The sequence below is a fragment of the uncultured Fibrobacter sp. genome, assembly GCF_947166265.1.
Classification (GTDB): Bacteria; Fibrobacterota; Fibrobacteria; order Fibrobacterales; family Fibrobacteraceae; genus Fibrobacter.
In genome coordinates, this window is record NZ_CAMVDO010000003.1 from 1 (window position 1) to 115,343 (window position 115,343).

The following is a 115,343-nucleotide window of genomic DNA, read 5'->3' on the forward strand; positions in this document are numbered from 1 at the left end:
TTGTAATGATCTGTATTACAGCCTGTGATGACGGTTCCAGCGGTGCCGGACCGGACCCTGTTGCTGAAATTTCGTCTTCCAGTGGCGACGAAGCGATCTCCTCGAGTTCTGTCACAAACAAAGGAACATCTTCCGGTGGTAGTCCGGTGTCGTCTTCGTCAACGAACAGTTCGTCTTCCGCAAAATCAAGCTCTTCCACGGATGCCAAGAGCTGTTCTTCAAGCGGGTTGATTCCGGAATCTTGCGAAGAAAAGGATGAGAATCGTATTTTGACCATTTATGATACTGGGGAGAGATATGTTTGCAAGAGTGGTCAATATGTCAAGATTGAGTCCAGCAGCTCTAGTAAAGTAAAGAAAACGTGTTCCGCAGATGAAGAGGGAACAACTCGGAGAGAGGATGGGGTGCGATTTGTCTGCGAAGATGGATATTGGGTCCCAGTGGAATCATCTAGCTCATCTAAAGTCAGTAGCAGCAGCTACTTCGACATGACGGAGCAATTTAACGAGAAAGTGTCTTACGGTGAGTTCACGGACCTGCGCGACGGACACAAGTATCGTACGGTGAGCATGTATGATGATAGTTTTGAGAGAACCTATGTTATCTTTGCCGAAAACCTGAATTATGGCAAGATGGTTCCAGGCGGTACTGTGCAGGGAGACTCCACGAAGTACTGCTACGATGACGACTCGTGGTACTGCGAAAATGGCTGGGGCGGACTCTATACCTGGAGCAATGCAATGGGCTTTCCTGCCGTATGCGACAGTGTATCCATCAGTGCGGAGGCCTGTTCGCAAAAATTTGTTTATCCCAGTGGATATGGACAACCCCAGAACTATGTCCAGCATCAGGGAATCTGCCCGGATGGCTGGCATATTATGAATTCTGGCGAATGGGCGCATTTAGACCAGAGGACGGGGGGCAGTGTCGCCCACTATATGGGCTCGAAGGTTGCGGGCTTCAGTAACGAAAACTTGTATGGAATGTCCTTGCTGCCGGCAGGGTATTGGAATCCTGTGGCTCTAGAGTATGGATACATTTCAAATTCTGCGTTATATTGGCTGCCGCAACAATATCCAGAATATGATGATTGTTCATATCGAGTTGCGATTCGAACGAATGAGTTTAATAGAACCTTTAGAGGTTTAAAAACGCAGGGCTTTTCTGTCCGCTGTGTAAAAAACTACTAATTATAACAAGATTTTAAACAAATTAACAACGCCTTTTGGAAAAAGGCTATAGGGGTTATATGTCTAAATTCAACAAGAAGAACAAAAAATCCAAGAAAAACAATCGTAAAAATTACAAAATTGAGTCTCTTGAACCGAGACTCTTGATGGATGCTTCGGTAAACGACTGGAATGATGAGCTCAATGCATTGAATGTTGGTGCCTACACAATTGATAGCGATTCCTCGAAGATTGACGGACTTCTTGTTGTTGATACCAACGATATGGACAAGGAACTGGAACGACTATCCTTGGCAGATGTCGTAAATGGCCAGAAGGTGGATTTTCAACAGGAATGGAAAGACGTAAAGGTTCATGTAAAAGATTGTGTCGATAAGGTTTATGATGATGCGATGAAACCTTATGACGACGAAGTGGGTAGGTGTAGAGACGTTTACGATGCTGCAAATGCACTGTTGTTGTATTAGAATAAAAAGGAAGTTAGAATGAAAACATTAAGGAGCTATACAAAGAACGTCATTGCGAATAGTAGTGTCATCCTGAGCGGAACGGAGTGGAGTCTCTTTGACCACTTGGCAACTTGTTGCCTTAGTGGGCATGATCCCCGAATGGGGAGAAGGATCTTTGTCGGTGCTTTATTTGCCGCGTTTTGTTTTTTTACAGCCTGTGATGACAGTTCCAGCGGTGCCGGACCGGACCCGGTAGCGGAAGTTTCTTCTTCTAGTGGTGACGATGCAATCTCCTCGAGTTCTGTTACGGACAAAGGAACGTCTTCCGGTGGCAGTTCGAGGTCCTCTAGCTCTGTGAAGCCTGATTCGAATGGTTCGCAGAAAAATTCTAGTTCCGCAACAACGGTACATTCTTGCAGTAGCTCGAATGCAAAATCTTCGTCAAGTAAGGCGTGGACTTGTAAAGAGGAGGGAAAATCTGTTACAAGATATAATGAAGCGACTGGTTTGATTGATGTATATCTTTGTACGAATGGCGTTTATGAATTGGTTGTGTATTCAAGTTCTTCAGAAAAAGTCTATACATTCAAGGAATTATTTAAAGAAGACAGTGTGTTTAATAAAAATATGGAGTACGGAACTTTTGTGGATTCTCGCGACGGTCAAGAATACAAGACGATTGAGATATACTTCAACTATAAAGAAATTGAGTATTTTACGGTATTTGCTCAAAATCTGAATTATGGCACACAAGTGAAACTTGAAACAACTGCTTTTGACGATGACAAGGTTGAAAAGTTTTGTTATGACGATGACCCTTGGTATTGCGAACACTATTTTGGTGGTTTGTATTCTTGGAGCGAGGCTATGGGACTTCCGAAGGCTTGTGATAGTGTGAAAACGGGTGCAACGCCTGATTGCCCTGATTCTGTTGCACCAGGGATTGTTTATGAGGCTGAATGGAGTGAATTGCAAATACAGGGGATATGCCCTGATGGTTGGCATGTGATGAATGAACGTGAATGGAGAGCTTTGATTCATGGAGATGAGTCTGCATCTCGTGCGATATCAAAAGCTTCGTATGGAGGCAATGAAAGTGGATTTTCTGCTTTGTTTAATGGAGGGGGGTTTAATGATGAAGACGGCTGTAGATATGATCATATGCAAAAATTGGGCTTTTATTGGTTGCCTAAAGAGCGGACGGATATAGCGGCAGGATATGTTCTTTTAGAGAAAAATCGGTATGATTATTCTGGCTTTCGTAAGAACTATGGTCAATCCATTCGCTGTGTAAAGGATTATTTGTCGAAATCTAGGTGAGCTAGATTTCTTCCTTTAAAAATTTTAAACAAAAAACAGGGCTTTGGGGAAAAGCGTGCTAAGTGAGCGTCGCGACAATACGCTTGCGTTTTGGCATGACCGAACGACGCCGCGGACGCCGTAGGCGTCAAAAGTCCCATGGAAGTTATTTATGTCAAAGAAGAACAACAAGAAGAATAAGAAAAAGTCCATTCTTCCTTGCGTGCCAGATGGTGCTAATTCCACTCTTTCTTTTTTAGTGCTTTCAAATAATTTTGTTTCAAATCACGCTTGTTGCCAAAGAATGTCATTTCGGATTTTGAAAAAAGGCTGTTTTCAAGCTTTAGGCTTACAAGTTCCATTGTACAAATAAAGTCTGCAACTTGGAACAACTTGTAATCGGTTGGCATCACCTTTCGGAAAATCGGATTTGGCAAGAGTGCGTTAAATACAGATGACAAAAGCCTGCTTACTTCGACCTGTCCATTATCATAGTAAATCTTGACATCGTCAAAAGTAAGAAATTCATCGTAATGTGCCCTTATAAACGAAGATATTAGCTTCGAAAGTTTGCCTGTCGCTTCTACAGAATCTTCGATGTGCTTCTTTTCGATGTGGAAACATTTGTATTGAACGTCAATTGAACGGATAAAGGCCATCATCTTGTTGAATATGCGCCGCCGGTCAACAATATCCATATCTTTATAGATTTCTTCTTTGCGGATAATCGGACCGGTGTGAATGCATAGATTGTTAAGTCCCAAGTAGGATAATTCCGTATCTAGGCGATTGATTTTTTCTTGAATATCGACATCTTGACGATGGAACACCATCGTTATTATGTAATACGGGGAATGATAGCTATAGTCACCAAAGTCTCCCGATTCATCAATAAATACACTTAGTTCCTTCAAGATGTATTTCTCCACAAAAAAAGCGAGGAACTTCCTCGCCAGTAGATGGACCTGGGTCTTTCGACCAGCCCAAGAAGAATATACATAATTTTCTGAGGAAAGTCAATAGGTGAATGAACAAAAAAGCACTATTTTGCATCTGCGTTAGGGATAGTGACCCCTTGGGGCGGCGCTGTGGCGCCGTTGCAAGAGCGGCGCGGGCGCGCCGAAGGTGCGACCGGGGGGCCTTGCAATATAGCCCGACCCACACGATAGGGTGGGGAACGCCCAAAAGAAGACGATGGAACCGAATACAATGGTTACTCTCGCTACCGTGAGCCAGAAAGCGACTCAGCGTAAGCGAGTCGTGCTGGCGAGAGAACAACCAAAGGTTGTTCGGTCATTATAGGGGTGCTGCAGCCGCTCTCGGCATTGCGGCAATGGGCTCCGCCCTTGGTTGCGGAACGGCTGGTATGTCCGCCATCACCATGTGGAAGAAGGCTTATGCCCAGGGCAAGTCCGCCCTCTTCACACTCCTGGTGTTCGTGGGTGCCCCGATTTCCCAGACGATTTATGGCATGTTGCTCATGAACTTCATCTTGAGCAAGGCTGCTGAAAGCGGCTTTACCAACTGGGGCGGCTGCCTCGGCGCCGGTATCTTCGGCGGGCTTGGCATGATGGCTTCTGCTTGGTACCAGGGCAAGTCTGCCGCTGTGGCTTGCGATGCTCTCGGTGAAACCGGCAAGGGCATGGTGAACTACCTGATGGTGCTCGGTATCGTGGAAACCGTGGCCCTGTTCGTTCTCGTGTTCTCCATGATGGTGCTTTAATCCAGCGAGGTAACACGTATGGATCAAGCTCAACTTTTAACGCTCGCGAAACTCGGCGCGGTGGCGGCCCTGGGCCTTGCCGCGGTGGGTTCTGCGCTGGGCTGCGGGACTGCCGGCATGGCGGCCATCGGGGCCTGGAAGAAGGCGTATCTCAAGGGTAAGAACGCGCTGTTTACGCTGCTCATCTTCGTGGGCGCGCCGATTGCGCAGACAATCTACGGCATGTTGCTGATGATGTACATCCTGAACAAGTCCCAGGCGGCTCCGGCCAACTGGGCTGCATACTTGGGTGTGGGCATCTTCGGTGGCATCGGCATGATGGCATCTGCCTGGTACGTGGGCAAGTCCGCTGCGGACGCCTGCAACGCCCTCGGCGAAACCGGCAAGGGCCTCGTGAACTACCTGATGGTGCTTGGCGTCGGCGAAACCGTCGCACTGTTCGTCATGGTGTTCTCGATGATGCTCGTGTCGTAGCGCAAAGTGTCATCCTGAGCGAAGTTTCCTAAGGTCGGTGAGCCTGTCGAACCGCCGAAGGAAACGAAGTCGAAGGAGCTCATAGCAGAATAATTGCAAAAAGCCCCCTGTCACGATGAGTGGCGGGGTGTTTTTTATTTGAACTTTGCTCTTGCATAACAAAAATGCGTCGGCGAATTTCGCCGGCGCATATAGACATTTTTCTATTTGAGTTTAGCCTTCGACCTTCGGAAGCTGGGCGAGGCTCTTGGCGATGTCTTCATCCGTCGGGATGTAGTCGCTCATTTCGCCGTCGTTGAACTTCTGGTAAGCAACCATGTCGAAGTAACCCGTACCGGTGAGGCCGAACACGATGTTCTTGGCCTGGCCGGATTCCTTGCACTTGAGGGCTTCGTCGATGGTAGCGCGGATAGCGTGGCTGGATTCCGGAGCCGGGAGGATACCTTCGGTCTGGGCGAAGAGCTTGGCGGCTTCGAAGACCTTAGTCTGTTCCACAGACGTTGCACGCATCAGACCCTGATCGTAGAGTTCAGAGAGGATGCTGCTCATGCCGTGGTAGCGCAGGCCACCAGCGTGGTTTGCAGACGGAATGAAGCTAGAGCCGAGAGTGTACATCTTGGCGAGCGGGCAAACCTTACCGGTATCGCAGAAGTCGTAGGCGTACTTACCGCGAGTAAAGCTCGGGCAGCTTGCCGGTTCCACAGCGAGAATATCGTAGTCGGCTTCGCCACGGAGCTTTTCGCCGATGAACGGGCTCACGAGACCGCCGAGGTTAGAACCACCGCCAGCGCAACCGATGATGAGGTCGGCCTTCACGCCGAGCTTGTCGAGAGCGGCCTTGGTTTCGAGACCGATGACGGACTGGTGGAGGAGCACCTGGTTCAGCACGGAACCGAGAACGTAGCGGTAACCCGGCTGCTTCACGGCGGCTTCCACAGCTTCAGAGATAGCGCAACCGAGGCTTCCGGTGGTGCCCGGGAATTCGGCGTTGATCTTGCGGCCGATGTCGGTCGTCATGGACGGAGACGGAGTCACGGAGGCACCGTAGGTGCGCATGACTTCGCGGCGGAACGGCTTCTGTTCGTAAGAAACCTTCACCATGTAAACCTGGCAGTCCAGTCCGAAGAAGGCGCTGGACATCGAAAGGGCCGTGCCCCACTGGCCAGCACCCGTTTCAGTCGTCACGCCCTTGAGGCCTTGCTTCTTGGCGTAGTAGGCCTGAGCGATAGCGGAGTTGAGTTTGTGAGAACCCGAAGTGTTGTTGCCTTCGAACTTGTAGTAGATGTGAGCCGGAGTGCCGAGGGCCTGTTCGAGGAAGTAGGCGCGAACGAGCGGAGACGGACGGTACATCTTGTAGAACGTACGGATGTCTTCCGGAATTTCGATGTACGGAGTGTCGTTATCGAGTTCCTGCTTGATGAGTTCGTCGCAGAAAACCGGCTGCAGGTCTTCGAACGTCACCGGCTTGCCGGTACCCGGATTCAGGAGAGGAGCGGGCTTCTTCTTCATATCGGCACGGACGTTGTACCATGCCTTCGGGAGTTCATCTTCTTTAAGATAAGTCTTGACCTGACCTTCGATCTTAAGCGAGTTTCTCATACTAATTCCTTTTTTTGCGGCCAACCGAATGGCGACCATAATTTTGCGATAACAATATAAAAAAAGTTTGCCGCATAAAGAATTCTTCTGCGCCGATATAGTCTAAATTGGAATAGTTGACATTCAAATTTTTTTTAGTATATTGAAAGTATGGCTATCAATCATAACCTATTTACTGGACAGACGGAACTGGCAGGGGAGGTCCGCGTGTCGCATGCTGGCGAGGGCGTCAAAGTGCTCCCGGTCCACAGCGGTAAGAAGTTTATTCGACTCCGTACCCATCAAGCTGCCAAAAAGAAAATGGCAAGCAAAGAGCCTTAGTTTTTAGGTGATTTTCTACATTTGGGTTTGTGAATCAGAATCCCTTCGAACTCGTCAAGACTAGTGACCATAGCAAGGCTCGCCGCGGTCGCCTCCATACGGCGCACGGTACCATCGAAACGCCGATTTTTATGCCGGTGGGCACTCTTGCAAGCGTGAAGGGGCTTTCGTCGCGGGACTTGCGCGAAATGCAGGCGCAGATTATTCTCGCGAATACGTACCACTTGTACTTGCGCCCAGGCACGAAACTTGTGGCCAAGATGGGCGGCGTGCAGAAGTTCATGGGCTGGAACGGTCCGATGCTCACGGACAGCGGCGGATTCCAAGTCTGGAGTCTTAAAGACCTTCGCCACATTACTGAAGAAGGCGTCGAATTCCGCAGTCATTTGGATGGATCCCGCCATTTGTTCACGCCGGAATCGGTGATGAAGGCTCAGCGTGAAATCGGGGCCGACATCATTATGGCTTTCGACGAATGCACGCCTTACCCGAGCACCGTCGAAGAGGCTTCCCATTCGCTCGACTACACTCTCGCTTGGACAAAGCGCGCAAAGGACTGGCTCAAAAAAAATCCGCCGATTCTTGGATACCCGCAATACTTTTTCGGGATTGTGCAGGGCGGCATGCACAAGGAACTCCGCCAAAAGTCCATTGACGCGCTCAAGGAAATCGCTCCCGACGGCTATGCGATGGGCGGACTTTCCGTAGGTGAACCCGTTGAAACCATGTACGAAATTGCGAATTTCTGCACGAATTCGCTACCTGCGGATCGTGCCCGCTACGTGATGGGGGTGGGTACGCCTTGGAACCTGCTGGAACTCATCAAGCGTGGCGTCGACATGTTCGACTGCATTCTGCCTGCCAAGAACGCACAGGATGGCCTCGTTTATACCAGCAGGGGAGTGCTCCGCTACAAGAACGCTAAATTCGCCGATGACGAACGCCCGCTTGACCCGGAATGCGACTGCCATTGCTGCCAAAACTACACCCGCGCCTACGTGCGCCACCTGTTCAAGACCAAGGAACCTCTCGGCTGGACACTTTCGACACTGCACAACCTGCATTTCTATTTGCACTTGATGCAACAAGCCCGCGACCATATCGAAGCCGGCGATTTCGAAGAATGGTCTGCCGAAAATATTCCGCAACTCCAGCGCGACGCGGAATAAAAGTTCCTGTTTACGGGTGTATTCATAAGGTGCAAAAAATTAGTTCCTTGCGCCAGAAAAAATTGTATTTTCTAGTAGATGATAAACTTTAAGACCCCAGAACTTTCTGATCGGGCTGCAGCGGCAAAGGCCGTAGCCGATTCGGGCTATACCGGCAGTGACGTAAGCTTCGCGAACATTTTCCTGCTACGGCAAAAGTACGGCACGCAGATTGCGCTGCAAGACGGGTTCCTTTTCCGCTACTATAACGGAGTTGGGAGCCGTCGTGGGTACGCTTTCCCGCTGGGGGAGGGCGATGCGGGTGCGGCAATCGCGCTTATTGTCGAAGATGCCCACAAATCGGGCCGTCCGCTGGAATTTTGCCTGGTGGATGAGCCGCGGGCTCAGATTTTGCGGGAATATTTTAAGACAGCTGGGTCGAACGGCGCAGAACCGCCCCTTCATTTTACAGAAAACCGCGGCGACAGCGACTACATCTATTCTGCCGAAAGCCTTGCCACCTTGGCTGGAAACCAGTACAAGAAAAAGCGCAACCACGTTTCTCGATTTAACAGGACTTATTCGAACTACGAAATTCGCCCGCTTACGCCGGAGAATTTTGCAGACGCGCTTGCGGTCGAAAAGAGTTGGCTCAACATCGAAACCTTGGGCGAATCCAGCGATACCGACTGCGAATGCACCTGCGAATGCCGCGAAGCCGCCTGGGCGGAACGCTCCGAAGATGAAAAATCCAGACTCTCGGAATACTGCGCTATCCGCGAGGCACTCGAAAACTTTGATGCTCTCGGCATGAAAGGGGCGGTGCTCTATATTGGCGGAGTTCCCGCTGGCATGACGATGGCTTCAGAAATTTTGCCCGGCGTCTGGGACACGCATTTTGAAAAGGTCATCGACGAATATGCCGAAAATGGCGGCTATGCGATTATAAACAAACTGTTCGCCGAAAAACTCTGGGCTACGGGAGCTCATTTAATCAACCGCGAAGAAGATATCGGCATCGAAGGACTCCGCAAGGCAAAACTCTCGTACTACCCGCAAACGATTCTCGATAAAATGCACGTTCGAGAGGGGGAGTGATGCTTTCTCGCGTCCTTTTAAGATCATCCTGTGCCGCCTGCAAGTTTTGTTGCTCATTCCGCAGGCAGAGCCTCTGGGAAACGCCGCTGTTCCCGCCCGAAGTCACCGAAAAACTGAGCAAACCCAATGAATACGGCGTGGTGGGGGAGTTCCGCGATGGTCAAATTATCCTTGGTGGGTACAAAACCGCCGATCCCGAAGAAGAAGTACCCTGCACCTTCCTGGACCCGCACAAAGGTTGCATCCTAAAACCCGAAGACAAGCCCTTTGACTGCTCCATCTGGCCACTCCGCATCATGCGTAAAGATGGTGAACTCGTCATCGCCCTCACGCCCACCTGTCCGAGTGTCGGCGCAGTTCCAAGTCAGGCACTCGTCAATCTCGTAAAAAACGGCCTCGGCGATAAAATTTTCGAATACGCCAAGACGCACCCATACATCATCAAGGAATACCGCGAAGGTTTCCCGATAATTTAATCCGATTGCGTTTTTCACGCCTTTAATGCGAACCTAAAGACAAAGCAATTTTCTTGCACTTGGCAATTTCTTTGGGCGTAAGGCCGGGCCTCTTATGAGTTGCGCCTTTTTGAATTACGCTTGCGATTTTGAAGCCGCTCCAGCAAAGAACTTCTTTCAGGGCGCGGACGGTGCCTGCCGACTGCTTGAAAATCAGGTTGAAGGGCCATGGGGTAGTGCATGTCGTGACGATGACGGCTTTCTTTCCTTTCAAGAGGGGAATCGGGTACCCTTTTTCGCTGTGGTCCATCATTCCATAAACCCAGCGGTCAAAAAGCATTTTGAGTTGCCCGGTCATATTGCCCCAGTAGCAAGGCGAACCGACCACAAGAGCGTCGCTTTCTTGCACCAGGCGCAGAATCCGTTTCGCATCGTCTTCCGGCATGACGCAATCGTGTGTGCTGCGGCATTTCATGCAACCGATACACGGGCGAAATTCCAGCTTGCAAACATCAACAATATTGACCTCGGAGCCATTTTCGAATAGGGTATCGCCTATGATATTCAGCATCTGGCTGATGTTTCCGTCTTTGCGCGGGCTCGCATTCAAAATGACCACTTTTCTCATTGTGTCTCCATCCAAAAGAAACGTTCTTCTATAAAACTTTCCCTTGTTAAACACCCCAGAATCTAGAAAATGTCACTTTCAAAATAAAAAACACCCCCGACACGCAAATGCCGGGGGGATGTTTTCACAAAGTGAGCGCAACGCGCGAACGACCTCATACCTCAGAGGCGCCGTGCGCCGACCTCACTCCTATTTAAACAGATTCTTCATCTTCTCGAGGAAGGATTCTTCCTGCGCGGTTTCCTTGTCGTGGCGCAGTTCCGCGAGTTTCTGGTAGAGTTCCTTCTCTTCGCGGCTCAAATCCTTCGGGATTTCCACGCCGATGTTCACATAGAGGCTTCCACGGTCACCGCGCTTGTTCAGCGGGTACAGGCCCTGTTCGCGCAGGCGCAAGATGCTCCCGGCCTGAGTGCCGGCCGCAATCTTGATCTGCACTTCGCTACCGTCCAGCGTCGGGATTCGCTGCGTTCCGCCAAGCACCAGCTTGTGGACCGGCACCTTGATTTCGCAATGCAAATCGTCGCCTTCGCGGCTGTAGAAGTCGTCGGGCTTTTCGGCAATGACCGCCAGCAAGTCGCCGCAGGCACCGCCGCGAGGCCCGCAGTTGCCTTCGCCACGCAGGTTCAGGTACTGGCCCTCGGCAACGCCCGCCGGAATCTTGATGGAAATTTCTTCCGTTTCCTGCACACGGCCCTCGCCGTGGCAATGCGGGCACGGTTTCGCGATGACTTCGCCCATGCCGTTACAGGTGGGGCAGGCGCTTTCGGTAATCATCTGGAAAAATCCGCCCGTAGAGCGGCGCACACGACCCGTTCCATGACAGGTATCGCAGGTCTTGATGTCCTGGCCGCCCTTGCCGTTACATTCCGTACACGGCGTGTAGCGTTTCAGGCGAACCTTCTTGGTGCAACCCTCGAAGATTTCCTTGTAACTGAGCGCCACCTTGATCTGCAAGTCGTTTCCGCGCGGAGGCCCGGCCTTACGCGAGCTCCTGCGGCCACCGCCGCCAAAGCCACCGAATCCACCACCGAAAATATCGCCAAAGTTCGCGAAAATATCCTCGAAACTGAATCCCTGGCCGCCGAATCCGCCGCCACCAAAACCGCCACCGGGGGCGTTGAAGCCGAACTGGTCATACTGCTTACGCTTCTCGGGGTTGCTGAGCACATCGTAAGCTTCGGCAGCCTCCTTGAACTTCTCTTCGGCTTCCTTGTCGCCCGGATTCTTGTCCGGGTGGTACTTGATGGCAAGTTTCTTGTAGGCGTGCTTGATCTCGTCAGCACTCGCGTCCTTGCCGACGCCTAGAACTTCGTAATAATCTCTTTTTTCAGCCATTTTGCCCTCCGGGCAAATTAGACGAGAGACGAGAGACGAGAGACGAGAGATAAATCTCCCTACCTTTTTCCCTAAAATCTCTAAATACAGTCGTCATAACAAAAAATCTTCTTTTAAACAAAAAGGATTGCTCCCTAAATAGAGAGCTAATCCATTTGATAAACGAGAGTAAAAAGACGAAAGATTATTCATAAGATTAAATTTTCAGCTTAAGACCTCTTTCGTCTCTCGTCTGTAGGACCGAAAGTCCGTTCTCTCGTCTAATTAGTCAACCACTTCCGCGTCGACGACTTCCGGGCCATCGCCCTTCTTGTCGTTCTTCGGCTGTTCAGAAGCACCCGGCTGCGGACCCGGCTGAGCCTGGTTTGCACCGGCGGCCTGGGCCATGGAGCTGATCATGCCCTGGAGCTTGTCCATAGCAGCCTTGATCTCTTCCTTGGTGCCGTTGTCCTTCTTGGCCTTGATGTCGTCGATAGCAGCCTGGAGCTGGCTCTTGGTGTCGGCCGGGAGCTTGTCGCCAAATTCCTTGAGCTGACCTTCGGCCTGGTAAGCCATCTGTTCGGCCTGGTTCCTGATGTCCACCAGTTCGCGCTGTTCCTTGTCCTTGGCAGCGTTGGCTTCGGCATCCTTCACCATCTTGTTGATTTCGTCTTCAGACAAGCCGCTGGAAGAAGTAATCTTGATGGACTGTTCCTTGCCGGTTTCCTTGTCCTTGGCAGACACGTGCACAATGCCGTTTGCGTCGATATCGAAGGTCACTTCGATCTGCGGCACGCCACGCGGCTTCTTCGGGAGGTCGGTCAAGTCGAACTTGCCGAGCGTACGGTTGTCGCGGGCAAATTCGCGTTCGCCCTGGAGCACGTGAATCGTCACAGCCGGCTGGTTGTCTTCGGCGGTGGAGAACACCTGGCTCTTCTTGGTCGGAATCGTGGTGTTACGGTCGATGAGCTTGGTCATCACGCCACCGAGAGTTTCGATACCCAAGGAAAGCGGGGTCACGTCGAGGAGCAACACGTCCTTCACGGAGGAGTCGCCGCTAAGCACGGCACCCTGGACGGCGGCACCGATAGCCACCACTTCGTCCGGGTTCACAGTCTTGTTCGGTTCCTTGCCGAAGAACTTCTTCACGGCTTCCTGAACGGCCGGAATACGGGTAGAACCACCGACCAGAATCACCTCGTCGATTTCGCTCAGGGAGAGGCCGGAGTCGGCGATAGCCTTGCGGCAGGGTTCCATGGAGCGTTCCACCAGGTGGGCGGTCAGCTGGTCAAACTTTGCACGGCTGAGCGTGAGGTCCAAGTGTTTCGGGCCCGAAGCGTCGGCAGTGATGAAGGGGAGGTTGATGTTCGTAGAAGTCGTGGCAGAAAGGTCGATCTTCGCCTTTTCCGCGGCATCCTTCAAACGCTGCAGGGCCATCTTGTCCTTCTTCAGGTCGATGCCCGGATTGTCCTTCTTGAATTCGTCGTTGATCCAGTCGATAATCACTTCGTCGAAGTTGTCACCGCCGAGCATCGTATCGCCGTTGGTGGCCTTCACGCTGAACATGCCGTCGTCGATTTCAAGGATGGAAATATCGAACGTACCACCACCGAGGTCATACACGGCGACCTTTTCGCTCTTCTTGGAGTCAAGACCGTAGGCAAGGGCTGCTGCCGTCGGTTCGTTCACGATACGCAGCACTTCGAGGCCAGCAATCTTACCGGCATCCTTCGTAGCCTGACGCTGGGAGTCGTTAAAGTAGGCAGGCACCGTAATCACGGCCTGCGTCACCGGCTGGCCCAGGTAGTCTTCGGCAATCTTCTTCATGGTCTGGAGAACCATGGCCGAAATCTCGGGAGGAGCGAACTGCTTGTCGTCCACCTGCACGCGGACCGGGTCGGAACCCGTGCCCACCAGCTTGTAGGGCATGTTCTTTTCGGCAGCGGAGCATTCGCCAGCCGTACGGCCCATGAAACGCTTGATGGAGTAAATCGTCTTTTCGGGGTTGGTGATGGCCTGACGCTTTGCCACGTGGCCCACCAGACGTTCGCCGTTCTTGCCGAAAGCGACAATGGACGGGGTGGTGCGGAAACCTTCCGCGTTAGCGATCACGACCGGCTTGCCGCCTTCCATCACGGACACGCAGCTGTTGGTCGTACCAAGGTCAATACCGATAATCTTGCTCATAATGAGTCTCCTATTTTAAATTCTTGCCGCCCGCGAATCATTCCGAAAGGGGGCGATTTTTTACGCCCATACATAAGCAAAACCCGTGCCAAATGCTAATAACTGGCAAAAAACGGCCATTTTGTTTCGTTCTGAAACAAGATAGCGGCGAAAAAAGGGGTAAAACTGGCTTGTTTCATAATGAAATAGTAGACAGTAGGACGAAGTCCGTTAGTGGTTGGTGGTTAGGATGGTCGCGGAATGTGTCATCCTGAGCGGAGAGCCGCAGGCTCGTAGTCGAAGGATCCAGACCCACATAAAAGGGGAGGGGGAAGCCTCCCCCTGGTTCGCACTCCGTTGCTCACCACCCCTTCTCCTAGGGGGACACCCCCTAACACCCCCAATTCTTTTTCAAAAATGTATATTTCAGCAAAACGGAAGTTGAGGGATAGATGATATTTCGAAAGATCGTAGTGACCGCAGCAATCGCTTGCCTAGTTCTTGCTTTTACCGCCTGCGGTGACGACGACAGCAGCAGTTTCGTTGAGCCGGAGAAGGAATCTTCGTCTAGCGAAATCCTGAGCAGCGGCGACGATAGCGTCTCGTCTTCGTCTACGAACAGCTCTTCCTCTGCAAAATCAAGTTCGTCTACGGACTCCAAGAGCAGTTCTTCTGCAACATCGAGCAGCTCGGGAACGTCTGCGGGCTCGTCAGCAGGGAGTAGCAGTAGCTCTAGTAAAGCGAGAATCCCTTGCTCCGAGGAAGATGAAACGGCAACACTTAATGGGGCCGATGTTATCTGTCATGACGGGTATTGGGTTCCGGTGTCCTCTAGTTCGGCTGTGCCCACTAGCAGCTACTTCGACATGACGAACCAGTTTAACGAGAAGGTGTCATACGGCGAGTTCACAGACCATCGTGACGGACAAAAATATCGTACGGTGACGATTGATTATAAGTACCATATGCGCGGCGTTGATTCTGTTACCATATTTGCCGAGAATTTGAACTACGGTGAGAGGGTGCCGGGCGGAACGGTGCAGGGGAATGGGACCAAGTATTGCTACGATGACGATCCGTGGTACTGCGAAAATGGCTGGGGCGGTCTCTATACCTGGAGCAATGCCATGGGTTTCCCTGCCGTATGTGATAGTTTCTCTGTCGCTTCGGAAAAATGCCCTAATAAGTTTGATTTAAGCAATAAGAATGAAAATTTCGATGGTGATGTTCAGTTCCTTCAGCATCAAGGGATTTGCCCAGAGGGGTGGCATGTGATGAACGAGGATATATGGGCACTTCTGTCTGAAATGAGCCGTCGTGATGTTGCCTACTACATGGGCTCGAAGGTTGCCGGATTCGGTAACGAGAACTTGTACGGAATGTCATTACTGCCTACCGGTTATTGGGAACGCTATCCAAACGGTACAACGGTGTTTCAAAATATAAAGGAACAGACGCTATTTTGGCTTCCCGAACAGAATTCTGACTATCCGGATGAGGCTAAATTGACAAACGTTATGGATAACCAAACGTCTCGAGGCGGGGCTCGAAAGAAGAATGATTATGCGCATTCCGTCCGCTGTGTAAAAAACTACTAATTATAACAAGGTTTTAAATAAATTAACTAGGCTTTTCCTTGAAAAGCCAATGGAATCTATATGTCCAAGTCCAAAAAGAACAACAAAAAAACTGCCAAGAAAGTTTCTCGCAACAGCTACAAAATTGAGTCTCTCGAACCGAGACTCCTGATGGACGCTTCGGTAAACGATTGGTGCACTGTTGTGGTATTAGAATAAAAAGGAAGTTAGAATGAAAACATTAAGGAGCTATACAAAGAACGTCATTGCGAATAGTAGTGTCATCCTATATTAATAGGGTGACATTTTTTTATTCTGTTGTAAACTTAAAAATTGGGAGTGGAACGGGTAACCCGACTGTGTCATTTAGGCTTTGAAGCCTGTTCAGGACGAAGGCACCCGCCCCATTCCTTCCCTTAAGCCCGGACAGTTTGATGGCCCGTGCAGGCCGGATAATTTGGATAATGGGACATAGGGAAGATCTCCCATGATTAAATATAGCAACAAGGAGTCCGGTATGGAAACATGGATTGGAATAGACATTTCAAAAGACACATTCGACGCCGCCTGGGAGCAGGATGGAAAAAAGGAACATGAGAAGTTCTCGAATACGACCGCCGGATTCAAGGCTCTTCTAAAGTGGGTGCCCGATGGTTCCAAGTTTGTTATGGAGGCTACGGGCACATACCATTTGCGGTGCGCGACATTTCTTGCAGGAAGTGGACTCCATGTTTCCGTCGAGAACCCTCTTGCGATTAAGCGTTTCATTCAAAGCGATCTTCGTCGATGCAAGAACGACGTGTCCGATTCGTTCTCTATCGCAAAATATGGTCGTGAGAAAAGTCCCAGGGCATGGACGGTTCCGTCGGAGGAAGCCCGTGAAGCTAGACGGCTGCAGGGGTTGATTGAACTTTTGCGGGAGCAAATCTCCGCTCAGACGAACTATTTCCATGCACTTCAGCAAGAGGACCTGAAGGACGACGCACAGAAGCTGTGCAAGGCGTCTATCGCCAAGATGAAGGTTGCCATTGCCGATGCAGAAGACAGGTTTAAATCGATTGTGAGCAGGTTTTGGAAAGACGATGTCGAGCGGATATCCTCCATTCCCGGAGTGGGCAAGATGTCGGCATGCAAGCTGATTGCCAAGGTAGAGGATTTCAACCGCTTTGAGGATTCCAGGCAGTTCATGTCGTGGCTGGGGATGACTCCAAGGAACATGCAGTCAGGAACCAGCATCCATGTGAATGGGGGCATAACCAAGATGGGGGACGGGCGCTTGAGAACGCAGTTCTATATGTGTGCTGTTTCCGCTATTCAGTCCAATGGCCGGTGTAGGGCCATGTATGAGCGTATGGTCAGCAAGGGAAAGCCGGTCAAAGTAGCCCTCGTAGCTGTCGCTTGCAAGCTCCTTAAAACTGCATACGCACTTGTGACGAAAAAACAGATGTATAACGCTAATTTTTTACAGTTTGCCCCTTGAATTTTACTACAGTTTGTCCTGAGCTATACGAAACTAGACAACTTGTTGTCAAAGTTGAGTTATGCCCTTTGGGTAGGAACGGAGTGGAGTCTCTTTGACCACTTGGCAACTTGTTGCCTTAGTGGGCATGATCCCCGAATGGGGAGAAGGATCTTTGTCGGTGCTTTATTTGCCGCGTTTTGTTTTTTTACAGCCTGTGATGACAGTTCCAGCGGTGCCGGACCGGACCCGGTAGCGGAAGTATCGTCCTCTAGTGGCGATGACACAATCTCTTCGAGTTCTGTTACGGACAAAGGAACATCCTCTGTGAAGCCTGATTCGAATGGTTCGCAGAAAAAATCATCTTCTTCGGTGCAGCCGAATAGTAGTGAAGGAAAAACGGTCTCGTCAAGTTCTAACAACGGACAAAATGGGTCTAGTAGCTCGTCTCGGTATAAAACTTGTACGAGTGAAAAAGAGGGTGTTGAAGCCTATATTTCGCAGGAACAAAGCTGGTGTATTTGTACCGATGGCTTCTGGATTCCGGTGTCATCTAGTTCTGTAACGCCTTCTTCTAGTAGCAAGTATTACGACATGAGCCGTCTTTTTGTAAGCGAGAATGACTACAGCTACGGGGAATTTACGGACCCCCGTGATGGCCAGGTGTACAAGACGATTCGCTATGAGGTGGGATATAAAATGATAGACTCCTTAACGTTCTTTGCTCAAAACTTGAACTATGGCAAGATGATTCCAGCTGGCACTCATATGACTGATTCTACCAAGTTCTGCTACGATGATGACCCCTGGTATTGCGAGAACGGCTTCGGCGGCCTTTATACCTGGGCCACGGTGATGAACTTTCCTGCGGCTTGTGACAGTTTTGCCATAGGTAGCGCCAAATGTCCGGTAGAGTACGATTTAATGAGTAATCCTTTCCCCGAGTATCAAGACAGGCTCAGTTTTGTTATGCATCAGGGTATATGTCCTGATGGTTGGCACGTGATGAACCAAGAAGAATGGGCCATGGTGTTGATTGGTAGCGGCTCCAGAGATGGTGCAAGTTACTTGGGGGCTGTCTTGTGGGGAAGTGGTAACCAGCGTGGATTCTCCCTTTTGCCTGCGGGAATACTTGAAACGCAGGGTGCGACTTCTTCAAATGAAAAAAAAGTGTATACTGATATAAAAAAATATGCTCTTCACTGGATTCCTGGAGAATATAGTGGAAGTGGTATTGCTGATCCTAGTGCATCTTATGGTAAATGTGTTACCATAGCGAGTGATCGTATGGATCGAACTGCTGGTATAAAAAAGGTCTACGGTCTTTCTGTTCGTTGTGTACAGGATTACTAATCCTTAATTAATCATCAAAAAGTTTAACAAAAAAAACAGGGCTTTGGGGAAAAGCCCGTTGGGAGTTATTATGTCAAAGAAGAACAACAAGAAGTCTATCAAGAAATTCAACCACAATGCATACAAAATCGAGTCGCTAGAACCTCGTGTAATGATGGATGCTTAACCCCACCCCAAAACAACCACCCCGCGCCCAAGCACCCCGAAAAAGTCCATTTTTGTCATAATCTGACATAGCAATTAAATTATATTTGTTCGCAGACACAAAACCACAAACCCCGCCTTTTTATGCTTGTAGGCGGCAAGGAGTAAAAAAATGCCAGAATTATGCCGTTTTTTGGGTATCGTTATCCAAATGTACTTCAACGATCACATGCCTCCACACTTCCATGCGATATATAATGACTTGGAAGGTGTCTTCGAATTATCTACATTTGAGATGTTGGAAGGCAATCTTCCAGCAAGAGTCAAGGGTCTCGTTATCGAGTGGGCAACTCTTCATAAGCAGGATTTGCTTGATAACTGGAATTCTTTGACAAACACCGGAGAATACAAGAAAATCGATCCACTGGTCTAGACTATGCTTCATGTGATTGACGCAAAATATATTGGCGATTACAAGATATCCGTCGAATTCAACGACGGATGCCGTTTTGTCGCTGATTTCGAAAGCGTCATCAAGTCGGATCATCGACCCATCGTGCAGCAACTTGCAGATATCAATACCTTTAAGGATTTCACATTGCAAGCGCACACAATCATATGGTCGAACGGAGTCGACTTCGCCCCGGAATTCATCAAGAGCCTTCAGTAGTCATCACTTAAAATAGGGCCTAAAATTTCTTCCTTACGTCTGCAGCAGAAAGCCAGCCGCCTTGCTCGGCGGATCGTTCGCCCTCGGCAAAAGCATTCTGAAGTTTCATTTCTGATTGAAGAAAGTTTGCATATTCCTTTTCGAAAGCCCCTTTCTGCTTCGGGTCCGCCATAATCCTATCAAATGTCGATGTTGGTTTTATCATGCTTCAAATCTATTTTCAGATTATCCTATTGTCAAGAGATTGGTTTTATCATGAAAAAATCTTGCATTTGTGCGGGCAAATATGTATGTTGAATGATATGAACAAGATTGAAAATGCCGCCACATGGTCAAAAGAACGCTTCGATGCGGAACTCGAGAAAGGCTACGATGATATGCTGAAAGGTCGCACACGCCCTGCCGCGATGGTCGTTTCCGATGTCAATAAGAAATACAAAAAAATCGATCCACTGGTCTAGACTATGCTTCATGTGATTGATGCGAAATATATTGGCGATTACAAGATATCCGTCGAATTCAACGACGGATGCCGTTTTGTCGCTGATTTCGAAAGCGTCATCAAGTCGGACCATCGCCCCATCGTGCAGCAACTAGCAGACATCAATACCTTTAAAGATTTCACGCTGCAAGCGCACACAATCACATGGTCGAACGGCGTCGACTTCGCCCCGGAATTCATCAAGAAACTGATAAATCCCGAACCCAGTCCGGCATAAGCCTGAACTTGATATCGCAATATGCGATTTCAAGTTTTTCTCAAAATAGGGGCTAAAATTTCTTCCGAACGTCTGCAGCGGAAAGCCAGCTGCCCTGTTCGGCGGATCGTTCGCCCTCGGCAAGAGCATTCTGAAGTTTCATTTCTGACTGAAGAAAGTTGGCATATTCCTTTTCGAAAGCCACTTTCTGCCTCGGGTCAGCTATAATCCTATCAAATGTCGATATTGGTTTCATCATCATACATCAAATGTATTTTCAGATTATCCCATTGTCAAGAGATTATTCTAATCACGAAAACAAATTGGGGGCATCAAATTGGTCTTTCTTTTTTATCTCAGGCAGCGACCTACCGCCCTGTTCTGTATCAAATAAAAAAAATCTCCGTGGGGGAGATGTTCCCCTTTCGTTTTTTTTTCAAGCATTGGTGCTTTCCTGTACTTTCTCGATAACCTCCTCAGGGGTCACAAAGTTCAGAACGCTATAAGCGGTCATTTCATTGCCCATATCTTTGAAACTAGCCCCAAAGTGATAGACTGTGTCATCAATCAGCAGGAACCGGTCGTGAATCGTCCGCATCGTCTTTAAATCTAGGTCAGGATATTGCTTTTTGTGCAAGGCTACAGCCTCCTTGAATTCGGGAGTGATTCTTGGAGAATAAATAACGGCCTTGACGCCCTTCATACGCATCGCCGCAAATTTCAGTACTTCGATTGTGGCATACGGGTCAATAAAAACTACAGAACGCTTCGCCGACTTCACGAGATCAGCAATTAAAACGAGCCCGTCAAAACGTGTTCCAGTCGCAAGTATGCCTCCTGTAGGAGTTTGCGAAGCCTTGACGAAGAAATCGATGCGTTGTTCGACCGCAGAAAGGCGGGAATCCTGTTCGGCTATGGATTTTTCCACACCTTCAATTTTTACATTTTGGTCCTCAATTAGCTGCCGCTGCTCATGCAAACGGTCTACAATTTGCAAGTCTGTTGCAATTTTTCGTTGGTTTACGGCGTACCCTTTGAGCATATAGTCTTTGAGCACTTGATTTGCCCAGCGGCGGAATTTAATACCATTTGCCGATTTTACACGATAACCCACAGACAAAATCATGTCTAAATCATAGTGCTCAACTTGATAAATTTTGCCGTCATCGGCAGTTGTCGCAAATTTTGCGACAACTGAATTTTGACATTCTTCCCTCAAAGCATTTGTGATATGCTTACCTACCGTTTTAATGTCACGATTGAACAATAGCGCCAATTGTTGACGATTCAGCCATACGGTCTCGTTTTCAACACGAACCTCCAACCGGACTTCACCATCCGGCTGGTAGAGCACAATTTCACCTTTTTCTTCTTTTTTATCCATTTTTTACTCCTATAAACAAAAAAAAGCCGGCTTTTGATATATAAAACTCCCAGAGTCCTCTGGGGATATAACAAAAGTCGGCTTTTCTAGTCGAACGTGGCTTGTAGACGGAAATCCGCTACCAGTGCCTGTCTAGGATAATATACAAAAAAATCCTCCGTAGGGGAGGATTTTTTATGCGGGGGAGGAGGTTATTTCCCGAAATTGATTCGCAGGGTCTGTCCGGCGGCATTCCTAATCACATAGGCTCCACCCTGGTAACCGGCGGTCTTGAGTCCGGCCTTGAGGTCCGTGAGTGTTGCGCCGGCGTTCAGGCGGATGTTCCCGAGCTCGGAGCCCATCAGGTCGAATACCCTATAGCTGCCAGCGGCCCTCGCGAAAGCGTTTGCCATGCCCGCGGCTCCGGCGCCGTTATGGGCGATTTTCGGCACGATGCCCGTGGTTCCGTTGCGGATGTCCTCGGCACTGCCTTCGCTTTCCCCAAATGCAATCCAGTCGAGGTTCACGTAGTCGCTTGTCACCAACACCTTGAGCACGTGCTCGCCCTCGGTGAGTTCCTTGATGGTCGTGCCCTTGAAGGTGCCGTAGGTGTCGAAATCTCCGGTGCCCGTGAGCGCGAGCGTGTCGGTAATCGGCTCGTCGTCCAAGAACAGGCGCACGCCCGTGTTGTCCATGCCGCTAGCGTAACTGAGCTCGAAGGGGAGCTTCCCGCCGGCCTGCACGTTCACGGTGTATTCCAGCCATTCGCCCTTCTGCGTGTAGCCCACGGCAAATCCGTCGCCGTTTTTCACGATGTCCACGCGGTCTTCGCGGTATTCGCCGCCCTGGTTCTTGGTATCCATGTCGTAGTAAGCCTTGCCCGCACCGCCCACGTCGTAGTTCTCGAAGTCGATGAAGTTGGCCGTGCCCTCGACCTTCGCGCCCACGACCGGCGCGTCGCATTTTGCCTCGGGGTCGCTGAGTTTCGCCTTGCAGAACGGGCCCTGCGGAATGGAAGTCTTGCTGTCCTCGAATTCCCAGTAGTCCGCCTCGAAATCGCCCGCGAACACGAAGAACACGTCGTGCTTGCCGACCGCACCGGTCAGCGGCGCTGTCACTAGGCCGTCAGCGCTAAATTCCGCCTTGCCGACGATTTCGCCATCCACCTTGTCCAGGCGCACGGTGATGCTCGACGCCTTCTTGACGCTCAGCACGGACGCCGAGAAGCTTTCCGCGCCCGCGTCGCCGAATTCCACGCCGCTAATCTTGGTGTATTTTCCTTCGGAAAGATTGGTGATGACCGTATTGCCGGCGGTACCGCTCTTACGGACCCTCACGTCTTCGCCCCAGGACATGGTTTCCGCTTCCACGCGCTTGTACGGGTCGAAATCTTCCAGCTGGGCCACGCCATTGTCCGGCCAATAGTCAATCTTTTGAATAGTGCCGTCGGCGTTGTACTTCATTTCGGAAAGGCCGACAGAACGACGCTCCTTGTGTTGGTATTTCTGGCCCATCTTCTCGGACTTGTAACGCCAAAGTTCGTAATTCAGGCCGAAAACGTAGGATTTCCCCTTGAAATCGATGATACCCGGGTGGTTTCCGTTACTGCGCGAAGAATGCGGCATAATGTCGCCCTTGTAGGTCCAGGGGCCCGTAATCTTGTCGCTCATGGCATACCCGATACCTTCGGCACAGCAGGTGGATGCGAAAGTCATGTAGTAATTGTTGCCGTGCTTATAGACCCAGGGCCCTTCCTGGTAATCCTTGATCTTGGGGTAGGTGACGATGGAGCCCTGAGTACTAGTCATGTCCTTATTCAACTTGATCATGTACAATTCGGGGTTGCCCCAGTACATGTAGGCCTGCCCGTCGTCGTCAATCCAGACGGTAGGGTCGATATCGTTCCAGTGCTCGCGCTGCCAGACCAGGGCCTTGTTCAAAGGTTCCTTGAAGGGGCCGTAAGGGTTGTCCGCCACCAGAACGGAAATGCCGTTGCCGTGAATGGGGACGTACATGAACCACTTGCCGTCGCGCTCGATGACCTGTTCCGCCCAGGCTCCGTTGGTTTTTGTGCTCCACTTGATGTCATCCAAGCTCGCTACGGCACCGTGGCTGGTCCAGTTGACCATGTCCGTGGAAGTGTGCAACAGCCAGTCGTACATCATGAACCCGTCGGCATTGTCCTCGTCGTGGGTCGTGTACAGGTAAACCGTATCCCCATGGACATAGGGCGCCGGGTCCGCCGTATAGTTCGTCGTGATTACAATTTTCTGAGCGAAACCCGTACAAGCCAAGGCCAATACGGAAGAAACGAATAAGATATTTTTCATCTTAATCTCCAAACATTTTTTACACCAGAGATAAAGATATATCGCGAAAAGCCCCGCGGAACGCCCCGGAATCAACTTATCATTGACAATTTTTCAAAAGCGGGGGGGGGGAAGGCACCCCCTGCTTGCAGCCCCGCAACGCCCCGGCCTCTCTGCAAAAAAAAATAACGCCGGGGGAGAGCCCAGCGTATTCTGTCGATAGAAATGTCGTCGTTTAGGATGGAGTCGGGAGCCTGCGACGTTGATATTTGTAAATGACGGGAAAATTAATCGGCATCCTTTACACAACGCACACTGTATCCTGAATCTTTTAGATAAAAGCCGAAGGAAGCTTGTTCATCATTATAATGAAAATCCACATAATGAGTATAACTAGCATCTCCCTCTGTGGCATTCCAGAAACGGGTTAGTTCCGTAATACGATTATATTTTTCATCATAATTTGTTCTGTACCCCGCAGGCAAGGCTGCAAAGCCAACCAAATCCGTTCCGTTCCCATGAGCATACCACCCTGTCTGCGATTTAAGATTCGTTCCGGCGGCAGATTTTCCTCCTGCGGCCTTAAACAAATTCGACCATTCTGTCGTATCAGGCAGATGCCAGCCATCAGGACAAATTCCCTGAACTTTCGAAGGCAATGTACATTTTTTCTTATATCCACAATCTTGTCCTAAATTGGTTATTAAAGCAAGAGAATCAATAGCCGTAGCCCAACTATAAAGGACGCCATACTTCAAGCAACTGTCAGACTCATTTTTATAGCACCAGCTTTTCCCTTTCTTGTAATTCAAGTTTTGAGCAATCCACGTCTGAGAACCTATTTCAATTGTTTTATACACTTGTCCATCTCGTTCGTCAAGGACTTCTCCGTATTTATCCGAAGCAAGAAATTCCTGATTTAAAAATTCCGTAGTTACATATTTGCATATAATCCCCCCTGGACAATTTGTTTTGTAATAATTGTTAGGCTTAATTTCGGCATTATTTGTACTTGACGAACTACCTTTCTCAACACTAGAAGAAGATTCTGCCAGTTTCAAGCTTGAAGAACTTTCTATCGACGAAGAGGATTCCACCGGTTTTGTTTCGCTGTTGCTAGATTCTACGGGTTTGTCTGAACTGGACGATTTATCAAGTATTTTTGAACTCGAAGATTCTTCCGTTTTCACAGAACTAGATGACCCCTCTGTTTTCGCCGAACTGGAAGATAAGACCTTCTTGGAACTAGATGAATTTTCGCCCTCGTCGCTACTGCTGGACTCTACCTTGCCGGAACTCGACGAGTTTTTTCCGCCGCTGGAAGAACTGCCGCCAACCGCCTTCTCGCTCGACGAAGACCCGTCCGACTCCGCCGACTGTGGAGCCTGCCCTGAACTAGTCGACGGGCTCTCGGTGACACTCGATGACGAACCGTTGCCAGGAATCACGTCTTCGCTGGAGGAGGAGAGGGAAACCTCGCTATCCGCCGGCCCCGCCGGGGAATCGCCCGAACCGTCGTCCCCGCAAGCATTGCCAAGCAACGCCGCCACCACAACCATTCCCCCCAGAACAAATTTCTTCAGCATAAAAAACCTCACCCCTAAATATAACCAAAACCCCGCCCCAAAACAACCACCCCGTGACCAAAAGCACCGAAAACATCCACACAGCAAAGCGCATTGCTTGCTTTTCTGCAAAGAAAAGAGTATATTTGTCAATGGAGTTATTATGTCATACGACGTCCTAGAAAAAGAAATTCGCCAGTTGCCGGAATCCTATCTCGAGGATGTTTCGAAGTATATCCAGTTCCTGCTTTACCAATATGAGCAGGAACGTATGTCCGCACTCGAAGAGTCGGACGAGGTATTCAATGCTAAGATGCAAAAAGGCTTAGACGACGTGCGCAATGGTCGTGTCACGCCCCTAGACGATGCTTTTGCAGAACTCAAGCAGCGCTTTGCATAATGGAATACTCCCTTTTTCTCACTGAACAGGCAAAATCCGATTTAGACGAAATATACTCCTATATTTCGGTTGAACTTAAATCGAAAAAATCCGCTGAAAATGTGATAGACGCACTTCATCAGGCTATGAAGGGCTTGTCGCTTATACCTAGCCGTTATCATCAGTTTCCAAACGAACCTTGGCTTTCAGAAGGGGTGCGGTATTTTACAGTTCGCAATTATTCAATCTTTTATACGGTAGATGAAAATAATTTGAGCGTTTCCATCGTACATGTAATCTACGGCAAACGAAATCTGCCCCAGGTCCTGTCAAACCGCTAGGGGCGTACTGGTCTAGACTATGCTTCATGTGATTGATGTGAAATATATTGGCGATTACAAGATATCTGTCGAATTCAACGACGGATGCCGTTTTGTCGCTGATTTCGAAAGCGTCATCAAGTCGGACCACCGACCTATCGTGCAGCAACTTGCAGATATCAATATCTTTAAGGATTTCACGCTGCAAGCGCACACAATCACATGGTCGAACGGAGTTGACTTCGCCCCGGAATTCATCAAGAGCCTTGGTTAAACCAGACGAATTATGTCAATGAATATGGCTGAAATTACAGAAAAAGACGTGAAAAGAGTCTGGGTGGAAAAGGATGCTGTTTGTGTTGAATTGAAAGATGGACGCATTGGCAAGGAACTTGTCCGCGATTACGAACCACTTAGAAACGCAACAAGAGAACAGTTGGAAAATTGTCGTGTTGACCTCGACGGGGTTTGGTTTGATGATCTTGACGAGGGCTTGGCTTTTTCAGAATTCTTTGCTCTGAAGAAGAATTCCACCGAATAGGCCGAGAACTGATGGACGTATAAAGCAAAAATCCTCCCGTGGGGGAGGATTCTTGTTTAAAAAAGAGATCCCCGCCTTCGCGGGGATGACGAAATGGTGGTGGGGATGACTCTGCCGGGGATGGGGCTAGTGTACCAAGTCGACTACTTTTCTGGATAGACTTTTATGAATTCAAGGGCTCCGATTTCGTAATCATGTTCTGACTCATAGTCGGAAAGGCCCTTCCCATCCTTGTACTTCTTTGTTCTGTGGATGGTAAGCACAGAATTCTTTGTCGAAAAATTGCCCTTGATGGAGTAATCGCCGCTACTGAACAGCACGTTTTGTTCGTTGTCGATTAGCGCATACTGTTCGAAGGTGCCATCTTCGTAGTAGAACCACATGGTGGTAAGCATTTCTACGGAGCTGTCCGCCTTGACGAGTTTTTGCTTGTCGGCCTGCATAAAGGCCGCAACGACTTCCTTGTCCTTGTTTGCCTTGATGGGATAAAGGCGATATGCTTCTTTGTCTTCAAGATCGACATAGAACGACACTCTCACGTCGGTCAGTTCCTTACCGTCTTTGTAGTAGCCATCTACATTAATCATGACGGGTTCATTTTTCATGAAATCCACGGGTTCATCGGATTGGATCGAGCCTTCCGTGTAGGGGAGTATTTCCCCATTTTGAAGAATGTATTGGCGATAGGTGTTGTCTTCGTAAAAATAGATGATAGTGGTGTTGTTGTCCGTATTTGAATAGGTATCCTGCACCTGAGGAGCGGAATAGATGGCTACGATTTCGGACTTGGTATGTTTTGCAGGTTCTTTCTTGTCTGGGAAAATTTGGATGGGGTCGTATCCATAATCGCAGTACATTGTGGCGGGGATGTCGTTCTTTTTGACGAAATCGGCCACAATCGCAGTTCTTTCAGGCGCTTGTTCAAAGTCGTTGTACTTGTAGGCGCGGTAATCCTTATAGTACTTTCCGAACAATTTTTCTGCTGGGTCGTGTTTGGCTTCAAATACGAGAGAATCGAAACTCAGCACACTATAGGTGTTGCCGTTCTTCTTGAGGTGAAAAACACCGGATTGTTCGGATGCGAATTCCGTATCCAGGGTATCGCCACGAAGAACATAATCGATGTCCCAGATGTATGTCCATACGCGGATGTCCTTTTTATCCGCGGAATCGATTCCGAGAACATGGTAAAAGGGAACGCTGATGGTAGAGTCACTGTTTTCTCCGAGAGATTCCGCCGCATACTGGAATACGGCAGTCTCCAGGGCGTTGCCCCTTGTATATTCGTACGAATCTTGGGAGCTTTGGCTTGCAGAAGAAGAGTCGTCGCCACAGGCGGTAATGCATAGCCCAGCAAGTGCTGCTCCGAATTTAAAGGCTGTTGCGCTCTTGGAAAGAATGGACTTTTTCATAAAACATCCCTATTATTTGTTATAAGATTTTCTAGAAACTCCACATTGCGCCAATCGTGGGAACAACGCTATAGATCCCGCGTCCATCGTCATTGTACGATTCCATTTGTGTAAAATCGTCATCTACATACTTGACGGACGAAACCGATGCCGTGGCAGGAATCCAGCGGCCACCGACGCTGGCAAAAATTCCAGCATGGTTCCCTAAGGCGATTCGGAGCAACATGTCGCCTCCCAGCGTTAGGGCAGCCATAGATTCCGTGAAGGTGCGGTCTACAACTCCGAGCTTTTCGTGCTTGAATTTCCGTTCTTCGGATTCAAATTCTACCGTTTCAGAACCGATGACGGCGATTATCGAGAACAAAACGCCCTGAGGACAGCCGAATGTGTAACCGATGCCAGCTTCATAAGAGGTGAAGGTCCCAATTTGCCAATCGTCGGAATCTTCGAACTTGATGTTATCTGTTACGGAGCCTCCGGCAGATACTCCTAACTTGATTGACAGTCCATTGCTGGCCATTCCCAAGTAGGTGAGGTTCAAGCCGTAGTTGACAAAGTCGATTTTCTTGTGATTTATTTTGTACTGGGATACGGGGACGGTTATGCCTAGGCCTACAAGGTGATACCAATTTTTGGTGGAGGGGGAGACATGGGCAACAGGTTCTGCAGAGGGTTCTGTATAAATCGTCGATACAGGTTCAGTCGGAACAGGCGCTACCTGGACGGTTTGAACAGCTGAGGTGTCCTGACCTGTGACCGCAATCGTGTCGGCGGCCGGAGCGACCGGTTCTGCAGTTTTTGTCGTGTCTACCGGAGCGTCGACTTTGGCAACGGCTGAATCGTCGATTTGTTTTTCAGAAACGGCTGTATCTGCAGGATTTTCTGCAACAGCGTTCTTGGTCGTGTCTACTGGGGCGGTGGCTTTGGCGGTGTCTACGACAGCTTCCTGAGCGAAGACTGCAGAATGAATCACCAGGGCGGCGAATAAAATCTTAAATGTTTTGTTCATATTTTACCTCTTCCAGAAGGAATGATACTAAAATTTTACCGGGGATTCAAGGTGCATTTTAACTTCATGCCTATCAATAACCCAAAAGGCCGACTTTGGAGTCGACCTTAAAAATGGGGAATCCACGCTGTGTTATTTCCCGGAGGAGACGATCACCTTTGCGGTCTTCAAAATCTTGTTCTTAAGCTTGTAGCCCTTCTGGAATACGGTCACCACGTGGCCTTCGGGTACGGTCTCGCTGGGCTGCTGCATCAGCGCTTCGTGCATGTTCGGGTCGAATTCCGCGCCGGTGGGGTCGATTTGCTCGAGGCCCGCGTCGGTCAAAATCTTTGCGAACTGGTTGTAAATCATCTGCATGCCTTTTTCGAAGGCTTCCAAATCCTGGGCCTTGTTTTCGCTCGCGAAGGCGCGCTCGAAGTTGTCCTGGACTTCGGAGAGTTTCTCCAGGAGCTTGCCGTTCGCGGTCTCGATGAGTTCGAGCTGTTCCTTGGCGGTGCGGCGGCGGTAGTTGTCGAATTCGGCCATCAAGCGGAGGGTTCGGTCGTTGGCGTCGGCGAGTTGTTGCTTCAGGACTTCTTCAGCAGAGGGGGCGGCTTCGGCGGCTTCAGCGGGTTGTTCGGCGCTAGATGTCTCTTCGGCAGGCTCAGGGCCCTTATCACCACCGGTGGGCGAGCTTGTAGAATCATCCATTTTCATTGCTTCTTCGGCGGCCTTGAGCACGTCTTGTTCGAATTTTGCCTTTTCTTCTGTGGTCGGTTCCTGCTGATTCAAATCTTCTGCCATTTTCGGTTTATTCCTCTAAAATCGTCCAACTTTGAGAGTCCGGACGCTAGTTTTACAGTTTTCGAGGCAAATGTAGCAAAAACCGTGCCAATTTCAAAGCGGGGGAGAACGTTTCATAATAAAACGTTTTGCTGATATTCCAACTTAGAATATCATTTTTGGGGTTAATTTGATACATATTTGCATTTATTTCATATTTTAAGTACGGAATGGATTTACTGATTACGATACCGATTATTTTGGGATCGATTCTGATGGTGGCAAACATTGTCAGGTATTTTTTGTTTATCCATGGCTCCCATGACGTTCTTTCGGCAGGAAGTCGCCGCGACCGTATCTGGAAATCCATTGCAGGTATGTTGCTGGTGTTTTTCCTGCTTGGTTACCTTTTCAGTGCGTTTATTGGTGAACCTGACCTTGTGATGGCGATGATTCTGTTTGGAGGAAGCATTTTTGTCGCTATAGTCCTTACGTTGATGTTCAACTTGCTCGATACGGCAAAATCCAGGAGTATCGACATTGCAGAAGTTTTGGTGGGAGTTATCGATGCAAGGGACCCGAACCTGAACGGACACAGTCGCCATGTACAGAAGTTGACAATGCTTTTCTATGAGTATTTGCCTGCAAGTATCAGACGCGGCATCAATCCGGTTAGCCTAGAATATGCGGCCCTAATGCACGATGTCGGCAAGCTCGGTGTCCCTGAATCGATATTGAATAAACCTGCAAAACTCGAACCAGAGGAATGGGCGATAATGAAACGCCACCCCAAAGTCGGCGTGAAAATTCTGGAGCCGCTCCAGACCTTTAACCATATTACGGACTGGATTCTTTTTCACCACGAACGAATCGACGGAAATGGTTACTATAGCCAGCCCGGCGACCAGATTCCCTTGCCGGCAAGGATCATTTCTATCGCCGACACATACTCGGCAATCACGATGCGACGTTCCTACAAGGCTCCGAAAACTCACGAGGATGCCATTCAGATTATCAAGGACGTTGCCGGAACACAGCTCGACGCAGAACTCGTCAAGTATTTCATGACAATTCCCAAGGAACGGCTGATTCAGTGTATTCCCGAACAGGTGAAGTACTGAAATATGTATTATGTATTCATATAGAAGGGGCTGCAAGACTGCCCTTTTCCTTCGATTATTTAGTTTACATAATACGCATTATCGGCAATACAAAGATAGGAAAATCAGGGGAGGTGTTTTTGACAAAATCACGGATTTTATACATAATAACCTTATTGGAGCATAACGAATACGTCAATTTGTTATATTGTGGCTAAATTGGTTTACATTAAAGATGCTAAAATTAAAAAAGAAATCGAAAATCCTGCTGCTGCTCGTTACATTTGTTGCACTCCTTTTCTCCGGCTGTGCGGTCACCAAGAAACTTTCGGCGGCAGACATTCTTTCCAAGACTAAGCTAGAATTCGATACGCTGTCTTTGGATTCTGCGTCCATCAACAAGAATCTGTTTCCGAAGTCGAGTGATTTGAAGAAAGGACTTTTGCCGAACCCGCACGTAGTTGCCCTGGTGCAGGATTTTGCACGTGGAATCCTCGAAAAGGAAATTGGCAAGGCTTATTTGACTGTCGGTTTAAATGCCAAGAATACAGGCGAAGATACGCTCTGGATTCGGGGACTTATTGCGAACTTGGTATTGGATTCTCTGATGGAACTCCCGGTTGCGCTCCGTGATTCGGTTAAGCTTGTACCCGGAAACAACAAGGTGATCCTTGTGACAGAAATGCCGATTGACCGCCGTATTTTTGGACTTCGGGACATTGAAAACGTTCATATTGTGGGCCGTATGGATGTATCACTGAAGGCACAAGACGAGGCTTTTACGCTTAATTTTGATATGGACCGCAAAATTACCCAGGAAGAAAAGCAGGCCTTGGCAGACAAGGCTAGAACATCTGTCTTGGACAATATCGTGAGCGACTGGGTAGGAGCGATATCTTTTTAGAGGTTTTTATGCGAACTTTTGTACCTGAAAATTTTAATGTAGACAACGTTGAAGAAGTCAAGGCGCTTTATCAGAGCCTGCTTAACGAAGATGTCACGAACTCCTCCGAGGCTTTGCGTTCCTGGATTCTAAGGTGGAGCGAACTGGGCTCGGTGCTTTCGGAAGTTTCTTGCCGTCGCTACGTCGCGATGACCTGCAACACCCAGGATGAGGCCGCCGCCAAGGCTTACGAAGATTTTGTGAGCAATATCGATCCGATTTCTAACGAATACAGCGACAAACTCAACAAAAAGCTGATGGCTCACCCCGCCAAGGATAAGCTGAAGGATGAATTTGGTGTATGGTTCCGTAGTGTGCAGGTTTCGCTGGACCTTTTCTCCCCCGACAATATTCCGCTCGAAACCGAAGAGACCATGGCCGTGCAGGCCTACCAGAAGATAACGGGTGGCATGAGTGTGGAATTTGACGGCGGCGTCAAGACTATGCAACAGTTGGGAGCCTACCTCGAAAAGACCGATCGCGACTTGCGTGAACGCGCTTTCCGCACGATGTGGGACCGTCGCCTAAAGGACAAGGACGCGCTTGACGAATCTTTCGACAAGCTTTTCCAAATCCGCAACAAGATTGCCAAAAATGCGGGCTGCAAGGATTTTATCGACTATATTTTCCTTGCCAAGCGCCGCTTTGACTACTCCCCCGCTGACTGTAGGAATTTCCACGAAAGCGTCGAGAAACTGGTGCTTCCGCTCCTCAAGGAAATCTACAAGAAACGCGCCGAAAAGATGGGCCTCAAGACGCTCCGTCCGTGGGATCTCTCCGTAGACCCGCTGAACCGCGCTCCGCTAAAACCGTACAAAAACGGCGATGAACTCATCGAAAAAGTCGACCAGATTTTCGAATCGATTCACCCGCAGGCGGGCAAGTGGGCACGCGAAATGCAGGCGAAAAAGCTTATTGATCCGGACAGCAGGCTCGGTAAGGCCCCCGGTGGCTACCAGATCGGCTTTGACGAAAGCCGCCTCCCCTTCATCTTCATGAATTCGGCTGAAACCGACCGCGACATTTACACGCTGCTGCACGAATCGGGACATTCTTTCCATCAGTATGCGCTTGCAAACCAGCCGATTCTCGCCTACCGCGACGTTCCTTCGGAATTCGCCGAAGTCGCGAGTATGAGTATGGAACTCATCGGCATGAGCAACCTCAAGCCTTTCTACGGCAATGACTCCGAAGCTATTCGCCGTAGCATTGAAGGTGAACTTGAAGACGTGATTTGGCTATTCCCGTGGGTGGCAAGCATCGATAGCTTCCAGCACGAATTGTATAGCCGTCCGAACCATAACGCCAAGGACCGCGAAGAAATCTGGAAGGGAATTATGGACCGCTACGATGCCGGCGTGGACTACTCCGGTTTCGAGGCTGTGCGCAACAACCTGTGGCAAAAGCAGCTGCACCTGTTCGAATGCCCGTTCTACTACATCGAATACGGCATTGCTCAGCTCGGTGCGCTCCAGGTATGGGCGAATTTCAAGAAAGACCCGAAAAAAGCCATTGATGATCTTTTCAAGGCCGAAAGTCTGGGCGACAGTCGCCCACTTCCGGAGCTTTTTGCCGCTGCAAATATCAAGTTCGACTTCACTGCAAAGACGATTGAACCGTTGATGCAGGTGGTCTGGGATGAATTAACCTAAATATTTGAAAAAAAATGCAAAAAAACGGCAAAAACGCTTGACAAATTAAAAAGAATAACCTATATTTGGCGCACATCCTGGAGGGATGGCCGAGTGGTTGAAGGCGCACGCTTGGAAAGCGTGTTTACCTCACGGTAACGAGGGTTCGAATCCCTCTCCCTCTTCTAAACATTTTCAGAGGTACCTAGATGGCTGAAGAACAGAGAGTCTATCTTGATGACATTTATGCTAACGAACAATGTCAAGGCTCCGTTTTCCGCGCAGTGGTTATGATGGCTCAGGAAGCTCGCTTTGTGAACAAGCAGGCAACTCAGGGCTATATCACCTTGACCAAGAAGCCGACCACCATCGCTATGTACAAGTTCAAGGAAGGTAAGCTCTCTGTCACCGACAAGAAGGCTTCTGACCGTGCTGATTCTGAAATGGTTGCTGAACCTGAAGTGACATCGGAAAATGTGGCTCAAGTTTCTGCCGCTGCCGATAACGCTTTTGGTGAATAATTCAGTAATTTGCAAAATTCTTGAGAAGTCCATCGTTTAAAACGATGGATTTTTCTTTTTTTAGTCTTTTGGCTTGCGCATATAAGAAAAGCGACTTCTAAAAAGAAGTCGCCTTTTGTCTCCTCCTATCCTAGCCTCCAATTTCAACTACATTTGAGCGCTTCTACTGTAATAGGTTTCGGGGAAAGCCGTTGCAGCGCAATGATTGCATAGCATGCGCAGCCTTGTTTCGGCTACAGTAGTTACGCGGATCTGAGCACCGCAGTCGGCGCATTTTGCAAGGAACACCATCGAAAGCGGATGTGTCGCGACTGTAGCGGCGCGCCCCTCACCCACTTTGTGAACGGTGTTGCGGAAAATGACTTCGCCTTCTGCATTCTGGTAAATTTCACGCATAATGCAGCAGTCGAAGCTTCGGCCACGACGATTGCGCATACGCATGTTAAAACTTGCGTTTACGGTGTCGTTACGGAAGGTATTCCAGTCGCTTGCGTAACGGTAAAGGTCCGTCACGTAATGCCACGGCAATTCTGAAGGTTCGAACCCGAACATTCGGCAGAAGCGCCTGTTTCCGCTCAAAAGACGTCCGTATTCATTGACTTCAAAGTAGGCAAGCTCGATAGAGTTTTCCGTCATCATTGTGCGCCTCCTTTCAGATAATACCGATACAAGACATCGGCTGCAGTGATTGTGAGATTCCCCAATCGCACCTCATCCAATTTCAAATCCAAATTTTGGTCGCCAAATACAACAGGAGCATTAGCTACATTCGAAGGTAAATCAACTGCCACGCGGAAAGCGATAAGGAACCCGTTCTTGTAGAGTTTCAACGTATCGCCATACCAGATGGCTGTAAGTTGCATAGGTTCGTTCAATTCAATTTCTGCGTCCGAAACTACGGCGTTGTTGCAAGAGAATCCGAAGCCATCCGAAACGAAGAACGCAAGCGAGGGCTTTGTAGCGCCACATTCATTGTTAATTACGGCAAGCCTGAATAGCCCGTTGTAATTGTCGTTTGCCATCCCTACCATATTTTTGCGATAAGTTCCGTTGCCGTCAAGAGCATCGATCACGGCGGTTGCTTCGACAAAAACGGCCTCGGGAGTATTCGATATATCACAACTGTAATTCTTCTCAGATAAAAGCGGCGATTCAAAGTTGCATACAACTCCGTAATCGAGTGCGGAAGGCATGTAATTTGCCACAGGTCTTGACGCGACATCATTATAGAAAGAGACTGAGTCTTTGGGAGGAGGATTAAGATCGACTCCTCCTCCGTTAAGCGTAGAATCAGAGAAGGGCGGATCCTGCGGATTGCCGACAATAATTGTTTTTGTAGGTGTTGGCGTTAAATCGGAATAGGTTATTTTGTCCAGTAACGATGCTGGAATGGGACCGAGCAGTGACTTACTGTCTTCGTTTTGAACAAAGAATGCAACGTCCGTTGTCGAACCATCTTCGTTTAGAACATACATCGGGAATGTTCCATAAGGAAGATCCTCGAGTGTGAAATATCCACTGGCATCCGTATTTACATTAAAAGAAGAACCGTCTACGTCAAGAGTCAAGCTCAAGGAGGAACTCTCCTGGTTCATGAGGAGGCCCTTAAACGTGCTTGTCGAAGGCTTTTCTTCAGCAACAGACGAAGACGATATTAGGATGTATACAGCAGAGCTCAATGTAGAGCTAGTTGACGGAAACTCAGGAGAGTGGTCTATGCCGTCCATTTCACCGTCTGCATGCACAATTCTGCTTGTAGATGAAATCGCCTCCACGGCTGAGCTAGTGGCAGAAATCTTTTCGATAGAGGAACTAGAAGAATCTCCATCGTCCAAATTGTCTGCATCGGCAGTCACGGTATTCTGTTCTTCGTCGACGCCACCGGCCCAAAATGTGCTGCAAGCCGACATAGAGAAGGCGACGCAAATAAGCAACCAAAGCCCAAAGTGGATTTTTGCGAATGTCTTGACAGAGTTAAGCATGGCGTTCCTCCTTCGGCAGGTTGCGAGTAAGGGGGAACAGCTGCACGTTCAATCGATAAACGCGTTCTTCGCCGGAATCGTCCATCACAATCGAGCTGATGCGACGGCGAAATTCAGCAATTTCCTTGGTGATTTTTTCAAAAGCGTGTTCGGAGATTCCTATGGTTAGGCCCGAAACATCGCGCTCGTTGACTGGGACCTGGTCGAGACATTGTACGCCCAGTTCGCCCATTTGACGGTGCATTTCACGGACGGCAAGAGAGGTGACATCAAGGTTGCCGGTTGTAACGGCACGATTACTCTGGCTGTAGCGTCCTAGTTCATCTTTTTCGAGAAAGCCATTTTTTTCGAGAAGCTTGAGCGATTTTTTGACGCTCGTGGTATCGCTATTAAAGACAAGTTCCCCCGCCATTTGGGCAGGAGTCGCCCCTGTTAAACGAGGAGCCATTTCTCGAAGAACCGGATTAAGCCAGCTACCGTAATAGTCGTACTGGTCTTCGCCGACCAGGGCAAAGGAGTTTTCGTCGGCAAGTTTACGCATTTCGGCAAAGATTCTTTTCTTTGCTGCAGAAGACTTTTCCTGGTTAAACGCTACCAGCTGCCTAAAATACTGTAAATCAACACCGACAAGCCCCATAGCCGAAGCAACACGCTCGACGCCGGCCTCGCTTAAATTGGCCTTGCTGTCACAAACGAGTTTTAAAAATACAGGAGAGGAATAACCGGCCGCTTTTGCAAAATCACGCCACGTAAAACCGGTGCGTTCCTTGCGCTCAGCATAAAAATCGCGGATATAGACGCGATAGCTTGTGTACTCCACTACGGGCTTCATGCCCATAATATATATTCTTTGCTTGTAAAAGTCAATATGCTAAGATACAAATTTTTCAATTTTAATCTAAAATCAAGGTTTTTTAATGAAAATAAAGTTGTTTTCAACAATTTTTATGATACAAGCAGACAAAAAAGAATGATACAAATCATATAAAACAGGTGAAATTGACTAGAAGTTCAGGGCGCGGTTCAGCTTAATAAAGGCATTCACCGGGTCAGCATAGTTCCAGATTCCACCGAGAACGGACACCCCGTGAATCGGAATTTGCTTGATTTCGGCTAGATATTCGTGATCGATGCCGCCAAAGGCAATAATTTGCGGAATTTTTCTGGAACCGCCATCGGACGATGCTAGCGCATTGATTTTATTTGTTACCGCCTGGACGCCAAGAAAATCGATTGGCTCGTAAACGGACTGCGGCTGATAAATTGGGCCAATGAGCACCCCGGCGACCCATTCCGGAAGGTTGTCAAGTTGCTCCAGGTTCCGGCAGAATGCGATACAGTTTACGCGTTTCCAACTTTCAGGAACATCTCCCGAAAGTGACCCTGCCTCAGCCACGCATCCACGAACATCCAGACGCTCCGCAAGGTCGGGTGTTCCGCGAACCCAGATGCGGTCACGGCATTCCATGGGGAGTGCCATAAGCCAGCGTTCGTAATCGTTTTCCGTTGCAAACGGAGCTCCACCTCTCCCCCGCTTCTGTAAGATTAGGCGTGAAAGACCTCGAGAAAACATTTGTTCAATGTCGTCGAATTCCGAGGAAAAGTCATCGGGAGATGTCGTAAGCCATAAGCGCATGTCCTAAAGATAGGAAAAATATTTTGCGAGGGAATAGGGCGGCGGACGTTTAATCGATAGGTCAAAATTTGATTCATCTTTCCATTTGACAATTATTTTTATATATTTGATATAACTAATAAGCACCGGTTGTGCATTCTACCTTATGTAGAATCCCCTGCGGTTCGGTCATGTCAAAATAGCGAAGTTCAAGCATTTTGTCGCGACACAAACCTTAGGGCCTTTGGTTTGCCTCGAATAAAGCTATTCGCTTTATTCTCGCCCCTTCGGGGCCTTGCGCTCACTTCGTGAGCTTAAGGGCTTAAACGCTCCCCTTGGTCGCGTTTAATCGACAGGTCAAAACCAGAGCACCCCCGGCGCAAAGCACCGGGGGTGCTCTGGTTTCGACAGGGTTACCGAAGTGTTAGTTGCAAGTCGAGGTCTCAGACGAGGGCACTCGTAAAAAAGTCTGAAAAAAAATAAGTGCTGACGAAAACTACGCACTCGCTGCCTAATTAGCGGCAACGCCGGGCCTCATTCCGCTCCCATCGGGGTGAACGTCCGGACGCAATATGGGATAGGATTCTCGCATGCCTGGGGCTAGAGTCCGAGATTCACTAGGCTGGTCAAAGTCCGCGCCGACCTTCTTGGGCGTAGATCAGACGAGACCTTAAATACGAAGGGAAAACTTGTAGGAACGTGCATGGACGTGATTTTGGACAGGGGTTCGACTCCCCTCACCTCCATAAATAAAAAGGACTCTTTTGAGAGTCCTTTTTATTTATGTTATTATAAGACCGAACCGGCTACATTCTACACAGTCCTTATTCTGGAGCCGGTTCTCTCGCCACCACGACTCGTTGATACGAGTCGCTTGTGGCTCACAAATGCAAATACTCCTTGAGAGTCCTTTTTTATTTATGTTATTATAAGACCGAACCGGCTACATTCTACACAGTCCTTATTCTGGAGCCGGTTCTCTCGCCACCACGACTCGTTGATACGAGTCGCTTGTGGCTCACAAATGCAAATACTCCTTGAGAGTCCTTTTTTATTTATGTTATTAAAAATTGGCTCGGCTGAAACCTGACGCCTGTAACCTATCTATGATGATACGGGTGATTCAGCATGACCATCTGGACGCGGTAGAGCTGTTCAGCGAAAAGCACACGCGCATGGTCATGGGTAAACGTCAACGGCGAAAGAGAAAGAAGCAAGTCGGCGGTCTTTTTCAGGTTCTCGTCGATGCCGTACGCCGACCCAATCAAGAACACGATGTTTCCCGGAAAACGGTCGCGCAAGGTGTCCGACAGCTTGACGGTGTCCATCAGCTTGCCTTCTTCAGACAAAATAACGCGCTTGTATTCGGATTTCGGGAATTTCTTGTCGAACAAAGCCGCTTCTTGCGCCAACGCCTGCACGCGGTCGTCTATCTTGGACTCCTTGAGTTCCACGACTTCGAGCGGGAACACTCCCCCACGCAAGCGCTTCACGTACTTGTCGACCTCGTCGGCAATAAACGGCGAACCTGCACGCCCGAAAACTGCTAGAACCCATTTCATAATTTAGTGGCTAGTGATTAGTGGTTGGTGGTTAGGGGAACTTCGTTGCAGAAGGTAGTAGGCAATGATCAGTTCTTAGGAATTCTTGATACCAGCGCCCCTGTATACTAATCACTGTTTACTAATCACTACTTACCTGCCCACACTGAGGCGGTCGATGAGGAAGCTCGGCATGCCGGCTTTTTTCATGCGTTCCTGCGTCTGGTACACGTCGTAGTCCACGCGAATCAGGCGTACGCACTTGGTCTCGGTATCGAGCAGGCACCAGCAAGAGCGCGGGTCGCGGTCACGAGGCTGGCCTACGCTGCCCACGTTCACCAGCAAGCGTTCCGTGTCTTCGATCCTGTATTCGTATTCGTCCAGAATCTTGGGAATGGCGTTCGGGCGACTCGCCACAATCACCGGGCTGTGCGTATGCCCCACAAAGCAGTAGCGGCCCTTGAAATGTTCAAAAGCGTCGAGGGCGTCTTCGAGCTCGGTCACGTACACCCAGTCCGCGGGCGAAAGCGGAGAGGCGTGCACAAAGCAAATATCGTTTTCTTCGCAAATGTACGGGAGCGTCCTCAAGAACGAGACGGATTCGTCGGACAAATGATTCTGGGTCCATTCAATCGCCTGCTTGGCATACGGGTTGAACCCGGCGCTGGACTCGTGCTTGATTGCCACACTGTCGTGGTTACCGATAATGCAAATGTCCATATTTTCGCGAGCAAGACGAACGCATTCGTCCGGATCGGCACCGTAACCCACTAAATCACCAAGACAAACTTTCCTGTCGACGTTGTTGTCTTTCATAGAAGCAATAACCGCTTCAAAGGCAACCGCATTCGAATGGATATCAGAACAAATACCGTATAGCATAGTTGTAATGTAGTAAAAAATGAAGGACGATAATTAACCAATCTTCGCGACAAGGTTCATCAAAGTCGTGAAATTGAGCTTATTGCTCCTTGCGAATGTCAGGAAATCTTTTTCCTCTTTCGTGACCCGAATCTGAAATTTCAGCGGAGAGGCAAATTTCGTCTTTCTGCCAGCATTTTCGCGCGCTCCACCATGTCCGAATTTCTTCTCATTAAGGGCGATGCCCGATTTTTTCAGATATTCCTTTTCTGAAATAATCTTTTCGTCCGCAGAGACATCCGATTCTTTTTTCTTGAAGACGAATCCTTCGGAATCTTTCACATAAACATAGGACATTCTAGTTAGAATATAGGTAAAAATTTTGAATTTGTCAACATATTCAAGAAGCAGGCTTTGTTTAGCGTGTTCATAGTTTCCTTTGGGTTAAACAAAACAGAAAGTTCCCCAAACGAGGAGCTTTAGAGCATTTAGCCAAAATAAAAAGTTATTATGAAGAAAACTACAATATGCCGAGTTCGCGAAGCATTTTCTCGTACTTGTCTGCACGAGCCTCCGCTTCATCAGCACGGGCCTTTTCCGCATCAGCCTGCTTTTGGATTTCATTTGCACGCTGACGTTCACGGTCTACAGCGATGTCGATTTCCTGTTGCCAAGTCATATAGCGTTTCCTCGTTTCGTTGTCCGTCTGGTACCACTTCACCATCCTGTCAATCTTCTTGGTTTCTGGAGAACTCGGATTCCTTGTTGCGAAGTACTCCAGATACTCCCTGATAGATTTCTCGGCGACGTCGCGGTACTTATTGAATATATAAAAATTTTTGTAGCAGAGGTCCCCCAATTCAATTTTCGGGTTATCGACCTCAAGATTCTTGAACCTGTAGACAGCTTTCCCCTGCCCGAAAATGTCCTCGGGGCACAGAAACATGATGTAGAGATCCTTCAGCTTATAGTAAACTTCGCCCTTGTTCAGCGCCTCGCTGTCGCACATTGCCTGGTAGTAGCGGGTCCGCTTGGGGATATCCTCGTTGTCTTCCATCTGCATCTCAATGTCGAAACTGCGGAGGACTTCTCCATTTGGGCCAGTCTCCCTTACAAAGACATCGTAGCGGATACCCTTGTAGAACGGGCTTACGTCAATAGTCTTTTCGGGCTCGGGATCCTTGAGCTCGTGAATCCTAATGCCAAGCACAGCCTCAAGGAACGGCTTTGCAATTTCCTTGTGGCCAAACACCTTTGCAAACATGAACCTGTTCGTAATGGGGAGCTGTTCAAAAGGAATGCGTTTTGCATTCATTTTTTCATCTTGCTACCGAAACGCGTCGGTTTTCGCGAATAGAGAACTACCCCTATCTATAACTATACACGTATTTTTCAGGCGCTCAATGCCGATTTTTTGAAAAATTTATTTCTTTTTACAAAACAAAAAGTCATAATTAGACTTTTAAACGAATGTATATTTATTCCATAAGGATTGCTTTTCAAGAACAAAAAAGAGCTTTGGTTATGAAAATCATTTCATATAGACCCCGAGACGATCAATTTTGGATAGGCTGCACCATGGAAGAAGCCGAACAATTCTTTATTCCGTTGCTAGAGGATTGGCGAAAGGATCGCTTACCAAACTACTTCCGTGAATACGAGGAACAGTTTTCATCACCGGCATATCAAAAAATAGTCTGTGAAACTATGGAAATCAAAGAAATGTCCTATATCTATTTCAATGTTTCACGCGATTTAAAAATCTGTTATTATGATGTTCCCCATCATCCATTCCACCAACTATGGAACGCCTACAGTCCATTCAGAAAATGTGATATTATAGAGATATCTCATCCATCGGAATTAAAGGCTATTAGACCAACTTACAAAGGGGAGGAATTAACCAATGTATAAGTTTATAAATGAGAATGCGGAAGCAATTTTGGAAGAAGCAGAAAATACTTACAAAGATGGATTAAGGGGATATGTTGAATGTTATTTAAAAACTCTTAAATGGGAAGAGCTCAATTCGGCTAACAAAAAAGAATATATACGTAATTATAAAAAATTCTATGCAATGAATGCTGCTCGTCTAAGTAGTGAGTTTTACAACAAATACTTTGGTATTCTTTGTTCTGGAGAAGAAAAAAAACTAGACGAACTTATAAAAGACGAATCGGGTTCGATTCATTTTTCTTTTACAACGAAACTGTTACACACTTTAAACCAAAACCTGCCGATTTATGATAAATACATTGCCGCTTTTTTCTTATTTCCTGATTGGCAGGATAAAAATGCTGGAAAGGAATCAATTTGTAATGGTATCTATGAATTCTTAAAATATGAGTATCAAAGAATCCAAAAAGAAAAACTTTTGCCCAAAGCCATTGAAATCTTTAAGACAAAGGTAAAACAATTAGACCTCAAGAATGCAGAAAAAATAACTGATGAAAAAATCATTGATTTTTACATCTGGCAATTTTCCAAAATGATGAAAGATTCTAAGCAAATGAATGGCAATGGCTTTCGTAAAAAAATAAGATACGAGTAGTAGGCGTAGCATTTTTCAGGGGACAAAGCCTCTTTCGGTACAGCCATGACAATTCGTGCAAGCACGATTGTCGCGGCATTCGCCTTGCGGGGTTTTAGGGGGCGGAGCCACCTAGGAGAGGGGGTAACGGTAGACACGACGAAAGCCTGGCCGCAAAGCGAACATTCGTCGGGCGAAGCCCGAGGCCATGTGAGCGTGCGGAGCAGGCTGAGTCGTGGCTAGAGTTAGGGGGACCCCTCCCCCACCCGTAATTAGGTTGAAAATCTCTCGTCTTTCGTCTCTCGTCTCTCGTCTAATTTCTATCTTTGCGCGCGTATGGAAATTATTCAAGACAAGCTGAAGGTCAGCATTGCCTATTCCTTGAAGGAACGCACCGGAAAGATTCTCGAAGAAGTGCCCGCGAGCTACCCGTTCGTGTACATTCACGGATTCAACAACATTATTCCGGGGCTTGAAGACGCGCTGGAAGGCCGTCACTTGAATGAAAGTTTTACTGTCGATATTCCATTTGAACAGGGCTACGGCCCCTACCGTCCCGACTTGGTGATGGAGGTCCCGAAGGACGAACTCCGCGAGGTGGGCGAAATCTGGCTCGGAATGGAGCTCGAGATGTACATGGACGAGGACGTGCGCGAATTCCAGCTGCCGGAGACGGCGGACGAGTTCGTGGACGGGCTGAATCTGGACGACGACGAGGAATCCGACGGGATTTACACGATTAAGGAAATCAAGAAGGACACGGTGGTCGTGGACGGGAACCACCCCTTTGCGGGCAAGGACCTGACTTTCGACGTGACAGTGGTCGCCATCGAGCAGCCGAGTTTTACCGAGCTCGAAAGCGGCTACCCCGACCGCGAAGAAGATTTTGACAATTTTGACGACGGCTTCGACGGAACCGACGGCGAAGATTTTGACGACAACAACCACAACAGGAGATGGCGCTAATGGCATCGATGGACGAACTCAAGAAGGCTGCAGGCGTTCGCGCGGCAGATATGATCAAGGACGGCATGACCGTGGGTCTTGGAACGGGTAGCACCGCCGCCCACATGGTGAACCGCCTTGCCGAGCGCATCAAGACAGAAGGCTTGCATGTTGTGGGCGTGAGCACGAGCTGGAGCACCACGCTGCAGTGCAGAAGCCTCGGCATTCCGCTCAAAGAAATGGGCGAAGTGAGCCACCTTGACATGGTGATTGACGGTGCCGACGAAATCGACGACCAGCGCAATTTGATCAAGGGCCGCGGAGCCGCTCACCTGCTCGAAAAGATTGTGGCCTCGATGACGGACAACTACGTGATTATCGCGGATAGCGGCAAGAAGGTGAACAAGCTCGGCGAAAAGTTCGCGGTACCGCTGGAAATTATTCCGGGCGCAATCGCCGTGGTGACCGAACGCGTTAAAAAGCTGGGCGGCGACCTCAAGGTGCGTATGGGCGCTCCGGGCAAGGACGGTCCGGTGATTAGCGACTCGGGCAACCTGATTGCAGACGCGAAGTTCGGCATTATCGAAGACGCCGACAAGCTCGCCCGCGACCTGGAACACATCGTGGGAATCGTGGGCCACGGGCTGTTCGTGGGCATGGCAACCAAGGTGATTCTCGCCGACGCCGAAAAGGGCCTCGTGGAATTCTAGTCAGCTGCGCATCAGTAGACTGTAGGAAGTAGGCTGTTAGAAGAATTGTTGCCCAACATTTTTTGTACAAATTAAAATCCCTCGGCAAGAGCCGGGGATTTTTTGTTCGCTTTAAAAAAAAGCGAAAACCTCCGGTCGACGACCGGAGGCTTTCAATTTCGCGCTAGCGCGTGCTCAATTAGTCTTCGTCGGCGAGTTCCGGAGCCTTCTTGATCACGTTGCGGCGACCGTAGCGGACCTTGGACGGATCGAAGGTGGTTTCAACGGCTTCGACTGCGGGTTCAGCGGCAGGTGCTGCAGGGGCAGCGACCGAGGCTTCAACGGCAGGAGCGGCCGGAGTTTCAACCGGAATACGCGGAGCGAGCGGGCGGCGAGCTTCAGGAGCGGCGGCCGGGGCGGCTTCGACGGCGGGAGCAGCTGCGGGAGCCTGGGCTTCGGCAGCTGTGTTCTGAGCTTCAACGTTCACATCACGACGGCCTTCGCGGCGGTCGCGACGATCGCGACGGTTGTTGTTGCGATCACGTTGTTCATTACGGTCGCGAGCGGGCTGCTGCTGTTGTTTGTCAGCGGCGCGGTTGTCGCGATTTTCCTTAGCAGGACGGTCCTTGCCATTGTTGTTCTGGCGATTTTCCTTGCGTTCACCGCGCTGAGCCATTTCCTGTGCGCTGATCGGGCGACGGGAAGCTGGCTTCAAGTTCATGTCCGGGGTGAGCTTCTTGAAAATCGGGGTACGAAGCATGGTAAGGAGCTTGTTAACCTTCGTGAGGATAACGATGCACAGAATCACTGCAACGAGTGAGAGTGCGAGTGCGATGTATTCCATTCGGGGCACCTCATAAGTAAGGGTTGACCGCAAGTGCAGGCTGGAAATAAACCCGCAGGCGGTGTGGCTGGTTCGTGTTTGTGAGTGCTTAAAGCCATCTTACTAACGCCTCCTGAGAGGCTTGACGGCGATAAGGTTTCGGGCAAATTGGGCCAGCGAAACATTAAGGGGTCGCTACCGTGGCAGCAGACCATTGGGAGCCACGGGCGCAAATATAACAAAAGTGTTAAATAATTGGGGATTGATAGTTAAGAAACATCCCTGAAACCGCTCTGCCGGTGGCAGTCTAAAGGTGCATATCGAGCTTTTCGAGCGATTTTTTGACCGAATCGCCATAGGCGGCCAGGGAATCCAGGTTTTTCTGCAACGAATCGACTTGGCCCTGAAGCATCGCGTTTTCGGCTTTCAGTCGGTTCATTTCGGCTTCGGCGGCCTCATCTGTACAGGCAGAAAGCGAAAAAGCGGCTAAAACGGCGAACAGAATTGCAGACAACGTAAATTTTTCTTTCATGCCTCAAATATAAAAAAGCCGGGTCCATTATAGGCCGTTCAGTGAATTTACCACCGAAAAAATTTGTAAAAACGCCGTTAGTCCAAGTTGGGATATTCCATAGTGTACGTTACAAAAAGTTTAAAAATGAACCTGGCTCGTAACTTTTTTGAAAAAAAAAGTTATTTTCTTTTATAGGAGAAAATAAATGACGACTAGCAAAAAACCTATACATCGTAGTTTAATCCTAGGAAGCGCCCTATTTATTTCTTTTCTGTGCTTCTTTCTTTCGGTGCAGTCTTACCTCACTTTTTCTAAGTCGCTCTATAAGCGCTACGATGATCGTCTCGACAACATTTTGAATTATGTTCACACACAGCTCGATGCAGACGACTTGTATAACTGTGTGCAAAACAAGGAAACTTCGGAAAAATACAATCAACTGCAACAGTTGCTGAACGGCATGGTCGATGAATTCGAGCTGTTCTACTTATACATTGTATTCCCGAAAGATTCGTTAATGTATAATGTTGTTTCTGCAACCAGCGCTGCAGAACGGGCTCGAGGCGAAACGGACATGCCTCTTCTTGAGACATCAGATGCCTACCCCTTGCAGGAACTTCAGAAATTTGAAAAGGTCATGCAGCAATCTGAAATCGCCTTTTTTGAGGAAGATTCAGAATGGGGTGCCGCCTATACAGCTTGCAAGTCCCTTGCCAATTCCGAAGGGAAGCATTTTTCTCTTATTTGCGCCGACATTTCGATCGAAGAACTCCATAAAACCGTTAATTCCTATGTGCTGTACAATGTTGTCCTGACTTTGTTGCTGGCCCTGATTTTCGGTGTTATCCTTATTCTATGGTTGCGGCACAATGTAACGGGACCGATTCTTGCGCTGGAAAGAAGTGCCCGTATGTTTGCGGAAAAGAGTCATGACCATAAGGCTCCCGAAGAGCTTGTTTTCGAGACGCCCGTCATCCATACGCAAAACGAAGTGGAATCTCTCTCCAAAGCGATTTCTCAAATGTCTCAAGACATGAAGCAGTATGTGCAAAGTATTTTGTCTGCCGAAGAGAAGGTGAAAAACGCCCAAGAGACTGCTGCCGACATGACGATGCTGGCCTATAAGGATGCCTTAACCAGGGTTGGCAGTAAGATAGCGTATGATAAGACCGTTCGTTTGTTGGAAAAGGAAATTGAGGAAAAAGAAGCGAAATTTGCGATCGTGATGATTGATCTAAATGACCTCAAGACCATCAACGACAATTATGGGCACGCAAACGGAAACTGCTACATTACGGGTGCATGTCACATGATTTGCACCATATACAGACACTCCCCCGTTTTCCGTATCGGTGGCGATGAATTCATCGTGTTGCTCAAGAATTCCGACTACGAAAACAGGTTAGAATTGCTCGAATTAGCTGAAAAGCAGTTCCAGGAAAGCGAAATCGACAGCACGAAGAACCCCTGGGAAAGATTCTCTGCGGCCCTCGGCATGGCGGAATACGAAAGCGGTGATACTGCAGAAACCGTATTCAAACGCGCAGACAAGAACATGTACGATAAAAAGCTGATCGCCAAGAAGAATAGAAAATAGTTGATAGAACTATTCTATCTTTGGAAAGCGATGTTTGATGCGTTGAATTTCCATTTTTCCATTTACGACTGGCTGCTCATTTTCATGGTGACCGCCCTTGGAACCCTGAGTGCCTACCTGAAAGACCCGCAACTGAAGGCTGTTACCGCAACGATTCCTATTCCTTGCGGTTTTGCCTACATTGCCGTAGGGCTCCCGATGGGGGCAGCCAACGCAATTTCTGGATTTATGTGCTTTCTGTACGTTCACATTGTCCGAATTTTGCATTACAAGGTGAAGGTTCCGATTGTCCCGAGCATAATTATGGGACTCGCCTTTTTTGTTGCCTTGGGAACATTTTTGATGCCACGAATCCCCAATACGGAACCGTGGTTTATAGGGGCGTGTCTTTTTGACCTTATTGTGGGAATTGTTGTTTTTCAGACGCAGACTTACAAGGCGGGTGTTCGCTACAAGACTCCCCTGCCGGTTTATATCAAGGCTCCGGCGATTGCCGGTGTAGTGAGCGGACTCATGCTGATTAAGCGGCTGATGGGTGGCTTTTGCACCAGTTTCCCGATGATGAACTCTATCGTGAGCTACGAAAGCCGCTATTCGCTGGGCGACCAATGTCGCCAACTGCCGCTTTTCTTGATTGCTGGGCCGTTTATGTTTGCCGAGATGCGCTACCTGGAAATAGGCCTCGGACTGAACCACTGGATTGTGCTCCTTTGCGGCTACGTGCTTTTTGCAGCCATCTATTGGCCCCTGAACAAAGAACTCAAGCGCCGTAACGAAAACGCCGAAAAGCGCTACTCAACACCTGTTGTGAAACCATAAACATATTTCTACGCTATAAGTCGATTTTTTGCTCTATAGGAGCATTTTTTAGGTATTTTCAGGTAGAAATGTACCTAAGGATCCCCGCCATCGCGGGGATGACAGAGGAAAGAAATGTTCCCTGGACATAACCTACGCGGGATAACAGGGAAAAATGGAGATGGTATGCTCGGTAAAATAAAGATTTTCACGGTAGCGTCCGCTGTGGCTCTTGGAGCCCTTGCGACTTCCGCAAACGCAGAAAAATACGAATGGGGCAATGTCCGTTTCGATGGAGGCGGATTCGTTTCTGCGGTGATTTTCCACCCCAAAGCCGAAAATTTGCTGTATGCCCGCACCGACGTGGGTGGTATTTACCGTTTCGATTTCACATCGAAAACCTGGATTCCCTTGATGGACTGGATTTCGGAAAACGATGTCGGTCTTTATGGAACTGAAGCTTTCGCACTTGACCCGCAGGATCCCAAGCGTATCTACGTGCTTGCCGGTACAGGCTACTTTAGCAAGGGCCGCACAGCCGTGCTCCGCAGTAAAGACTACGGCAATACCTGGGACACAAGTTATGTCGAAATGCTTGCCCACGGCAACGGCATGGGCCGCCAAACGGGCGAAAAGCTCGCTGTAGACCCTAATATGGGAAATATTATCCTCTGCGGAAGCCGTACTAAGGGCGTCTACAAGAGTACTGACTACGGTAAAACCTGGACTAGCCTTTACAAGGTCGCTCTCTCCACAGCTACAGAAAGCAGCCTGAACGGCGTAAATGGCGTGAGCTTTGTTCTTTTCGACCCTGCTCAGGGCACTCTTGCCGACGGAAGCACGGCAACCATCTATATCGGAACCTCCGAAGCAACGAACAACCTGCAGGTCAGCCACGATGGTGGTGCCACCTGGGAAGTCGTGCGCGGAGTTCCTGCGGGCCTGATGCCCCACCGCGCAACAATCGTCGATGGCGACATGTACGTCACGTTTGCCGATGGCCCCGGCCCCTACAATATTGCCAAGGGCGGTGTCTACAAGTACAACATCAAGTCTGCTACTTGGACAGACATTACCCCTTATGACGACAACGAAAAGGAAGGCGGTTCCATCGTTCACGAAAAGAACGAATGCTCCTACGGCGGAATCTCCATCGATCCCAAGGACAAGAACCACATTATCGTGTCGACGCTCGGTCAGTACACGGGCCGCCACGTGACCAAGGACGAAAAGGACAACTACGGCGACCGTATCTACACTACGACCGACGGCGGTAAGAACTGGGTTCATGGTCAGCATTACGGTGACGTTCCGAATATCGATGCCAACGGCACAGCCTGGATTCCGGGCAACGCGATTCACTGGGCGGGTTCTCTGGAAATCAACCCGTTCAACAACAAAGAAGCGTGGGTCACAAGCGGTAACGGTATCTTTATGACCGAAGACATTACCGCAACAGTTCCTGTATGGAAATTCATGTCGAAGGGCATCGAAGAAACTGTCCCCCTAGATATCGTCAGTATCCCGAATGGTCCGCTGGTAACCGCAATCGGTGACTATGACGGAGCTGTCTACAAGAACATCAACAAAAGCTCTCCGCGCCACACGCCTACAATCGGCACCACACAGAGCATGGGCTACGCTCCGCAAAGCGGTTCCTTATTGCGCACTGGCGTGATTACGAAGTACTATACATACGAATCTAAAGATTTCCTTGTCATGTACCGTTCCGACGATTTGGGCGAGAGCTGGGATTCCGTCAAGACAGAACTCAAGGGAAAATTAGGACTTGTTGTGCTTTCTGCCGATGGCAAGGTGATGCTCCACCGCCCCGATCAAAGCGCCACCGTCTATCGCTCCGATGACAACGGTGCCACTTGGACCGCCATCGAGACCGGTACGCAGACGCAATACGCCCGTATCGTAGCAGACCCAGTCGACACCAAGACCTTCTACGTCATGAGCGCTATGGGAACGCTCTACAAGTCGACTGACGCCGGCAAGAACTTTGTCGCCCAGGATGCTCGCCTTCAAAATGAAGGAGCTGGAGAATACTATAACGGCACCGGCCTCGTCCGCACCGTCCCGAAGAAAGAAGGTCACCTGTGGGTTCCGATGGACCAGGCACAAGTCTGGCAGCCCAAGGGATTTACCGAAAACGGCCTCGCATACACCGAAGATGGTGGCAAGAGCTGGAACCGCTGCGAAGGTGCATCTACCGCAATCGCTGTGGGTATCGGCAAGGCCAAAGAAGGCTCCGATTACGAAACCATCTTTATCTGGGGTGCAGCCAAGTCTGGAGATGCGATCGGCATCTACCGCAGTACCGACAAGTGCAAGACCTTCGAACGCATTAACGACGACGCTCACCAGTTCGGCGGCCCGGGTAACGGACAGTTCGTACAGGGCGACATGAACAACTTCGGCGTCGTCTACATGAGCACCGTCGGCCGCGGAACAGTGGTCGGAGCCCCCGAAGGCACCGAGTTTGTCACCAAGCTTTCTCGCATCAATGTTTCGAGCAGCAGCTTTATGCAGCTTGAAAAGCGTACGCTCCATGTGAATGCCCCGGCGGGCAGCTCCATCGAGCTTTACGCCGCAAACGGCAAGCTCGCCTTCAGTACCGAAGCCGTTAGCAGTGCCGCAGTCAGCCTGAACAAGCTCCCCGTAGGAAAGTACATGGCCCGCCTGAAGGATGCAAATGGCAAGACGCTCCAGCACAGAGTTCTTGTCATCAAGTAAGATATTGTAGTCGGCTCTTCGCTTATACGGGGCCGACTTCCCAAGTTCCAAATACACACAAAAATCCCCGGCAGTTCTTGGACTGCCGGGGATTTTCTATCAAAATTTATTTGAGTTATTCAGCGCTAATGGTGTACACTTCCGTGTTGACATTGGCCGGGCTGTCGTCAATTTCAGGAGCCAAGAAGAAAAGCCTGTCAAAGGTCATTCTTACGATATTTCCTTCAACCTTAATCACCGGGGTCAAATCGAAATTGAAACCTTCGATGGCGGTAGTCATCATGTGCAGGTGAAGCTTGCCACCTTCGGCAATGCTCCAATCCCCGTAGATAGGATAGTCGTTGGGATCCACGGTCGAGACTCCAACGGGCAAGTCCATTTCGAATTTCTTTTTTTCCTTGTCGAAAATCAGCTTTCCAGGCTGCTTACCGGCTTGCTTATAGTCGGCATAGGGATAGATATCGCCGGTATTCTTGTTGGCAAGACCAATCAAGCTCCAGGTTCCAGCCAAGCAATCCTCGGAGATTCCCTGAGCGCAGGCTTCGGCCTTAGACGGTTCAGAACTTCCGGAAGAATCCCCACATGCAGTCAGTGCGGACATAGCAACGGCCGCAGCTAAAGCAATAAACACCTTATTTTTCATAGTAAACCTCTAGTTTTGAGTTGAATATAAGTAATTCTAGGCCATTTTGTTCGATTCCTATGAAAAATTTACCATATATCCGTTCGATTCTGAGGTGAATATCGTCTTGATTATTCTAAATAAACCCTACTCGTTGTTGTTTGCAACAACATATTATCGTTTACAATTGCTTTTTTATACAAAAATGAAATTATTTTAGGCGACAGGGTACAAAATTTATTGTTTGGAGTATATTATGAGAAAGTTTTTATTTGGAGCGGCAATTGCAATGGCCCTTTCACAAGTAAATGCACAACCGGACCCGAACTTTCATATTTATCTTGCCTTTGGGCAGTCCAATATGGAAGGTCAGGGCGATATCGAAAACCAGGACAAAACTGTCGATGAACGATTTCAGGTGCTTTGGGCTGCCGATGACGGTTACTGTGCGGGCCATTCCAAGGGACTATGGTCCAAGGCGACTCCCCCGCTCGCCCATTGCCAAGGCGCAAAACTTGGTCCTGCAGACTATTTCGGCCGCACAATGGTCGAAAAAACCGATTCCCAGATTAAGGTGGGCATCATCGAAGTCGCGATTGCCGGTTGCAGCATCAAGCTGTTCGATAAGGCGAACTATTCAAGCTATGTAACCTCGCAGCAAAGCCAAGGATGGATGATTCAGCGAATTAACGCTTATGGCGGAAATCCCTACGGCCGTATGATTGAAATGGCCAAGAAAGCCCAGGAAGATGGCGTCATCAAGGGCATAATCTTCCACCAAGGCGAATCGGATGTCGGTGACTTTCAGTGGCCCTCCAAGGTAAAAGCTGTTTATGACAACATTATCAATGACCTGGGCTTGGGTAACGATATTCCATTCCTTGCCGGCGAAGTGTTGCGTACCGGTTCGAGCAAGGGTGCAAACGACAATATCGCCAAGCTTCCACAGCAGTCGAGTAACTTCTATATCGTTTCATCCGAAGGCTTTAACCAAGCGCTGGGCGATAATCAGAATGTTCACTTTACCTCGCAGGAATACCGCGATTTTGGCAAGCGTTATGCCGAAAAAATGATTGAAGTTCTTGGCGATAAACTGAAGCCGGTTTCTTCTGCTCCAAAATCAAGTAGTTCCGAAACGGAATCTTCTTCGAGCGATGCATCGTCACTTAACACCGGATCGTCGTCATCTGAAAACGGTATGGCCATTGCAAAGGAGGAACAATTCGCAGGTGGATCGATTTCGTTTACCAGAAGCGGTGACGTTCAGCTACACCTCGCCAAATCGGAACAGCTCCTGGTCAAGATATATTCAAGTCTCGGCAAGGAAGTACTTGATTTGAGCGGAAACTACTCCGGCACCAATTCGCTCGTTCTTGCTGGTAGAATTCCGGCCGGACGATATATCGTTACCGTCAAGGGCGACTCGTTCAAGGCGATTAAGCCTGTAAGGGTAAAATAGCGACAACCGTCAGGTGTTCGCTTTCGACTTTGAACTTGATTTCAAAACCGGCGAACCGGATGCCATAGATGCGGTCGGCGGACCTCTGGTACGCGGGCCGCGGGTCTTCGGAAAGCAGCTCCACGAGAGCTGCCATTTTTTGTTCGGGGAATTTTGCCCCACTATCGTGCAAATCGGCAGATTTGGAATCGTCGGGTTCGTCAAAAATTCCCGGCGCAAAACTTACTTCGAGTTTCTTGAAACGGACAGCCTCGGCAAAGCCGCCTGTCGCACCCTCGATCGAGTCCGCATAGGGCAGATAGGGCTTGATGTCTACGATTGGTGTTCCGTCCATCAGGTCGGCACCGCTTACCTCGATGGTGGGTGCCCCCTCCCCAGTCAAGTTGATTTTCTCGATTTTTACGCAGCTCATGGCTACAGGATTCGGACGAAAACTGCTACGGGTCGCAAAGACTCCGAGCCGCGTATTTCCCCCAAGCCTAGGCGGACGGACTGTCGGTTTCCAGGAGTCACGGACGTTTTCTGAAAAAATCCACAGAATCCATAGATGGCTAAATCCTTCTAGCCCGCGCAAGGCATCGGCATTACGAAATTCCGGTTCAAAAACAATTGTAGAGCGCAGATTTTTAAGGAGTCCACTTTGGCGCGGAATCCCGAATTTGTCGGGAAAATCGCTTTTGATGCGGGCGATAAACTTGAAGGTGATTTCATCTATTTTTTCCACGCTCCATTATATAGAAAATGAGGGGCTAGGGCAAAGGATGCTTGAATTTTCAATTTGTCGATTTTCTATATTTCTAGTCGTAAAACAACAAAGGAAACCTTATGTCCGAAGAACTCGTTTTGAAATTCGTTGACCCGAAGCCGATGCGCTACGGTGAAAATTCCCACCAGTCCGCCGTTTTCTACCGCGACCCGACCTGCACCGAAGCAAGCCTCGCTACTGCAAAGCAGCTCTGGGGTAAGGAACTTTCTTACAACAACATCGTAGACGCTGACGCCGCTCTGGAAATGGCGCGCGAATTTAGCGAAGGCAATGCCGTCGTAATCGTGAAGCACATGAACCCGTGCGGACTTGCTACCGGCGAAAGCCTCCGTGAAGCCATGGAAGCCGCTTGGGCAGGTGACCCGGTGTCGGCCTTCGGTTCCGTGATCGCCGTGACCCGCAAGGTGGACCTCAAGACCGCCGAATTCCTGAAGGGCCGTTTTGTGGAAATCTTGCTCGCTCCGGCATTCGACGACGACGCTCTCGAATTCCTGAAGAACAAGTCCAAGGACATTCGCCTCCTCGAAGTGGGCGAAATCAAGAAGGCAACGCACTGCAAGGTGTACAAGCACGTGATTGGCGGCATGCTCGTTCAGGACCGCGACGTGGACACCTACGAAAAGTTTGAATGTGTAACCAAGGCCCAGTTCCCGAAGAACAAGGAAGACCTCGCCCGCTTTACTTGGCTCGTCACCAAGCATACCAAGTCCAACGCCATCGTGATGGGCTACGAATACAAGCCCGGTTACTTCCAGGTGATGGGTCTTGGCCCCGGCCAGCCGAACCGCATTGACTCCAACCTCCGTCTTTGCCAGCCGCGCGTTCGCGACAACGTCGCCCGCATGGAAGAGGCCAAGGCATTCTTTGACGAAAACGGCAAGTGCATTAACGAAGCCGGCCTCAAGGCCCTCGAAAAGAAGGTCTTCGGCGAAGTCGTGATGGGTTCCGACGCCTTCTTCCCGTTCCCGGACAACGTCGAAGCCGCCCATGATGCTGGCGTGCGCTATATCGTGCAGCCGGGTGGTTCCAAGAAGGACGACCTCTCTATCGAGAAGTGCGACGAATTCGGCATCGCCATGGTGTTCACCGGCATGAGGCACTTCCGCCACTAAGGGTCGCCTATGGTTCCAACTTCTCAGAAGGAAATCAATCAGCGGGAAAAGGACCTGTACTACACGGTCCTTTCCTTCCTGAAAAAGATTCGCAAGGCAGGCAAGACTACCGCGAAAGAGTGGGACGAATACCGTTCCGCTATCAAGAGTGTTGCCATGACCGCCGATATGGGTAAGGCCGCTGATTTGTGGACCATGGACAACTTGGACCAGTTCAGCCCCGACAAGAGCCAGCTTCCGCCACTCAACGATATGGAATATGTGGCACGCGTGTCGCCCGAGTTCCTTTCGCAGCTTATGGAAGCGCTTTATTACGGGATGCTGAACCCGACCCAGGCGAACATGATTTCCGACGAGATTCAGGATGCTGATCCGGAATACGTGACTTCGGCCTCGCTCGAGGAACTGCTCGTAAAGCTCTGGATCGGGAATGCCAAAAGCTACCGCAAGATGATAGCGAACTAATGAATGAACGCGTACGTGTAATTGGTGGCGGCCTTGCTGGCTGCGAAGCGGCTTTGCAACTGGCTAGTCGCGGTTTTAAGGTGGACTTGTACGAAATGCGCCCGGTGCGGCAGACCCCTGCCCACAAGGACGGTCATTTGGCACAATTAGTTTGTTCCAACAGCTTCAAGGCGTTGGGCATTACATCTGCTCACGGTCTCTTGAAGCAGGAACTCACGATGCTCGGGAGCTTTCTGTTGGACTCTGCCCGCGAAGCGGCCGTGCCCGCAGGTGACTCGCTTACCGTCAACCGTGATATTTTCAGCGAATCGGTCGAAAAAAAGATTGCTGAATCACCCAACATCACGTTACACCGCGAAGAAGTTACGAGCCTCGAAGGCGACTGCCCCACTCTTGTAGCAGCAGGCCCCTTGGCTAGCGACGCTCTCGCCGATGACATTTTCAAACGCCTCGGCAGCAACCGTCTGCATTTTTTTGACGCCATCGCTCCGGTCGTCGAGACCGATAGCATTGACTTTGACCACGCCTTTTACCGCAACCGCTGGGAAAAGGGAGAAACGGCAGACTTTATCAACTGCCCGCTCGACAAGGAAACCTATACTGAATTTGTGCGCAAGCTCTGCGAAGCCGAAAGCACGGAACCTCGCCCGTTCGAAAAGAACGAACTGTTCGAAGGCTGCTTGCCGGTAGAAGAAATGGCCCGCCGCGGTTTCGAAACTCTCCGTCACGGCCCTATGCGCCCGATTGGCCTTGGCCTCGGCAACAACGGAAAATTGTGGTACGCCGTCATCCAGCTCCGCGCCGAAAACAAGCAAAAGACCTTGTTCAATATGGTGGGTTTCCAGACGCGCCTCAAGTGGGGCACGCAAAAGGAAATCTTCACGATGGTGCCGGCCTTGCGCAATGCGAAATTCGCACGCCTCGGCTGCATGCACCGCAACACCTTCATTGAATCGCCCAAGTTCCTGGACAAGACTCTCCGCCTGCGCCCCGATCTTGAATGTGCCAAGGGCATTCCGCCGACATGGTTTGCGGGCCAGATTACGGGTTCCGAAGGCTACACCGAAGCAGTGGCCACAGGTTGGTATGCCGCCTGGAACATGGCTCAGACGATTCTGCACGGGCACGCCGATCCGCTCCCCGACGAAAGTTGCATCGGTTCCTTGATGAACCGCCTTGTAGAAGAAAACGAAGACTTCCAGCCCATGAATTTCAACTTCGGGCTGCTCCCTCACCACGAAGGGCTCAAGAAGAAGAACAAGAAAGAAATTCTCGCCGCCCGCGCTGAAGAATCCGTTCGAAAGTGGATTGCGGATAGGAAGATAGTCTAGTCTTAGATACAGCAGACAAATCACAAAAAATTGTCTGATTTTCATTTTTCCTTCATATTCTCCCCTAAAAAGGTATATTCCATTAATAATGGAGGAATTATGAAATTCAAATACGGGATTGTTCTACCCTTCGCTTTAATTTGCATTATTGCATGTTCCAGCGACAACGTTAGCAAAGCTTCAGACGATACACCGCCAGAACCATCCAGCAATTCGTTGACTAGTTCTTCTAGCATTCAACAATTGAGTTCTTCTAACGACTTACAGACTAGTTCCTCCAGCGAATCGCTCGGGGATCAATCTTCCAGCAGCGAATTTCTGCCCCTTCCGGAGTTTTTTGAAGATTCATGCACCGCATCTGGAGGAAAGTTCCTATATGGAGCCTGCATTTGCCGGTCTGAACTCTGCGACATTGCCGAGGCTTGCAATCCCGAAACCGGGCGATGCGCCAACTTTATTGAAGAAGAATGCCCTGTAGGCATGAACGAAAGATTGGCTGATTCGGCACACTTCTACCGATTCAATGTGTATGGCGGTTGCCAGATTATCGGGGCCTACGACGGAAGCGATTCTACGGAATCTTTTTATGGAGATTTCTATTTGCTACGCAATCCGGGCGGGCTCACCATGACATACATAGACCAGCTGGCATCCATAGGCATATACAACCGCAAATATGCTGATAGACATGGCGATATAGATGCTGAATCCGTACGCGCGGCGGTTCCTATCACCAAGTCGGAACTCAAGGCAAACGTGCCAGACTTCTTTAACGCATTCTATCCGGATACGGCCGGTCATCGAAGAACGATTGTAAGCGAATCAGACTTGAACGAGGACTATACCCTTGATTTGATAATGTACTGCGATGATAAGGTCTTTGGTTGTAAAAGCATGGCTTTGGAACTTGGTTGCAAGGAAGCCTATATAGACCGTTCCGAAGTCTTGGCGGTTTGCGATTTGGAGACGGCCCAGAAAATGCAGATGAGGGGAATCTACCTTGGAGTTAATAGGCCAGGCGATCCAGATATTTTGTTGCCTGATCTTTTAGATTAAGAGAGTGGCATCGCCGCATTATCGGGGTAACCAGATGGCTGCGCCGGCTTCGGTTTCGCTTCGCTCACTACCCGGCTTGCCCTTCGGGCTTCACCTTCGGTGAAGCTAATCTGGCGTACCTTAGATACACAAAGAGCCTCCCATAGGGAGGCCTTTTGTGTATCGGGGTAACCAGATTGCCAAAATGTTCACTTCGTTTCACATTTTGCCCTTCGGGCTTACTTGAACTTCGTTCAAGTTAAGGCCTAAAACCATCTGAGTTCGCTTCGCTCTCGATGGTTTTAGTCGAACTGGTCAGTTCGATCTGGCGTTAGCACGATACAAAAAGCGACCCCCCAAAGGGGTCGCATTTTTTGTATCGGGGTAGCCAGATTCGAACTGACGACATTCTGCTCCCAAAGCAGACGCTCTACCAGGCTGAGCTACACCCCGATTATTCATTTAAAAGGAAAAACCGACTCCGAAAAAGATTGACTCTTATTCGGAGCCGGTTTCCTGAGCTACGAAGGGCTCGAACCTTCGACCCACGCCTTAAAAGGGCGTTGCTCTACCAACTGAGCTAGTAGCCCGAACGCACCCAAATATATTAAACGTTTCTTCTTTTGTAAAGGCGAAACCCCATTTTATCGCAAAAAAACATCGTTTTTTTCAAAAAGAATCCCATATATCGCCCGCATTATTTGTAAATTTCAACCATGAATTTGAAATACTTTTTGATAGCGGTTACGGCGACACTCGCATACCCCGCCCTTAGCTACGCTTATTTCACAAAGGGCGATGCCGGTCAAGAAGTATTTTCATTCATCAATACATTTGATAGCCCACGTAATGCCGCTCTCGAAAAGTCTGCCGGTGCAGGTCTTTCGACAGACCCGACCGTTACACAGCTGAACCCAGCCGCCATTATTTTACCTGAAAATAAAGATCATATCGCGGCCTTCCATTGGCAAACTGGCGATATGGCAGACAACGTCGGAAGCCTTTTCTATACAGGGCATTTCGACAAGTACATTTTCCAAATTTCCTACAACTGGCAATCCTACGGAAATATTGACGGTTACGATGAATATGGTGAAGCTACGGGGAAGACATACGAACCCTTTAGCCAGCTTGCAACAGCTACGTTTTCCTTTCCTCTCAGACATATCCGATTCGGTGCCACGGCTAAATTCGCCTCGGATAAGCTAACCGATGAATCGGGCGACCGCGCCGCATTGGGAGCAGCCTTTGACTGGGGTATCGCGTGGCAATCCCAAAGCAAGCGTTATGGCTTGGCTTTGATGGCTCGCGATTTTGGTTGTCTCTTGCGCGACTATGTCGATGATGACAACGACGAGTACTACCCGATGTCGCAGACATTTGCTGTGGCAACCTTTTTCAGACCAAGCCTCCTCCCCCGCTTGACCGTTTTTATCGACAGCGATTTTCCGCGCTATCAAGAAGCATTCTTAAGCCTTGGCGGTGAATACGCCCTTGGAGAACATTTCTTTGCCCGCGTTGGTTTCCAGCGTACCTGGCTCGACTTGATTCGTGACTTCAAGGAATTGTACGCCTCCGAAGACCGCCCCGACGAAACTAACAACGCACACATGTTGAGTGCCGGTCTCGGATATTCGATGGATTTGTTTGCGCTGGACTATAGCTTCTCTTACCTTGCCGAAGGTATGGGTCACGAACACAGACTCGGTCTGCGCGTTAATTTCTGACGGTTATACGATGCGTCAATTTGACGTTTTTGTTTTTGAAGAAAACGGCCCGCAATTCGAACAATGGAATCCGCCTTTTGAAGACCCCGCACTCGGCTGGTTCCATGATTCCGACTGGAACCGCCCGTTGCAAAAGATCGATGCGGAATGGGTTGTCTTTGCACACCCGGCTGTTACAATCGACCGAGAATTCTTGAACAATTTGGCGCAGGTTATCGAAGGTTTCCCGATGGTCGATGCCTTTGCCCCGCGAGTCAGACCGAGCCAACAAAACGACAACGCCCAAAATGCTGTCGGAAAATTTTTCGGTGGGATGTTGCTTAACGGTTCGAAAGGCTTTGCCTCAATTTCCGAAAACGAAAAGATGCGTTTTGTGGCCGCTTCCAACCCCTTGATTGGCGTATATTCTAGCCGCATTATTCAACGCACGGGACTTTTTGATCTCGAATTGCCGCCCGAATTTAGGTTGTTGGATTACACCCTTCGAATGGCACATGCTGGCGGAAAGATGTTCAACGTTCCGTATCTAGTGACCGGCATCCAAAATAAAAACGGAATCGAACAAGTGTGTAGCGGTGAGTTCCTGAAGAAAAATAACGCCGTCAAACCCCTTTGGGAAATCTACTACAAGAGTCTCCCGGCAGCGAGCCTCACCGGTTTCACGCTACGACACCCCACCATGATTCCGAAATTCCTGGGGCTAGACAAACGCGGTAAAGCCCGAGACTTTAAACGGGATAAGGCTACTTCGCTTTCCAAGCTATCCGAGCAATACCTAAAGGAGATTTCCCTATAGATGATGGCGGTAAAACGCAATAAATCTTTAGGTTGCTTTTTCGGCTATTTTTACTTATATTATCGCCATGCGTTTTGAAGTTCATCCTGTTAATCCGCAAGCGCGAATCGTGAAGCTTGCAGCGGCCGCCCTCGAAGACGACGGCCTTGTTCTCTACCCTACTGAATCTGGTTATGCGATTGGCTGTAACGCCGAATCGCCCAAGGCCATCCACAAGCTTTACGCGCTCAAGAAGCCGATGAAGAAATTCTTCATGGCGCTCATCATTCCGGACATCCGCAAGGCGACCGACTACGCCCGCGTAGACAACTTTGCGTTCAACATCATGAAGCCGCGCGTACCTGGGCCGTACACGTTTATTTTGCCCGCCGACCCGCACATCGCCCGCCGTCTGGACGTCAAGCGCCCCGAAATCGGCGTGAGAATGCCGACGCACCCGTTCTTCAAGGAACTTTTCCAACATTTCGACAAGCCGATTCTGAGTACAGCAGCTAAGCTCACCGAAGAGGAAATGTACGAGCCAGATGAAATCTGGAAAACCTTCGAGCATTCTGTCGACATGATGGTCGACTGCGGCCCCATCGAAATCAATCCGACCAACATCATCAGTTTGATTGGCGACCAGATCGAAGTGATTCGTGGCGAACTGCTAGACCCGTAAGTAAAGATGCCCGCCTTCGCGGGCATGACACGATGAAAAAAGTCAAGCTTGAAGAATGGATAAAGCCCAAGCGTGACAGAAACGAAAGAAGCCGGGTTTAACCCGGCTTTTATGGATTCTAGTGATGTCATCCCCGACTCGGTCGGGAATCTTTTGCAGACAAGAAACTTAGACCATGGCGGCGCTGAAGTCAGCCTTGGTGCAGAGCGTTTCCTTGCCTTCGGCGTCGACAGTCAGGAGTTCGCCGCTGTACTTGTAAATGCCGTGGCGAGCCATGATGAGTTTGGCCTTCAGAACGATTTCGGCCTTCGGAATCACCGGAGCGCGGAAACGGCAGTTTTCGACACCCATGAAAGCAGGGCGCTTGCCCGTAGTTTCGGCTTCACGACCGATCATGGTGAGAAGCGTGGCGGCCTGGGCCATGGATTCAATCTGAATCACGCCGGGGAGCACAGGATTGCCCGGGAAATGTCCCTTGAGGAATCCTTCTTCGCCGGTCAAGTGCCACTTGGCAACGATTTCCATGTTTTCGGCGTCGAGGCTCAAGATTTCATCGACAAAGGCGAACGGGGCCTTTTGCGGAAGAACGCCGTGAACGACTTCGGCATCGTAGAGGATTCCGGCGACATTAGACTTGGGTAAAGATTCCAGCATGGACATAAGGAATGATTTTCTCCATAATTTGCCGATGGGACACGTGCCCACCGTTGGTGATTTCGATTCTGACCCTCGGAAGGGCCGGACAGATAAAACTCAGGTCTCCAATCAAATCTAGTATTTTATGCATCGCAGGTTCATTCGCGATGCGAAATTTTGGCGACGTTGACGGAGTATTTTTGCGACATTCACACAATTTTTCAACGCACAAACTATCATCGAGTAGTAATCCGCAGGATTCATCGACGCCTGCGAGGAGGCCTGCCGCACGGGCTCGCTCCAGTTCTACCTGATGGATGAAGGTGCGCGCCATGAAAATTTGGTACAAGTTCTCGGGCGAATAAATGGAGACGGACGCCGCCGACTTAAGGTCGTAACCGTCACGGGCGGCATTGCGGTCCAGCACATATTCAACTTCGAAGGTTTCGGCTGGCGTAATGCGGACATGACCGTAAACAGCAGCATCGACGCCCTTCGGCATGGTTCGACCGTGCTCACCAACCAAGCTCAGGGACCTAGCACCTTGCAACGGCAAGTCCCACTCGGCATGCACGGGAGCATCGTAAAAGACGAGTTCTTCGGGCGCTCCGCAGAATTTACGCATTTCGCAAAAGAACGGAATTGCAGAACCGTCCATCATCGGGACTTCAGGCTTAGTCGCATCGGAAAGTCGCACGTTAAAGCGACGGTGCGGCCACATCAGGAACACGGGAGCCAAGTGCTCCGGCGAAAGCAACTGCAGCGAAGCCTCCCCCGCCGCAGAACCAGCCGCAGACTCATTCAACCTATAGCCGGCAGTTCGCTTCGCAAAAAATTCAAGTTCTTCAAAACAATGATACGCATCGCTGCGGTAAAAAAGCTTTTCACCCACGAACCACGCCACGAAAGGAACCTTCTGCGGGTCCTTTTCCAGCGGCTCGACAGAAAGCGAAACTTCATCAAAACTTAAACTACGCGATTTAAAAATCAAATTGCCACTCATTTCGGCTACAAAATAGAAAATAATATTTTATTCTAACAACGCATCGGGAAAACCTGGATACCAAGTTTTATTTGCGATATCATAGGCATTAAATCCACCAACATAGCCAAATGCCCAGTAATGAAAAGACATTCCATTAGCAATTGCAGCTTGTGATGTTTGCTGAGCCCATAGTGCTTTCAAACTGTCACTAGGAGATTTTTCGTCACATGGGGAAAAAGCGGAGCCCCCAGAAACACCAAATTCACCAACATTTAAAGGAACATGATCCACACCATTTATGTCGGGATAAAGTCGTTGGGCTAAATCTACATATGTTCCAAAATCAACATCAGCGGTATTGGCATACAAAGTGTCACCTTTGCAATTATAATAGTGTCCTTGATGGGTATAATCATAAGGCTCGTAATAATGAGCACTGTAAATGATGTTTCCGTCTTGAGGGAGCGTCAATTTCTTCAGGGATAAAAAATCTGCGGCATGATAAGATTCAAACATAATGGTCTTGCCAGGGGCTGAAGTTCGAATGGTTTGGTAGGCATCATTCATCAGTTGATTGAAGAGCTCTGCATCAGGAATAGTCGGTTCATTCAAAATTTCCAAAACAACCATATCGTCAGGGAATTCGCTCAATGCTGTAGCGACCTGACTCCATAAGCCGATAAAGTGTTCCTTTTCAGCTAAATAATCTGCTTCATTATAGGTGCAATTTCCATTTGAACCTTGGCTACCACCCGCACAATTCAATTCAACATAATGGTGAAAGTTTATCACCACGGCAAGATCATTTGCTATGGCAAGCCGTACATCTTCTAGAACTCCATTTAATCGGTTCGGGTCAACGGTGTGTGTGGAATAGTCAGAGTTATTTTGCCAGCGGACAGGAATACGAACGGAATTGAATCCAGCCTCCTTGATAATTGCAAAATATTCATCACGTATGGGGTTACTCCAGCCACTATCATCATCACCATCAGAATCCCAGGAATTCCCCAAGTTTATTCCCCTGCCCAATTTCTTGTTCATCGTCCTACCAAGGGTATAGTCCACTGCTACAGGAATATAGGAAGTATCAATTGATGATGACGAACTAGATGTGAATCCAACACTTGACAGTGATTCCTCACTTGATGACGACGAAGATTCTGTTTCCGAAGAAACGGCTGATTCCGAACCCGTTCCAGAATTGCTACTGGAATCACCGCCACAAGCGGCAAAAAACACGCATATAGCGATTGCCACACTTGCTTTCAGCAAATTAGCGACGTGTTTTTCTACAGAATTTTTTTTCATAAGGAGGTTCTCGGATTCTAAATGCAGAAAAGATCCTCGCCTTCGCGAGGATGACGTAGGAAGGTCTTTCGCGAGAAAGACAATTCCGTATACTACAATTTAAATTTTTATTTGCAAAATTTCAAGCATCAAATCATTTGGCAGATGACTTGTAAGTAATCTGCCGAGAGACCTTATTGAAAACTTCGCTCAGGATGACACATTCGTGTCATTTCCTTCAGTCTACTTCAATTTTTTCTTCGCCATGACGCGGAGTTCAACCATTTGACGACGCCAGATGTCAATGTCAATCGCGGGGAATCCTGCAACGGTCTTGCCTGCGGGTACACTCTTGGTCACGCCTGCTTTAGCGGTTACAATCGCATTTTTGCCGACGGTTAGGTGCCCAGCAGCCTTTGCGCCGCCAGCGAATTGTACGCCGTCTTCGAGAATCGTTGTGCCGCCGAGAGCCGTTTGCGAGGCCATGAAAATGTTGTTTCCGAGAACGCAGTTGTGCGCAATTTGCACCATGGAATCCAGGTGACAATTATCGCCGATGGTTGTCGGAGAAATGAAGCCTGCCGCGACGACCGTATTTGCGCCAAAACTGCAGCGGTTTCCGATGCGGACTCCCGCAAAATGCGGCACCATTCGGCGTTCGCATTCATGTTCGTAAAATCCAAATCCGCGACTACCGACGACAACGCCCGCCTGAAAAATGCAGCCCTCGCCCACGATTACATTCGGGTAAATCGTCACGTTCGATTCCAGTCGGCAGCCTCGCGCGACGCTTGCGCCACGCATCACGACGCAACCGGGGCCAATAAAGCAATCTTCGTCGACAAAGCCCTCGACGACTGCCGTGGGGTGAATCCAGGGACCATTTTCGCCGAAACCAATGCCGGCATCAAAATGCACTCCGGTTTCCATATTTTCGCGGAAACCGTCACCTTCAAAATGTTCCAGGAACTTCACCATCGCGTGATAGGGTTCAGCCACGGCAACAATATTTTTGACTTGCGGAAACTGATTCAATAACGCGACGTCTATTGTCGCATCAATCGCTTTCGATTTATCGTCATTTTCCGACACATTCGACTGTACCGTTTCCGGAACAAACAGAAGGCCCGCAGCCACACGGCTCAACTCATTATTCGAAGGTCCGTTCGCATGGGTTACACTTTCGACTCGACCGACCCAGAAACTGACATCACTTTCACGGGCCTGCGTGAGAGCCGCAAAACCTGTCAACGGGGCATCATCCGGCGACTTTCGCAGAGTTCGACATTCTATGTGACATTCATTTTGCAGGTAATCGATTATTTCCGAAGCGCTGACCGAGAACATCAATCCCCCAGCGCCATAATCTGCACCTGACAAGCGAAATCAATCTTCACATGTCCGCCCAACTTTCCGCTTAAGTCTTCGCCATCGAGTTGCAAGAATTCATCTTCGGCGAATTCAAGTTCAATCGAACGCGCCTTATGCGTTTTGAGGAAATGCTTCTTGACGAAATTGCCCACAACAGGCACCGTTCCCACGGCAATTGCCAAAAGGAACATGAACATGTTCGGCACACAAACAATTTCGAGCAAGCGGTCTGCCATGTCGGATTTATAGAAGGGGTTTGCGCCGCTCGCGAAGCTCGGAATATTTCCGACAATCACCGTGCGGTGCCCATCCAAGAGCTTTTGCCAACTTTTGCCCTCGGCATCAACAAAGGAAAGTTTTCCTTTTTTCAGGTGATACGAACGATCAGCAAAGAAACTCTTGACGTAATGCAGCTTGTTCACGACAACGGAATTCGAATTGAATTCACCCGAAGCACGAGCGTGATTAAAGTCGTGAGCGATACGGGCATCGATTCCACCCGAAAAATAGTTCGCAAAGGCAATCTTGTCATTCACCTTCCAAATATCGAAAGGACGCGCCTTTGCCTGCAAGAGCCTACGCACCAGGAACAAAAGGCCCTTGTCTACGTAAGGCTTGTAAAGGTTCAGCACACGGGCAAGGTCGTTACCTGTACCCAGCGGAATCAGTCCGATTTTGACGGACTTTGCATATTCCGAAGACACCATCACCGAAAGGACAGAAGACACCGTACCGTCGCCACCGACTGCCACCAGTTTTTCGGTGTTGGCAAGAGCATCGCTAATCTGTTTTTCTAGACCATCGATATTCGTGAATTCAGCCTTCCACTGGTCATCCGTGTAATTCAAGGATGCCATAATTTCAGGCAAGAACTGGTGAATCACCTTGCCCTGGCCACCGCCACTAATCGGGTTAATGAGAAAAACAAACTTATACACAAACACCTCAGACGTTTTTCATCAGTTCATCTTTTACAATCAAATAGTGTTCCGCGTTTTCGTGGAACTTGCGGATTTCGTCTTCGGTAAGTTCTCGCACCACATGGGCTGGAGTGCCCACAATCAGACTTCCTTCGGGAAATTCCTTGTCTTGCGTCACTACGGCACCGGCAGCCACCACGCTGTTAGACTTGATATGCACACCATCCATAAGAATAGCGCCCATGCCCACCAGCACATTGTCATCGACATCGCAGGCATGTAAAATCGCATTGTGACCGACCGTCACGTTGTCACCCACATGTACGCCCACCCCCGTAGAGAGGTGGATCGTCACATTGTCCTGAATATTGGTGCGCTTGCCGATTCGAATTTCGGCTAGGTCTGCTCGTATAACCGCATTGTAGAACACCGAGGAATCGTCGCCGATTTCTACATCACCAATGACCTTCGCGCCATCTGCAATAAAAACGCGTTCCCCCAGGACCGGGCGTTTGCCCTTGTATTCGATTAAAGAAGCCATATCTACAATCTATAAAAAAAGACAGACAAAGTCATAGGTCTGCCCCCAGTCGTTCAAATAAAGTTGAGTTTGTTACAACAAAAAACTTATATTTTCGTTATGGACGATTATTTGAAAAATCTTTTTGATTTGCAAGGTGAAAACCGTTGGGTTGTGGCAAAAACATCTGCCGAGGAACGCATCGCGAAGCTCCAGAAACTCCGCAAGGCTATCGTTAAACGTCAGCAAGAATTTTACGACGCCATCTGGGCCGACTTTCATAAGCCCAAGACCGAAGCTTGGCTCAGCGAAATCTACCCCTCCCTTCAAGAAATCGACTATGCCGTAAAGCACCTGCCCGACTGGATGGAAGACAAGGACGGCAGCTGGAGTTTCCTGTTTCCGTTAAACCATAGTCGAAGCCATTTCGAGCCCAAGGGGCGCGTCCTGATCATGGCCCCGTGGAACTATCCCTTCTTATTGTTCATCTCGCCGGTTGTTGCTGCTATCGCTGCCGGAAACGTGGTGATAGCAAAGCCGAGCCACAAGACTCCGAATGTCGCCCAATTTCTCGAATCGCTCATCGCAGAGGTTTTTCCGCAGAACGAAGTTGCCGTAGTATTAGGTGCAGGAGCGGAACTCGGAGACCAATTGCTTTCGCTCCCCTTCGACCATGTGTTTTTTACGGGCAGTCCGAAGGTTGGCGCTCATGTGGCTGAGCTAGCCGCCAAGGTTCACGCAAGTGTTACGCTCGAACTCGGCGGTAAATCGCCGGTAATCGTTCTAGACGATGTAAAAATCAACGATGCAGCCAAAAAAATCGCCTGGGGCAAGTGCCTGAACGCAGGCCAGACCTGCATCGCTCCCGATTATTTACTTTGTCCAGCAAAATTAGTACAGCCGCTCGCGGAAGCCATCTCCCAAGAAATCCGCAAAATGTACGGAGCCACGGAAGACATCCGCCGTAGTTGCGAAAACTTTGTACACATTGTCGATCATCATGCCGTTGAACGCCACCAGGCTCTTATCAACGAAGCACTCACCAAAGGCGCAACAGCGGTTATCGGCGGAACCTTCGCCGAAATAGACGTTCAGAACCGCTACACGCCAGCAACCGTGCTCACTGGCGTCACAGCCGACATGAAGATTATGGAATCGGAAATTTTCGGACCGATTCTCCCGATAATCGCCTATGACTCACTCGACGAAGCTATTCAGTTCGTGCAAGCTCGCCCCAAACCGCTCGCCCTCTATGTTTTCGGAAATTCGGAATCAAAAATCAACGAAGTCATTAAGCGAACCACATCGGGTTCGACCTGCGTCAACCACTGCATTCTGCAAATTGAAAATCTGTCGGTCCCGTTCGGCGGAGTCGGCATGAGCGGCACCGGAAACTACCACGGATTCTACGGTTTCAAGAGCTTCAGCCACGAAAGGAACATCATGGAACAGGGCGCATTCGACGCCATGAATTTTCTTTATCCACCCTACCACCAGGACAACGAAAAAAGTCTCCGTGCCAGAATACAAAGGATTGCAAAGAAATTTCTCAGCTAGAGATCCTTCGACTTCGCAACTTCGTTGCTTCGCTCAGGATGACACCTGTAACCTGACACCTCATACCTCACGGCCCTTCGGCAGGCTCAGGGACCTTATTTCGGTTAGCGAGCTTGCGAACGTTCTCTCGTCTTTAGTCTCTCGTCTGTAGGTGCGAAGCTCCGTTCTTTAGAGCCCGACGTAAAGGCGCTTCATTTCGTCAGAAATGGCCATGGGGCGTCCGCGTTTCATATCAACAAGAACCCACTGCGTTTCAGATTCAAAAATCACCTTGCCATCGGAGACGCGTTCAAAGCGGCACTTGCGCAAGCTGACGACCTTGCCATACGCGGCCACCCACGTGGTTCCGCGAATTTCGTCGCCAAGGAACGCCTGGTTCTTGTATTCCACGTGCTGAACGTGAATCATCCAGCCCGCATCGAGGCTGCGCATCAGCTCGGTACCGCCCACAGAATCGGAATGGGCAATCGCAATATCCTGAATCCACTGCACCGACCACACGTTGTTGAAATGATGATTGTCGTCAATCATTTCGGGCGTCACCTTGAACACCTGCGTAAACTGCATCGGGTCAACCGTTTCTACCATCGCAATCGCCATAAGAACCTACTCGTCTGTTAAATTTTTGATCAAGTTCGGGAGCGCAAGTTCAAACTTGACGCCATACCAGTGAGACTTGTCTTCGTACGTCTTTTCGATACATTCCAGCACAAAGTCTGCTGCAATCCGGGCAGCGTCGACCATGGAACGTCCACGCAACATGGCACCGACAAATGCCGAGGCGTAGCAGTCTCCCGTGCCGTTAAAGCCCTTGGTAATCTTCTTGTGCTCGTAGTAGCAGAAATCCTTACCGTCGTAAAGCATCACGCCCGTGTAACCCGCGCGGAAACCGACACCGGTCAGCACGACCGACTTGGTCCCCAGTTCGCAGAGCTTTTTGCAGAGCGTTTCAACTGTTTCGCGGTCAATGTTTTCGCTGTATTCTGTATCGGTAAGCATGCAGGCTTCGGTCATGTTCGGAAGCAAGACATCGGCCTGAGCGCACAGATCTTTCATGGCAGCGACAAATTCCATATTAAAGCCGGGGTAAAGCGCCCCATTGTCGGCCATGGCAGGGTCCACCACCCGAATCGCACCATCGACACCATTCGTGTCCATAATGTGCTGAACCATGTTAATCTGTTCGATAGAACCCAAATAACCGGTATAGAAAGCATCGAAGCGGATGTCGGCCACGCGCCAGTGTTCACTGATCGGCAACATTTCTTTGGTCAGGTCCTGGAAAGTCCAGCCCGTAAAGCCGCCCGTATGGGTCGAAAGAATCGCCGACGGAAGCACCGCAGTCTCTACACCGCACGCAGAAATAATCGGAAGTGCCACCGTAAGGGAACACTGTCCAAAGCACGAAATATCTTGAATCGTAAGGACTCGCCTGTACATAGCCCAAATATAGAATTGATGTTTCCCTTTTTTTCTTATTAAGTTATATTTACGATGTTACAACAAGGTGTTTTACAGGAGTTGTGTATGGAATGGAATGATTTTACGAGCCTTACCTCGGAAGACATGCGTGCTATTTGGGATTTTAATACAAAGGATCCGTTCTCGATATTGGGCCTGCATCCGCTGAATACGGACCGCGGCCTGAAGACGGTGATTCGAGCCTACCAACCACAGGCAAGCTTTATTCGCGGTGAATCCTGCGACGGCGAGTTCGAGTTCGACTTCATGAAACTCGGCGATACCGGATTTTTCGAAGCCATTCTCGACAAGGAATACGAACCGTTCTTCTACAACCTGGTTATCCGTCAGGACGATGGCAACGAATACACGCTGACAGACCCGTATGCATTTCTCCCCGTGCTTAGCGACTTTGACCGCCACCTGATTTCGAGCGGAACGCACTATGAACTGTACCGCAAGCTGGGTGCAAACCTCGTAGAACACCAAGGCTTTAAGGGCGTACACTTTGCCGTATGGGCTCCGAACGCCCGTGCAGTTTCCGTGGTCGGCAGCTTTAACAGCTGGGACGGCCGCCGCCACCAGATGCGCATGCTCGGTAGCACCGGCATCTGGGAAATTTTTATTCCGAACCTTGGCGAAGGCGAACTCTACCGCTTTGAAATTCACGGTGCAGACGGCAACCTGCACGTGAAGGTGGACCCGCTCGCAAAGCTTTCCGAAGTCCGTCCGGCAACCGCCTCCATTACCACACACCTCGACGGCTACGAATGGGGCGACGACCTTTACATGGCCACCCACTGGGCAACCAAGGTCTTCGGTTCGCCGATGAACATTTACGAAGTCCACGCTGGCTCCTGGCGTCGCGATCCCGCTAATCCGGACCGTTTCCTCAACTGGGACGAACTTGCCGAAACGTTGATTCCGTACCTCAAAGAAATGGGCTACACGCACGTGGAATTCTTGCCGCTTGCCGAACACCCGCTCGATGAATCCTGGGGCTACCAGGTGACCGGTTACTACTCCCCCACGAGCCGCTACGGCACACCCGACCAGTTCCGCCACTTTGTGGACCTTTGCCACCAGAACGAAATCGGCGTGATTGTGGACTGGGTTCCGGCACACTTCCCGAAGGACGCCCACGCTCTCGGACGCTTCGACGGCACTGCCTGTTACGAGCATGCCGACCCGCGCCAGGGCGAACACCCGCACTGGGGAACCTACATCTTTAACCTGGGCCGTAACGAAGTCAAGAACTTCCTCATTGCAAACGCCATGTACTGGCTCAAGGAATTCCACTGCGACGGCCTCCGCGTAGACGCCGTGGCATCGATGCTTTACCTCGACTACGGTAAGGGCCCCGGCCAGTGGGTGCCGAACAAGGACGGCGGCAATATCAACTACGATACGCTCGAATTCCTGAAGCACCTGAACAGCATCATGGGCCGCCTCACACCGCATGCAATCTTGATTGCCGAAGAATCCACCAGCTTCCCGAGCATTACCCGTCCGCCTGAACAGGGCGGCCTAGGCTTCCACTACAAGTGGAACATGGGCTGGATGAACGACTTCCTGAGCTACATTCAGCATGAACCAATTCACCGTAAGTACCACCACAACCAGCTGACCTTCAGCATGGTGTACGCCTACAGCGAAAACTTCATCCAGGTGTTCAGCCACGACGAAGTGGTTCACGGCAAGGGTTCTATGCTTGGCAAGATGCCGGGCGACAACTGGCAGAAGTTTGCAAACCTCCGCCTCACCTACGCCTTCCAGTACGCGCATCCGGGCAAGAAGCTCAACTTTATGGGCAACGATTTCGGCCAGTTCCGCGAATGGAACGAAAAGCGCTCGCTCGACTGGCACCTGGTCAGCTGGGATAGCCATGGCAAGCTCTTGCAGATGATGAAGGTGCTGAACCACCTGTACAAGGAAAATGCCCCGTTCTGGGAAATCGACCATTACTACACCGGCTTCGAATGGATCTGGTGCGATGACGCCGACAATTCCATCGTAAGCTTCGTGCGTAAGGACGACCACGGAAACCAGATTCTCTGCGTGTTCAACTTTACGCCGGTGGTTCGCTACGACTACCGCCTCGGAGCCCCCACACGCGGCAAGTGGAAAGAAATCTTCAACACCGACGCCGAAATGTTCGGCGGTTCCAACGTGGGTAACTTCGGCGAAGTCTGGACGCAGGACATTCCCTGGCAGAACCGCGAATGCAGCCTGAACATCAAGCTTCCGCCGCTGGCCGCAGTTTACTTCCGCCTAGAACGATAAAGCTACAAAAAATATGGAAAAAGCCGCGGGCAAGTGCCTGCGGCTTTTCGTTTATACAGCCGGCTTATTAGCCGGACATAAAAGAACGCCCCGGCAGAGCCGGGACGTTTCTTCAAAGGAGGATTCCGGCGGTTAAGCCGGAATGATATTCCTTATTCCACGGTGATGAGGGTGACGGTGCGCTTGCCAACCTTAATCGGCTTGCTTACGTCAACACCCTTCTTAGCCTTCTTGGACGGATCGTTTGCCCAGCCTTCCTTCAGCTTTTCGGTGCTCTTGTCAAGCGTCTGGACAGTGGCCTTGCCCTTGAAGCCCGGAATGTTCAACTTGAGTTCGTAGTCGCTGTACGGGCTCTTGTTGATCACGAGCAGGCTCTTCTTCTTGCCGTTTTCGGTGTAGTAGGTCGTGATGAGCGATTCCTTGTCACCGGAGATTTCGGTCTTGAGGAGCTTGCCGCGGAGAGCGTCAGAAGCCATCTGGAATGCCCAGTAGCTCGGACGCGGGCAGTTCATGCATTCTTCTGCAGAACGGGTCAGGTAACCGTAGTCACCGCCTTCCGGAGTGATGTCGTTGTGGATATCCCAGTACTGTGCGTTGTCCACGTTTTCGGTGGCAAGCATAGCGAGGTAGTCAGCAACGAACAGACCGTTTTCGAGAGAAATGGTCTGCGGACCCGGGTTGAAGTCAACGGAGTTCCATTCCGTGAGCCAGAGTTCGATCTTCTTGTCCTTCTTGAAGTGGCTGGTCCACTTGTCAACCACCTTGTGGAGGCGGCTGTAGATAGGAACGAGGTCCTGCGGAGCAGAAAGCATGGCGAAGTCGTTTTCTTCACCGAAGTGCTGCGGATAGTGGTGAACAATGAGACCGTCGGCAATATCGCCGGTTTCCTTGAGCACGTTGTCATTCCACTGGCCATCGAGCACGCCGAGCACGGCGACCTTAATGGTCGGGTCAACCTTCTTCATGGCTTCGATGAATTTGCGGGCGCGCTTACCATAAATGGTACCGCCGTCCTTACCGTACTTTTCGTAGTACGGATGCCAGTTACCATAGACTTCGTTACCGATTTCCCAGTAAACGATGCCGGCCTTCTTGTCGATGTTCGTGTGCTTCACCCAGTCAGCGGCTTCCTTTTCAGTGCCGGAACCGAAGTTCACAGTGAACATGGCGTTAGAACCGGTCTTCTTCAACCAGGCGAGGAATTCGTCGGTATCGACCATCCAGTCGTGGTTGTCGAGGATTTCCTTCCAGTGGTCGTCATCGGCACGGAGACCACCCGGGTAACGGATGATGCCGTGGTTGATGCGCTTGGCGTATTCAGCAGTCTGAACCTTGAACTTCGGATTGTCGAGCATGTCGCCATCCCAAAGAGCAGCGTTGATACCGAAGAGGCCGCCAGAGATGTTCGGGTTGATAACATCGCCGGTACCCTTGACTTCAACCTTCACGAGAGCCGGACGTTCAGCAGCCTTGACTTCCTTCTGGTTAGTAAGCTTGATGTTATCGATTTCGAAGCTACCGTTAGAGCCTTCTCCACCCGGTTTGAAGTCAAGAGAAACAACACCCTTGAGGTCGAACTGGCCGTTTTCCTTGGCGGTAGGCGGCTGATAGTACGGGAACTTGGAGAATGCACGGAACGGCACGATCACCGTGGTGCGGCCGCGAGGTACACCGGTGTTTGCAACGAAGAGTTCGTTACCGGCATCACCCACCTGAACCGTGATGGACTGCCATGCACGTTCGGAGTACACGTCGAACATGATACCCCAGTGCTTGGTCCAGTCACGAGCCTTGGCATCGTGGTTTGCAGTATTCTTGGTGAAGTCAAGCACAACGTCCACCCAGTCGGACATTTCGAAGTGCTTCACGTTGAGGGAGTTGCCGTCGAGCTTGGAGGTCTTGTACGGCATTTCCACTTCGACCTTGGACTTCGGACCCTTAGACGGTTCCCAGTTGTCCTTAGCAAACTTGCCTTCGAAGTCGGAAATGATCACGTCCTTTTCCTTGGACTTCCAGTTATCCCACTTGATATCCGGGTCAACCCAGTCGATCGTTTCAGTGAAGGTAATCTGGTCAACGTAGATGGTGACAGGAGCCGGCTTGCCCGGTTCGCCCTGGTTTTCACCCTTGCCCACGGAGAAGCGGATTTCCTGAATCTTGTTCCACTGCACGTCCTTAGCAACTTCGGCCTGCTTGTTAGCGTCCCAAGCCTTACCCTTGTCGCCGAACTTCTTCAGAGGAATCTTCACGAGCTTCCAGTCGGTGCCGACCTTGGAACCTTCGATCCAGTCGTTCAGGCTGATCTTGGTCTGGCTCTTGATGTCGTTGCCCTGGTTGTCGAGGATACCGACGTACACCTTTTCGCCGCCGAGCTTACCCTTGATCCAGAAGTAGAGACCGCCCTTGTTACGCACCTTGGAAAGGTCAATGTACTTGCCTTCGCCAAGAGAGTAGGTCACGCCGGACCAGTCGTTGTTATCGATGTAGAGGGCGAGAACGTTCGGGTTACCGGCCGTCTTGGAGTCAGCTTCGCGCTGAGCGGAAAGACCACCGTAGCTGTAGCTGAAGCCCTTGACCTGGTTATCGTAGAAGATACCGTTAGCAACAGGCTTAACCTTGCCATCGAGCTTTTCAGGATTCTTCGGTCCGTTGATGACTTCGGTATTTTCATCCCAGTAGACAATCTTAGCCTTGGGCTTAGCCTTCTTGTTACCCTTCACGATTTCGATGTTGTCCACCCAGATTTCGAAATCGGATGCACCGCTCTTGTCGATAGAGAAACGGATTTCAGCAATCTTGTCCCAGTCGATACGGGCCGGGAATTCGGACTTACGGGTGTTGTCCCAGTAGAGACCACGATCCGGGAAGTCCACGAGAGGAATGGAAACCTTCTTCCATTCAGTCGTAATGGCACCGCCTTCGATGTACTTGTTCATCGGGAGAACGACCTGAGTCTTCTTGCCGTCAGAAACTTCTTCATCCAAAAGACCGACCTTAACGGCTTCACCACCCTTCTTGCCCTTGATCATGAATTCGAGCTTGGAGTCGAGCATGAACTTGTTCAGGTCGAAGGTTTCGTTGTAAAGACAGACGGATGCGCCCGAATATTCACTCGGGTCGAGCTTAATGTTCAGGGCAGCCTTGGACTTGTAGCCGCCATCCTTAGTAATGGTGATTCCCTTGCTCTTGCCGCCGTAGGCGTAGTCGAAGCCCCCCGGACGATACTGTTCGTCGAAGAACTTGTAAGGAACTACGCGCGGTGCTTTCGGCTGAGCCATTGTAGCCGTGACACCGAAGCCGAGGAGGGCGACGGTAGCGGCAGTCAATGTACGCTTCATCATATTATCGTATCCTTTTGGTTGTGTTTAGTTTGATTTTGAAATTAAAATTTTTTCAGGTCAAAGAGCAAACCGCGGCCCGAAGTCGCGTTTACAGATTGAACCATCGGCAAAACTTACTTGGCTTCCTTCAGGAGCTTTTCAACGAGATCCGGGCTGAAACGGTCCTGGCGCTTGCCGTTGATGTAGAAGTTCGGAGTGCCCTGCACACCGACCTGGGCACCGAGCTGGAAGTCCTTGTCGATACGGGCGCTCATGGCGGAGTCAAGCACCATGTCCTTCTTGAACTGGTCGATGTTGAGGCCAACCTGCTTTGCAACTTCGACGTAAATAGAGTCGCTGAGTTCGCGGCTATGCGGAGCGAGCGCGTAGCGGTATTCCCAGAACTTGCCCTGCTTCTGAGCGGCAATGGCAGATGCTGCAGCAGCCTTGGCGTTGGAGTGGAAGCTGAGCGGGAAGTGCTTGTACACGAACTTGATCTTGTCGCCGTACTTGTCGTTGAGTTCCTTCATGACAGGAGCGATGCGGGAGCAGTACGGGCACTGGAATTCGGTAAATTCGACAATCGTGAGCTTCGGATCCTTGGTGTTGCCAAATACCGGGCTATCTTCGTCGGGAATGTCCCAAACCTTGTTGTCCGCTTCCATTTCGGCACGGGCCTGTTCCAGGGAAATGCCGCGCTTGTCGAGGGCGTACTTGATGATTTCAAATTCTTCCTTGACCTGCTTGAATTCCTTTTCCAGGTTGTCGAGCCTGGCCTGCTGGTTGAACGAACCGCCGGCGGAAGCCTGATTACAGGCGACGAGACCAGCGAAGCATACTGCGATAGCAACAATGGGGAGACGTTTCATGTTTTTCCTTTTTGATGTTAAAAACCGTGGCAGACAGCCTGCCGCAACTTGTAAGGGAAATATACTAATTAGACGAGAGACAAAAGACGAGAGACGAGAGAAAATAGTAGTTAGGGCCAAGTCCCTGCCTGCACTGAGCATGACCGTCTAGCTGAAGTAGACTGTGGTTAGGAATAAGGTCCCTGAGCCTGCCGAAGGGCCGAAGTGACACGAACGCGTCATCCTGAGCGAAGAGCCGCAAGGCTCGCAGTCGAAGGATCTCTAGCTGAATTCATGAACGACCATAAAGGGGGAAGTCTCCCCCTGTATCGCACTACGTTGCTTCCCACCCCCTCGCCTAGGGGACACCCCTAAAACCCCGATGAAATTTTTCGGTAATACCAAACGCCTTTGAAAATTTTTAATTACAAAGATGTATGGCTGTAGCCTACGGCCTGGGCCCGCTCCTATGGCTTCGCCATTGTCGCCTAGTCCTGGAGACAACGAACCGAGAAGGCGTGCCCCTTACTGTAGTAGTAAACCTTAACATCATTAAGGATACAGTAAAGGTCCATATTGTACGCACCGTTGCTAAAGCCCTCAGAGGCACTCCAGAAGGAAGTGCAATTGCCTCTGTTACTAAATACGCCGTAATCAAACCTATAGCCAGCAGGGAGCGCGGAGAACCCAAAGGAATCCGCACCATTGCCATTATTCCATCCGAATGTAGACTTAAGCTCATTACCTACTGTAGATAATCCGCCAACAGCCGTAATTAAATTTTCATATTCTGTTTTACTTGGTAAATGCCATCCATTAGGGCATACACCTTGGATATTTTCCGACGGCAACGAACATAAATGATCGTAACCACATTCGCTTTCTGACCTACCTACTGCTGCAGCCCACGTATAAAGACGACCGAACTTGTTACAATTGTTTTCATCGTTGTTGTAGCAGAAGCTAGAGTCCGTTTCGAAGTTCAAGTTTTCCGCCATCCAAACTTGTTCTCCTATTTTCACAGTCTTATAAGTCTGACCGTCACGGGAATCCGTCATAGAACCTAAGGTCACTTCGACAAGCTCAGTGACCTTTGAGGAACTGCTGCTGGACGAAACAATCTTCTTGCTTGCAAAGGAAGGGCTAATTCCTGAGATATACTGTTCGTTACGGGTTACAACCACATAGGGATTGACGGGAATTACATTGTCCACAAAATCCCCAAAATCAATATCCTCCAAAGGCATTCCCGCATAGTCTGCCCCGTCTTCTGCAGCAACATGCGGAGACCAAGACCAATCACCCGATGTCGCAGACATCCGCTTTTTAGCTGTAGTTCTCAACGATTCGCAGGTTTTGTATCCGTCATTAGTAATTCCCGAAGTAAATGCGATGTCTAACCGAACTCGGGAATGTGATTCAAGAACAAGGGGGCCAAGAGGCAAAGGAATATAGTAGGTATAGCGGGATTCCCCCGATTTCTTTAGATAATCCAGGCGCATCGGTAAAGACTTACGCATTAAGTTTCGTATATCTAAATCACTTTCGCACGGTATGTTAAATCCCGCTGAATCGTATTTCTGGCAGATATCCACATCCACAAGAGTCGCGCACTTTTCCATTTCTTCGGGTAAAGCGTCTAGGTACAGGCGAAGGGTCAAACTGTCAATCTTTTCATCTTCATTGTTTTCGACATACAAGTGCAAGAAGTCCAGACCAGAAAAATCATACTGGTAGGCGTATACACGTACATCCAATTCATCCAAAGAAGAGAACAATTCTTTGATTCCCCTTCTAGAGGCAAGCGCAGAATCCGAAGAAGCACTTGCCGCTACAAGCGCAGCCGATGATTCCAATGCACGCTCCGCCTCCCAATCGTCAAAGTCATCTTTCATCTGCTCGACATAGTCTGTACAAGCAGACAAACAGACAAGAGAAAGGAAAAGTAAAACCGTCCATAGACCCTCGCCTACGCGAGGGTGACGAATTTTTACGCAAGCGTGACGAGTATTAACACGAGCGTGACAATTCGAAAAAGATGTTCCTAACCACCAACCACTATTTACTAACCACTTCATCTTCCCCTCCCTAGAATGCGAAACTCAAGCCGATTCCAACAGCGCCCGCAATAGCAATTCCAATGCCTACGGTACGCAAGGTCTGCCCCGACTTGGCATCATCAAGGTAACCTTCATACTCCGATGCGGTCGAGTAATCTTTCTCGGAAGCATCCTTAGCAAGGTTATTCCCCACTACGGCAAGTACCGTTCCCGCCACAAGCGCTACGGCACTGATACTTAGCGGCACCCAATGGACGCCACTCTTGTGAGAATCATCTTCCACATTTGCAGGGATGCTCTCCCCCATTTGCGAGCCCGATTTTTCATCGAGTTCATTGTATGCTTTCGCAGCATTCACGCGGATCGAATCATCCGCCGTGGCAGCATTTGCAACCACCGTATCCTGCGACGCTTCGGGTTCCTCAGGTTCAGCAGTTTCAGCGGTATCTTCTACAACCGGCTCCGGCGCAGGGGCAACCGGTTCAGGAACAGGTTCTACCGCTACGGGTACAGGCGTTTCCATTCTCTTAATGACCTTGAAAAAATCGGGAGACTTCTGCTCTATAAGCGCCAACAGTTCCTTCAAATTCGTTCCATGCCCGTTGAAACTTGCGATAAGCTTGTTGCCCGCCGTCTCATAGAGTTCTGCCGAAAGCGTAAGGTCTCCATCAAAACTGCCCACACGCGCCTGGCAAATATAATCGGCAGAGATATTCTTGCCGGTTTCCACAAGGCAACTGCCCTCACATTCTTCAATAGCCTTACCCGGCGGAAGCATCTGCTGAATGTTCTCGCGGGTCATAATCGTGTAGTTTTCAGTCGCAGGGAGTTGCTTTACGGCTTCTTCGCGCAACACGTTCGTCAAATACTGACGATCCGACAAAGGCACCTTATCCTTAGCGGCACCATCGGCCCCCGTTTCCAGCACAGCCACATGCGTCGCAAAAGCCGAGGTTGCACAAAACACCATACACACAAAAATCATCAAAAAACGATTCATGTGCGTGAATATAGTTTTTTACAAAAGGAATGTGAATAGCTCTACTTAATAGCTAGGGCTGTTGCAAGGATTTCAGGAGAAACGCCTTTTGAACGAAGGTATTTCGCAATTTTCTTGTCGCGAGCGGCAAATTTTTTCGTTGTTTTTGCTACACCACGGGCTTCACCTTCTTCAAATCCCGTACGGCGGGCGTAACTCATTCCAGCATTGTATTCGTCTCTGTCAATCATATTTGCCGCAACCTCCGTAATAAATTCGTCCGTAGACTTATCAATCCGCATACATTCGTAGATTTCGGCAAAGATTTCATCCTTGCATTTCGGCGTTCGCTTCGCATAGGGCATCGTCTTGAAAAGATTGAGCCACCTACTTTCAGCGGAGTCATCGTTATTCGGAACGTACTTGGTCAAGTCAACTATAATATACCTTTTTTTAGGGTAGATAGGCAAGGCCCCCGGCTTTCCCACATCAGATGCCCGATAAAGGGCCAGTTCTTCGCGATAATGTCTGCAAAAAACTAAATAAAATTTGTTTAAGAATCGTTATTTTGTCAACAATTGTTGACATTTTTAGCTAGTCCTTTAGACAACGGACTGAAAGCCCGTGGTACTTGATGCCGTAGTTCAGGTACGCAGCCTTGTTGTCGTAGAGCAGGTACATGTAGTCGGTACCGCCGTCATTGCCCTCAGTGGCACTCCAGAAACCAGCGTCGTAGCCATCGCCGCCGAAGTAGCCACCGCCACCCCTGCCGCCGACAGGCAGCGCGGAAAAGCCCACGCCGTCCGTACCGTTGCCATTTTCATCCCATCCAGTCTTCGACTTGAAGATCATACCGGCAATTGAATAGCCGCTCACCTCGGTAAACAGGGTGTGCCATTCGGTGTCAGTCGGCAGGTGCCAACCCGGCGGACAAATTCCATACACTGTATCGGGCAAACTACAAGTCTTGCCATCGCCGCAATCCTGCGGGTTGTCAGCATCGGTCGCTAGTTTTACCGAGTCAATCGCCGCTGCCCAGGTGTAAAGGCGTCCTGCCACATCGCAATTGGCGGCAACATCGTCGTAACACCAACTGCGTTCCAAGAGGCTCGGAGTATTTATGCTGTCAGCGTAATTCAAATTTTCAGCCATCCAGGTCTGGTCGCCAATCTTTATAATCTTGTAGGTTTGACCGTCACGAGAGTCAGTCATAGTGCCATAGGTAATATCTGGGTTGAGTCGACATTCTTTAGGAACATCCCAACTCCAGCCAGTCTTTCCCTCTAAAAGAGTAGAGCAGTTCTGTTCAACTGACGAGCTGTTACTCGACTCTTCGTCGCCACCCAAGATGACAGAAGAGGAACTGCTGCGATCCACGTCACTATCGCTCCGGATGACGGAGGATGAACTTTGGATGACGGAGGAAGAAGAGTCCTCTCCATCAAGAGTCTCGGCCACGATTGATGAGCTTGACGGATTATCGACAGGCTCCGTACCCATAGAAGAGCTACTATCGTCACCGCAAGCTGCGAGAAGGAGTAAACCAGAGATTGCCGCGGTCGCAAAGCTCCCTCGCAATGACGTTTTCAATTTCCATTTTTTCGACAAAGTCATACAACCCCCATTGTAAAGAACTTTTACTTAATTTACAATTTATTTTATAAAATACAACCAAATGATAGATTTTTTATCACAAAAAAGGGGAATGCATCACAGCATTCCCCTATCAAAAGCAACTAGAGATCCTTCGACGCGCTTCGCTTGCTCAGGATGACACATTCGAGTCACTGTCTACTACCCTTGCGAGGTAGCGGCGAAGGTCAGGTTCTCGTAATTCTTGATGGCAAGGTTTAGACGGTATTCATTCGGGAACAGGCAAACGAGGTTGCGTTCCTTGTCCATCATGCAGTCCATCGCGTATTCTTCGGCGAACTTGGCGACATCCTTTTCGGGGCCAGACACCCAGCGGATTCCGTGAGCGGGCACGCGGTCCAGCGACACGTCGGCACCGTATTCACTCTGCAGGCGGAACTTGAGCACGTCAAACTGCAACTCGCCCACCACGCCAATCACAGGAATAGCGGACTTGAGCGGTTCGTACAGCTGGGTTGCGCCTTCTTCGCTCAGTTCGGCAAGGCCCTTCGCCATCTGCTTAGACTTAAGCGGGTTCAGGAGCGTTACGCGGGCGAAGTGTTCCGGAGCAAAATCCGGAATGCCGGTAAAGTTGATTTTTTCGCCGTCAGTCAACGTATCGCCAATGCGGAACAGTCCCGGGTCGTTAATACCCACGATATCGCCCGCCCAGGCGTGGTCGATGACTTCCTTGTCTTTCGCGAGGAATGCCGTCGGAGCTGCCAGGCGAATTTCGCGGCCCGTGCGCACGTGGTAAACCTTTTCGCCACGTGTAAAGCTGCCCGAACAAATGCGCAGGAATGCAGTACGGTCGCGGTGCTTGGGGTCCATGTTCGCCTGAATCTTGAACACGAAGGCGCTGAAGGCGTTTTCGTCGGGGCTCACCGGGCGCTTGTCAGTTTCACGCACCATCGGAGGCGGCGCAAGCTTTGCAAAAGCGTTCAACAGCTGACGCACACCGAAGTTGTTCACCGCAGAACCAAAGAACACGGGGCACATTTCGCCCTTCAGGAACTTTTCGTGGTCGAACGGATCCATGGCACCGGTCACCATCTCGTATTCTTCCTTGAACTGAGCAACCCAGTTTTCGCCGCACATTTCCACAAGGCGCGGATCGTCCGGGCCTTCCATCTGGATGATTTCCTGATGGCCTTCTTCTTTATTGAAGGTGTGGAAGGTGTTTTCGGCAATGGAATACACGCCCTTGAACAGCTTACCCACGCCAATGGGGAGCGTAAAGGGGGCGACCTTGATTTTCAGGATGCTTTCAATTTCGTCGAGCAGGTCAAGCACGTGGCGGCCATCCAAGTCCATCTTGTTGATGAACGTGATGATGGGCGTATGGCGCATGCGGCACACATCCATGAGCTTGATAGTCTGCTTTTCTACACCGTTCACGCTATCGATCAGCACAAGGGCGGCATCCACGGCGGTGAGGGCGCGGTAGGTATCTTCGCAGAAGTCCTGGTGCCCCGGGGTATCGACCAAGTTGAACATGCAACCTTCGAACGGGAAATTCAGCACGGAACTCGAAACCGAAATACCACGCTGCTGTTCAATCTTCATCCAGTCACTTACCGTGTAGCTGCGGTTTGCCTTGGCGCGCACGTGGCCCGCTTCGCGAATCACGTTTCCGTACCACAGGAACTTTTCGGTGATGGTGGTCTTACCCGCGTCAGGGTGGCTGACAATAGCAAAAGTGCGGCGTTTTTCGATTTCGGAATTCATGGATAACTTAAGGTTCGTTTCGGCAAGCTCAACGAACTTCAAGATCCCTGAGCCTGCCGAAGGGTTTTTACGGCGGCAAATATAGAAATCTTAAAGCATCTAGTAAATGCTAATTATTCAAATAGACAGTAGATGCCCGCCTTCGCGGGCATGACAGCACCATGCTAAATTAAAATTTTTATAAAAGAGATGCGCTGTCATCCTGGAGCCTCTGCGAGGCGATAGGACCTACGAGCATGGCATTCCCTCGTGTGCGTACAGGGAGACTCTATTGTACAGACGCAAGTTCCGCCTTGGGGGCGTAATGCTTTTCGAGGTAAGCGCGCGCATCGGCAGGGGCAAGCGGCTTGCTGAAATAATATCCCTGAATCAAGCGGCAGCCTTCCTGTTTCAGGAATTCGAGCTGAGCTTCCGTTTCGACGCCTTCCGCAATCAAGTCCAGATTCAACGTACGGGCGATTCCCACCACCATACGGGCAAAAGAGGCATCTTCTTCGTCATCGGTCATATGGTCGATAAAGGACTTGTCCATCTTGAGCGTATGCACCGGGAAACGCTTCAAGTACGAAAGCGAGCTATAACCCGTTCCAAAGTCGTCGATTGAAATCTGGATGCCCATTCCCGAAAGCGCCTTCATGATTTCGACTGTCTTTTCGGCCTCGCACATGGCGGTATATTCGGTGATTTCAAGCTTCAAATTCTTGGGATTGAGCTTTGTTTGCAAAAGCACCTGGCGAATGTCATCGATCAAGCCGTCCTTCGCAAACTGCTTCGCCGAAAAATTAACCGCCACCTGGATGTCCGTGAAGCCTTCGTCTACCCACTTTTTAGCCTGGGAGCATGCCATATAAAGAATCTGCGCTCCAAGGGGAATAATAAGGCCGGTTTCTTCGGCAATGGGAATAAATTCAGCCGGAGAAATAAAGCCATTTTCGGCCTGATTCCAACGCACTAGCGATTCAAAAGCCACAATCCGATTTCCGTTCGCAATGTCTACAATCGGCTGGTAGAACATCACAAACTGCTGAGCCTGAATAGCCTTACGGATTTCAAATTCCAGCTTGTAAAGCTTCATCGCCTTTTCGCGGATACCGCCACAAGAGAACTGGATGCCTCCGTGATTTACGCCCTTTTTCATTTCGCGGAGACTTGCCGTCACATTCGCGAGCATATCTTCGACGCAATCGACTTCACGGTTCAGAGAAACAACCATCGACACGCCAATGTAAAGTTCGCCCGAATCCAGCTGAATCGGCTGCTTAACCGCATTGTGAATGCGGCGGACAATCGCCTTTACATCGCTATCGCCAGCAGAAGACTGGATGTCGTGCAAGATAATGGCAAAAACGTCGGGACCAATGCGCGCAATTGTATCGCCAGAACGGCTCTGCGACTTGATACGGTCCGCCACAATACGCAAGACACTGTCGCCCACGCTCACCGAGTAAGAAGTATTGATTGCGCCAAAGCGGTCGATATCGAGGAGGGCAACGGCAAACAGATAGTCAGGGCGCTGCAGGGCCAAGTCGACATTGATTTTCAGTTTTTCAAGGAAGAATTTGCGGTTATAGACTCCGGTAAGCGCATCCTGGTAGGCGTAATAGTAGCTTTGCCTTTCGTTAGCCTGCTTATCGGAATACTCATTGAGTGCGCCAATGACACGAATCGGATGACCGTCGCTATTGAGCTGCACATGTCCCGAAATCACCAGATGATTTTCACGGGAACGGCTCCTGATTAGCGACACATCGCAGCTGAATTTTTCGCCCGTACCAAGCGCCTCGTTAAGGAGTTCCTTGAAATGGTTCCAGTCGCTTTCGACAATACTTTCTTGCAGAACCATAAAGGAATCGTCAGCCTGGTTCATATCCGCCATCAGCATCTTGAGTGCCTTGTTGGACCAGTAGACCTTCCCCGTCACCACGTCAAAGGTCCAGAAACCGTTCGACGAAATATCGACCATCATCTGGAAAATTTCATCTTTTTCGACAAGGTCCTGCTTGAAATCGCGAATGGGAACCGCGGCGGTCGGCGGCGGGGCGATATTCACGTCATCACTCATGCGCTTTCGGTTCCCTATAATCGGGAAACGGTACAAAACCGCCACCACCACCAGGAACATATCGGCAAGAATATAGGGGATCGCCCAAAGGATATACGCCCGATTCGATAAAATTTCTGGAATAAAAGCAGCAAAGAAAATGCTAGCAATAATCAGCAGTAGTCGGAGAAATCTCTTTTCGTCAAATAATCGCATTTATACACCCAATTCATTTCAAATATATAACTTTTTACTTTTTTTAGTAAAGATTTTTTCAATATTTTTTTATTGCTCTTGAGAAATCCACAACAAAAAAAACGGACCCTAAAGAGGAATCCGTTTCTATAGTGCCAAAGGGACTCGAACCCTTGTTGCCGGCGTGAGAGGCCAGTGTCCTGGACCACTAGACGATGGCACCGTTTTTGCTGTATTCAGCTAGCCAATCAGGCGTCGCCAAATATAGCAAACAATCTTTATTTTGTCTACGCTCGATTAGTCTCTGTAGTAGAGATCGAGGTTGCTTTCGACAGCCGTCGAATTTTCGAGGTTGTTCACAAATTCGTTGAACAGGCTCATGGCAACATAGCTGGAGCTATTGGCCTTTTCGGTCTTGGCAGCGGCAGTCACGGCTTCTTCGTCAGGAACCTTCTTCGAAAGCACCTTCACCATCACGGCACCGTTATCGGTTGCGACCGGAGCAGTCCATTCACCTTCCTTGGCGTTTTCAAGAACCTTGGCAAGATGAGCGTTGCCGTAGCCAAAGCCAGGAACGTAACCGTCAACAGAGGCGGTCACCTTTTCGACGTTCACCTTTTCAATCTTGTTTGCGGCAACCGTAGCAGAATCGGCAGCGCTATCAGCCGGCAAGGCCTTCACCTTATCAGCAACGGAGCTCAGGTAGCTTTCGGCAGCGGCAGCAGACTTGTTGCGGAGAAGCGTGGACTTGATGCTATCGAAATACAGGTCAAGGCTACGTTCACCGGCCTTAAGATCCTTGGACTTGAGTGCAACGACAACCCACTTGTTGTTCTTCATGATCGGAGAAACCTTGCTGGCTTCGTCCGGAAGGTTTTCGTTCGGCCAGGCGTATGCGGCAAGACCCTTGAGGTAGCCGACACCATCGATATTTTCGCCACGGGAAATCCAGTTCGAAGTATGGGTATCGAGGTTCTGTTCCTTGGCGGCATCGGCAAAGCTCTTGCCGGCATCGACAGAAGCCTTCACCTTGTTCAGGATGCCTTCGAGGCTGTCGATCGTTTCAGAAGAGGCGTTCACGATCAAGAGGATGTGGCCAACCTTCACGAGGTCTGCGCCCGTAGAATCCTTGGACTTGCCGTAGCTCTTAATAATGTGGTAGCCGAAACGGGTACGAACCGGTTCAGACACGGCACCGGAATCAAGCTTGAAGGCGACATCTTCGAATTCCTTCACATACACGCCACGACCCACGTAGTTTTCGCTCAAGATACCACCCTTTTCGGCCGTACCCTGGTCTTCAGAAGAAATGCGGGCCATGTCTTCGAACGTCGTGGTCGAAGAAGAGTCGGTCAGCTGGTAGTAAAGCGTCATGGCGTATTCGCGGATACGGGCATCGTCACCGGCGGTAGCTTCGACCGGAAGGTAAGCGAATTCAAACTGAGCCATATCCTTCTTCACAAAGAAGCTGTCACGGTGGGCATTGAAGTAGCCGGCCACCATCACGCTATCCACGGAATTGTCTTCGACCTTGAAGTCAGCGTTAGAGGCAACCGCCACCTGCAGTTCGTAGTCAGCCAAACGACGGTTGACCGTCCAGTTCGCTTCGAGAGTCGTCGGATGCACCGAAGCCCCGACCAGCATCTGCAGTTGGCGCATCGGAATGGTGTTCACCTTCAGGTCTTCTTCGAACTGAAGCATCACGCCCCAGCGGAAAGCTTCGGGAGTCTTGAGCCAAGCGTCATATTCGTCCTTGTTGAAGGTAGAATCGGTCAGGAACTTCGGAAGGCTTGCAATGTAGGCCTGAGAACGCTGCATCAGGTCTTCCTGGCTAGTAGCCTGCTGCTGAATCATGTACAGGCGACGCTGGGCTTCCTGCACCAGGCGGGCGCGAACAGCATCGGGATTGCGGCTGAATTCAGATTCAAGTTCGGCCACCGAGGCGCTCAGTTCGGCATTTTCGAACTGTTCATTCAAGAGAATCTGGCGAACAAAGCTACGGAACACTTCGGTACGCAGCTGATTGTACTGTTCGTCTTCGAGATGCTGTCCCTGGTACTGGTTCTGCACGATATTCTTGATTCGGGAGTCGAATTCGGCATAAGTAATCTTCTTATCGTTCACAATACCGACCGGATAGCTGTGTCCCTGGTTGGGCACACGGTCCATGGCCAGAAGGCCCACCACGATACCCGCGGCAAAGATAACGATAATCCACTTGGCTTTTTCATTAATCCACGTTAACATAGAGTAGACTCCATAAAAATTTTGTCGGGCAAAATGTAGCAAAAAAATCCAAAATCTTTTATTTTGCATTCAAATAATGCCGAAATTGCGCTTTTTTTCTATCTATAGACTATAGAAAGACAAAGTTTACTCAACGGAGTTCAGTCATGTACGACATTTTGGTTTTGGGCGCAGGCATTTCTGGCTTGAGTGCAGCCCTTCACGCGGCAGAAAAAGGCCTTTCGGTAGTCATCCTCACCAAGGGAGCAAAACCGGACGGTTCATCGAACTACGCGCAAGGGGGAATCGCCACCGTTACCGAAAAGACAGACAAATTTGAATTCCACATTGCAGATACGCTCGAAGCGGGTGCAGGCCTTTGCAAAAAAGAACCCGTAAACATCCTTACCAAAAGCGGCCCGGCCACTATCCGCCAGCTCGTGAAATGGGGCGTACAGTTTACCCCCTCGCCCGCCGACCAGACGCAATTCGACCTTCACCTGGAAGGAGGCCACAGCCATCACCGCATTCTGCATGCGGCAGACCTCACCGGTAAAGAAATCATGCGCGCCCTCCTTGCAGAGCTCCACAAGCATGAAAACATCCACTATATCGAGAACTGCTATATCAAGGACCTGATTTGCAAGGGTGAAGGCAAGGAAAAACGTTGCATCGGTGCAAAGATAATTCACCAGAAGACGGGACTTGTCGAAAACCTCTACGCCAAGGCCTCTATTCTTTCTACTGGCGGTGCCGGTCGAATTTGGCAATACACTGTTTGCCCCCACGACAGCTGTGGCGATGGCATGGCGATTGCGGCACGTGCTGGAGCAGCTCTCCAGGACATCGAATTCATGCAGTTCCACCCCACGAGCCTCTATGCTCCTAGCCTCAAGAAACCGTTCCTGATTTCGGAAGCGGTTCGCGGCTTTGGCGGCATCCTTAAGAATTACAAGGGTGAAGAATTCATGAACCAGGTGCATCCGCTCCATTCGCTCGCCCCGCGCGACATTGTTGCTCGCGCCATTCACAGCGAAATGCAGCGCCTCGGCAAGCCGAACATGTTTATCGACCTTTCGGGCCGCACCCCGAAAGACATCAAGAGCCACTTTCCGCACATTTACGCAAAGTGCCTCGATGCTGGCATCGACATCACGAAGGAATGGATTCCGGTGGTGCCGGCGGCGCACTACATGTGCGGAGGCGTTTTGGTAGACACATGGTCCCGCACCGAAATCAAGGGACTTTACGCCTGCGGTGAAGTTGCTGCCACAGGTGTCCACGGAGCAAACCGACTCGCCTCGAACTCGCTTCTCGAAAGCGTCGTTTACGCTATCCGTGCAGTCGACAACATTACCGGAAGCGGGCTCTTAAAAGAAAAGATTACCGAAACAAAGTCCAGCAAGAAAGAAAAGGTTTCGTTCACGAAGTCCGCCTACTGGCGCAAGCGCAAGAAGATTCTGCAGGACATGATGTGGACTCACTGCGGAATCGTGCGCACGGTAGCAGGCCTCAACCAGGGACTCAAGGTTATCGAGGAACTTGAAAAGGATATCGACGAAGCTATCAAGAACAAGGAAACCGAGAACTTCTACTTCATCGAATTCCTGAACGCCCTCCAGGTTTCCAAGATGATTCTGACAGCAGCGCTCCACCGCAAGGAATCTCGCGGGCTGCACTACATTCTGGACTACCCGAATCTGGACCCCAAGACGAAGCACCATACAATCTATTTGGACGGGTTGAAATAAGAAAAGGAGATCCCCGCCTTCGCGGGGATGACAATAAAGAATGCCCGAAGCGAAGAATACAAAGCCCGCTAAGATTGGCGGATACACGCCGACGCAGGAACTGGGTTCCGGCGCTATGGGGCATTTATGGCTCTGCCATGACAAATCGCTAGACCGTATGGTAGTCGTGAAGCAGATGCAGCAGGACATCGAAGATAACGATGTGAACATTCGCCGTTTTATGCAAGAAGGCAATATCCTTGCGCACCTGAACCACCCAGCCATCACCAAGCCGTACGCCCTGTGGAAAGAAAAAGACGGCAAGCTTTCGCTCTCGATGGAATTTGTTCATGGGCTTACGCTTCGCCAGATTCTTGACAAAGTAAAGCAACCTCCGCTGTGGGTTGTTCTCGCCATTTTGCACGAAATTCTTTGTGCCCTGGGCGAAGCGCACCGCAAAGGGATTGTTCACCGCGACCTGAAGCCCGCAAATATCATGGTCGATAACGACGGACGGATTCATCTGCTCGATTTCGGCATCGCCCATACGGAAAACCCACTCAAGTTTAACAAGGGCGAAGACGCCGAACGTCTGACTCAAACGGGGGCGATTCTCGGAACCGTCACCTACATGAGTCCGGAACAAACCATTGGCGAAGAGGCCACACCGGCGTCAGACCTGTTTGCCGTTGGCATTATCGCCTGCGAACTGCTGATGGGCCAGAACCTTTTCCGAGGCGAGAATTTCAGCGACACCATTCAACGCATCCAGAAACTTCGCGTGACAGAAAAGGCGTTTGACAAGGAGCTTCCGCAACGGTTGAAGAAGCTGATTACAAAAATGCTGAACAAGGATCCGCGCAAAAGGCCCCTGACCGCCTTCGATGCGGCAGAAGAAATTTCCATTGTGATGCGAAATTATCCGCGCGACATGGTCCCTTACATGGCAACCTGGATTTATGCCATCAAGGATTCTATAAAGCAAAAGACTGACTCGATTGACGACACGCTTTATATGACACCGCCCACATACCCCACCCACATCAAACGCTACCTAATGCAGGGAGCAGCCGCAGGGATTGGACTTGGTGCCTTAATCTGTTTTTTATTGACTCATTTTTTATAAAATAAATCTATGAACGCTATTGACATCGTAAGCCTCGTCCTCATCCTCTTTTTCATGCTCATAGGAATATGGCACGGTTTTCTGCGTGGCATTTTCCGCCTGCTCGCCTGGGCGGCAGCCATTGGGGGCGCTTATTTTGTAAACAGCCATTTTTCGCAAACGATTTCTGAAACACTCCAAACCAGCGCATTTTCGACAACGCTCGTCTGCATTTGCATCGGTTTTATCATTCCCTTCTTGACCTTACTTTTTATAAGTCACATGGTCAACAAGGCCATTACGGGAACCGCAGCAGGCAAGGTCGACCGCGTTCTCGGAGGCATTTTCGGCGTACTCAAGGCATTGCTTATTTGCTTTGTGCTGCTCACCATTTTGCACATGCTCCCCTTTGGTGGTGTTGTCGAAGAAACCCGCAACGATTCTATTGCCTACGCCGCCTATAAAGGAAGCCTAGAAGCAATGGGTTATTCTTCGGAACCAGTCGACTTAGTGGGAGTCGCCGAACGAAAAGCAACGGAATTCACCAAGAACATGGCAGACAAGGCCACTGAAAAAGCGACAGAAGTCGCAAAGGAAGCCGCCGAGAAAGCAACCGAAAAGGCTGCAGAAGCGGCAAGCAACATTGTGAAAGAAGCTACAGACAAGGCGCTTGATGCGGCACAGGATGCAGTCCAGGAATCTGTCGACAAAATGCAAGATAAAGAATAGGGCTTTATTTTACGCCCCTTTCACGCATCAATTGATTCCCTAGTAACTAGTAACTACGAACTAATAACTATATTTACGCCCACTATGTTTTCACAGCTGACTGACTCTCTAGAATCTACTCTCAAGAACCTGCGCGGGCAGGGCAAGCTCACCGAAGAAAATGTCGCCGAATCGCTGCGCGAAGTGCGCCGTGCGTTTCTCGAAGCCGACGTGAACTTCAACGTGACCCGCGATTTCGTAAAGGCCGTCAAGGAAAAGGCCATGGGCTCCGAAGTGCTTACCTCGGTGACCCCCGGTCAGCAGATTGTGAAAATCATCCACGACGAACTCGTGGCCGTGATGGGTGGCGAAACCAAGGAAATCAACCTTTCGGGCCCCGCTCCGGTGGGCATCATGATGGTCGGTCTGCAGGGTTCCGGTAAAACAACCTTCGCCGGCAAGATTGCCCTCTGGATGCGCAGCAAGAAAAAACGCAAGCCGCTCCTGGTGGCCGCCGACGTGTACCGCCCCGCCGCTATCAAGCAGCTGCAGGTACTCGGCAAGTCAATCGGCATTCCCGTTTACGACGAAGGCCAGGGAAATCCGGTCGAAATCATCAAGCACGGTTACCAGTACGCCAAGGATAACGGATTTGACCTGGTGATTTACGATACCGCAGGCCGTCTGCAGATTGACGAAGAATTGATGCAGGAACTCGAAAAGGCCCGCGACGCCGTTCACCCGGACGAAATTTTGTTCGTGGCCGACGCCATGATCGGTCAGGAAGCGGTGAACGTCGCCGAAACCTTCTGGCAACGCCTCTCGTTTACCGGCGTTTGCCTTTCGAAGATGGACGGTGACACCCGCGGCGGTGCGGCGCTTAGCATCAAGAAGATGACGGGCGTGCCTATTTGCTTTATCGGTGTCGGCGAAAAGCTCCCCGAAATTGAACTGTTCCACCCCGACCGCATGGCCAGCCGAATTCTCGGCATGGGCGACGTGGTTAGCCTCGTGGAAAAGGCGCAGCAGGTTATCGACGAAAAAGACGCGAAGGACCTGAAGAAGAAGATTCTCAACAACACCTTCGACCTGAACGACTTCTTGAACCAGCTGCGCACCATCAAGAAACTCGGCCGCATCAAGGACATCCTGAGCCTGATTCCGGGCCTGAACAAGCTCCCCATCGACCAGATTGACGAAAAGGAACTGGTTTACGTGGAAGCCGTACTCAGCTCCATGACCCCGAAAGAACGCAAGAAGCCGCAGATTCTGGACGGTAGCCGTAAGGCACGCGTAGCCAAGGGTTCCGGTACCGAAATCGGTCGCGTGAACGCCGTAATCAAGCAGTACGAGACCATGAAGGAAATGTTCAAGAAGGTGGGCGACATGGCCCGCAAGCAGAACAACGGTGGCCAGGTGGGAAGCAACTACACCCCGCCTAAGGACAAGAAGAAAAAGAAGAAGAAATAGGAGATGCCCGCCGGAGTTTATCCCGGCCTGCGAGCCGGGACCAGCATAACATCAATGATTCTCTAACTTGCTCAAGTCAGTAGAGAGCATTTTCCAGAGGCGGGACGCGAAAGGTTCCGCCCATTCTTTTTCAGGAGCCACACGACTGGTGGTCGCTGCCGTAAATTCTGAATATACCAAGAACACAAGCTCGCCGTAGCGGGCATCCCAGAGCGTCCAGAGCGTCTGCCAGGTGTAGCCACCACTCTTGCCCAAGTCTGTATCCATACGCACATTCAGCACGACAGGAATCGAAAGGTAACGCAGTTCGTAGCGGCTTGCCAAGGCATTCAGCAGATTCTTGAAATCCTTCGAAAGTTCACGGGAAATATCTTGCTCTACCCCGTCGCGTTCCAGCCACGGGCTCATGTCACTTAGCTTTTTGCCATCAGCAAAGACGGACGTGAGCAACATCTTTGACAAACTATCAAGATAAGAAGAATCCGCATCCGGAAGGCGCATACCCGGAAGCATCAGTTCGCGGCGCATCTTGGGGAAAGCCTTCACCATCAGGGAATCTTCGATACGGGCTAAGTCAAAATCAAGAGCATCGGCGCTGAAACTATGGCAGAACTTACACTTTTGAGGGCGTTCCGCCTTGATCGAAAGCGCCGGGAACACCCCCCACACCGCCGAGGAATCCATGCGACTGTAGGCTTTCTTGTTCCACTCGCGATAGATTTTTTCATCGGATATTTTGAGTTCGATATCGCCGCGGGTTCCACATTCCTGACACGGAGCATCTTTCATGCTGGAATCGCCAGAGACATCTTCGGAACCGCCCTGGCTACCGGCACAGCTCAGAAGCACACTGCAGCAAAACGACAACGCAAGAACAAAAGAAGACTTTGAAAATTTCATACTCGGAAAATAGTAAAAAGAATCAAGCACAGCCCCACCCCTTGCCCCATTTTACATATTTTGGTATCTTTACGGTACGCCATCGACGACCCGGAAAAACCTTCCGACAGCCGCCAGACGAGAACGGAGACGGACGCGCGGATTGTATCTGCGAACCGCCCCCGACCTACAAGGCAAAATTAGGCAGAACGATGGACATCAAGATTCTACAGCAGCCCGACGACGTTACCTGCGGGCCGACTAGCCTCCAGGCGGTCTACAACCACCTCGGCTACAAGATTTCTCTAAAGCAACTGATTTCTGAAATTGAATTTTTGGAAGACGGCGGAACGCTGGGCGTTTTCCTCGGAATCGACGCGCTCAAACGTGGATTCAAGGTGACTATTCATTCGTATAACCTGACGCTTTTGGACCCCACCTGGAGCGAGCTTTCCATGCCGGAACTGAAGGCTAAGCTTGAACTTTTGCACAAGGCGAAGCACGCCCCCAAGCTCCGCAAGGCTATTGAGGCATACATCCGCTTTATCGACTTGGGCGGAACCGTGGCATTTTCTGACCTGCGTGTAGCCATGTTCGAAAAGTACTTCAAGAAAGGCGTGCCCGTTCTGTGCGGACTTTCGGCAACCTACCTGTACCGCAGCATGCGCGAATTCACCGGAGCCGATGACAAGTCCGTCTTCGACGACATTCACGGCGAACCCATGGGGCACTTCGTGGTCGTTTACGGCATTGACGACAAGAAACAGTTCTTGGTCGCCGACCCCGACGGCACCAACCCCCTCCACAAGACTCCTTACTACAAGGTGGACAAGTTCCGCCTGCTCCACAGCATCTTGCTTGGCGTCATGACCTACGACGGCAACGTGCTTGTTATAGAGAATAAGAAATAGGATCATGAAAAAGTTAATCGTTGTAAACAATCCCAAGCACTGGAAGTTACACGTTCCGGGCATCGATATCATTTCGGCACAGGACTACCTGATTTCGAGCAAATACACTAACGAACGCAACTTGCGCGTATTCAACCTTTGCCGCGATTACAACTACCAGAGCAAGGGCTACTATGTTTCGCTCCTGGCTGAAGCCCGCGGACACAAGGTGATTCCGGGCGTCAAGAATATGCGCGACTTCAAGGCTCCGGCGGTCATCAAGCATATCTCCGACGAAATCGACAATCTGATCCAAAAGAGTCTGCACAAGCTCACTGGCACCGAATTCGTGCTTTCGATTTACTTCGGTCAGAACGTGAGCCCGCAGTACCTGGAGCTTTCACAAGAACTTTACCGTTTGTTCCAGGCTCCTCTGCTGCGCGCAAAATTCGTGTTCAAGCAGAAGTGGTTTATCCAGAGTATTCGTCCAATTTGCGTGGATGAAATTCCCGAATCGCACATGGAATTCGTCGACAAGTTTGCGCAGGAATACTTCGAGAAAACGCGCTATGCTTCCAGTAAGGAAGAAGATTACCTGTACGACTTGGGCATTCTCACGAACCCCGACGAAGTCGAGCCGCCGAGCAATGCACAGGCCATCCAGAACTTTATCAAGGCCGCCGAAGAAACGGGATTCCGCGTGGAGATGATTACCAAGAAGGATTACCCTCGCGTTGGCGAATTCGACGCCATTTTTATCCGCGAAACCACAAACGTGAACCATTACACTTATAGCTTCGCTCGCCGTGCGCAGTCGCAGGGAATTGCAGTAATTGACGACCCCGACAGCATCCTGCGCTGCTCCAACAAGGTTTACCTGCAAGAACTCATGCAGGCCGCCAAGATTCATTCACCGAAGACGATTATTGCACACGCCGAAAACCGTCACACGCTCGCGAAGGAAATCGGATTCCCCATGGTGATTAAATCGCCGGATTCGAGTTTCTCCATGGGCGTAAAAAAGGCGACCAACAAGGAAGAACTCGAGCAGATCCTCGACGAAATGTTCCAACACAGCGACTTGCTGATTGCACAGGAATTTACGCCGACGGAATTCGACTGGCGCGTGGGCGTACTCGACGGCAAGCCGCTCTACGCCTGCAAATACCACATGGCCAAGGGCCACTGGCAGATTTACAACTGGGAAAGCAACGACAAGCAAAGCGAAGAATTTTCGGGCAAATGCGAAAGCGTACCGATTGAAATGGTACCTCACGGAATCGTGAAAACCGCACTCAAGATTTGCAGCCTGATCGGCAACGGCCTCTATGGCGTCGATTTGAAGGAATGGCACGGTCACCCGATTGTGATTGAAGTGAATGACAATCCGAGTATTGACGCGGGCATTGAAGATGGCGTGGGCAAGAGCAAGGTTTACCTCGCCATCATGAGGTCGCTGCGCCATCGCATCGAAGACCGCATGAACGCCGCGCAACATAAATTGCAACAGCACGAAAGGGAATGGTTTTAGAAGCAGTAAACAGTATGCAGTGGTTAGGGCGTAGCCCGTAAACAGGGCGGCTTCGCCGCAATTATAAAACCTAATCACTAACCACCAACCACTAACCACTATTTTTTATGACAAACTACAAACTTTGGCAACGTTACGGCATCGAGATGGAGTACATGATCGTGGATCGTGATACTCTTGATGTACTCCCCCGCGCTGATGTCCCGCTTGGAAAAGACAAGAACGGCGAACAGCTTTCGGACGTGGAGCACGGGCCCATTGGTCTTTCAAACGAGTTGGTGAGTCATGTGCTGGAATTCAAGTGCGCAGAACCTGTCGATAGCCTGAAGCATTTGGGCAAGACATTCCATCATGAAATCTTGAAGGCGAACGAATCGCTCAAGAGCATTAACGCGATGCTTTTGCCGACGGCAGCCCACCCCTTTATGGATCCCGCCGTGATGCAGCTTTGGCCCTACGATTGCTTGGACATTTACCAGGCTTACGACCGCATTTTTAATTGCAAAGGTCACGGTTGGGCGAACCTGCAATCGACACATATCAACCTTTCTTTTAACGGCGATGAAGAATTCGGGAAACTGCACGGAGCAATCCGAGCCCTGTTGCCGCTGATCCCCGCCATTGCGGCATCGAGTCCATTCCTCGACAGCAAATACTGCGGATTCCTGGATGGCAGAATCGAAACCTATCGTCACAATCAAGAGAAAATTCCGAGCATTACCGGCAAGGTAATTCCCGAAGCGGTCTTTACCTACAAGGATTACGAAGAGCAGATTTTCAATCGCGTGAAGGCCGATATTGCTCCTTACGATCCGGAACATTTGCTGAACCATTTCTTCTTGAATAGCCGCGGGGCTATCGCCCGCTTTGATCGCGGGGCCGTAGAAATTCGCCTCGTGGACATTCAGGAATGCCCCGATGCAGACATTGCGATTGCCGAATGGGAAGTCGCTGTACTCAAGGGCCTTGCAGAAGGCGCTTTCGCAAACGAAAAGGAAATTCGCGCTCTCGACACCGACGCTCTTGCCAAGATTCTGCTCGCGACTACGAAATCCGCCGAAAAGACCGTGATTAGCGACCGCAATTACCTGAAAATTTGGGGAAATTACGCGAGCGAAATTACCGCCGGCGAACTCATCCAGAAAATCACCGACCGTGTAAAAGCTAAAATCAGCAGCCACTCGCAGGAACTTCTGCAGAAGATGTTCAAGCGCGGCACACTCGCCAGCACTCTCGTCAAGAATGTCGGCGCAAATCCCGACCACGATGACTTCGTGTACGAATACGGAAAACTCGCCCACTGCCTCGCGGAAAACAAGCTGTACGGAACGGAAGAATAAGCGGAGTCATCCTGAGCGGAGAGGCGATGCCTCGTAGTCGAAGGATCTCAATAGCTCTAGGCTGTTTTCAATGTAAATTTTTCTTATGTTGGCAACCTGTTAGTTGCTGCAAACACTTGATTGCAAAATTCGCCCATTTTCAAAAATGGGCATTTTTTCTTTGTAGATTTGCTCTCCTGAACTTGATGGAGTTGAATCTATGACAAAAAGATTTTCGCACGATTCGTATGCTCGCTCGGTGCTGAAGGATCCTGTTCGCACAGCGGAACTTCTTCGCCTTGCATCTCGTAAAAACAGTAACCTTGCTCAGTTTCTTGCAACGGTGAATCTCGACACTTTACAAGAAATTTCCGAAGCATTCAGCGACACGGTTACCCACGGTGACGGCGATTTGGCATTCACCGTAAAGATTGCAAGTGACGAGCCGAAGCAAGCTGAACTTCTTGTCGGCTTTATCGAAGAACACAAGAGCTATCCCGATTCGGGAATCATTCCGCAGTTGGTAAAGTACTGGTTTCAGATTATGTTCCGCAACCAGAAGAACATCCCGACCGTCGCTGTCGTTCTCTACAACGGAAAGGACCCCTGGCACATCGAAAAGGAGGTAATGTACCCGAACTATCCCGAATACTATCACAAGATTGGATTGCCCTTCCTGTTGGAAGTCGTTGACGTAAGCGATATTTTCAAGGACGAGGAAATTCCGCAGATTTCGCCAAAGATCGCGCTTGCGCTGGTCGCTTTGAAGTATGTTTTTAATGGGGAAAAGCTCAAAAAACATCTGAAGGCCGCCATGGCCGGGCTTAAGTCACTCCCCCGCGACGAGGCAGAAGAATTTTTGTCCCAAACATTTGTATATTTAAAGCAGTGGTTCAACGGCGAGGCCAAGGAGCAGTTTAAAATGGATTTCAAGAAGTGCAGCGAAGTTTACGGCTACAAGTCCATCGCCGAAGTTGAAGAAGAAGAAAACGAGGCCAATCTTCAGAGTATCGCCATTGGTTTGCTAGAAGATGGCGTTCCCGATGACGTTATTATGCGCCGATTCAACTTCACGCACGAAACCATTATTAAGCTCAAAGCCCAAATTGCCAAAGCCACCTGTTCTGCATAAGTTCTTCTAGGGCAACGATATTTCAATCGGGAGAAAACTCCCAAGAGTACGTGTTTGAGCTAATGTCATGACAAAAAGGAATTATTTTTCGTTTGAGTCTTTATTCATTTCAATCACAAATAAATCATATTTTATGATTTACAAATCACTCTACCTTTTTTATTGACATATAATCATCATCTAATTCTTGAGCACGTTTAATAAATTTTTGGACATTATCCTTATTCCACTGATTACAAACAACAACATCAGCGCCTTCAACCACGAGTACATCTTTTAAATTACAGAACCACCTTTTTTCATCATTCGCTTTTGCATCGGACAAATAATTAACAACGCCAAAGGAGCCCTGCAAGCCCCTGTTAAATTTAGCTTGCAAATCGTTAAATTTAATCTTTGGATTTTTTAACACAAAATCTCTAACAATTTCTAGAACAAGACGATTTTTAGCATATTTTTTTCCATTCCATATATATTTCGTGTAGTCCCTTGACAACTTCTGCGGTCTAAATATATCTGTAAAAACAAACGTATCTGTTCCGTTTTTAAAACGACGTAATTCAATTCCAAAAACAGGAATTTCAACAGAATTTTTATCCAAAAGACTATTTGTCACTTTATAATCATCTATCAATTTTGTTTTCACATCAAGCGAAACATCTTCTGCCGCAAGGATACCTATAATTTTTTTATTTTCTAGTGGAAGATGAACTTTTTCATTTAATTTCTGCAAATTTTCAGAAGACAAAGACTCAAGATAATCTTTCAGTTGCGACTCTGCAACATCATTTATAGATTTAAGTTTCAATTCTATTACCGCCAAGGTCTCATTATTATAATTTGCAACAATGTCAAGACGACCATTACTTCGTTTTCGACCTTTAGATAAATGACATTCACATTCCATATATTCAGGCGCAGGAAAATTTTCATCTTGAAAGTCTAGGACTTCTTCGTTTTCAAGTAGAAAACTTTCCATTGCCAATTCTTTGGTGAAAGGAAAATTTTCTAAACGACAATTATTCAGAACAGCTTTTTTAACAAAATTCATTTTTACTCTCTTATCAAAAGTATCTTAGTTTGTTAAAACTCAGTCCATTACACAACGAATTGAGGACCCGTAGATCTTGTGGAAGCCGCCGCTGAGACTCGCAAAGTCCGCAGCCAAGCACCAATTGTTGGCGTAATAGATATTGACTTCAGTTGCACTCCAGAAGTAGGCGCGCTTGCCGACTTCGGGGAAATAGCCATTTTCGTAGTAGCCAACAGGGAGCGCCGAGAACCCGTAGGCGTCGGTCGCATCGGGCCAGTTCGCCACGCCCTTTGCCTGCATCGCATAGGGGCTGCTACCCATGGCGGAATAAAGCGTATTCCATTCGCTGCTGCTGGGTAGGTGCCAGCCTTCGGGGCAAATTCCACGGACTGTGCCAGTAAGTCCACAAGTCTTTTCTTTGCCACATTCTTCTTCGGTTTTGCCTACCGCCGCCGCCCACGTATAGAGTCGACCGTACTTGGCACAGCTATCTGGTTCATTTTTATAGCAGAAACTTTGGCCTTCGACTTCGTAGTTCAGGTTCTCTGCCATCCAGTTCTGGGTCTTGATGCCGATGGTCTTGTAGGTCTTGCCGCCATAAGTCAATGTGCCTACGTTCAGATTTTCAAAATCATACTCCCAGCCTTTTGCACTACATTTGTAATAGGAATACTGTTTGTGAGGGATATATAGTTCACCAGAATTATGGCTTGTGCACCCCTTGCCATAACTGATTTCCGTGCTATTAGCCATCCTAAACTTACCATTATCGCACACATATACAGTATCAGTAACATTGCCAGAGAACAGAGTTCCATCTTCAGAACAAGTCTTTTTGTAGGTGTCCTTTTCTAGTGTAGTTGCATACCGCCAAGCCTTCTTACTCATTGCGTAGATGTAATAGACGGATGAATTAATTTGTCCCTTACGAACTTCGCCATCAAAATCACCAGCACCCCACCCCAAGGTATCTTTTTCGATATCCGTAGCAGCACGCCATCTGTACAAACTAGCGTCATCGCAGATAAAGCGGATTTTGTTAGCCGCATCCGTATAAGAGGTCGCATAATATTTCTTAGAGTCTTTATTCGGAACGTGCTTAACCAAGCCCACGCGAACACTATCGCTGCCGCACACGCCAAGGCCAAGCTGTTCGCTCCAGAACCTGCGGACAAACTTTTCGAAGTCGGGAACGTTTCCGCCACCGAGGCCCCAGCCCTTCACGTTGCTGCGGAAGGTCGCAAGCTTACTTTTCGAAGTTGAAACATTCGAATCAATCGTGGCTACCCAGTCGGCAATTTCAGCTTTCTTTGCCGCATTATCCCAGGTGCCGTCTTCGGCCAAATCGTTTGCCATATTCGTCAACAGCACCGAAAGTTCGGTTTCGCTGGAATCCCGTTGCAAAAGAATCGAAATGGCAAGGAGGGCAGCATCGGCGTCCGTCTTCCCGAACACATCGAGGTCTTCGGATTCCGCCTTGATTTGGCTCGCATCGATATGGAACGCCGCGAGAATTTCAGCCTGCGCCTGTCGTTTGGCTGCCCGCACCGTCATCTTTTCTTTCGTCACCAAGTAATACACACGTTCTTTTTCGAGGTGCGTCAGCAGGTTCACGTTTGCGGATTTACGCATAAGCATATTGGTGTAAGCCTGCAGCTGGATTGACGTATTTGTCGGTTGCCCCGTGATCTCGTTACGGTACTTACCATCTACAACAAGCAAGGCGTATTGGCTCACCAAATTACGCGAGTTAAACTTGTAGCGGCCATCATCACTTGTGATTTCACTCGTAAAGTTACCGTTCGTCTGCTTCAGGGTGCGGCCATCCGTAAGTTCATACAGATAGACCCTCGAACCCGTCAGGAAAGGTCCCTTCTGCGAATAGCCCGCCAAGGAATCCAGCGAAATCGCAACCTTCTCGGAGTCCAGTTCCAAAGTATCGCTAGAAGTCGTGTCTACAACCGCACCACCGGTTCGCAAGTTCAAAGTCATCGACTTGTCGCCGCACTTGATAGTTGCCGAAGAATCCGTCTGAGCGGCAATAGAACAACCAACACCATTTTTGCCATCGGTTCCGTTTTTACCATCGGCCCCCGCATCACCCTTGTCGCCCTTCGCGCCATTTAGCACCACGCCAATGCTGTCGCCGTTGCAAACGATCTTGATCCCCGAGCCATCCTTAAGCTCCTTGGTCGTGCAACTGAAATCTCCGCCATTCAAGTAGACTGTATCGCCCGCCACAACTACCGTATCACCCGCCAAGAACACGGTATCCTTCGCGGACTCCTTAGTCGCAAACCACTTGCCGTCTACGCAGACGCGTACCGAAGATTCCCCTTTCACAAGCGCCTGTTCGCCCTGATTGTCCTTGGTGCATTTGGGAAGATCCTTGACCGACTCGACAATTTCCGTGCCGCCACTCGCCACTTCTACGATTTTTTCGGTGGTAGTGTTTTCGCCACAAGCCGTGAGGAGGATTGCAATAAAGATTGCAGCAAGAGATCCTTCGACGCAACGGCCCTTCGACAAGCTCAGGGACCTTAATTGTGAAAATCCCATAGCAGAGTTCAAAGATGATATGGTAAGGGGTAACTTTGATACAATGGGGCGAACGATTTTCATCATCGGATAATCCTCAAGTTATTGCAGGGGAAAAAATTTATTTCGAATATAGCTTATTTTACACATCGTTCTTTAAGACTCATTTTTTATTTCTAATTTTCTAGGAGTAGACAACTATTAGAATTCCATGTATGGTCAAAAAGAACGAACAGACTGAATCGATTTTGATGCTTACTTGCGAGCATGCGAGCAACAATTTGCCCGCAGTATTTAAAAATGCAGTTCCTGCAGAAATATTGAAGACTCACCGCGCCTACGACATCGGAGCCGTTCAAGTTTTCCGCAAGCTGGTGAAATTTGCGAAGCCCGAATTCTACAGCGAAGGGAAATATTCGCGGCTGTTCGTGGACTTGAACCGAACCCTTACCAACAAGAGTGCCTTCAGCGATTTCTATAAGCAACTTGAAGTCCGCGACAAAGCCGCAGCGGAAAAAGCGAAAGCACAAGCTACCGCCTATTGGACCGAATATCGCGCCGCGATTGAAAATTACGTGGAAGCTACACTTCGGCATGGTTCGCTTCGGTCCTTCAACAAGCTTTCCGGCCCTTCGACAAGCTCAGGGACCTCAAAGCCAAGCATAGTACACCTAGGCATTCACAGTTTTACGCCGGAATTGAACGGCAAAGTCCGCAACACCGACATCGGAATTCTCTACGACCCGAGTCGCCCGCAAGAACGCGCCTATGCAAACGTCATCAAGGCAGAAATCAAGCGACTCTACCCCGCCATGAAAGTACGATTCAACTACCCGTACAAGGGCTCTTCCGACGGCCTCACCACAACGCTCCGCAAGAAATTCGGCCCGCAATACGAGGGAATCGAGATTGAGATAAATCAGAAGTTATTGAGCTATGAGCGATGAGGTCGGCGCAAAGCGCCTTTGAGCTCGTTTCACTTTGAGTCTTCTAAACAAAAAAGTTCTAGGATTATTCCTAGAACTTTTTCACTCAAAGGCTCCCTTCGGGGAGCCGTGCTCATACCGACTACAAGCAATGAGCTCTCAGGTCTTCGTCGCTCAAGGTGCTGAGGTATGCAGGCGGAACGTCGAGAACGGTCTTACAACCGGTCTGACCGTTAGCCTTCATACGCAGCGCTGCGCGGGCGTAAGCCACGAGAACGCTCGTCGTGAATTCCGGGTTGGAATCGAGCTTGAGGCTGTATTCGATCACATGCGTGTGTTCCTTGTTCATGCCGGTCTTGCCGGTACGGATCACGAAACCACCGTGAGCGAGGCCGCTGTGGTTCTTGTTGAATTCTTCTTCGCTGATGAAGTTGACCGTGGTGTCGTATTCATCAAAATAGTTCGGCATCGTCTTGATGGCGTTTTCGATGTAGGCCTTGTCGGCACCTTCTTCAGCAACCACATAAACGAGACGAGTGTGCTTCTGACGAGTGGTGAGTTCCGGCATGGAACCGCTACGCACAGCTTCGAGAGCGGATTGCACCGGGCAGGTGTACTGCTTCGCGTTCTTCACACCCTTGATACGGCGAACAGCGTCGCTGTGGCCCTGGCTAACGCCCTTGCCCCAGAACGTGTAGTCCTTGCCTTCCGGAAGGATGGACTGAGCATACACGCGGTTCAAGCTGAACATACCCGGGTCCCAACCGACAGAGATCATAGCAATCTTGTTTGCGCCCTTGGCAGCAGCGTCAACAGCAGCGAAGTGCTGCGGAATCTTGGCGTGCGTGTCGAAGGAGTCGATCACGTTGAACATAGAAGCGTACTTCGGGGTGAGCACCGGCAGATCCGTAGCAGAGCCACCGCAGATGATGAGCACGTCCACCTTGTCCTTCCAAGCTTCCATTTCAGAAACGTTCAACACCGGAACGCCAGCCGTCTGAATCTTGACCGTAGAGGGGTCACGACGAGTGAAAACAGCGACGAGTTCCATATCGGGAGCCTGCTTCACAGCGCATTCCACGCCGCGACCGAGGTTACCGTAACCGAGAATAGCAATCTTTGCCATAATAATATCCTTGTTAAAAATTTTTGCGTAGAAAATATAGGAAAAGTGGTTAGTGGTTGGTGGTTAGTGGTTAGGGATGCGAGAGAAATTCATATCAAATTGGTAGGGGGAAGGCTCCCCCTCGGCGGCACTGCGTTGCCACCTACCCCCTCGCCTAAGGGGACACCCCCTAAAACCCCCGGCCTCATAGCTCCCAATCTTCTTTTTTTATACAACGAAGAGAATAGTAACCATTGGATGTGGATATAGTATTTTTTTCTTCTTTGTTGGTTAAATCAACATCAAACAACTTCATACTTCCATACAAATCGTATGTTGAAGTAATCCATTGTCTATATCTTCCCAAATCGTGAAAAATGTACCCTATGGGCTCGCCTGTACTTGGATTTTCTTTAACATAAGCCATTCCGCCAAATAAAGAAACGTCCATACATTCGCTATTTTTGAAATGTTTGAGACCATCCATTTGATCAACGATTTCATTCCATTCAGCCAAGGTGGGAACGCGCCATCCATGGGGACAAATGGAATCAATGATATCTAGGTTAAAAGTTCCGAAGTTTTTTTGTTTATCGTTCATATACTGTACAGAATACAGCCTTCCATAGATGTCGCAATTGCTTTGCTGTTCATCATAGCAAGTGCTAGTTTCCGCTGGGTAATTCAGGTTTTGGTCCATCCACACTCTATCGCCAATGGTGATGTATTTATACACTTGACCATCTCGAACATCTTGGAATGTTCCACGCCCGCTTTCTGGACATACTTCAGATGCATCGAAACTGGAGGATGAGTCTGTGCAAGCGGTCATTAATTCCAAGCCCGCAAGCAACACAAGTAAGAAATTATTCTTTTTCATTTTTCTAAATAATCTTGAGGTTGCCGATTTAAGCAACTAAATTCCTGTGCTGCCAAATCCGCCACGGTCGGCACCTTCAAGAACACCTTCTTCGAAGGTGAGCGTTGGTTGGATTTCCATGATGCGGAACTGAGCGATGCGGCTCCCCTTTTCGATTACCACGTCACGGGTGGCATAGACAGGCATTTTCCACCAGTCGTTTGCACCACAGTAGCTAGAATCGACCACGCCCACCGAATTCACCTGCAAAATGCCAAAATTCTTGAAAGTGGAGCTGCGCGGGGCAATGTGCGCCTCGTAGCCTTCAGGAAGCTTCATCGCCACCCCCAGATGAATCAAGCGGAACTCGCCCGCCTTGAGCGTCACGGTCTCTGCCGCGGCGAGGTCAATCCAGTCGGATTTGCCGCCAACGTAAGTGAGTTTCGGTATGGAATCGTCGAGATACTGAATTTTAATCGTCTGAAAAGGCATATTGCAAATATAAAAAAAGGGATAATATTCCAAATTGGAATAATTGTTTCGAGAAAAAAATGAGTTAAAAGACAAAAAAATGTACCATTTCCAAAAAAAAGTGATAGATTTTGTTTATAAAAACAAACAAACGCTATTTTACCATATTTTGAAGGAGAAAATATGAAAAATCTGTTTTTGAAGGTACTCGGCACCTCCCTGCTGTATGCAGCAACGACATTTGCACAGTCGGCAAACGAAATCGCCAAGAAAGTCCACGACTTGCCCAGCGGAAAGACCTCTTCTGCCACCATTTCGGTCACCCTGATCGACAAGAACGGCAAGACCCGTAACCGTGAAATCGCCTCTTACACCATGAAGGACGGTACGACCGACAAGACAGTTCTCGTGTTCAAGACGCCTCGCGACGTGGCAGGCATCAGCTACCTCACCTACGACTATCCCGACAAGGCCGACGGCTCCACGGTCGATAGCGACAGCTGGATTTACCTCCCTGCCATGAAAAAGGTGCGCCGCGTTTCCGGCTCCAGCAAGGACGACGATTTCCAGGGTACGGACTTTACCTACGATGACTTGGGTAACCGCAGCCTTTCCAAGGACAACTTTACGATTCTCGGCGAAGAAAAGGTGAACGGACTTGACTGCTGGATTCTGGAAGCCAAGGCAAAAGACACGAAAGCGAAAGTGAGCCGTCGCGTTTCATGGATTGACAAGAAAACCTACGTGATGCAGAAAGGCGAATTCTACGACAAGCAGAACCGCCTGCAAAAAACGCTCACCTGCGAAAACATCAAGCAGGTCAACGGGTACTGGACCACGCTAAAAATGACCATGACCAACGTGCAGACCAACCACAAGACCGTCTATGAAATCAACAACCTGAAATACGACGAAAAAGTGAACGAAAGTTACTTTACCGTGAGCGCATTGGAACGCGAACAGGTCAAGTAGATTTCATCAGGAGGGATGAATCATGAATGTCGCGAGGCTTAATCAATTCTTCGGCAAAGTTGGTCGCTTTCAGTTGCGCCATCGCATCAAAATCCTTATCGCTCTTCTCGTCGTTACGGTCATTTGCAGTTCCGGCTTAAGTCAATTTGCGCTTGCCACCGGAGAAGCAGACTGGTTCAGCGAAACCGATGACATCACGCGAAACACAAAGAAATACGAAGATACCTTCGGAAACCTGAATGGAGTCGGAGTTCTTCTTGTAATGCAGGGCGAAGGCGATGTCTTTAGCGAAGAAATGCTGCACGTCATCGACAAAATCGGGACCCGAATGAAGGACGAGATCCCGTTTGCCGACCGACTCACCTCGATTATCGACGTCGACATTCCTGTCGGCAACGAAGAAGGTTTCGAAATCAAGAAACCTTACGAAAACGGCATTCCATCAGATTCTGCAGAGCTTGCCAAGGCGCGCGCACTCGTCATGCGCGGGAGCGAAAATACGAACGCCCTCATCAACGCGCTTGTAAGCGACGACGGACGCGAAACATGGATTTCCCTTTCGTTGCTCCCTTTCAACGAAAAGAACCTTGACAAAAGATTTAGCGACGAATCGGATGATTACGCCGTCAACGTCGGCTACAAGCTGATGGAGATTATCGAAAGCGAAGAATTCCAGAACAAGGGTTTCAAACTCTATGGCGGCGGAATGCCCTATGACAGCGCCAACGAAGACCGCTACGAAGTACCGGAGTATGGCGTCAGGGTTCTCTGCAGTATCGGTGTCATGATCCTCTTCTTGGCATTGTGCCTACGCAACATATTTGGCGTGGTCGTTCCGGCGGTAGCAACCCTCAGTGCAATAGCATCTGTTTTTGGTGCAATGGCTTATTTTGGTGCAAAAGCAGATTCTGCCCTCGTGACATTGCCGGTGGTTCTCGGCATGGCCCTTGCCGTTGGCTATTCGGTACACTATATCAAGATGTTCAAGCTGTTCTTTAGGCGTACCGGGAAACGCAAGGAATCCGCCATCAAGTGCGTCGAGGAATGCGGATGGCCGGTGCTGTTCACGGTTCTTACGACAATGGCCTCCTTTGTCAGTTTCCTATTCGTCAACATGAAGCCCCTAGAATGGATGGGTTTAACGTCCGCCTTCGTGGTTCTCGCCATTTACCTCTACGTGACAATCCTGATTCCGACATTGCTTTCGTTCGGCAAGGACAGCGCCCCCAAAGCCTCTTGCGAAAACGGTGCAACCCTGCTCGACACGAAATTTTCGGCATGGTCAGAATTCGTGTACAAGAGAAGGAAAACTTTCATTATTGTCGCAGGCCTGATTATCGTCGCCTTCATTCCTGGAATGTTCAAGATTACCGCACAACTCGACTATCTGACTATAACGGGCGACAAGATGCACTACATTCGAGAAGTCAGGGAATTGCTCACCCACAAGCTCGGCAACCAGTATAGCTACACGGTCATGATTTCTTACGACGAAGAAGGCGCTTTCAAGAAGCCCGAAAATATGCAGGCTCTGTTGAAGCTGGAAGATTATCTGGGAACGCTTTCGCTTACCAAGTGGTCGGGCGGCAAGGCACGCGTAACATCAGCAACCAGCATCTTGAAAGAAATGAACCGAGCCTTGAACGAAGGCAAGGACTCTTTCTACACGGTTCCCGAAGACGAATACGTGCTTGCACAGCTGATGGAACTTTCTTCCATTGAAATGCGTCAGGATTTCAGTGAAACGATGGATGAAGACTTCAAGACGACCGTAGTCAACGTGGATATGACCCAGTTCACCACAGAAGAGGCTCTTGCTAATATGGATTCTTTGAAAGTGAAACTCGCCGAACTGTTCCCCGGTGCAAAGTACACCCTGTTAGGCGACATGATCCGCTATTCCGAGATGAGCAACCGCATTATATTTGGCGGCATCAAGTCCTTCGGATTTTCGCTCCTGATTATCGGCATAATGCTGATACTTGCTTTCTCAAGCATCAAACTCGGACTGATTGGCATGATTCCGAACGTGGCTCCGGTTATTTTGGTGGGTGGCGTAATGGGCTACTTTAACTTTGCCCTGGATTTCAGCACGGTCACCGTAATGCCCATGATTCTAGGTATTGCCGTAGACGACACCATTCACCTAACGACTCACCTAAAGATGCGCTATGAACAGTGCGGTTCTTGCGCAAAGGCGATGAACATCACCTTCCGCGAGATTGGATCGACCATGTTTTTAACAACGGTCATTCTGTGTTCCATGTTCAGCGTCTACCTGTTTAGCCCGATGCGTTTCTTAATGGTCCTTGGAATACTCATTATCGTAGGCCTTTCCGGAGCTCTGTTTGCAGACTATACGATCACCCCTGCACTCTTGCATGTGACAAAGCCCTTTGGAAAGGAAAAGGAGGAAGCATAACATGTTTTTGGGGATAAAAAAATTCATACGAACGACGCCCGTTTTAGGGCTCGCCATGCTAGCCTCTACCCCATCGATTAACGCCCAGGAAACCGTTTTTCTTGGTAGCCTTACCTCACAGGTGGGAGTGGGACTCCCAAATGCGCACCACAACAAGGGCGATTATCTGCTTGGCCAGACCGTTTTTGACGGGACCATCAAATCGTACCTGGACGAAGCCATGGTCTATGTGAACGGCCAGATTGTTCACGACGCCTTGGGCGGGCAGTCGACAAACGGACAATCCGCTTTCGTTGCCGACGACGGAACCTTCGCCCTGAAACTCAGGGAAGCCTATATCGACTGGAAAGGCGAAATGCTTGCGCTTCGAGTCGGTCGACAGATAGTCTCGTGGGGCAAGGCCGACGACATCCAGATTACGGACGTCTTGAATCCGAGAGATGAAGCGAATGCGATTGCGGCCGACTACAACGAATCTAAGCTCGGAATCGACGCCGTACGCCTTTCCTTGTTGACCGATAAAACGCAGGTGGATGTCTACTGGATTCCCTTCTTTACGCCAAGCATTCTGCCGCTTGCCAAAGGGAACCCGCTGCATTCGCATCTTTTCCCAGAGAAATACGAAGATGTAAAAATCAATGCTCCCGAAAGATACGATGATTTCGAGCTCCCCGAGAAAAAACTTTCGAAGAGTGAATTCGCGCTCCGTGCGAGCGCCTACACCTCGGTGGCAGACCTGTCAGTGTACGGTTTCTACGGTTGGGATGACACTCCTTTCGTTCGATACTCGCCCAGCGCCGCTTATGACGATGACGAAAACGAATTCCCCGGATACTCGATTGACGTCTTTGGGGAATACAAGCGTATGTACATGATCGGAGCCGACGCAGCGATTCCTGCAGGCGACTTCGTATTCCGTCTCGAAGGTGCGTATTTCCCCAAGCGCCACTTTCAAACGGACGTCAACACACAATTCTATCAATACATTCATGACGAAAAGACCTCCGCAAGTAAACGGAAAAATCAAGTATTGGGCCTTGCCGGACTCGACTGGACACCGAGCGGAGGCTGGGTTATTACCGCCCAATATATTGCAGACGCTGTAATCGATTCCGACAGTGATCTTGAACGAAAAAAATTCGTGCATCAAGCCACCTTGAGCATCGAAAAGTCCATCTTGAACGAAACGCTCACCATTATGGGATCAGGAGCCTTGGACTTATGGGATTTTTCTTCTGTAGGCGAACTGGAACTGGATTACAAGTTGACCGACGCCATTACGCTTAGCTTGATTGGCGATCTGTACCTTGAAGGGCCTGACGGCAAGGATGGCCTGTACGGTGAATACCGCGATTACAGCAGAATCACATTCAAAGGAAAGATGTCGTTCTAAAGCCCCTAAACACGTCATTGCGAGCCCTGTAAAGGGCGAAGCAATCTACAAGGAGAATATATGAATAACAGATTTTTATTTGCATCTGTCGCTCTTTGCTGCGGGTTCCTTTTTGCCGAAGAAGGTTCTCCGGCCAAGGATAGCGTTACACAAAAGTCTCCTGTGGAATATTCGTTGACAACCGCAGCGGCGTATTACCCTGAAGCAGATCACAAAACGGGTTCGAGTCATTTTTCGGGAGTGAGCGGACCTTATGACGGTGTTGAAGCGGTCACCGAGTTCGATGTCACCTACACGCTGCCGTTCTTGAATGGCGACGATGAACTCACCGCAGACAACCATTTGGCATTCAAGCTCGGGTTGGAGCTCTCCCCCGTCACCGTGGCACCTGTAGCCTCTGTCACATTCTCCCCCATCGCCTTCCTTGAATTTGCCGTAGGCGGCACAGCGGGAACAGGCTGGAACGTCAGCGACTGGTTCCAGGGGATGGCAGAATACAACGAAACCAAGCCCGAATACAAGGACTTGACTCCCTTTGCGCACTGGTACCTGTACGGTTGGGCCAGCGGTTGCTTTATGTTCGACCTTGCCGCCCTTTGGGAAGGCGACTGGCACCATGTCGTAATGACCGCCACCTACAAGGCAGGCTACCAAAAACTAACCGGCACCGACAGCGATGTCTGGCTATGGCAAGCTTCGGACGGCATGGCCACAGGCTGGGTCTACGAGCAGGAATATTTGATTGGCTACCAGATGCCTCTGATGGTTTCGACAATTGGCGTTGGTACTACGCTTAGCGGCCATTATCAGTCCAGCGATTACGGAAAATTCTCTCGCAATTACGATGGCGATTTTATGACGATAGACATTTGGCCGATGGCCGAAATCACGCTCAGCAAAAACGACCTACTCTACGTGGTGATCGACTTTACCACTCGCCGAAGCTTTAAAGAAAAATACGAGGATAGCGAACACGAGCCGTTAATGACTAAGACAGGTCGTGAATGGTTGCTGAATACCATCGCATTGCAGTGGAAGCACGTGTTCTAAATGATACGCACTAAGCGATTGCGTCCTAGATGATAGCGTCGATTTTTTCGTTCCAATGGTCCGTAGTTTCACGTAGGATTTCGCGACCGGAATCACAGACACACAAAAAACAAACTTCGTTCACGACTTCGTAATCGGAGCCGCCGTTGAACACATTCGCGTTGCCGTATTCTTCACGGTCTTTCCACAGATAGACTTTGCAGGCATTCTGCGCAGAAACCGCCTTGCAGTAAGCGGCGAGAACATCTTCGGTGAGGTCAGCGGCGCTCGTAGCCCCCGATGCAGTCGCTGCAGGCGACGCAAGGATTTCGGCAAGAGAAATGACTCGTTTGCCACTTGCCGAAAGGATTCTCCCTGCGATGTTGTATTCGACTTCCATATTTATTTGGATTCTGCCGTTTCGCTAGCCGCCACAGCTTTTGCGGCCTTATCGGCGGCCTGTTCAAGGCGGGCAGGCTTTTTCGCAAGATTTCGGATAAGACCGAACAATGCGGAAAGTTCGTTGCGGGTCGGATGCAGGCGCTGCAGAAGCGTGTTGAGGAAATTGTCACGCCACGACTGATCGTGATACTGGCCGGTCAGATAGCGATCCAGGAACTTCTTGAAACTGTCGATCTGTTCGATAGTCGCCGGAGCTGTTTCGCAAGCCCCCTTGCTTCCGCGCTTTGCACGGCCTTCGCCGTTCGCAAGCGCACCGCTGCGACAAAGTTCGTAGAGGCCCACCGTAACGGCCTGAGCCAAGTTCAAGCTCATGAGTCCCGGCACCGGAATTTCGCACTGGTAGGTGCAAGCGTTCACTTCTTCGGTTTCGAGCCCACAGGATTCACGACCGAACACCAGCGCAATCGTTCCTTCTTCGGGCAAAAGTTCCGAAAGCCCAGGCATCATCGTGTGCTTGATGGCAGAACCGTAAATGCGGCGGCTGAATGCGACGGCGCAGGCACAATCGCCAATGGCATCTTCGAACTTGTGCACGATAGTCGCCTTATCCAAAACCTCGTGGCTGTTCGGAGCCGTATGGTAAGAATTTTCGATGACCTTGTCACGCCTCGGGTAAACGATATACAGTTCATCGAGGGCGTAGCAATGCATGGCGCGGGCCACAAAGCCCACATTGTGCGGATGTTCCGGTTCTACAAGTACAACTCTGAATTTACGCATAATAGTTATGAGGTTTGAGGTATGAGGTCGCTCGCAAGCTCGCTTTGAGGTTTAATTAGGCGCCTTCGGCGCAAGTTTCCAAGCAAAACCCTTACCGCGGATTTCATTTTCAATTGTTTCTCCGGATTCCATTTCAGCACCGGCATAAATCACGGAATGCTTGAGTGTCACACCAGCAGGCACCTGAACGCCTTCTTCAACAACGGCTTCGTCTGGGCTGCGACCAAGTTCCTTGAGGCGAGCTTCCACCGCCGCCATCAATCCCTCAGGCGAGCCCATGTCAATCCAAGTCGCATGCAGCTGCGTCATATCCACAAACGGGGCGCGACCAGCAGCAATCTCTTGCTTCCAGAATTCGCGGATATCGAATTCACCGTCGCAAATTCGCGAAAGCGCCTCGTCACTGTACCAGGAAACACCCGAGAACGTAGCAGGCAAACCGTCTTCACTACCGAAACGACCGACCACACCCGCCAAGCGACCATCAGGCCCCACGCGAAACGTATTCACCTTCGGAAAATCGACTGCGAGCAAGGCCACCTGCGGGCCGTTCGGCTGGGCGGCCAATGCCTGCGCATTCCGAACAAAAGCGTTTAGGTCAAAATTACAATAGGCGTCCCCATTCATAATCAGGAGACCACCACGGTAGCCCTCGTTATAAATGCGACGTAAAGGCCCTGCCGTTCCAAGAATTTCGGGCAGTTCCACCCAGACTTTTTCAAAGCCAAGTTTCTCCCCTGCCGCCACCACCTGGTCCGCCAGGTAATGCGCATTCGCGTGTAAACGAATGTTCCCAATCGTACGCGCCTTTCGGGCCTGCAAATCCAGAATCGAGGCGTCCACCACGGGGACGAGCGGTTTTGGCGTATCATTTGTAAGCGGGCGCAAACGCGTCCCGAGGCCCGCCGCCAAGATCAACACATTCAGGGAATCCATTTCCATTGCCACAAATTTAGAAAAATGACATTTGAGGCCTGTACAAAACGCATATTTCACCTTGAAAATAGCCCAAATGCATCTAGTTTACTAATTTATCTAACATGAAGAAACGCTACATCGCCCTTATCGTTCTCGCGGTATTGATCGTAATCGTCATCGCCGCCTTAAAACTCGGCCCTAGCCTCGCCAAAGACTATGTGGTCGCCCACTCCGAAGAACTCATCGGCCGCAAGATGAAAATCGAAAACGTGGAATTCAGCCCGTTCTCGTTCACCGTCACCGTCGACGATTTCGCTATCTACGAAAGCGACGGTACCACGCCCTTTGTAGCCTTCGAAAAATTCCGCATCAATGCAAACCCCACGCGCCTTCTCAAAAAAGAAATCAGCGTGAGCGAAATCTACCTGAAGGGGCTTTACACGCGAGTCACCCAGAAAGGTAGCCAATTCAACTTTAGCGACATTTTAGACAAGTTTGCCGCCGACAGCACCGCCGATTCCGCCGCAGTCAAAACCGAAACCGCGCAGACGCAAGTCGCCGACACGGCACAAGCCCTGAACCTCGACCCCACCGAATCCATCGGCTTCAGCATCGCCCTCGAAAATATCACGCTCGAAAAAGGCAACATCATCTACGAAGACCTCAAGGTCGGCTCCAAGATTCACCTGGAAGACTTCTCCGTCGCTATTCCCGCCGTGTACTTCAGCAACAAGAACACCGACATCGGCGTGAACCTCAAGTTCGCAAACGGCGGCGACCTGGGAGTCAAGGTACAATTCAACATGAAGACACAGGACTTCGGCGTGAACGTGACGCTCAACAAGCTTGCGCTCGCCATCGCCAAGCCCTATCTCAAGGATTTCATCAACTATAAGGATTTCGAAGGCTCTCTCGGCGTGAACCTGAATGTTGCGGGAAACATCAACCACATTCTCGCCTCGAACCTGAGCGGCACCGTCGCCATTGACGGCCTCAAGCTCACCGAAACCAGTGGCGACGTCATCGGCATTTCGCATGTGGGCGTAGGTATTGCAAAGGCGAACATAGACGAAATGGATTTCCGCATCGACTCTGTTCTCGTAGACGGAGCATCCGCGCACCTCAACCTGTTCAAGGACGGCAAGACCAACATCGACGTTCTGCTTGAACCCATTATGAAGCCCGCCAAGGACACTCCAGTTGATTCGACCGCTGCAGAGGAGCCGAAATCGAATGAAAAGTCCAAGCCGCTCAAGGCGATTGTAAATAAACTCGCTGTTACAGGTACCACCGTTTCGGCCACGGACCACACGCCCAAGCAACCGTTCAACTACAAAGTAAGCAACATCGCCGTCAACGGTTCGAACATCAACTTCAACACGCCCTGCGCCATCAACGTAACGGCCGCCTTCCCCGAAGGCGGTACACTCTCGCTCAAGTACAAGGGGGCTCTTTCGGACATCAGTACGATGGACGCCTACATAAGCGTCAAGAACCTCGCCCTCAAGCATTTCACGCCTTATAGCCACCATTACACCGGCTACCCCATTAGCTCGGGCACAATGGCCTTCGCGAGCGAAAACAAGATGAACGGCTGGAACATCGAAAGCAAGAACACCATCGACATCTACAATATCGACGTCGGCGACAAGGACGCCAATACAGACCCGGAATACACCGTCCCGATGAAAGTCGGCCTCTACATTCTAAAGGACAAGGATGACAAAATCCAGTTCGATGTTCCCGTGAAAGGCAACGTGAAAGACCCCGAATTCTCTTACCTGAAAATCGTGTGGCAGACCGTGATGAACCTACTCATCAAGGTGGCGCTTTCTCCATTTAAAGTGGTCGGAAACGTCGCTGCGACAGGCGCAGGGGCCATCGGTCTCGACCTCGGCAAGAACGACGAAATCCGTATCGACCCGCTCGCCAGTTCGTTCAGCAGCGAACAGTACGCCAAGGCTCAAAAGATGGTCGAAGTCCTCGCCAAGGACAATAAACTCAAGCTAAACTTTGTTCAAAGTTTCAACCTGAAGCGCACCGTAGACGCCTACAAGACCCGCAAGCTGAAAACCGAATTCTACAAGGCAACGCAGAACAAGACGACGCTTAACGAGCTCGACGAAAAAGCCATCCAGGCTATCGCCGACAAGGACAGCGCATACGCCGCCTACGCCAATGCGCACGCCAAGGAACTTGACCGCAAGGCCCTCGAAAAAGAAATCCTTGCGATGGCCGAAGCCCGCAACCAGGAACTCCTCAAAGTCCTGCAACAGCAGCCCGGAGTCACCAAGAAAAACGTGACCGTGACGACAGCCCCGCGTAGCGCCCTCACGCCGAAAAAAGGCATGTACAAGGTGCAAATCGACGTGCAGTAGGCAGGGGGGGAAGACTCCCCCTCACTACAAAAAAGGACGAGCGAAAAGCTCGTCTTTTTTTTCGTTACCCCTACTGCGGGGGCACCCCGCAACGCCCCGTTTAATCTCTCAAGAATCCCGTAAGCGGATCAGAAGCAGAGGCTCCGCGGGTCAATACGCGGCCAAGGCCAGCGAGGTAAGCCTTTCGGCCCGCTTCAATCGCAAGCTTGAAACTCTGCGCCATCATAGGCAAGTCACCGGCAGTCGCAAGCGCGGTATTCGCCATAATCGCAGCGGCGCCCATCTCCATGGCAGCGCAAGCTTCAGACGGTTTGCCGATTCCCGCATCCACAATAATCGGGAGGTCGATTTCGTCGATGAGAATTTGGATGAATTCGCGGGTAGAAAGGCCCTTGTTGCTTCCGATAGGAGCGGCTAGCGGCATCACGGCTGCGGCACCCGCATTCGCGAGGTCGCGCGCCACGTTCAAATCCGGGTACATGTAAGGCATCACTACGAAACCTTCCTTGGCAAGCGTCTCGGTCGCCTTCACGGTTTCGTAGTTGTCGGGCAAAAGGTACTTGGTGTCGCGCATGATTTCGATTTTCACGAAATCACCGCAGCCGAGTTCGCGGGAAAGTCGCGCGATGCGCACCGCCTCGGCGGCGTTGCGTGCGCCGGACGTGTTGGGTAACAGCGTCACGCCCTTCGGAATATAGTCCAGAATATTCTCGTGTTCCTTGGTATTCGCCCGGCGTACCGCGAGGGTCACAATCTGTGCCCCGGCATCGCGCACCGCTGCTTCAATCAACTTAAGGGAATACTTGCCGGAACCTAAAATGAAACGGGAACTGAATTCGTGACCGCCAATAACGAGTTTGTCGTCCATAAAGCCTTCTTTTTTATTCGAAACCAAATATAGAAAAGCTTTTTTGGTGAATAGAAATGGAGATTCCCGCCTTCGCGGGAATGACAACATCAATCCAGTCCGAGAATCAGGCGAATCGCTGTCAAAGCCTGGTGAGCAGCACAGAGCATCACACGCGGAGCGATCAAGCCGATTCCGTCATTCACATCACTTTTGCCGTCAC

The 115,343-nt window shown here is 49.8% G+C and carries 109 protein-coding genes, 4 tRNA genes and 1 other RNA gene (1 of these 114 running past the window's edge); 59 read left to right on the forward strand and 55 right to left on the reverse strand.

Annotated features, from left to right (window positions below; translation table 11 throughout):
• The 3 genes from Q0W37_RS02365 to Q0W37_RS02375 form a co-directional block, all read left to right on the forward strand.
• Positions 1-1,190, forward strand: a 1,190-nt coding sequence (locus Q0W37_RS02365) for an FISUMP domain-containing protein (RefSeq protein WP_297698407.1), incomplete at its 5' end; no start/stop codon positions are given.
• A 59-nt stretch (positions 1,191-1,249) separates the two neighbouring features.
• Entirely contained in the window at positions 1,250-1,657 is a 408-nt protein-coding gene (locus tag Q0W37_RS02370; protein ID WP_297698409.1) for an LEPR-XLL domain-containing protein, read from the forward strand.
• 18 nt (positions 1,658-1,675) lie between these two features.
• Positions 1,676-2,959: an FISUMP domain-containing protein gene (locus Q0W37_RS02375; protein ID WP_297698411.1), complete on the forward strand. Its 1,284-nt coding sequence runs from the start codon at positions 1,676-1,678 to the stop codon at positions 2,957-2,959.
• A 215-nt stretch (positions 2,960-3,174) separates the two neighbouring features.
• Here Q0W37_RS02375 and Q0W37_RS02380 read toward each other — a convergent pair whose 3' ends face one another.
• Complete coding sequence (locus Q0W37_RS02380; protein ID WP_297698413.1) at positions 3,175-3,852, reverse strand: DUF3800 domain-containing protein; 678 nt, start codon at positions 3,850-3,852, stop codon at positions 3,175-3,177.
• A 371-nt stretch (positions 3,853-4,223) separates the two neighbouring features.
• Between Q0W37_RS02380 and Q0W37_RS02385 the strand changes: the two genes are divergently transcribed.
• Together Q0W37_RS02385 and Q0W37_RS02390 are read left to right on the forward strand one after the other, a co-directional pair.
• Positions 4,224-4,661 carry a V-type ATP synthase subunit K gene (locus Q0W37_RS02385; protein WP_072801246.1) on the forward strand — a complete coding sequence of 146 codons (438 nt, stop codon included), beginning with the start codon at positions 4,224-4,226 and terminating at the stop codon, positions 4,659-4,661.
• A gap of 18 nt (positions 4,662-4,679) precedes the next feature.
• Entirely contained in the window at positions 4,680-5,135 is a 456-nt protein-coding gene (locus tag Q0W37_RS02390; RefSeq protein WP_072799628.1) for a V-type ATP synthase subunit K, read from the forward strand.
• A 213-nt stretch (positions 5,136-5,348) separates the two neighbouring features.
• On the opposite strand, the gene Q0W37_RS02395 is transcribed toward Q0W37_RS02390, so the two are convergent.
• Entirely contained in the window at positions 5,349-6,734 is a 1,386-nt protein-coding gene (locus Q0W37_RS02395; protein WP_297698416.1) for a TrpB-like pyridoxal phosphate-dependent enzyme, read from the reverse strand.
• A 150-nt stretch (positions 6,735-6,884) separates the two neighbouring features.
• Here Q0W37_RS02395 and Q0W37_RS02400 point away from each other — a divergent pair, with 150 nt between their 5' ends.
• The 4 genes from Q0W37_RS02400 to Q0W37_RS02415 all read left to right on the forward strand — a co-directional run bounded on the left by Q0W37_RS02400 (position 6,885) and on the right by Q0W37_RS02415 (position 9,777).
• Complete coding sequence (locus Q0W37_RS02400) at positions 6,885-7,055, forward strand: hypothetical protein (protein ID WP_297698418.1); 171 nt, start codon at positions 6,885-6,887, stop codon at positions 7,053-7,055.
• Between the two features lie 29 nt (positions 7,056-7,084).
• Positions 7,085-8,224 (forward strand): tRNA guanosine(34) transglycosylase Tgt, encoded by a 1,140-nt coding sequence (gene tgt, locus Q0W37_RS02405; RefSeq protein WP_297698420.1) that lies wholly within the window; start codon positions 7,085-7,087, stop codon positions 8,222-8,224.
• 78 nt (positions 8,225-8,302) lie between these two features.
• Positions 8,303-9,301 (forward strand): phosphatidylglycerol lysyltransferase domain-containing protein, encoded by a 999-nt coding sequence (locus Q0W37_RS02410; RefSeq protein ID WP_297698421.1) that lies wholly within the window; start codon positions 8,303-8,305, stop codon positions 9,299-9,301.
• Positions 9,301-9,777 carry a hypothetical protein gene (locus Q0W37_RS02415; RefSeq protein ID WP_297698423.1) on the forward strand — a complete coding sequence of 159 codons (477 nt, stop codon included), beginning with the start codon at positions 9,301-9,303 and terminating at the stop codon, positions 9,775-9,777. The genes Q0W37_RS02410 and Q0W37_RS02415 overlap by 1 nt, the downstream gene beginning before the upstream one ends.
• 22 nt (positions 9,778-9,799) lie before the next feature.
• Here the strand turns inward: Q0W37_RS02415 and Q0W37_RS02420 are convergent, their stop codons facing one another.
• The 3 genes from Q0W37_RS02420 to dnaK form a co-directional block, all read right to left on the reverse strand.
• On the reverse strand, positions 9,800-10,384 hold the full coding sequence (locus Q0W37_RS02420) for a flavodoxin family protein (RefSeq protein ID WP_297698425.1): 585 nt from the start codon (positions 10,382-10,384) through the stop codon (positions 9,800-9,802).
• Positions 10,385-10,573: 189 nt separating this feature from the next.
• Complete coding sequence (gene dnaJ / locus Q0W37_RS02425; RefSeq protein ID WP_297698427.1) at positions 10,574-11,719, reverse strand: molecular chaperone DnaJ; 1,146 nt, start codon at positions 11,717-11,719, stop codon at positions 10,574-10,576.
• Between the two features lie 264 nt (positions 11,720-11,983).
• Positions 11,984-13,885: a molecular chaperone DnaK gene (dnaK, locus tag Q0W37_RS02430; RefSeq protein WP_073113914.1), complete on the reverse strand. Its 1,902-nt coding sequence runs from the start codon at positions 13,883-13,885 to the stop codon at positions 11,984-11,986.
• Positions 13,886-14,316: 431 nt separating this feature from the next.
• Between dnaK and Q0W37_RS02435 the strand changes: the two genes are divergently transcribed.
• The 7 genes from Q0W37_RS02435 (at position 14,317) to Q0W37_RS02465 (ending at position 19,067) form a co-directional block, all read left to right on the forward strand.
• Entirely contained in the window at positions 14,317-15,462 is a 1,146-nt protein-coding gene (locus tag Q0W37_RS02435; RefSeq protein WP_297698429.1) for an FISUMP domain-containing protein, read from the forward strand.
• A gap of 60 nt (positions 15,463-15,522) precedes the next feature.
• Positions 15,523-15,660 carry an LEPR-XLL domain-containing protein gene (locus tag Q0W37_RS02440; protein ID WP_297698431.1) on the forward strand — a complete coding sequence of 46 codons (138 nt, stop codon included), beginning with the start codon at positions 15,523-15,525 and terminating at the stop codon, positions 15,658-15,660.
• A 298-nt stretch (positions 15,661-15,958) separates the two neighbouring features.
• On the forward strand, positions 15,959-16,921 hold the full coding sequence (locus Q0W37_RS02445) for an IS110 family transposase (RefSeq protein ID WP_297698432.1): 963 nt from the start codon (positions 15,959-15,961) through the stop codon (positions 16,919-16,921).
• A gap of 138 nt (positions 16,922-17,059) precedes the next feature.
• Positions 17,060-18,253 carry an FISUMP domain-containing protein gene (locus Q0W37_RS02450; protein WP_297698434.1) on the forward strand — a complete coding sequence of 398 codons (1,194 nt, stop codon included), beginning with the start codon at positions 17,060-17,062 and terminating at the stop codon, positions 18,251-18,253.
• Positions 18,254-18,323: 70 nt separating this feature from the next.
• Positions 18,324-18,419, forward strand: a complete 96-nt coding sequence (locus Q0W37_RS02455) for an LEPR-XLL domain-containing protein (protein ID WP_297698436.1) — start codon at positions 18,324-18,326, stop codon at positions 18,417-18,419.
• 150 nt (positions 18,420-18,569) lie between these two features.
• Positions 18,570-18,830: a DUF4160 domain-containing protein gene (locus Q0W37_RS02460; protein WP_173654152.1), complete on the forward strand. Its 261-nt coding sequence runs from the start codon at positions 18,570-18,572 to the stop codon at positions 18,828-18,830.
• A 3-nt stretch (positions 18,831-18,833) separates the two neighbouring features.
• Positions 18,834-19,067 (forward strand): DUF2442 domain-containing protein, encoded by a 234-nt coding sequence (locus tag Q0W37_RS02465; protein WP_297698440.1) that lies wholly within the window; start codon positions 18,834-18,836, stop codon positions 19,065-19,067.
• 19 nt (positions 19,068-19,086) lie between these two features.
• Here Q0W37_RS02465 and Q0W37_RS02470 read toward each other — a convergent pair whose 3' ends face one another.
• Positions 19,087-19,272 carry a hypothetical protein gene (locus Q0W37_RS02470; RefSeq protein WP_297698442.1) on the reverse strand — a complete coding sequence of 62 codons (186 nt, stop codon included), beginning with the start codon at positions 19,270-19,272 and terminating at the stop codon, positions 19,087-19,089.
• Between the two features lie 97 nt (positions 19,273-19,369).
• On the opposite strand from Q0W37_RS02470, the gene Q0W37_RS02475 reads away from it, so the two are divergent.
• Positions 19,370-19,528: a hypothetical protein gene (locus tag Q0W37_RS02475; RefSeq protein ID WP_297698443.1), complete on the forward strand. Its 159-nt coding sequence runs from the start codon at positions 19,370-19,372 to the stop codon at positions 19,526-19,528.
• A gap of 3 nt (positions 19,529-19,531) precedes the next feature.
• Positions 19,532-19,786, forward strand: coding sequence for a DUF2442 domain-containing protein (locus tag Q0W37_RS02480; RefSeq protein WP_297698446.1), 255 nt, complete (start codon positions 19,532-19,534; stop codon positions 19,784-19,786).
• A 415-nt stretch (positions 19,787-20,201) separates the two neighbouring features.
• On the opposite strand, the gene rhuM is transcribed toward Q0W37_RS02480, so the two are convergent.
• The 3 genes from rhuM to Q0W37_RS02495 form a co-directional block, all read right to left on the reverse strand.
• Positions 20,202-21,149, reverse strand: a complete 948-nt coding sequence (rhuM, locus tag Q0W37_RS02485) for a RhuM family protein (RefSeq protein WP_073054362.1) — start codon at positions 21,147-21,149, stop codon at positions 20,202-20,204.
• A gap of 191 nt (positions 21,150-21,340) precedes the next feature.
• A complete protein-coding gene (locus Q0W37_RS02490) occupies positions 21,341-23,458 on the reverse strand; it encodes a family 43 glycosylhydrolase (protein ID WP_297698449.1) in 2,118 nt (705 codons plus the stop codon).
• 266 nt (positions 23,459-23,724) lie between these two features.
• On the reverse strand, positions 23,725-24,498 hold the full coding sequence (locus tag Q0W37_RS02495) for a fibrobacter succinogenes major paralogous domain-containing protein (RefSeq protein ID WP_297698451.1): 774 nt from the start codon (positions 24,496-24,498) through the stop codon (positions 23,725-23,727).
• 667 nt (positions 24,499-25,165) lie between these two features.
• Here Q0W37_RS02495 and Q0W37_RS15375 point away from each other — a divergent pair.
• From Q0W37_RS15375 to Q0W37_RS02515, 4 genes are read left to right on the forward strand one after another with little or no spacing between them, the layout of a single operon-like run.
• Positions 25,166-25,402, forward strand: a complete 237-nt coding sequence (locus tag Q0W37_RS15375) for a hypothetical protein (protein WP_173380251.1) — start codon at positions 25,166-25,168, stop codon at positions 25,400-25,402.
• Entirely contained in the window at positions 25,402-25,722 is a 321-nt protein-coding gene (locus Q0W37_RS02505) for a type II toxin-antitoxin system RelE/ParE family toxin (protein WP_297698455.1), read from the forward strand. The genes Q0W37_RS15375 and Q0W37_RS02505 overlap by 1 nt, the downstream gene beginning before the upstream one ends.
• Before the next feature lie 19 nt (positions 25,723-25,741).
• The gene (locus Q0W37_RS02510) at positions 25,742-25,975 is read left to right on the forward strand and encodes a DUF2442 domain-containing protein (protein WP_297698457.1); all 234 of its coding nucleotides are present in this window, start codon (positions 25,742-25,744) and stop codon (positions 25,973-25,975) included.
• Between the two features lie 24 nt (positions 25,976-25,999).
• Complete coding sequence (locus Q0W37_RS02515; protein WP_297698459.1) at positions 26,000-26,242, forward strand: DUF2442 domain-containing protein; 243 nt, start codon at positions 26,000-26,002, stop codon at positions 26,240-26,242.
• A gap of 143 nt (positions 26,243-26,385) precedes the next feature.
• Here Q0W37_RS02515 and Q0W37_RS02520 read toward each other — a convergent pair whose 3' ends face one another.
• From Q0W37_RS02520 to grpE, 3 genes are all read right to left on the reverse strand, one after another.
• Complete coding sequence (locus Q0W37_RS02520) at positions 26,386-27,654, reverse strand: hypothetical protein (protein WP_297698461.1); 1,269 nt, start codon at positions 27,652-27,654, stop codon at positions 26,386-26,388.
• A 31-nt stretch (positions 27,655-27,685) separates the two neighbouring features.
• Positions 27,686-28,663, reverse strand: coding sequence for a hypothetical protein (locus Q0W37_RS02525; protein WP_297698463.1), 978 nt, complete (start codon positions 28,661-28,663; stop codon positions 27,686-27,688).
• Between the two features lie 132 nt (positions 28,664-28,795).
• Positions 28,796-29,446 (reverse strand): nucleotide exchange factor GrpE, encoded by a 651-nt coding sequence (grpE, locus tag Q0W37_RS02530; RefSeq protein ID WP_297698465.1) that lies wholly within the window; start codon positions 29,444-29,446, stop codon positions 28,796-28,798.
• A gap of 209 nt (positions 29,447-29,655) precedes the next feature.
• Between grpE and Q0W37_RS02535 the strand changes: the two genes are divergently transcribed.
• The 5 genes from Q0W37_RS02535 (at position 29,656) to Q0W37_RS02555 (ending at position 33,620) form a co-directional block, all read left to right on the forward strand.
• Positions 29,656-30,546 carry an HD domain-containing phosphohydrolase gene (locus Q0W37_RS02535; protein ID WP_297698467.1) on the forward strand — a complete coding sequence of 297 codons (891 nt, stop codon included), beginning with the start codon at positions 29,656-29,658 and terminating at the stop codon, positions 30,544-30,546.
• A 214-nt stretch (positions 30,547-30,760) separates the two neighbouring features.
• The gene (locus tag Q0W37_RS02540; RefSeq protein ID WP_297698469.1) at positions 30,761-31,429 is read left to right on the forward strand and encodes a hypothetical protein; all 669 of its coding nucleotides are present in this window, start codon (positions 30,761-30,763) and stop codon (positions 31,427-31,429) included.
• A gap of 8 nt (positions 31,430-31,437) precedes the next feature.
• Positions 31,438-33,120: a M3 family oligoendopeptidase gene (locus Q0W37_RS02545; protein ID WP_297698471.1), complete on the forward strand. Its 1,683-nt coding sequence runs from the start codon at positions 31,438-31,440 to the stop codon at positions 33,118-33,120.
• A gap of 79 nt (positions 33,121-33,199) precedes the next feature.
• Positions 33,200-33,284, forward strand: a tRNA-Ser gene (locus tag Q0W37_RS02550).
• Between the two features lie 24 nt (positions 33,285-33,308).
• Positions 33,309-33,620 (forward strand): hypothetical protein, encoded by a 312-nt coding sequence (locus Q0W37_RS02555; protein WP_297698473.1) that lies wholly within the window; start codon positions 33,309-33,311, stop codon positions 33,618-33,620.
• 147 nt (positions 33,621-33,767) lie between these two features.
• Here Q0W37_RS02555 and Q0W37_RS02560 read toward each other — a convergent pair whose 3' ends face one another.
• From Q0W37_RS02560 to Q0W37_RS02575, 4 genes are all read right to left on the reverse strand, one after another.
• Positions 33,768-34,259: a hypothetical protein gene (locus Q0W37_RS02560; RefSeq protein ID WP_297698475.1), complete on the reverse strand. Its 492-nt coding sequence runs from the start codon at positions 34,257-34,259 to the stop codon at positions 33,768-33,770.
• Positions 34,256-35,602: a hypothetical protein gene (locus Q0W37_RS02565; RefSeq protein WP_297698477.1), complete on the reverse strand. Its 1,347-nt coding sequence runs from the start codon at positions 35,600-35,602 to the stop codon at positions 34,256-34,258. Before Q0W37_RS02565 ends, Q0W37_RS02560 begins: the two co-directional genes overlap by 4 nt.
• Entirely contained in the window at positions 35,595-36,434 is an 840-nt protein-coding gene (locus Q0W37_RS02570) for a TIGR02147 family protein (RefSeq protein ID WP_297698478.1), read from the reverse strand. The genes Q0W37_RS02565 and Q0W37_RS02570 overlap by 8 nt, the downstream gene beginning before the upstream one ends.
• Positions 36,435-36,605: 171 nt before the next feature.
• A complete protein-coding gene (locus tag Q0W37_RS02575; protein ID WP_297698480.1) occupies positions 36,606-37,238 on the reverse strand; it encodes a hypothetical protein in 633 nt (210 codons plus the stop codon).
• A gap of 368 nt (positions 37,239-37,606) precedes the next feature.
• On the opposite strand from Q0W37_RS02575, the gene ssrA reads away from it, so the two are divergent.
• Positions 37,607-37,966, forward strand: a transfer-messenger RNA (tmRNA) gene (ssrA, locus tag Q0W37_RS02580).
• Between the two features lie 351 nt (positions 37,967-38,317).
• Here the strand turns inward: ssrA and Q0W37_RS02585 are convergent.
• The 4 genes from Q0W37_RS02585 to Q0W37_RS02600 form a co-directional block, all read right to left on the reverse strand.
• Positions 38,318-38,779, reverse strand: coding sequence for a 23S rRNA (pseudouridine(1915)-N(3))-methyltransferase RlmH (locus Q0W37_RS02585; RefSeq protein ID WP_297698481.1), 462 nt, complete (start codon positions 38,777-38,779; stop codon positions 38,318-38,320).
• A 132-nt stretch (positions 38,780-38,911) separates the two neighbouring features.
• Positions 38,912-39,640: a metallophosphoesterase family protein gene (locus Q0W37_RS02590; protein WP_297698483.1), complete on the reverse strand. Its 729-nt coding sequence runs from the start codon at positions 39,638-39,640 to the stop codon at positions 38,912-38,914.
• Positions 39,641-39,673: 33 nt separating this feature from the next.
• Positions 39,674-39,976, reverse strand: coding sequence for a hypothetical protein (locus tag Q0W37_RS02595; protein WP_297698485.1), 303 nt, complete (start codon positions 39,974-39,976; stop codon positions 39,674-39,676).
• A gap of 163 nt (positions 39,977-40,139) precedes the next feature.
• The gene (locus tag Q0W37_RS02600) at positions 40,140-40,934 is read right to left on the reverse strand and encodes an Rpn family recombination-promoting nuclease/putative transposase (protein WP_297698487.1); all 795 of its coding nucleotides are present in this window, start codon (positions 40,932-40,934) and stop codon (positions 40,140-40,142) included.
• Between the two features lie 263 nt (positions 40,935-41,197).
• On the opposite strand from Q0W37_RS02600, the gene Q0W37_RS02605 reads away from it, so the two are divergent.
• From Q0W37_RS02605 to rpiA, 4 genes are all read left to right on the forward strand, one after another.
• The gene (locus Q0W37_RS02605) at positions 41,198-41,533 is read left to right on the forward strand and encodes a hypothetical protein (RefSeq protein WP_297698489.1); all 336 of its coding nucleotides are present in this window, start codon (positions 41,198-41,200) and stop codon (positions 41,531-41,533) included.
• Positions 41,526-42,170 (forward strand): hypothetical protein, encoded by a 645-nt coding sequence (locus Q0W37_RS02610; RefSeq protein WP_297698491.1) that lies wholly within the window; start codon positions 41,526-41,528, stop codon positions 42,168-42,170. Before Q0W37_RS02605 ends, Q0W37_RS02610 begins: the two co-directional genes overlap by 8 nt.
• A 315-nt stretch (positions 42,171-42,485) precedes the next feature.
• Entirely contained in the window at positions 42,486-43,115 is a 630-nt protein-coding gene (locus Q0W37_RS02615) for a peptidylprolyl isomerase (protein ID WP_297698493.1), read from the forward strand.
• A complete protein-coding gene (gene rpiA / locus Q0W37_RS02620; RefSeq protein ID WP_249268924.1) occupies positions 43,115-43,804 on the forward strand; it encodes a ribose-5-phosphate isomerase RpiA in 690 nt (229 codons plus the stop codon). The genes Q0W37_RS02615 and rpiA overlap by 1 nt, the downstream gene beginning before the upstream one ends.
• Positions 43,805-43,982: 178 nt before the next feature.
• On the opposite strand, the gene Q0W37_RS02625 is transcribed toward rpiA, so the two are convergent.
• Together Q0W37_RS02625 and Q0W37_RS02630 are read right to left on the reverse strand one after the other, a co-directional pair.
• On the reverse strand, positions 43,983-44,627 hold the full coding sequence (locus Q0W37_RS02625) for a hypothetical protein (RefSeq protein WP_297698497.1): 645 nt from the start codon (positions 44,625-44,627) through the stop codon (positions 43,983-43,985).
• 286 nt (positions 44,628-44,913) lie between these two features.
• Positions 44,914-45,138, reverse strand: a complete 225-nt coding sequence (locus Q0W37_RS02630) for a hypothetical protein (protein ID WP_297698498.1) — start codon at positions 45,136-45,138, stop codon at positions 44,914-44,916.
• 337 nt (positions 45,139-45,475) lie between these two features.
• On the opposite strand from Q0W37_RS02630, the gene Q0W37_RS02635 reads away from it, so the two are divergent.
• From Q0W37_RS02635 to Q0W37_RS02645, 3 genes are all read left to right on the forward strand, one after another.
• Positions 45,476-46,717, forward strand: coding sequence for a GGDEF domain-containing protein (locus Q0W37_RS02635; protein WP_297698500.1), 1,242 nt, complete (start codon positions 45,476-45,478; stop codon positions 46,715-46,717).
• The gene (locus tag Q0W37_RS02640; protein ID WP_297698502.1) at positions 46,718-47,536 is read left to right on the forward strand and encodes a hypothetical protein; all 819 of its coding nucleotides are present in this window, start codon (positions 46,718-46,720) and stop codon (positions 47,534-47,536) included.
• A gap of 165 nt (positions 47,537-47,701) precedes the next feature.
• On the forward strand, positions 47,702-50,257 hold the full coding sequence (locus Q0W37_RS02645; protein WP_297698504.1) for a T9SS type A sorting domain-containing protein: 2,556 nt from the start codon (positions 47,702-47,704) through the stop codon (positions 50,255-50,257).
• 115 nt (positions 50,258-50,372) lie between these two features.
• On the opposite strand, the gene Q0W37_RS02650 is transcribed toward Q0W37_RS02645, so the two are convergent.
• Positions 50,373-50,900, reverse strand: coding sequence for a hypothetical protein (locus Q0W37_RS02650; protein ID WP_297698507.1), 528 nt, complete (start codon positions 50,898-50,900; stop codon positions 50,373-50,375).
• Positions 50,901-51,135: 235 nt separating this feature from the next.
• On the opposite strand from Q0W37_RS02650, the gene Q0W37_RS02655 reads away from it, so the two are divergent.
• Positions 51,136-52,338, forward strand: coding sequence for a sialate O-acetylesterase (locus tag Q0W37_RS02655; protein WP_297698510.1), 1,203 nt, complete (start codon positions 51,136-51,138; stop codon positions 52,336-52,338).
• Here Q0W37_RS02655 and tsaA read toward each other — a convergent pair.
• A complete protein-coding gene (gene tsaA, locus Q0W37_RS02660; protein ID WP_367186226.1) occupies positions 52,316-53,053 on the reverse strand; it encodes a tRNA (N6-threonylcarbamoyladenosine(37)-N6)-methyltransferase TrmO in 738 nt (245 codons plus the stop codon). The two genes, Q0W37_RS02655 and tsaA, sit on opposite strands and share 23 nt — an antisense overlap.
• 110 nt (positions 53,054-53,163) lie before the next feature.
• On the opposite strand from tsaA, the gene Q0W37_RS02665 reads away from it, so the two are divergent.
• The 4 genes from Q0W37_RS02665 (at position 53,164) to Q0W37_RS02680 (ending at position 57,068) form a co-directional block, all read left to right on the forward strand.
• Complete coding sequence (locus tag Q0W37_RS02665) at positions 53,164-54,216, forward strand: IMP cyclohydrolase (RefSeq protein ID WP_072978933.1); 1,053 nt, start codon at positions 53,164-53,166, stop codon at positions 54,214-54,216.
• A gap of 9 nt (positions 54,217-54,225) precedes the next feature.
• On the forward strand, positions 54,226-54,681 hold the full coding sequence (locus Q0W37_RS02670; protein ID WP_073322735.1) for a hypothetical protein: 456 nt from the start codon (positions 54,226-54,228) through the stop codon (positions 54,679-54,681).
• Positions 54,681-56,012 (forward strand): methylenetetrahydrofolate--tRNA-(uracil(54)-C(5))-methyltransferase (FADH(2)-oxidizing) TrmFO, encoded by a 1,332-nt coding sequence (gene trmFO, locus Q0W37_RS02675; protein ID WP_297698516.1) that lies wholly within the window; start codon positions 54,681-54,683, stop codon positions 56,010-56,012. Before Q0W37_RS02670 ends, trmFO begins: the two co-directional genes overlap by 1 nt.
• Before the next feature lie 99 nt (positions 56,013-56,111).
• Positions 56,112-57,068, forward strand: a complete 957-nt coding sequence (locus Q0W37_RS02680; RefSeq protein ID WP_297698518.1) for a hypothetical protein — start codon at positions 56,112-56,114, stop codon at positions 57,066-57,068.
• Positions 57,069-57,426: 358 nt separating this feature from the next.
• Here the strand turns inward: Q0W37_RS02680 and Q0W37_RS02685 are convergent.
• Positions 57,427-57,500 (reverse strand) — tRNA-Pro (locus Q0W37_RS02685).
• A gap of 64 nt (positions 57,501-57,564) precedes the next feature.
• Positions 57,565-57,637: transfer RNA gene (locus Q0W37_RS02690), tRNA-Lys, on the reverse strand.
• 126 nt (positions 57,638-57,763) lie between these two features.
• Here Q0W37_RS02690 and Q0W37_RS02695 point away from each other — a divergent pair.
• The 3 genes from Q0W37_RS02695 to Q0W37_RS02705 all read left to right on the forward strand — a co-directional run bounded on the left by Q0W37_RS02695 (position 57,764) and on the right by Q0W37_RS02705 (position 60,231).
• A complete protein-coding gene (locus tag Q0W37_RS02695) occupies positions 57,764-58,774 on the forward strand; it encodes a hypothetical protein (RefSeq protein ID WP_297698520.1) in 1,011 nt (336 codons plus the stop codon).
• A gap of 10 nt (positions 58,775-58,784) precedes the next feature.
• The gene (locus Q0W37_RS02700; RefSeq protein WP_297698522.1) at positions 58,785-59,570 is read left to right on the forward strand and encodes a hypothetical protein; all 786 of its coding nucleotides are present in this window, start codon (positions 58,785-58,787) and stop codon (positions 59,568-59,570) included.
• Between the two features lie 67 nt (positions 59,571-59,637).
• Positions 59,638-60,231 (forward strand): L-threonylcarbamoyladenylate synthase, encoded by a 594-nt coding sequence (locus tag Q0W37_RS02705; RefSeq protein ID WP_297698524.1) that lies wholly within the window; start codon positions 59,638-59,640, stop codon positions 60,229-60,231.
• A 168-nt stretch (positions 60,232-60,399) separates the two neighbouring features.
• On the opposite strand, the gene Q0W37_RS02710 is transcribed toward Q0W37_RS02705, so the two are convergent.
• The 6 genes from Q0W37_RS02710 to Q0W37_RS02735 all read right to left on the reverse strand — a co-directional run bounded on the left by Q0W37_RS02710 (position 60,400) and on the right by Q0W37_RS02735 (position 65,974).
• Entirely contained in the window at positions 60,400-60,891 is a 492-nt protein-coding gene (locus Q0W37_RS02710) for a 3-hydroxyacyl-ACP dehydratase FabZ family protein (protein WP_297698526.1), read from the reverse strand.
• The gene (locus Q0W37_RS02715) at positions 60,860-61,858 is read right to left on the reverse strand and encodes a UDP-3-O-acyl-N-acetylglucosamine deacetylase (protein ID WP_297698527.1); all 999 of its coding nucleotides are present in this window, start codon (positions 61,856-61,858) and stop codon (positions 60,860-60,862) included. Before Q0W37_RS02715 ends, Q0W37_RS02710 begins: the two co-directional genes overlap by 32 nt.
• A 39-nt stretch (positions 61,859-61,897) precedes the next feature.
• Positions 61,898-63,163, reverse strand: a complete 1,266-nt coding sequence (locus Q0W37_RS02720; protein WP_297698529.1) for a cellulase family glycosylhydrolase — start codon at positions 63,161-63,163, stop codon at positions 61,898-61,900.
• A gap of 222 nt (positions 63,164-63,385) precedes the next feature.
• Positions 63,386-64,489 carry a UDP-3-O-(3-hydroxymyristoyl)glucosamine N-acyltransferase gene (locus Q0W37_RS02725; RefSeq protein ID WP_297698531.1) on the reverse strand — a complete coding sequence of 368 codons (1,104 nt, stop codon included), beginning with the start codon at positions 64,487-64,489 and terminating at the stop codon, positions 63,386-63,388.
• A complete protein-coding gene (locus Q0W37_RS02730; protein ID WP_297698533.1) occupies positions 64,489-65,451 on the reverse strand; it encodes a diacylglycerol kinase family protein in 963 nt (320 codons plus the stop codon). The genes Q0W37_RS02725 and Q0W37_RS02730 overlap by 1 nt, the downstream gene beginning before the upstream one ends.
• A 7-nt stretch (positions 65,452-65,458) precedes the next feature.
• The gene (locus Q0W37_RS02735; protein WP_297698535.1) at positions 65,459-65,974 is read right to left on the reverse strand and encodes a gamma carbonic anhydrase family protein; all 516 of its coding nucleotides are present in this window, start codon (positions 65,972-65,974) and stop codon (positions 65,459-65,461) included.
• Positions 65,975-66,085: 111 nt separating this feature from the next.
• Between Q0W37_RS02735 and Q0W37_RS02740 the strand changes: the two genes are divergently transcribed.
• A complete protein-coding gene (locus Q0W37_RS02740) occupies positions 66,086-67,510 on the forward strand; it encodes an aldehyde dehydrogenase family protein (protein ID WP_297698537.1) in 1,425 nt (474 codons plus the stop codon).
• 168 nt (positions 67,511-67,678) lie between these two features.
• On the opposite strand, the gene Q0W37_RS02745 is transcribed toward Q0W37_RS02740, so the two are convergent.
• Together Q0W37_RS02745 and Q0W37_RS02750 are read right to left on the reverse strand one after the other, a co-directional pair.
• Entirely contained in the window at positions 67,679-68,110 is a 432-nt protein-coding gene (locus Q0W37_RS02745) for a thioesterase family protein (protein WP_297698540.1), read from the reverse strand.
• Between the two features lie 6 nt (positions 68,111-68,116).
• Positions 68,117-68,950, reverse strand: coding sequence for a pyridoxamine kinase (locus tag Q0W37_RS02750; protein ID WP_297698542.1), 834 nt, complete (start codon positions 68,948-68,950; stop codon positions 68,117-68,119).
• Between the two features lie 87 nt (positions 68,951-69,037).
• On the opposite strand from Q0W37_RS02750, the gene glgB reads away from it, so the two are divergent.
• Positions 69,038-71,254: a 1,4-alpha-glucan branching protein GlgB gene (gene glgB / locus Q0W37_RS02755; RefSeq protein WP_297698544.1), complete on the forward strand. Its 2,217-nt coding sequence runs from the start codon at positions 69,038-69,040 to the stop codon at positions 71,252-71,254.
• A gap of 152 nt (positions 71,255-71,406) precedes the next feature.
• On the opposite strand, the gene Q0W37_RS02760 is transcribed toward glgB, so the two are convergent.
• The 10 genes from Q0W37_RS02760 to Q0W37_RS02805 all read right to left on the reverse strand — a co-directional run bounded on the left by Q0W37_RS02760 (position 71,407) and on the right by Q0W37_RS02805 (position 86,304).
• Positions 71,407-74,595 (reverse strand): carbohydrate binding domain-containing protein, encoded by a 3,189-nt coding sequence (locus Q0W37_RS02760; protein ID WP_297698546.1) that lies wholly within the window; start codon positions 74,593-74,595, stop codon positions 71,407-71,409.
• Between the two features lie 113 nt (positions 74,596-74,708).
• Positions 74,709-75,443, reverse strand: coding sequence for a thioredoxin domain-containing protein (locus Q0W37_RS02765; protein ID WP_297698548.1), 735 nt, complete (start codon positions 75,441-75,443; stop codon positions 74,709-74,711).
• A 467-nt stretch (positions 75,444-75,910) separates the two neighbouring features.
• Complete coding sequence (locus tag Q0W37_RS02770) at positions 75,911-77,500, reverse strand: fibrobacter succinogenes major paralogous domain-containing protein (protein WP_297698550.1); 1,590 nt, start codon at positions 77,498-77,500, stop codon at positions 75,911-75,913.
• 10 nt (positions 77,501-77,510) lie between these two features.
• Positions 77,511-78,452, reverse strand: a complete 942-nt coding sequence (locus tag Q0W37_RS02775; protein WP_297698552.1) for a hypothetical protein — start codon at positions 78,450-78,452, stop codon at positions 77,511-77,513.
• A 71-nt stretch (positions 78,453-78,523) separates the two neighbouring features.
• Positions 78,524-78,892, reverse strand: a complete 369-nt coding sequence (locus tag Q0W37_RS02780; protein ID WP_297698554.1) for a hypothetical protein — start codon at positions 78,890-78,892, stop codon at positions 78,524-78,526.
• 163 nt (positions 78,893-79,055) lie between these two features.
• A complete protein-coding gene (locus tag Q0W37_RS02785) occupies positions 79,056-80,075 on the reverse strand; it encodes a fibrobacter succinogenes major paralogous domain-containing protein (protein WP_297698556.1) in 1,020 nt (339 codons plus the stop codon).
• Between the two features lie 180 nt (positions 80,076-80,255).
• Positions 80,256-81,821, reverse strand: a complete 1,566-nt coding sequence (locus tag Q0W37_RS02790) for a peptide chain release factor 3 (RefSeq protein WP_088628393.1) — start codon at positions 81,819-81,821, stop codon at positions 80,256-80,258.
• Between the two features lie 268 nt (positions 81,822-82,089).
• Entirely contained in the window at positions 82,090-84,078 is a 1,989-nt protein-coding gene (locus Q0W37_RS02795; RefSeq protein WP_297698560.1) for a bifunctional diguanylate cyclase/phosphodiesterase, read from the reverse strand.
• Positions 84,079-84,207: 129 nt separating this feature from the next.
• A tRNA-Glu gene (locus Q0W37_RS02800) sits at positions 84,208-84,280 on the reverse strand.
• Positions 84,281-84,354: 74 nt separating this feature from the next.
• Positions 84,355-86,304 carry a peptidylprolyl isomerase gene (locus tag Q0W37_RS02805; protein WP_297698562.1) on the reverse strand — a complete coding sequence of 650 codons (1,950 nt, stop codon included), beginning with the start codon at positions 86,302-86,304 and terminating at the stop codon, positions 84,355-84,357.
• Positions 86,305-86,450: 146 nt separating this feature from the next.
• Between Q0W37_RS02805 and nadB the strand changes: the two genes are divergently transcribed.
• The 4 genes from nadB to ffh all read left to right on the forward strand — a co-directional run bounded on the left by nadB (position 86,451) and on the right by ffh (position 91,296).
• Entirely contained in the window at positions 86,451-88,034 is a 1,584-nt protein-coding gene (gene nadB / locus Q0W37_RS02810) for an L-aspartate oxidase (RefSeq protein ID WP_297698564.1), read from the forward strand.
• 40 nt (positions 88,035-88,074) lie between these two features.
• A complete protein-coding gene (locus tag Q0W37_RS02815; RefSeq protein WP_297698566.1) occupies positions 88,075-89,139 on the forward strand; it encodes a serine/threonine-protein kinase in 1,065 nt (354 codons plus the stop codon).
• Positions 89,140-89,148: 9 nt separating this feature from the next.
• Positions 89,149-89,847, forward strand: coding sequence for a CvpA family protein (locus Q0W37_RS02820; RefSeq protein ID WP_297698568.1), 699 nt, complete (start codon positions 89,149-89,151; stop codon positions 89,845-89,847).
• Between the two features lie 84 nt (positions 89,848-89,931).
• Positions 89,932-91,296 (forward strand): signal recognition particle protein, encoded by a 1,365-nt coding sequence (ffh, locus tag Q0W37_RS02825; protein ID WP_297698570.1) that lies wholly within the window; start codon positions 89,932-89,934, stop codon positions 91,294-91,296.
• Positions 91,297-91,347: 51 nt separating this feature from the next.
• On the opposite strand, the gene Q0W37_RS02830 is transcribed toward ffh, so the two are convergent.
• Positions 91,348-92,196: a hypothetical protein gene (locus Q0W37_RS02830; protein WP_297698572.1), complete on the reverse strand. Its 849-nt coding sequence runs from the start codon at positions 92,194-92,196 to the stop codon at positions 91,348-91,350.
• A gap of 191 nt (positions 92,197-92,387) precedes the next feature.
• Between Q0W37_RS02830 and Q0W37_RS02835 the strand changes: the two genes are divergently transcribed.
• From Q0W37_RS02835 to Q0W37_RS02850, 4 genes are all read left to right on the forward strand, one after another.
• On the forward strand, positions 92,388-93,086 hold the full coding sequence (locus Q0W37_RS02835; protein ID WP_297698574.1) for a peptidase-C39 like family protein: 699 nt from the start codon (positions 92,388-92,390) through the stop codon (positions 93,084-93,086).
• Positions 93,087-93,090: 4 nt separating this feature from the next.
• Entirely contained in the window at positions 93,091-94,596 is a 1,506-nt protein-coding gene (locus tag Q0W37_RS02840) for a RimK family protein (protein ID WP_297698576.1), read from the forward strand.
• 107 nt (positions 94,597-94,703) lie between these two features.
• Positions 94,704-95,936, forward strand: coding sequence for a glutamate-cysteine ligase family protein (locus Q0W37_RS02845; RefSeq protein WP_297698578.1), 1,233 nt, complete (start codon positions 94,704-94,706; stop codon positions 95,934-95,936).
• Between the two features lie 199 nt (positions 95,937-96,135).
• Positions 96,136-97,047, forward strand: coding sequence for an Rpn family recombination-promoting nuclease/putative transposase (locus tag Q0W37_RS02850; protein WP_297698580.1), 912 nt, complete (start codon positions 96,136-96,138; stop codon positions 97,045-97,047).
• A gap of 145 nt (positions 97,048-97,192) precedes the next feature.
• On the opposite strand, the gene Q0W37_RS02855 is transcribed toward Q0W37_RS02850, so the two are convergent.
• On the reverse strand, positions 97,193-98,098 hold the full coding sequence (locus Q0W37_RS02855) for a hypothetical protein (protein ID WP_297698582.1): 906 nt from the start codon (positions 98,096-98,098) through the stop codon (positions 97,193-97,195).
• 39 nt (positions 98,099-98,137) lie between these two features.
• Positions 98,138-100,705 carry a fibrobacter succinogenes major paralogous domain-containing protein gene (locus Q0W37_RS02860; RefSeq protein WP_297698585.1) on the reverse strand — a complete coding sequence of 856 codons (2,568 nt, stop codon included), beginning with the start codon at positions 100,703-100,705 and terminating at the stop codon, positions 98,138-98,140.
• Between the two features lie 128 nt (positions 100,706-100,833).
• Between Q0W37_RS02860 and Q0W37_RS02865 the strand changes: the two genes are divergently transcribed.
• Positions 100,834-101,565, forward strand: a complete 732-nt coding sequence (locus Q0W37_RS02865) for an N-formylglutamate amidohydrolase (RefSeq protein ID WP_297698587.1) — start codon at positions 100,834-100,836, stop codon at positions 101,563-101,565.
• A gap of 121 nt (positions 101,566-101,686) precedes the next feature.
• On the opposite strand, the gene Q0W37_RS02870 is transcribed toward Q0W37_RS02865, so the two are convergent.
• The 3 genes from Q0W37_RS02870 to Q0W37_RS02880 all read right to left on the reverse strand — a co-directional run bounded on the left by Q0W37_RS02870 (position 101,687) and on the right by Q0W37_RS02880 (position 104,000).
• A complete protein-coding gene (locus Q0W37_RS02870) occupies positions 101,687-102,673 on the reverse strand; it encodes a diaminopimelate dehydrogenase (RefSeq protein ID WP_367186227.1) in 987 nt (328 codons plus the stop codon).
• Positions 102,674-102,854: 181 nt separating this feature from the next.
• Positions 102,855-103,529 (reverse strand): FISUMP domain-containing protein, encoded by a 675-nt coding sequence (locus tag Q0W37_RS02875; RefSeq protein WP_297698591.1) that lies wholly within the window; start codon positions 103,527-103,529, stop codon positions 102,855-102,857.
• A gap of 36 nt (positions 103,530-103,565) precedes the next feature.
• The gene (locus Q0W37_RS02880) at positions 103,566-104,000 is read right to left on the reverse strand and encodes a dUTP diphosphatase (protein WP_297698592.1); all 435 of its coding nucleotides are present in this window, start codon (positions 103,998-104,000) and stop codon (positions 103,566-103,568) included.
• A 162-nt stretch (positions 104,001-104,162) separates the two neighbouring features.
• Between Q0W37_RS02880 and Q0W37_RS02885 the strand changes: the two genes are divergently transcribed.
• The 4 genes from Q0W37_RS02885 to Q0W37_RS02900 are packed head-to-tail and all read left to right on the forward strand — an operon-like array spanning position 104,163 to position 109,816.
• The gene (locus Q0W37_RS02885) at positions 104,163-104,951 is read left to right on the forward strand and encodes an outer membrane lipoprotein-sorting protein (protein WP_297698594.1); all 789 of its coding nucleotides are present in this window, start codon (positions 104,163-104,165) and stop codon (positions 104,949-104,951) included.
• Between the two features lie 22 nt (positions 104,952-104,973).
• Positions 104,974-107,373, forward strand: coding sequence for an MMPL family transporter (locus tag Q0W37_RS02890; protein WP_297698595.1), 2,400 nt, complete (start codon positions 104,974-104,976; stop codon positions 107,371-107,373).
• Between the two features lie 55 nt (positions 107,374-107,428).
• Positions 107,429-108,766, forward strand: a complete 1,338-nt coding sequence (locus Q0W37_RS02895) for a DUF1302 family protein (protein WP_297698597.1) — start codon at positions 107,429-107,431, stop codon at positions 108,764-108,766.
• A gap of 60 nt (positions 108,767-108,826) precedes the next feature.
• Complete coding sequence (locus Q0W37_RS02900) at positions 108,827-109,816, forward strand: hypothetical protein (RefSeq protein WP_297698599.1); 990 nt, start codon at positions 108,827-108,829, stop codon at positions 109,814-109,816.
• 25 nt (positions 109,817-109,841) lie between these two features.
• On the opposite strand, the gene Q0W37_RS02905 is transcribed toward Q0W37_RS02900, so the two are convergent.
• From Q0W37_RS02905 to Q0W37_RS02915, 3 genes are read right to left on the reverse strand one after another with little or no spacing between them, the layout of a single operon-like run.
• Positions 109,842-110,195, reverse strand: a complete 354-nt coding sequence (locus Q0W37_RS02905; protein WP_297698601.1) for a hypothetical protein — start codon at positions 110,193-110,195, stop codon at positions 109,842-109,844.
• 2 nt (positions 110,196-110,197) lie between these two features.
• A complete protein-coding gene (locus Q0W37_RS02910; RefSeq protein WP_297698603.1) occupies positions 110,198-110,977 on the reverse strand; it encodes an RNA methyltransferase in 780 nt (259 codons plus the stop codon).
• A gap of 51 nt (positions 110,978-111,028) precedes the next feature.
• Entirely contained in the window at positions 111,029-111,913 is an 885-nt protein-coding gene (locus tag Q0W37_RS02915; protein ID WP_297698605.1) for a sugar phosphate nucleotidyltransferase, read from the reverse strand.
• A 104-nt stretch (positions 111,914-112,017) separates the two neighbouring features.
• Between Q0W37_RS02915 and Q0W37_RS02920 the strand changes: the two genes are divergently transcribed.
• Positions 112,018-114,273, forward strand: a complete 2,256-nt coding sequence (locus Q0W37_RS02920; protein WP_297698607.1) for a DUF748 domain-containing protein — start codon at positions 112,018-112,020, stop codon at positions 114,271-114,273.
• A 100-nt stretch (positions 114,274-114,373) separates the two neighbouring features.
• Here the strand turns inward: Q0W37_RS02920 and Q0W37_RS02925 are convergent, their stop codons facing one another.
• Both Q0W37_RS02925 and thiF read right to left on the reverse strand, forming a co-directional pair.
• A complete protein-coding gene (locus Q0W37_RS02925; protein WP_297698609.1) occupies positions 114,374-115,141 on the reverse strand; it encodes a thiazole synthase in 768 nt (255 codons plus the stop codon).
• Positions 115,142-115,230: 89 nt separating this feature from the next.
• Positions 115,231-115,343: the 3' end of a thiamine biosynthesis protein ThiF gene (gene thiF / locus Q0W37_RS02930; protein ID WP_297698610.1), read on the reverse strand. Its footprint extends 550 nt past the window's final position; 113 of the gene's 663 nt are visible here — the last part of the coding sequence; the start codon falls outside the window, past its right edge — the gene reads right to left on this strand; the stop codon is at positions 115,231-115,233.

Bases quoted from the DNA above. Each gene is read 5' to 3' on its own strand.
- Q0W37_RS02370 (WP_297698409.1), top strand. From the start codon at position 1,250: ATGTCTAAATTCAACAAGAAGAACAAAAAATCCAAGAAAAACAATCGT.
- Q0W37_RS02375 (WP_297698411.1), top strand. From the start codon at position 1,676: ATGAAAACATTAAGGAGCTATACAAAGAACGTCATTGCGAATAGTAGT.
- Q0W37_RS02390 (WP_072799628.1), top strand. From the start codon at position 4,680: ATGGATCAAGCTCAACTTTTAACGCTCGCGAAACTCGGCGCGGTGGCG.
- Q0W37_RS02395 (WP_297698416.1), bottom strand. From the start codon at position 6,734: ATGAGAAACTCGCTTAAGATCGAAGGTCAGGTCAAGACTTATCTTAAA.
- Q0W37_RS02400 (WP_297698418.1), top strand. From the start codon at position 6,885: ATGGCTATCAATCATAACCTATTTACTGGACAGACGGAACTGGCAGGG.
- Q0W37_RS02410 (WP_297698421.1), top strand. From the start codon at position 8,303: ATGATAAACTTTAAGACCCCAGAACTTTCTGATCGGGCTGCAGCGGCA.
- Q0W37_RS02415 (WP_297698423.1), top strand. From the start codon at position 9,301: ATGCTTTCTCGCGTCCTTTTAAGATCATCCTGTGCCGCCTGCAAGTTT.
- Q0W37_RS02420 (WP_297698425.1), bottom strand. From the start codon at position 10,384: ATGAGAAAAGTGGTCATTTTGAATGCGAGCCCGCGCAAAGACGGAAAC.
- dnaJ (WP_297698427.1), bottom strand. From the start codon at position 11,719: ATGGCTGAAAAAAGAGATTATTACGAAGTTCTAGGCGTCGGCAAGGAC.
- dnaK (WP_073113914.1), bottom strand. From the start codon at position 13,885: ATGAGCAAGATTATCGGTATTGACCTTGGTACGACCAACAGCTGCGTG.
- Q0W37_RS02435 (WP_297698429.1), top strand. From the start codon at position 14,317: ATGATATTTCGAAAGATCGTAGTGACCGCAGCAATCGCTTGCCTAGTT.
- Q0W37_RS02440 (WP_297698431.1), top strand. From the start codon at position 15,523: ATGTCCAAGTCCAAAAAGAACAACAAAAAAACTGCCAAGAAAGTTTCT.
- Q0W37_RS02445 (WP_297698432.1), top strand. From the start codon at position 15,959: ATGGAAACATGGATTGGAATAGACATTTCAAAAGACACATTCGACGCC.
- Q0W37_RS02450 (WP_297698434.1), top strand. From the start codon at position 17,060: ATGGGGAGAAGGATCTTTGTCGGTGCTTTATTTGCCGCGTTTTGTTTT.
- Q0W37_RS02455 (WP_297698436.1), top strand. From the start codon at position 18,324: ATGTCAAAGAAGAACAACAAGAAGTCTATCAAGAAATTCAACCACAAT.
- Q0W37_RS02460 (WP_173654152.1), top strand. From the start codon at position 18,570: ATGCCAGAATTATGCCGTTTTTTGGGTATCGTTATCCAAATGTACTTC.
- Q0W37_RS02465 (WP_297698440.1), top strand. From the start codon at position 18,834: ATGCTTCATGTGATTGACGCAAAATATATTGGCGATTACAAGATATCC.
- Q0W37_RS02470 (WP_297698442.1), bottom strand. From the start codon at position 19,272: ATGATAAAACCAACATCGACATTTGATAGGATTATGGCGGACCCGAAG.
- Q0W37_RS02475 (WP_297698443.1), top strand. From the start codon at position 19,370: ATGAACAAGATTGAAAATGCCGCCACATGGTCAAAAGAACGCTTCGAT.
- Q0W37_RS02480 (WP_297698446.1), top strand. From the start codon at position 19,532: ATGCTTCATGTGATTGATGCGAAATATATTGGCGATTACAAGATATCC.
- rhuM (WP_073054362.1), bottom strand. From the start codon at position 21,149: ATGGATAAAAAAGAAGAAAAAGGTGAAATTGTGCTCTACCAGCCGGAT.
- Q0W37_RS02490 (WP_297698449.1), bottom strand. From the start codon at position 23,458: ATGAAAAATATCTTATTCGTTTCTTCCGTATTGGCCTTGGCTTGTACG.
- Q0W37_RS15375 (WP_173380251.1), top strand. From the start codon at position 25,166: ATGTCATACGACGTCCTAGAAAAAGAAATTCGCCAGTTGCCGGAATCC.
- Q0W37_RS02505 (WP_297698455.1), top strand. From the start codon at position 25,402: ATGGAATACTCCCTTTTTCTCACTGAACAGGCAAAATCCGATTTAGAC.
- Q0W37_RS02510 (WP_297698457.1), top strand. From the start codon at position 25,742: ATGCTTCATGTGATTGATGTGAAATATATTGGCGATTACAAGATATCT.
- Q0W37_RS02515 (WP_297698459.1), top strand. From the start codon at position 26,000: ATGGCTGAAATTACAGAAAAAGACGTGAAAAGAGTCTGGGTGGAAAAG.
- Q0W37_RS02520 (WP_297698461.1), bottom strand. From the start codon at position 27,654: ATGAAAAAGTCCATTCTTTCCAAGAGCGCAACAGCCTTTAAATTCGGA.
- Q0W37_RS02525 (WP_297698463.1), bottom strand. From the start codon at position 28,663: ATGAACAAAACATTTAAGATTTTATTCGCCGCCCTGGTGATTCATTCT.
- grpE (WP_297698465.1), bottom strand. From the start codon at position 29,446: ATGGCAGAAGATTTGAATCAGCAGGAACCGACCACAGAAGAAAAGGCA.
- Q0W37_RS02535 (WP_297698467.1), top strand. From the start codon at position 29,656: ATGGATTTACTGATTACGATACCGATTATTTTGGGATCGATTCTGATG.
- Q0W37_RS02540 (WP_297698469.1), top strand. From the start codon at position 30,761: ATGCTAAAATTAAAAAAGAAATCGAAAATCCTGCTGCTGCTCGTTACA.
- Q0W37_RS02545 (WP_297698471.1), top strand. From the start codon at position 31,438: ATGCGAACTTTTGTACCTGAAAATTTTAATGTAGACAACGTTGAAGAA.
- Q0W37_RS02555 (WP_297698473.1), top strand. From the start codon at position 33,309: ATGGCTGAAGAACAGAGAGTCTATCTTGATGACATTTATGCTAACGAA.
- Q0W37_RS02560 (WP_297698475.1), bottom strand. From the start codon at position 34,259: ATGATGACGGAAAACTCTATCGAGCTTGCCTACTTTGAAGTCAATGAA.
- Q0W37_RS02565 (WP_297698477.1), bottom strand. From the start codon at position 35,602: ATGCTTAACTCTGTCAAGACATTCGCAAAAATCCACTTTGGGCTTTGG.
- Q0W37_RS02570 (WP_297698478.1), bottom strand. From the start codon at position 36,434: ATGAAGCCCGTAGTGGAGTACACAAGCTATCGCGTCTATATCCGCGAT.
- Q0W37_RS02575 (WP_297698480.1), bottom strand. From the start codon at position 37,238: ATGCGCTTATGGCTTACGACATCTCCCGATGACTTTTCCTCGGAATTC.
- Q0W37_RS02585 (WP_297698481.1), bottom strand. From the start codon at position 38,779: ATGAAATGGGTTCTAGCAGTTTTCGGGCGTGCAGGTTCGCCGTTTATT.
- Q0W37_RS02590 (WP_297698483.1), bottom strand. From the start codon at position 39,640: ATGCTATACGGTATTTGTTCTGATATCCATTCGAATGCGGTTGCCTTT.
- Q0W37_RS02595 (WP_297698485.1), bottom strand. From the start codon at position 39,976: ATGTCCTATGTTTATGTGAAAGATTCCGAAGGATTCGTCTTCAAGAAA.
- Q0W37_RS02600 (WP_297698487.1), bottom strand. From the start codon at position 40,934: ATGAATGCAAAACGCATTCCTTTTGAACAGCTCCCCATTACGAACAGG.
- Q0W37_RS02605 (WP_297698489.1), top strand. From the start codon at position 41,198: ATGGAAGAAGCCGAACAATTCTTTATTCCGTTGCTAGAGGATTGGCGA.
- Q0W37_RS02610 (WP_297698491.1), top strand. From the start codon at position 41,526: ATGTATAAGTTTATAAATGAGAATGCGGAAGCAATTTTGGAAGAAGCA.
- Q0W37_RS02615 (WP_297698493.1), top strand. From the start codon at position 42,486: ATGGAAATTATTCAAGACAAGCTGAAGGTCAGCATTGCCTATTCCTTG.
- rpiA (WP_249268924.1), top strand. From the start codon at position 43,115: ATGGCATCGATGGACGAACTCAAGAAGGCTGCAGGCGTTCGCGCGGCA.
- Q0W37_RS02625 (WP_297698497.1), bottom strand. From the start codon at position 44,627: ATGGAATACATCGCACTCGCACTCTCACTCGTTGCAGTGATTCTGTGC.
- Q0W37_RS02630 (WP_297698498.1), bottom strand. From the start codon at position 45,138: ATGAAAGAAAAATTTACGTTGTCTGCAATTCTGTTCGCCGTTTTAGCC.
- Q0W37_RS02645 (WP_297698504.1), top strand. From the start codon at position 47,702: ATGCTCGGTAAAATAAAGATTTTCACGGTAGCGTCCGCTGTGGCTCTT.
- Q0W37_RS02650 (WP_297698507.1), bottom strand. From the start codon at position 50,900: ATGAAAAATAAGGTGTTTATTGCTTTAGCTGCGGCCGTTGCTATGTCC.
- Q0W37_RS02655 (WP_297698510.1), top strand. From the start codon at position 51,136: ATGAGAAAGTTTTTATTTGGAGCGGCAATTGCAATGGCCCTTTCACAA.
- Q0W37_RS02665 (WP_072978933.1), top strand. From the start codon at position 53,164: ATGTCCGAAGAACTCGTTTTGAAATTCGTTGACCCGAAGCCGATGCGC.
- Q0W37_RS02670 (WP_073322735.1), top strand. From the start codon at position 54,226: ATGGTTCCAACTTCTCAGAAGGAAATCAATCAGCGGGAAAAGGACCTG.
- trmFO (WP_297698516.1), top strand. From the start codon at position 54,681: ATGAATGAACGCGTACGTGTAATTGGTGGCGGCCTTGCTGGCTGCGAA.
- Q0W37_RS02680 (WP_297698518.1), top strand. From the start codon at position 56,112: ATGAAATTCAAATACGGGATTGTTCTACCCTTCGCTTTAATTTGCATT.
- Q0W37_RS02695 (WP_297698520.1), top strand. From the start codon at position 57,764: ATGAATTTGAAATACTTTTTGATAGCGGTTACGGCGACACTCGCATAC.
- Q0W37_RS02700 (WP_297698522.1), top strand. From the start codon at position 58,785: ATGCGTCAATTTGACGTTTTTGTTTTTGAAGAAAACGGCCCGCAATTC.
- Q0W37_RS02705 (WP_297698524.1), top strand. From the start codon at position 59,638: ATGCGTTTTGAAGTTCATCCTGTTAATCCGCAAGCGCGAATCGTGAAG.
- Q0W37_RS02710 (WP_297698526.1), bottom strand. From the start codon at position 60,891: ATGTCCATGCTGGAATCTTTACCCAAGTCTAATGTCGCCGGAATCCTC.
- Q0W37_RS02720 (WP_297698529.1), bottom strand. From the start codon at position 63,163: ATGAAAAAAAATTCTGTAGAAAAACACGTCGCTAATTTGCTGAAAGCA.
- Q0W37_RS02725 (WP_297698531.1), bottom strand. From the start codon at position 64,489: ATGTTCTCGGTCAGCGCTTCGGAAATAATCGATTACCTGCAAAATGAA.
- Q0W37_RS02735 (WP_297698535.1), bottom strand. From the start codon at position 65,974: ATGGCTTCTTTAATCGAATACAAGGGCAAACGCCCGGTCCTGGGGGAA.
- Q0W37_RS02745 (WP_297698540.1), bottom strand. From the start codon at position 68,110: ATGGCGATTGCGATGGTAGAAACGGTTGACCCGATGCAGTTTACGCAG.
- Q0W37_RS02750 (WP_297698542.1), bottom strand. From the start codon at position 68,950: ATGTACAGGCGAGTCCTTACGATTCAAGATATTTCGTGCTTTGGACAG.
- glgB (WP_297698544.1), top strand. From the start codon at position 69,038: ATGGAATGGAATGATTTTACGAGCCTTACCTCGGAAGACATGCGTGCT.
- Q0W37_RS02760 (WP_297698546.1), bottom strand. From the start codon at position 74,595: ATGATGAAGCGTACATTGACTGCCGCTACCGTCGCCCTCCTCGGCTTC.
- Q0W37_RS02765 (WP_297698548.1), bottom strand. From the start codon at position 75,443: ATGAAACGTCTCCCCATTGTTGCTATCGCAGTATGCTTCGCTGGTCTC.
- Q0W37_RS02770 (WP_297698550.1), bottom strand. From the start codon at position 77,500: ATGAAGTGGTTAGTAAATAGTGGTTGGTGGTTAGGAACATCTTTTTCG.
- Q0W37_RS02775 (WP_297698552.1), bottom strand. From the start codon at position 78,452: ATGGTGTTTTGTGCAACCTCGGCTTTTGCGACGCATGTGGCTGTGCTG.
- Q0W37_RS02785 (WP_297698556.1), bottom strand. From the start codon at position 80,075: ATGACTTTGTCGAAAAAATGGAAATTGAAAACGTCATTGCGAGGGAGC.
- Q0W37_RS02790 (WP_088628393.1), bottom strand. From the start codon at position 81,821: ATGAATTCCGAAATCGAAAAACGCCGCACTTTTGCTATTGTCAGCCAC.
- Q0W37_RS02795 (WP_297698560.1), bottom strand. From the start codon at position 84,078: ATGCGATTATTTGACGAAAAGAGATTTCTCCGACTACTGCTGATTATT.
- Q0W37_RS02805 (WP_297698562.1), bottom strand. From the start codon at position 86,304: ATGTTAACGTGGATTAATGAAAAAGCCAAGTGGATTATCGTTATCTTT.
- nadB (WP_297698564.1), top strand. From the start codon at position 86,451: ATGTACGACATTTTGGTTTTGGGCGCAGGCATTTCTGGCTTGAGTGCA.
- Q0W37_RS02815 (WP_297698566.1), top strand. From the start codon at position 88,075: ATGCCCGAAGCGAAGAATACAAAGCCCGCTAAGATTGGCGGATACACG.
- Q0W37_RS02820 (WP_297698568.1), top strand. From the start codon at position 89,149: ATGAACGCTATTGACATCGTAAGCCTCGTCCTCATCCTCTTTTTCATG.
- ffh (WP_297698570.1), top strand. From the start codon at position 89,932: ATGTTTTCACAGCTGACTGACTCTCTAGAATCTACTCTCAAGAACCTG.
- Q0W37_RS02830 (WP_297698572.1), bottom strand. From the start codon at position 92,196: ATGAAATTTTCAAAGTCTTCTTTTGTTCTTGCGTTGTCGTTTTGCTGC.
- Q0W37_RS02835 (WP_297698574.1), top strand. From the start codon at position 92,388: ATGGACATCAAGATTCTACAGCAGCCCGACGACGTTACCTGCGGGCCG.
- Q0W37_RS02840 (WP_297698576.1), top strand. From the start codon at position 93,091: ATGAAAAAGTTAATCGTTGTAAACAATCCCAAGCACTGGAAGTTACAC.
- Q0W37_RS02845 (WP_297698578.1), top strand. From the start codon at position 94,704: ATGACAAACTACAAACTTTGGCAACGTTACGGCATCGAGATGGAGTAC.
- Q0W37_RS02850 (WP_297698580.1), top strand. From the start codon at position 96,136: ATGACAAAAAGATTTTCGCACGATTCGTATGCTCGCTCGGTGCTGAAG.
- Q0W37_RS02855 (WP_297698582.1), bottom strand. From the start codon at position 98,098: ATGAATTTTGTTAAAAAAGCTGTTCTGAATAATTGTCGTTTAGAAAAT.
- Q0W37_RS02860 (WP_297698585.1), bottom strand. From the start codon at position 100,705: ATGATGAAAATCGTTCGCCCCATTGTATCAAAGTTACCCCTTACCATA.
- Q0W37_RS02865 (WP_297698587.1), top strand. From the start codon at position 100,834: ATGGTCAAAAAGAACGAACAGACTGAATCGATTTTGATGCTTACTTGC.
- Q0W37_RS02875 (WP_297698591.1), bottom strand. From the start codon at position 103,529: ATGAAAAAGAATAATTTCTTACTTGTGTTGCTTGCGGGCTTGGAATTA.
- Q0W37_RS02880 (WP_297698592.1), bottom strand. From the start codon at position 104,000: ATGCCTTTTCAGACGATTAAAATTCAGTATCTCGACGATTCCATACCG.
- Q0W37_RS02885 (WP_297698594.1), top strand. From the start codon at position 104,163: ATGAAAAATCTGTTTTTGAAGGTACTCGGCACCTCCCTGCTGTATGCA.
- Q0W37_RS02890 (WP_297698595.1), top strand. From the start codon at position 104,974: ATGAATGTCGCGAGGCTTAATCAATTCTTCGGCAAAGTTGGTCGCTTT.
- Q0W37_RS02895 (WP_297698597.1), top strand. From the start codon at position 107,429: ATGCTAGCCTCTACCCCATCGATTAACGCCCAGGAAACCGTTTTTCTT.
- Q0W37_RS02900 (WP_297698599.1), top strand. From the start codon at position 108,827: ATGAATAACAGATTTTTATTTGCATCTGTCGCTCTTTGCTGCGGGTTC.
- Q0W37_RS02905 (WP_297698601.1), bottom strand. From the start codon at position 110,195: ATGGAAGTCGAATACAACATCGCAGGGAGAATCCTTTCGGCAAGTGGC.
- Q0W37_RS02910 (WP_297698603.1), bottom strand. From the start codon at position 110,977: ATGCGTAAATTCAGAGTTGTACTTGTAGAACCGGAACATCCGCACAAT.
- Q0W37_RS02915 (WP_297698605.1), bottom strand. From the start codon at position 111,913: ATGGATTCCCTGAATGTGTTGATCTTGGCGGCGGGCCTCGGGACGCGT.
- Q0W37_RS02920 (WP_297698607.1), top strand. From the start codon at position 112,018: ATGAAGAAACGCTACATCGCCCTTATCGTTCTCGCGGTATTGATCGTA.
- Q0W37_RS02925 (WP_297698609.1), bottom strand. From the start codon at position 115,141: ATGGACGACAAACTCGTTATTGGCGGTCACGAATTCAGTTCCCGTTTC.